The sequence below is a fragment of the Limnobacter sp. CACIAM 66H1 genome, assembly GCF_001601825.1.
Lineage (GTDB): Bacteria > Pseudomonadota > Gammaproteobacteria > Burkholderiales > Burkholderiaceae_B > Limnobacter.
In genome coordinates, this window is the sequence record NZ_LUJK01000002.1 from 1 (window position 1) to 115343 (window position 115343).

Consider the following 115343-nt stretch of genomic DNA (forward strand, 5'->3'; position numbering starts at 1 on the left):
CATGGCCAACCTGGTCGCTTAAAAACGCGTCGTACACCGCTTGGCTGGTGAGTGTGGCTGCCATGGGCATGAAGCCGCCGGTAAGCCCTTTTGAAATACAAATGATGTCGGCTTGTCCACCAAACTGTGCCACTTGTTCGGCGGCAAACAGGGTGCCTGTTCTACCGAAGCCTGTGAATACTTCGTCGAATATCACCAGAACACCGGCCGCTTCGCAGCGTTTGCACAGTTCAGCCACATGGGCTGGGCGCATCAAACGCATGCCGCTTGCACCTTGAATCAAGGGCTCCAGTACCAGCGCGGCAATTTCGCCTGCACTGTTTGCCAGTAATTTGTCGAGTGCTGCCAAGGCCTGTTCTTCTGTACACGCGCAAACGCCGGTGGGTGTGAAATCAACCTGAAACAGCCAGGGCGCGAAGGGATCGTAAAAACCGCTGGACTTGCCGGTGGCCATGGCGCCGAAGGTGTCGCCGTGGTATCCGCCCTCCAGCGCAATCACCCGTTTTTTGCTACCCACGCCTTTGTTTTGCCAATACTGAAAGGCCATTTTCAGGGCCACTTCAATGGCTGTGGAGCCATTGTCGGAGTAAAACACTTTGGCCATTGGGGCTGGAGCGCTTTGTACCAAACGTTCCGCCAGCAGTGCGGCGCTTGGGTGTGTAACGCCTGCAAACATCACATGTTCAAGCTCAAGTGCCTGGCGGGCTATCGCTTGCGCGATCACAGGGTTACTGTGACCATGAATATTCACCCACCAGCTTGAAACGGCATCAAAGTACTTGTTGCCTTGGGCATCGACCAAAAACTCACCTTCACCACGTACCACTGCCAAAGGTGGCGAAGCGGTTTGCATTTGCGTGAAGGGGTGCCAGCAGTATTGCGCGTCCAGTTCAAGCAATTCGGTGTGAGAGAGTTGTTTCATGCGGGTTGTACGTGCTCACAGGCTATCGAGCGCACGAACAAGGCGCTCTGGCATGGCATATTCCTCAAGCGCCTGTTCCTTCAACTCACTGAACACAGGCAATTCAGCCAACACCGGCACTTCACCAAAATGTTCGATCGCCTCGCGATTGGCAGGGTTGGTCTCACCCACCATCACCACGCCAAGTACCGGCACGCCAGCGGCCTTCAAGGCTTGTAGCGACAGGCAAGTGTGGTTAATGGTACCAAGCCCGCTGCGGGCCACCAACAAAGCGCAACTGCCCAGGTGTTTCATGAGGTCGAGCATGGTGTCCCGCCAGTTCAGGGGCACCAGGCAACCGCCAGCACCTTCGATCACTAGCCGGTCCGCCTTGGGCAACTCAAAATCGCTGAGCTGAATTTTTACGCCATCGATGTCAGCGGCCCGGTGGGGCGACAAGGGCTGGGTCAGGCGGTATGTTTCCGGGTGCACTGCGCAACCGCTTAAGCGGGCAATCCACTCGCTGTCGCTGCCACCTTCAAGCCCGCTTTGCACCGGCTTCCAGTAATCCGCTTGCCAGTGTTTGCAAAGCCATGCACTGGTAATTGTCTTGCCGATGCCGGTGTCGGTGCCAGTTACAAACAAATGTTTCACGGCCGTTCCAGGTAATAAAAACCAATGTGGTAGTTCATGGTGCAGGCTTCGCCCAAGGCGGATATCACCTTGCGCAAATTAACCGGCGTGTGGTTCACGCGGGGTTGGTCTGCGCCAATGGCACGCAGGCTGCGTGCAAAGGAAAGCCCATCGGGGTGATGGTCCAGAAAGTCTTTGGTGTGGTGAGCAGTGCTGGCAGCAATGCCTTCAGCGACCAATGCGTTCATGATGTCCTGCAAGTCATCGTCGCGAGGCAGAGCCCGTAAACCACTGGTTTGCCCGGTGTCCGCGTGTGCCACTTCCCAGGCTTGAAAGGAGCCATCCAGCAACACGCTGAAAGCCACCGTGTTCGACACCGAAAGCCAACGTCGAATCGCTTCCTCGATATTGCTGAACCATTGCGCACACATACCTGACACCAGCAGGGAATGGTTCGGGATCCACAGGTGCTCAACTGCCAATTCCTCGCCATTGAGCAAGTGGGTGTGCAGGCGTTCAGTGGGATACTTGCGCGTTAATTCGGTTAGCATGCCTTGCGCCAAATCGACGGCATGCACCGCACTTTCGGGAAACTTGTTCAGCAAATGCTCGGTTAAAAACCCGGTGCCGCTGCCCACATCCACACAAGCTTTGGGGTTGAAGTCGACAGGCAGCATTTGATCCAGCCACTGACACAGGTGTTGGGCTGAATGTTTTTGTACGCGCGCGTGGTGATCGTAATCGCGGGCAGCATCGGAAAAGCGGCGTGAGGCAGCCTGGGCAGAATTCAGTTTTCGCGGCAAGGCGTTTTCAGACATTTCAATGCAGCTTGAAATTAATGCTGGCTGAGAAGGGGCAACAAGGTGCCAGTATACCGCGCAGGGGCGGTGGCAATGCCTGCGTGCTCGGAAGCCAGTGTATGCAACTCGCGGTTTTGCTGTTTCAGCGTGTGCTCAAAGCATTGCAGTGCCAAAGCCAGTGGCACTATTTCATCCGTGTTGCTGGCCCAGGCGTGTAATTCGGCGCCATGGGAAAGGGCCTGTTGCAATGCCTGTGCTGCGTTCAACTCTTGCATGCTGCGAAGGTCAGTCAATAACGTTTGTTCATCCAGGGTGGCCCATTGCGCATGGTGCCCGCAGCGGTTGTGAAAGTCGCGCAATACCTCTGGCATATTCTGTTCTGCTTTCTGGATCATGCGAGACAGCAAACGCGGTGGAGTGCCTTGGGTGTTGGAATCGCCTTTCACAAAGTGAGTAAAGCCATGAATGCTCAACAGGCTTTGCCATCGCACTGAAAAATCCAGCAGTTTTGAAAACCCCAGTGAATGCCCCAGGCCTAGCCAAGGTACATCGGCGTAAGCAAGCACCAAGCTGTGTAGCACTTCTGCCGTGTAGTGTACCCATTGGTCTTGCGTGCTGATACCGGGGGTATGAATCATCAAACCTTGTCTGGCTTGCTCTGGAAAGTAACCCGCTTCCAGGCAAACAAACAAGGTAGTCTCGCGTGTATTTGCGGGAAGTGTATTCAGCAAGGCATTGAAGAAACGGTGGTTGTAACCCCAGCCGTGGGCCATCAACAGCACTTGCGTTATTTCGGGCTGCTTCATGTGCTCACCTTCCAGCTGGCCAGTGCGTGGAGCAGTTGCTCATACACTGCAAGGGTGTGGCCGGTGTTCAGTGCAAGCCGAACCCGTCCGGCATTGGGGGGCACGGTGGGAGGGCGTACGGCAGAGGTTCGAATGCCTGCCTGTTGCAAATGGGCCTTGAGTTCGAGGCAGGCAACGTTACTGCCCACCACCAAGGGAACAATGTGGGTGTTCGACAAGCCCGTGTCGAAGCCCAACTCATGCACTCGCTCTCGCAGTGTGTCGGCGGCGGTGTGCAGCGCGGAACGTTCGGTATTCATCCCCAGAATAATTTCCAATGCTTTGCCAACCGCGCCAATCACAAAAGGCGAGGGCGCAGTGGAATAGACAAAGCCCGTGCAGCGGTTCACCAAATACTGTTTGAATATTTCACTGCATGCGACGTATGCCCCGCTGACCCCCACTGCCTTGCTGAAGGTGCCCATGATTACCCAGTGCCCCAAGGTTTTCAGCGCATCTATGGCGGGGTGTTGAATCGCTCCAAGGCCTCGACCTTCCGGTCCCCAAACGCCCGTGGCGTGGGCTTCGTCCAGGTACACCACAGCTTTGTGTTGAAGGGCAAGCTCCGCAAGTTGTTCGATCGGCAGCAAATCTCCTTCCATGCCGAACACGGTTTCCGAAACGATGATTTTCGGCTGAGTTGATTCTTGGTGTTTGCTCAGCAATTCTGCCAAATGTGCCATGTCGTTGTGGCGAAACCGAATCTGCTTCACCCCCGCCAACTGGCAGGCATGGTGCAGGCTGGCGTGGTTCAAGCGGTCGGTGAACACCAATGGTTCAGCTCCGCTCCATAATGTTTTATCGAGTAGTGCAGCAAGCCCGCTGGCGTTGGCTTGATAGCCACTTGAGAAAACAAGTGCAGCTTCAGCGTTTTTAAATTGTGCAACTTGGAATTCCAGTTCTTCAAAGCAGTCGAGGTTGCCTGACAACAAACGCGAGCCGGTCGCACCCGCACCGTATTTTTTCGCGCATTCATGGCCAGCCTCCACAATGTCGCCGCGCTGGGCCAGGCACAAATAATCATTGCTGGAAAAATCGTATACACGCTGGTCGATGGGGCAGGGCAGCAACACGCGCTTGCTGCTGTCTTGGGCCAAAAGTTCTAGGCGTTGCTGGCTGGCTTGGCTCAGGTTCATCGCGCTTAGGTCAGGTCAAAATAATGTCGTAATGTTCCTGCACAAACAGGTTGTCCACCTGCAGGGTAATTGGCTTTCCTACAAACTCTTCCAGCATGCCCAAGTGTTGGGCCTCTTCTTCCAGAAACAGGTCGATCACCGCTGGGCTGGCCAGTATGCGAAATTCTTTGGGGTTGAACTGGCGGCTTTCACGCACAATTTCCCGCATGATTTCATAGGCCACGGTTTGGGCTGTTTTAACCTGCCCCTTGCCTTGGCAGCTTGGGCAGGGTTCGCACAACAAATGGGCCAGGCTTTCGCGGGTGCGTTTGCGGGTCATTTCCACCAAGCCCAGCGCAGAAAAGTCTGTCACGCTGGTTCGGGCGCGGTCCCGGTCCAACGCCTTTTGCAATTCCGTCAGTACTGCTTTTTTGTGTTCCTCGGTGCTCATGTCGATGAAGTCGATCACGATGATGCCACCCAGGTTGCGCAAGCGTAATTGGCGTGCAATGGCGTGTGCCGCTTCCAGATTGGTCTTAAACACCGTTTCTTCAAAATTGCGGGCCCCAATAAAACCGCCCGTATTCACGTCAATTGTCGTGAGGGCTTCGGTTTGATCGATGATCACGTATCCGCCCGATTTCAGTTCAACCCGGCGGCCCAGCGCCTTTTGCAATTCGTCTTCAATGTTGTACAGCTCGAACAGTGGTCTTTCACCCTGATGCAGTTGAAGGCGGTCTTTGGTTTCCTGGGCATAAGTTTCAGCAAACACCAGCAGGTTTTTCAGGGTTTCTTTTGAATCTATCAGAATGGCTTGAGTGTCTGCACTCACGAGATCACGTACCACGCGTTGAGCCATGGTCAGGTCCTCGTAAATCAGGCTGGGTGCGGGCTTGGTTCGGGTCAATTCCAGCATCTCGCGCCAGCGGGTACGCAAGTAATTTACATCGGCGGTCAGTTCCTCGTCGGTGGCTTCTTCGGCGTGGGTGCGGATGATGAAGCCACCCGTGTTCTCGGGCAGCAGGCGGGTTAGTTTCGCGCGCAGCTCTTCTCGCTCGCCTTCATTCTCGATGCGCTGTGAAACACCGATGTGTGGGTCTTGCGGCAGGTGCACCAGCATGCGGCCAGCCAGGCTGATTTGGGTGGTTAAGCGGGCGCCTTTGGTGCCCAGCGGGTCTTTGCTCACTTGCACAATGATGGTTTGCCCTTCGAACACCATTTTTTCAATGGCAGGCGGCGGATTGCCGTTTTGCTTTGATTGGTGGTGGTTGTAGGTGCGGTGTTCCCACAGGTCGGCCACATGCAGAAATGCTGCGCGCTCCAGTCCAATGTCGACAAATGCAGATTGCATGCCGGGCAACACGCGCACTACTTTGCCCAAGTACACATTGCCCACAATGCCGCGTGTGGACGTGCGTTCAATGTGAAGTTCTTGCACAGCACCGTGCTGAACAATGGCCACGCGCGTTTCCTGCGGTGTCACGTTCACCAGTATTTGTTCGTTGATCATCTTTTGCTTCTTGGGTATTAATCGATTCTTGTTGCAGCTCAGTTTCTGTTTTGGGCCGCTGTTTGGAGTTGGCGTATCAATTCGCTGGTTTCAAACAGTGGTAAACCCATAATGCCAGAATGACTGCCGGAAATGTGACGAACGTATTGCCCTGCGATCCCCTGAATGCCGTAGGCACCCGCTTTGTCGAAAGGCTCACCACTGGCAATGTAGGCATGCATGAAGGTTTCGGGAATCTTGGAGAATTCCACGTGCGACGTTTGCACGGCGTTTTGGGCAGTGGTGCCACCCTTGTTGTCAAGCCAGGCACCAGCCACAGCGGTGTGGACTTCATGGGTTGTGTTGGAAAGGCTTTGCAGCATTTGAAAGGCTTCCGCAGCATTTTGCGGTTTGCCTAGAATGTTGCCCTTCAGCGCAACCGTGGTGTCGGCGGCCAATACCAGCCCGCTTAATTGTTGCCCCTGCATGGCTTTAATTGCTGCATTCAATTTCAGTTGGGTAACGCGCTGTACATACAGCAAGGGGTTTTCATTCTCAAACGGTGCTTCAAGCGCCTCGGCCTCTGGGCTGCTCTGGGCCAGAAACACCTGCACTTTTAATCCGAGTGTTTCAAGTAATTCAAGCCTGCGCGGGCTGCGCGAAGCAAGCCAAATCTGGGCAGGCAGGCCAGTGTGCTCGGGGCGAACGGGTGTGTTCATGTTGGGGATTATTCGCGGTGGTACGGATGCCCAATGGTAATGGAAAATGCGCGGTACAGCGCTTCCACCAACAGCACGCGCGCCAGTGCATGGGGCAGGGTGAGGTCGGAAAGCCGCCACATGCCTTGGCATTGCTGCTTCAGGGTTTCATCAAGCCCATCGGCACTGCCGATGAGCAGGCACAGTGTTTCGCTGCTGTTGTGCCATTTTTGAAGTTGCTCGGCCAGGGCTTTGCTCGTGTGTCGCTCGCCCCGTTCGTCCAGCGCAACCACCCGTGCGCCGCTTGGAATGGCCGCACGAATGCGCTCGGCTTCTTTGGCGAGAATTTGGTCCACAGGTTTGCCTGTAGACCGGTCTTCAGGTTTCAGTTCTTTGATGGTCAGCTTCCAATCGCCTGGAAAGCGCTTCTGAAACTGATCAATGGCCTGTTGGGCCCATGGCTCGATCTTGTGAGACAGGGCAATCACATGGATTTTCAAAGTGAAGCGAAAATCTTAGTTGTACTGGCTTGAGTAGGCTTCAGCCTGCTGGGGGAAATAGTCCACCCCTGGCATGGGCTTGCTCAGGCTGTGCGGGTTCAGCTTCACGCGCACGGGCTTGCCTCCCCAGATTTCTTCCAGGTTGTAATACTCGCGAATGGCGGGTTGCATCAAATGCACCACCACATCGCCGAGGTCGACCAACACCCATTCTCCAGTGTCTTCACCTTCGGTGCTGAACACTTCGCCACCGTTTTCCTTGGTTTTCTCGCGAACGTTGTTGGCCAAGGCGCGGGTTTGGCGGTTTGAAGAGGCTGAGGCAATGATGACTCGGTCAAAAACACCGGTAAGGTGGGTCGTGTCGAAAACGGCGATGTCTTGTGCCTTGATGTCTTCGAGGGCGTCAATCACGACGCGCTGCAGTTTACGCAATTCCATGCAATTCCAAAGGTTTGTTAATTGCCTGAATTCTAACAACTTTCAGGGCTGGGCGCGACCATAAACTGGGTGCTGGGTCAGGTACTTGAACACAGCGGTGGGTAAGCTGGCTTCAAGTTTGAAACGGGCGGTTTCCGCCACCTCGCTATTGGCCGAGCCCAGCAGCTCAAACTGCCTGCGAATTTGGGTGGAGCTGATGTTCACGCTGGGCATGGGTATGCGAAACAGGCGATCTTGGAGCAAATGTCGTTTTAAAGCCTCGGGCACCTGAAAATCGCCCCACTGGGTGCGGTCCACTACGCCAATGCGGGCGTAATCAAACAGGCTTTGCCAATGTTTCCAGCTGGTCAGGTTGGCCAATTGGTCCGCCCCAATCACAAAGGAAAATTTATAGTTGGGGTGCTGTTCGCTTAGCTTCTCAAGCGTATCCACAGTATAGGTGGGCCCAGCATGTTCAATTTCAAAGGGCTCTACGCGCCAGGAGTGCACGCCATCAATGGCCAGTTCAACGAGTTTTTTCCGAATATCCGCAGGTGCGAGATCGGCGTTGGGTTTTTGCCAGGGTTGGCCTGCCGGCATGAACCACACTTCATCGGCCATGCATTGGGCCTGGGCCGAGCGTGCCATTTGCAAGTGCCCCATGTGGATGGGGTTGAAGGTGCCGCCGATGATGCAGATTTGCCGGCTGGCCATGGCTCAGGCCGCCAGCCAGTCGCGGTCCACCAGAAAGTCGGTGTACAGCCTCGCCTCGGCGCTGCCTGCCTCGGGTTGCCAGTCGTAGCGCCACTTCACTTGGGGGGGCATGCTCATCAGAATCGATTCCGTGCGGCCACCGCTTTGCAGGCCAAACAGGGTGCCACGGTCGAATACCAAATTGAATTCAACGTAGCGGCCGCGTCGATAGGCCTGAAAGTCGCGCTCACGTTCGCCGTAGGCCATGTTCATGCGACGCTCAACAATAGGCAGGTAGCCTTTCAAAAAGGCATCGCCCACACTGCGCGTCATTGCGAAGCTTTGCTCGAAACCCAGCTCTGAAAAGTCATCGAAGAACACGCCACCGACGCCACGGGGTTCTTTGCGGTGCTTCAGGTAAAAATACTCGTCACACCATTTTTTGAACTTGGCATGGTAGTGCGCACCGAAGGGATCCAACGCATTTTTGCAACTTTGGTGAAAGTGTTTCGCATCTTCTTCAAAGCCGTAGTAGGGGGTCAAATCCATGCCGCCGCCAAACCACCACACCGATTCGCCTTCCACAGTGGTGGCTGCAAACAGGCGCACATTCATGTGCACGGTGGGTACATAGGGGTTGCGGGGGTGAAACACCAGTGACACCCCCATGGCTTCAAAGCTGGCACCAGCCAGGCCTTGGCGGCTGGCAGTGGCCGAGCCGGGCAACTTGTCGCCCATTACATGGCTGAAATTGACACCGCCACGCTCCAGCAAGCTGCCTTCTTCCAGCACGCGACTGCAACCGCCGCCTCCTTCTGCACGCTCCCAGGAATCGTTCAAAAAAGGTTTGCTTTCGAACTGGCCAATGCCTTCAATGATGCTGCTTTGAAGCCCCTGAAGGTATTGCTTCACCTGATTCAGTTCAGAAGGTGTCATGTTGAATAGGCCTTTTACTTTCTATTGATTGCGCGATAGCCAATGTCGCTTCTGAATTGCATGCCATCAAAGCTGATGGTGTCGATCAATTCATAGGCTTTGGCCTGAGCCTGGCGCACGGTGTCGCCCAAGGCGGTGGCGCACAGAACCCGGCCCCCCGCGGTCACTGCCTTGCCATTTTTCTCAACAGTTCCGGCATGAAATACAACCGCTTCGTCGCTGGCCTCGGCACGCAGTGTAATTTCATCGCCCGTGCGCGGGGTTTGTGGGTAGTTGTGCGCGGCAATCACTACGCCTAAAGCGGTGCGGCGGTCCCATTCTGCTTCAACCTTGTCCAGCGTGCCATCAATGGCATGGTCCAGCAAATTCACGAAGTCGCTTTTCAGTCGCATCATGATCGGTTGGGTTTCCGGGTCGCCCATGCGGCAATTGAATTCCAGCACCTTGATGTCGCCCTTGTCGTCGATCATCAATCCCGCATACAGGAAGCCGGTATAGACCAGTCCGTCCTTTTTCATGCCAGCAATGGTGGGGTAAATCACTTCGCGCATTACGCGGGCGTGCATGGTTGGCGTTACCACAGGGGCGGGGCTGTATGCACCCATGCCACCGGTATTGGGGCCTTGGTCGCCATCCAGCAGGCGTTTGTGGTCTTGGCTGCTGGCCATGGCCAATGCGTTCACACCATCGACCATCACGATAAAGCTGGCCTCTTCGCCTTCCAGGAATTCTTCAATCACGACACGGGAACCCGCGCTGCCCATGCTGTTGCCCAACAGCATGTCGTCGATGGCCTTGTGAGCTTCTTCCAGGCTCATGGCGACAACCACACCTTTGCCTGCGGCCAGGCCGTCGGCCTTGATCACGATGGGGGCACCTTTGGCGTTCACATAATCGTGTGCTTTGGCTGCATCGGTGAAGGTTTCGTATTCGGCGGTGGGGATTTTGTGCCGCTTCATGAAGGCCTTGGCGTAGTCCTTCGAGCTTTCCAGTTGGGCAGCCAGTTTGGCAGGGCCAAAAATACGCAGGCCGCGCTGGCGGAACAGGTCAACCACCCCTGCAGCCAATGGGGCTTCTGGCCCAACCACGGTCAGGTGCACTTGTTCTTTGGCCGCAAAATCAGCCAACTCGCCTAGGTCGCTGATGGGCACATTCTGCATTTTGGTTTCCAGGGCAGTGCCGCCATTGCCGGGCGCGACAAACACCTTTGTGACACCTGGCGTTTGGCAAATGCGCCAAGCCATGGCGTGTTCGCGACCGCCTGATCCAATCACCAAAATTTTCATGTTTGCAGTGCTCCGTACTTTTTATTCGTTGATGATCACGTTGGTGTAAACCTGCTGCACATCGTCCAGGTCCTCCAGCATGTCAATGATTTTTTGCATTCGAATGGCGTCGTCTCCTTCCAGTTCGGTCTCGCTGGCAGGTTTCATGGTCAGTTCCGCGTGTTCGAATTTCATGTTCGCCGCTTCAAACGCTGTTTTCAGGGTATGAAATTCAGGTACAGGGCAGGTGACTTCGATTACACCGTCGTCAGATGTCAAAACATCATCAGCCCCATTCTCCAGCGCCACTTCCATGATTGCATCTTCGCTGTGGCCTGGTGCAAAAATAAACTGGCCACAATGCTTGAACATGAAAGAAACAGAACCGTCGGTGCCCAAATTGCCACCGTGCTTGGTCAAGGCATGGCGTACTTCAGCCACAGTGCGTACTTTGTTGTCGGTCATGCAATCGATGATTACCGCTGCGCCACCCACACCATAGCCTTCGTAGCGAATTTCTTCGTAATTCACACCTTCGGCTTCACCGGTGGCTTTGGCAATCGCGCGTTGCACATTGTCTTTGGGCATGTTGGCCGCAGCGGCCTTTTCCATGGCCAGGCGCAAACGGGGGTTTGTGGCGACGTCGCCGCCGCCTACTCGGGCTGCCACGCTGACTTCGCGAATGATTTTCGTCCAAACCTTACCGCGTTTTTCATCCTGTCGATTTTTACGGTGCTGGATGTTGGCCCATTTACTGTGTCCTGCCATGGCTCACTTTCTGTTGTTGAATCAAAGAGGTGCGATTTTATCACCACCGGGCACTCGCCGTATTGCCCTAAAAGGATTCCACAGCGATAATCTGCGCGGGTATTAGACTTTTACATTTGTATACATTCAACAGGACCAAACAGGAGGTAGCGTGAGTTTACTCAAAGACTTCAAGGCGTTTGCAGTAAAAGGCAATGTGGTTGATCTGGCGGTGGCGGTGATCATTGGTGGCGCGTTCAGCGGAATTGTCAAAAGCTTGGTGGATGACGTCATCATGCCGGTGGTTGGCCGTATTTTTGGTAGTCTCGATTTCTCCAATCTTTATTTGCCTCTGGCCGAAATTCCGGAGGGAGTGGCGCCCACGCTGGCCGCTGTCAAGGCTGCGGGTGTGCCAGTTCTGGCCTACGGCAGCTTTATCTCGGTGCTGATCAACTTCATTATTCTGGCATTCATCATCTTCATGATGGTCCGTCAGGTTAGCAAACTGACCAAAGCCCTGATCAAGGAGGAGGAAGCTGCACCAGCCGCGCCAGCACCCACTCCTGAAGATATTCTGTTGCTGCGTGAAATTCGTGATTCTTTGAAGAAGTAATTTAGACTGGCTTCTCCAGATTCGCAGTAGTACAATCGAAGGCTGAATCTGGAGAGTGGCTAGCGCGTATCTGTGCTGGTCCGCCGAAGGCGCAATCCCCATGAACGCTCAGGCTTCAGTACAGGTTCAGGAATTCAAATCTGGAGAGCGCTGTGCGCGGCCAATCGCCGCGTAAGTACAGCCGCCGAAGAGGCAAGCAACGCAACCCGTTGTGAATCTTTCAGGCAAACGGACAGAGAGGGGCTACAAGGCAAATGGTTTGCCGAAAGCCCTTTTTTACTGTTTGTGGAGCCTGTTCCTCATGAAAGCTATTGTTCTCGGTGCTGGTGTTACCGGCATTACTTCCGCTTGGTTTTTGAAAAAAGAAGGTTTTGACGTCACTGTGGTGGATCGTCAGCCTGCTGCCGGCATGGAAACATCATTTGCCAATGGTGGCCAAATTTCCGTGTCTCATGCTGAACCTTGGGCCAATCCCGGCGCCCCCAAAAAGGTGTTGAAGTGGTTGATGAAGGAAGATGCGCCTTTGCTGTTCCGCTTGCGCGCCGATGCCCGCCAGTGGCGCTGGGGCATGCAGTTTTTGCGTGAATGTACCCCCGAGCGCACACGCCACAACATCATTCAAATGGTGAACCTGGGCACATTCAGCCGCAGTACTTTGCAAGAATTGCGTGCCGAAACCGGCATTGAATACAACTGCCTCACCAAAGGCATTTTGCACTTCTACACCAACCAGCAAGAATTCGATGATGCACTCGAACCCGCTGAAATCATGCGAGAGTTTGGATGCGATCGCAAAGTGATTGATGCAAACGAGGCCGTGCGTCTTGAGCCCGCTTTGGCGAGCGTGAAAGACAAAATTGCTGGCGCCACCTACACCGAAGCAGATGAAAGCGGCGATGCGCATGTATTCACGCAAAACCTGTCGAAGCTATGTGCTCAAAAAGGTGTTGAATTCAAGTACGACACCGCCATTTTGGGCCTGGATACCGAGGGTGGCCAAATCAGTGGTGTGCGTGTGCGTGGCGCGGATGGCCAGGTACAAGTGCTGAAAGCCGACAAGTACCTGCTGTGCATGGGCAGCTATAGCCCAATGCTGGTCAAAGATTTGGGCGTGGATTTGCTGATTTACCCAGCCAAGGGTTACTCGGCAACTTTGCAGATTGATGATGCCAGCAAGGCCCCACAAGTCAGCCTGACGGATGACGAGTACAAGCTGGTGTTTAGCCGCTTGGGTGACAAGCTGCGTATTGCAGGCACCGCTGAACTGAACGGTTACAGCACCAACCTGAACCACGTGCGTTGCCAGGCGATCACTCGCCGCGTCATGGAACTGTTCCCAGGCATGGCCGATCCCGAACAGGCCGTTTACTGGACTGGTTTGCGCCCCGCGACTCCCTCAAACGTGCCTTACATTGGTGTGTCGAAAATTTCAAACCTGTACTTGAACACCGGCCACGGCACATTGGGTTGGACCCACTCTTGTGGCTCAGGTCGCTCGATTGCATCGATCATGAATGGCAAGCAGCCTGAACTGGATTTCGCATTTACTGGAATTTCTTCCAAGAAGGGCGAGGCCTTGGCCGTTGCCTAAGGCTTGTTTTTGCTAACATCAGCGCATTCGCCAACAGGATGTGCTGATGTCTGATTCTGCAAACAAAAATACCCATGCCGGGGCTGACAACGCCCCCGCCTCGAACTTCCTTCGCAACATCATTGATGCGGACTTGAAAAAGCCCGAGTATCAGGTGCGCCCCTGGGCTGGTAAACCGGGCGGTGCCGATGTGCATGAAGGTGCCCCTGCCGACCCTGCAACCATTCGCTTGCGTTTCCCGCCCGAGCCCAATGGCTATTTGCATGTGGGCCACGCCAAAGCCATTTGTGTGAATTTCGGTTTGGCCAAAGAATACGGTGGCGCTTGCCACATGCGCTTTGACGATACCAACCCCGAGAAAGAAAGCGAGGAATTCGCGGATTCCATTCTGGATGCCGTGCATTGGCTGGGCTTTCGCTGGGAAGATTTCGGCGACGAGAACCTGTACTACGCCAGTGATTATTTTGAGTTCATGTACCAGGCTGCGGAGTTTCTCATTCAGGCCGGCCTGGCGTATGTCGATGAGCAGAATGCAGACGATATGCGCGCCAATCGGGGTACATTGACTCAAGCAGGTGTAGATTCCCCATTCCGCAATCGTCCAGCCGCTGAGAGCCTGGCGCGTTTTCGGGCCATGCGCGCCGGTGAGCTGCCTGATGGTGCTGCGGTGCTGCGTGCCAAAATCGACATGGCCAGCCCCAACATGAACATGCGCGACCCGGCGATTTACCGAATCCGCCGCGCCTTTCACCACCGAACAGGCGACGACTGGTGCATTTATCCCATGTACACCTTCGCGCATCCCATTGAGGATGCGCTGGAGCGCATTACGCATTCATTCTGTACTCTGGAATTCGAGGATCAGCGGCCTTTTTATGATTGGTTGCTGAACAACCTGGCCAGCGAACACAAAGCCTTCGATGGCACCTCGCTCAAACCTTTGTTGAGCCACCCCTTGCCCAAGCAGATTGAGTTCGCACGCCTGAACCTGAGTTATGTGGTCACCAGCAAGCGTAAATTGCAGCAATTGGTGACTGAAAACAAACTCAGTGGCTGGGATGATCCCCGTATGCCGACCATTGTCGGTTTACGCCGCCGTGGTTATACACCTGAGGCGATTCAGTTGTTTTGCGCGCGTATTGGTGTTTCAAAATCCGATTCCTGGATTGACTATTCCGTTCTGGAAGGCGCACTGCGCGACACCTTGGACCCAGTGGCCCACCGGGCTGTCGCGGTATTGGACCCGATACCGCTGATTCTGGACAACGTCGATGATGATTGGGCCGATCTGTGTACAGCTCCCGTTCACCCTCATCACCCGCATTGGGGCATGCGCCAGTTCACGATCGGCAAACGCTTGTGGATTGAAGCGGAAGATTTTCAGGAAAACCCGGAGAAAAAGTTCTTCCGACTGTTCCCGGGCAACAAAGTGCGCCTGCGATATGGCTATGTGATTGAATGCACGGGCTGTGACAAAGATGAAAATGGCAAGGTTATCGCGGTGCATGCCCAGGTGTTTCTGGACAGCAAATCCGGCACGCCGGGTGCAGATGCCTACAAGGTAAAAGGCAATATTCACTGGGTAGATGCAGAGGACTGCCTGCCCGCCACCGTACGCCTTTACGATCGTTTATTTACAGAAGAGCATCCTGATTCTGGCGGTAAAAACTTCATGGACAGTTTGAACCCCAATTCATTGACCGAGGTGAAAGCCTATCTGGAAGCAGGATTGAAAGACGCTTTCACTGGAACAGTTTACCAATTCGAGCGTCATGGTTATTTCGTTCATGACCTGAAAGACAATACCCTGGAAAACCCGGTGTTTAATCGCGCCACCACCCTGAAGGACAGTTGGAGTAAATAGCCAATTCATCGGGTACACTAGCCCTCGGACTAGGTATACAGAATATGGCAACGAACCCAAACTACAATATTCGAGGTGCGCTGCTGACCATCCTGAACGGGATGGGTCCAGACAATGAGCACGAGGCGGACATTGCCCACTTGTGCCACCTCATGGAATGGTTTCGAGAAGGGGCTCCTGGCTCTGATTTCGAAATCGAGCGGCGATTCTCCATGCTGGTGGAGGCGCTTGAACAGTCCAACGACCTGCGCGTGCAGGTCAAAGGCTATCTTGAACAATTCCTGAAAGAATCACGTTATCGATATACCTTCGCCGAGCTCGGCATTCTGGGTAATGAAACATTCGGTCAGGCCATGAAAAACCGGATTTTCCAGCGCCTGTTGCCGGCCACGGTTGAAGACAAAACAGTGCGCGAGTCGCTTAGCCTGATGTTCACCAAACCGGACGACCATGAGTGGCTTGAGTCGATCAGCGTGGCCAGCTGGACAAGGTTGTTTCACGTACTGGAATGGTTGAACCCGGCCATGCCCCTTTGGAAGCGCATTCAACATGAAATGCTCGAGGCCATGGAAATGCTGGCGGTGCGAATAGCCGCCCTTGGCATTGATTCCGAAGTGGTACGTTGCCTCGGTATTTCTGAGCGTCATACATCTCCGTTTGTCGAACAACACCTCGAGCTGCGCAGCATGATCGCGCAGGCCCATGAAAAGCTCAGCCATATGGAGCCTTTGCATGATTTGGGTGTTCATCTCGATGTGCTGCTGGACCAGTGTCAGGGCCAAATCAAGAAAGCCTACGCACAGGCGCGTGTTCAAGGCATTTCTGTCACGCTCAGTATGCAATTGATCCGGCTGGAGCAATCGATCAACCGCATGCGTCGGCTTTTGCAGCTCTTGGGTGCCTTGCCCACCGACAATCGGGTGGGCACGTGCGTGCAGTTTTTCTGCACGTTGACCAAGGAAGAAAACCGCAAACATTCGATCACCGATTTGTGGCGAGGTTTGACTGACAAGCTGGCTCTGCGCATTACCGAGCATGCGAGCCAATCTGGCGAGAAATACGCCACTGAAACCCGGTCGGAATACTGGAAAATGGCCCGGGCTGCCATGGGTGCAGGCGTCATTATCGCGCTTCTTTCCCTGTTCAAAGCTGGCATTTCAAGTTGGCATTTGCCCCCATTTTGGGAGGCCGTATTTTTCAGCCTGAATTATGGCATTGGCTTTGTGATCATTCATTTGTTGGGCTTCACCATCGCGACCAAACAGCCTGCCATGACTGCGGCGCGAATCGCTGCAGCCATTGACGCTGCCAATGGCCGCTTAAGCTCGGCCGACCGGGTGGCAGATTTGATTACCCAGGTTGCCCGCACCCAATTCATCTCGATTTGGGGCAATGTGCTGCCCGCATTTGCCACGGCCACCGTGGTTGCCGTGGGGCTCACTTTCTTGCTCGGAGAACCGCCTGTGGCAATCGAGAAAGGCGAGAAAATGTTGCTGGAGCTTAATCCCTTGTTGTCTGCAGCTTTGCCCCATGCTGCAATTGCCGGGGTGTTCCTGTTTTTGGCAGGTGTGATTGCGGGTTACTACGACAACCTGTCGATTTACCACCGTATTCCGGATCGGATTCGCAAGGTGCCCTGGCTGCGCAAGCGCTTGGGTGTGGTTCGCTCCAACAAATTGGCTGATTATTTGAGCAAGAACACGGGGGCTTTGGCAGGCAACTTCTTTTTCGGTTGCATGTTGGGTTCGGCTGGTTTTATTGGACTCATTCTTGGTTTGCCCATCGATATTCGGCACATCACCTTTGCCGCGGCAAACATGGCTTACGGAATTCAGGCCCATGAATTCATGTTGAGCGGACTGGAGGTGGCGATTGCCGCTGTGGGCGTTTTCCTGATCGGTATGGTGAATTTGGCCGTGAGCTTTAGCTTGGCATTTTTCACGGCCTTGCGGGCGCGCGGGGTTCGCAAGCTGGAGAGCCTCTCGCTGGCCGGACGTATTTTCAAACGATTTTTCAAGAGTCCTGGCGAGTTTTTCTATCCACCCAAAGAAAATGGCGTGGCCGAAAACAATGTCACTGGCTCAGTCAAAACCGAGTCCAAGTAGGCTACTTCAAGCTTCCTCACTCTTGCGGGCGGTTGAACCCTTTTTTCCACTGCACGTCGCGAACGCCTTTTTTGTGGTGAATCCAGCGGGAGGCCACAAACAGAAAGTCGGAAAGACGGTTCATGTACAAAAGCAAATCTTCTGGCAGTTTTTGCTGCTGGTTCAAATCCACCAGCACCCGCTCCGCTCTGCGGCAAACAGTACGCGCGATGTGGGTGTAGGCAGAGGCCTTGCTGCCGCCAGGCAAAATAAATTCTTCCAGACGGGGCAGGGGTTGATTGAATTCCTTGATCAAGTCTTCCAGCCGCTCCACCGCTTGGGGTGGAAACACATCAAAACCCGGCATGCACAGGGCTGCGCCCAGATCAAACAGGTCATGCTGAATGCGAGTAAGTTCGGTGGCCAGGCGCTCAGGCAAGGCCTCGGTCAGTATCAGGCCGATGTGGCTGTTCAACTCATCGACATCGCCCATGGCATGAACACGAAGATCGTTTTTTGCCAAACGGCTGCCATCGGCCAGGCCAGTAGTGCCATCGTCGCCAGTGCGGGTGGTGATTGAACTGAGTCTGTTGCCCATTGAATTGCGTGATCCGAGAAAGTTGAACAAAAAGAGCGCCTTGTGCAAACCGCGTATTGAGGTACGACGCAGGCGGGCCTATACTTTGAGCTTGTTCAAGTTTAACGCAGGGGTCCTGGCAAATTGCTGCCGGGTGAGAAAAACCCTCACACCTGTGCAGATAATGCTGTTTGCAGGAAGCGTTTCACTGGCTTGGCTCCAAGGGCTTGGCTGGGTGGAATGTTCATGCACCCGGCACAATACGATTTACGCCCAACAGGAGTATGAATGAGCGCCAATCCAGACTTTCTAGCCTCAACCGCCAAGGTTGACGAAGCCGCGGTCAAGCCACTTCCCAATTCACGCAAGGTCTATGTGCAGGGCTCTCGGCCCGACATTCAGGTGCCCATGCGGGAAATTTCACAAGACGATACACCCACGTCTTTCGGCGGCGAGAAAAACCCGCCGATTTATGTGTACGATTGCTCAGGTATTTACACCGATCCCGCCGCGAAAATCGATATTCGTTCTGGATTGCCAGCCATTCGCAGTGCCTGGATTGAAGAGCGGAATGACACGGAGTTGCTCAGCGGCCCCAGTTCCGAATATGGCATCGAACGGCTGAATGACCCCAAGCTGACAGAACTGCGTTTCAACTTGCAACGCAAACCCCGCAAGGCCAAGGCTGGAAAAAATGTGACGCAAATGCATTACGCGCGCCAGGGCATCATTACGCCGGAAATGGAGTACGTGGCTATTCGCGAGAACCTGCGCCGCCAAGAATACATTGAAAGCCTGAAGAATGCTGGTGGCAAGATTGGCAGCAAGATGGTTGATTTGCTGACCCGTCAGCATCCGGGTGAGTCTTTTGGTGCATCCATTCCACAACAGATCACGCCTGAGTTTGTTCGTGATGAAATAGCGCGTGGCAGGGCGATCATTCCCGCCAACATTAACCACCCTGAAATTGAACCCATGATCATTGGTCGCAATTTTCTGGTGAAAATCAACGCCAACATAGGTAACTCGGCCGTATCTTCTTCAATCGGTGAGGAAGTCGAGAAAATGACCTGGGCCATTCGTTGGGGTGGCGACACGGTCATGGACTTGTCCACCGGCAAGCATATTCACGAAACGCGTGAATGGATTTTACGCAACAGCCCGGTGCCGATTGGCACAGTGCCTATTTATCAGGCCCTGGAAAAGGTCAATGGCAAGGCCGAAGACCTGACCTGGGAAATTTTCCGTGACACATTGATTGAGCAAGCCGAGCAGGGTGTGGACTACTTCACCATTCACGCCGGGGTGCGCCTGGCTTATGTGCCGCTTACCGCGAGCCGCATGACAGGGATTGTGTCTCGAGGTGGTTCCATCATGGCGAAATGGTGTCTGGCTCACCACAAGGAAAGCTTCCTGTACGAGCATTTCGAAGACATTTGCGAAATCATGAAAGCCTATGACGTCAGCTTCTCACTGGGCGATGGCTTGCGCCCCGGTTCGGTTTGGGATGCAAATGATGAAGCGCAACTCAGCGAGTTGCGCACTTTGGGCGAACTGACCCAGATTGCCTGGAAGCACGATGTGCAGGTGATGATTGAAGGTCCTGGCCATGTGCCCATGCAATTGATCAAAGAGAACATGGACATTCAGCTGAAGGAATGCCATGAAGCGCCGTTTTATACCCTGGGGCCACTGACCACCGACATCGCCCCGGGTTACGACCACATCACCAGTGGCATTGGTGCGGCACAAATTGGTTGGTACGGTTGCGCCATGCTTTGTTATGTCACCCCCAAAGAACACTTGGGCTTGCCGAACAAGAAAGATGTGAAAGACGGCATCATCACCTACAAAATTGCAGCTCACGCCGCTGATTTGGCCAAAGGCCACCCTGGCGCGCAAATTCGAGACAATGCGTTGTCAAAAGCCCGTTTCGAGTTCCGTTGGGAAGATCAGTTCAATTTGGGTCTGGACCCCGACACGGCCCGTGAATTCCACGATGAAACCCTGCCCAAGCAAAGCATGAAGGTGGCTCACTTCTGTTCCATGTGCGGTCCGCACTTCTGCTCCATGAAAATTACTCAGGATGTACGTGAGTACGCTGAAAAGCTGGGTGTTTCTGAAAAAGAGGCCCTGAGCAAGGGAATGGAGGAAAAATCCATCGAGTTCATCAAGAAAGGGTCTGAGATTTACCACAAGACCTGATTTTTAAAAGAAAAATTGACACCGCCCCCTCGTCTTTGTACGATTAGGCGGTGTTTTTTTCTGATAGGAGTGCTCGGGCCTTTCCCGACCGTATATGGATAGTTCCAGTTGTCGAAGTTGCTCAAACTTCACTGCGCCGTCATTGGCAACCCCCTTCAAAGCGCTCGTTGCGCGTCGTTTTTCCAAGTCCTTCCCGCTTGACAATGCTCCTTTAAGCCTTGTGCTTGATGCCTTCGTTTCGCCCTTGAATCAAGGAGTGTCGACATGGAAGTGCTGATTCTGATTGGTCTTATCGTGACCAATGGCTTGTTTGCCATGTCCGAGATTGCCCTGGTTACCGCCAGAAAGGCCCGGTTGGTGAAGTTGGCTGCAGAAGGCGACAAATCCGCTGCGGTTGCTCTGAAGTTGTCTGAAGATCCCACCAAGTTTTTGTCAACAGTACAAATTGGCATTACATCGATTGGTGTGTTGAGCGGTATCGTGGGTGAGGCGGTATTGGCCAAGCCACTGGCGCTTTGGTTGCAAACCTTCGGCCTGGAAGTGGCAATGACAGACATTGTGTCCACAGCCATTGTGGTTGTTGGTGTTACCTATGTGTCAATTGTGGTCGGTGAACTGGTACCCAAGCGTTTGGGGCAAATCAGCCCGGAGGTTATCGCCCGCTTGGTGGCAAGGCCCATGCAAATTCTCGCAATTGCTACGCGCCCGTTCGTCATGTTCTTGTCCTTTTCCACACGTGGTTTGTTGCGCGTCATGGGTGTGAAAGAAAACACCGACAACGGTGTGACCGAGGAAGAAATTCACGCCATGTTGGACGAGGGCTCCGTTTCGGGCGTGATTGAAAGCAGTGAGCACACCATGCTTCGAAATGTGTTCCGCTTGGACGATCGCCAGCTGGGTTCACTCATGATTCCGCGTTCCGATGTGTTGTATCTCGACATTCGACTGCCCCAGGAAGAAAATCTGAAGCGTGTGATTGAATCGGAATACTCTCGTTTCCCGGTGGTCGACGGCAACCTGGACAACTTGATCGGTGTAATTCATGCCAAACAAGCTTTGGCTTATGCTGCACAGGGCAAGATGCCCGACTTTTCAACCAACTTGCAGCAGTGTGTATTTGTGCCTGAAACCCTGACGGGCATGGAGCTGTTAACCCAGTTCCGCAGCAACAACATGGACATTGCCTTTGTGATCGACGAGTATGGCGAACTTGAAGGCATTGTGACTCTGCACGATTTAATGGAAGCTTTGACTGGTGAATTCACCCCGCACAACAAGGAAGATTCCTGGGCGGTGCAGCGTGAAGATGGTTCGTGGTTGCTGGATGGTGCCATTGCCATTCTGGAACTGAAAGACACTTTGAATATCAAGAGTGTGCCGGAAGAAGAAAAAGGCCGTTACCACACCCTGAGTGGCATGGTGATGTTACTGACCGGGCGCTTGCCTGCCACCGGAGACACCGTGGATTGGGAAGGTTGGCGATTTGAAGTGGTGGATATGGACCAAAAGCGAATTGACAAAATCCTGGCCTCGCCGATCAAGGAAGATGGTGCTCAGTCGGATGAGTCTGCTTAAGACCCTATAAACCGGTAAAAAAAACCATTAAAAAAGCCTCAAGGAAACTTGAGGCTTTTTTGTTGGTGCGTTGCGTGTTGCTTACTCCGCAACCGTTGTTACCCAGTTTTATCGAATCTGTGGGCGACTGCCCCACAGCAGTTTTTCCTGCATTTCACGGGTGGTGTTGCTGGTCGATTCCTGCGGTGCACTTTGCGCGTTGCTGCCACTGCCAAACAAGCCTTTCAACTCAGTTACCTCGCTTTGTGATGACGCGGTGGAGGCGTTCTCAATGCTTGCTTCGCGAATGATTTCTCCGGTGTAGGGGTCGATCACAATGCTGGGGTCTTGCCCTGCCGAGGTTGAAGCGGGTGGAGGGGTTAGCACGATTGAATTGTTGCTGCGCTGTTTGGCTGGCGTATTCATGGCGGCTTGATTGCTGCGCAATTCGCCGGGTTTGGCTGTGCTTAATCTTGCACAGCTTTGTGCTGACAAATTGTTCATCTCGGTCAGCATATTGAACACCGCATGTTCAATCACCATTCGAACACCTTTTTGAATTGGCTCTTGCGTTCGTTCAGCGGCATTCACATCGACCAGGCCATCGCTGAACAGGCGGAAGTAACCCCCATTCAATTCAGTACCAATAATCTGTTTTTGAAGGCTTTGTATGTTCACCACTTCAAGTGTTTTGGTATTCACTACACGCAAATCAACGGCCACATTCATGACAAAGTAGCGAGCTGCGGCGCCGATGAAGCGAATGGATGACTCCAGACTGCCACTGCGAATGTTGTAGTTTACTTCGGTGATGCCCCCCACGATGTGATAGTCAGAGCCTGGCAGCGAACCCGAAAAAATTTGTCGATGTGCTTTGCTGTCCGGGTTGTCAGTGATCAGCTTGTTGTCAGCGTATTTCAATTCCATGTCGGCAATTGAGGTGTCGAAACGCTCAACCATAGGAACTCCTGTTTTTGCCAACGCAGAAATCACCATCAACGCTGCGCCTTGTGTGATTCGTTTTCCGTTGACCAGGTCCTCTTTGCCCGTGAAATCACTGACCCGTCCAACAGCAAAGCGTTTTGCATTGGGACCTCGCCCGCCTATCAGCGGCTTTAGGCATTCCAGTGCCGGGCTGTAGCGGGTTGTGTTTTCCACTACGCTTGCTCCGTCGAAGGGACTCACGTACTGCGCTTCGCTGAAGGAAGGCAGCGTTGTGCATGCACTGGCCGATGCGGCAAGCACCGAGATAAATGCAGATTTTCGAAGCGGATAGCGAAGCATAGTGGGCCTTTTGTATTCAAGAGCAGTAAGTGACTTTGGATCAGAAGCCGCCATCAATCGTGGCGTTCTGAGCGCCATTGTTGATTTGTGTGGCATTAATGACAACGGTGTTGTTGTTGCCGTCGGTTTGTACATTGATCAAGTTGCCGATTGCGGTGGCGGCGAACCCCCAGCCTGGAGAGTCAACTTGGGTGCGGTTGAAATTCGCGTCGCGGCGAGTGCCGGCGGGTGAGTCAATGTCAGTCACGCTGCGCATTCCGAACGGTGTTTCGAATGAGCTGACGTTGCCTTCAAAGGTTTGAGCATTTGCGCTGCTGAGCCCAAGGGCCAGTGTGGCTATACAAAGCTTGACTGTTTTCATTCGATGTTTTCCTAGAGGTTTCCGGGCGGGGCAGGTTGAGAAATTGCCCCGAGCGACCATTGGCTGTAAGTTGTCGCCCGAGGCAAAAAAGTTCAATTAAGGACGTGCGCTGCCAATTGAAATGTTGTTGCCAACTGCAGTGGCAGAAGCGGTCAGGCGTGTGGGATCCCAGCGATATTCTGCGACGGCCACGTTGTCGCTGACATTGCATTGGGCCACTGACAATTCGGCCAGGCTGGTGTTGTCGAGGTTCAGGCTGAAGTTGTTGCCAATTGAAACTGCTTCTACAAGGACTTCGCCGGTTTTTGATGTGCTGCGCTGGGACAGGTTGACTGACGCCAGTTGATCGCCATAGTTGCTTTGGGACACATGGCGAACAGGTACTTTGGATGATGAACTGAGAGAAATGGCAATGTTGTTGCCCACAGCCTGGGCTGAACCGGTGATATCGCCGTTGTCGCGCATGACCACGTTTTTCAGATCAACGATTGCAGCATTGGTGCCGGTGTTGCTTTGAATATAAATGCCGTTGTGGTTTGGGCTGAGGTAATAGCTGCTGTCAAATTCAACATTGGCATCGACTTCAACTTGGCAGTCATTGCCTTGACAGGTGGCGAGCGCAACTGAGTGCATGGACAACAATGCAGCCAGAATGGACAAGGATTTAAGGGATTGCTTCAACATGTGGAGTGCTCCAAGAGTATTGATGAGGGCTAAAAAGACAACGTGCTTCGGGCATTTGGGCAACGAGCGCTGTCGCATTAATGAAAATGCTTCCCTTGAGTGACTGGGGTCGCTCGAAAGTTCAGATCGCCCTTCGTTCTGGATTCCCGGGATTTTCTGGGGCCAAGGGAGTAAAATGCTGGCTTTCCTTGTCACTTACCGAGTGTTCCGTGAATCAAGTAGACATCAAGCCCGTAGAGTTCGATTTGCCCTCACAGGCCAGCCCCTCCACCAGTTGTAAACCGTCCCAGGCTTGGGCTCGTGTTCCGCAGCAGCCCGGACCCGATGAAAGGGCCGCCTTGAAGGCGGAGATCAAGGCTTTGCTAAAAGCCCGTGATGCGGTGTTGGTGGCGCATTATTATGTGGATTCCGAGTTGCAGGATCTGGCTGAAGAAACTGGCGGTTGTGTCTCTGATTCCCTGGAAATGGCGCGTTTTGGGCGCGAGAGCAAGCAGCAGAACCTGGTGGTGGCGGGCGTGCGATTCATGGGGGAGACCAGCAAGATTTTGAACCCCGAGAAGCGTGTGTTCATGCCAGACCTGGATGCCACTTGTTCACTGGACCTGGGATGCCCCTCCGAAGAATTCAATTCGTTTTGTGATCAACACCCCGATCGCACGGTGGTGGTGTATGCCAACACCAGTGCGGCTGTGAAAGCACGCGCAGACTGGATGGTGACTTCCAGTATTGCCTTGGACATCGTGGGCCATTTGCATGCACAGGGGAAAAAGCTGATTTGGGCACCTGATCGGCATTTGGGGCAATACATTCAAAAACAGACTGGCGCCGATATGTTGCTGTGGCAGGGCTCCTGTCTGGTACATGACGAATTCAAGGCCGAAGAACTCAAGATGCTAAAAGCCCAGCACCCGCAGGCCATGGTGTTGGTGCACCCGGAATCACCCGCCGATGTGGTTGCATTGGCCGATGTGGTGGGTTCGACCACTCAGCTGATCAAGGCCACGCAAACCCCGGGTGTGGATACCTATATTGTGGCCACTGACAACGGCATTCTTCATAAAATGCGTCAGTTCGCACCGGGTAAAACCTTGATTGAAGCGCCTACCGCAGGTAATTCAGCCACTTGCAAAAGCTGCGCCCATTGCCCCTGGATGGCCATGAATGGTTTGAAAAACCTGCGCGATGTATTGAAGACCGGGTTTGATACTGGCCTGGGCGAGGTGCATGTGGACGCCGCGCTGGGCCAACAGGCTTACCGCTGCATCGACCGAATGCTGGATTTCGCGAAAACACATGGTATTTCAGGGCCGCGTGGTCAGGGTCGCCTGGAACAGGCGCACAAGGGAGTGGGTCCAGCATGAGCCGCTCAGAACTCTTTCAATCGTTTGGACCCGCGCTTGAGCTGGCTTTGCTAAAAAAATGTGCATGATGCCATTGCCGAGGACATGGGCAATACTGACTGGACCGGTTTATTGGTGCCAGAGGGCAAGCGATGCAGGGCGCAGCTACTGTGCCGTGACAAAGCGGTGGTGTGTGGACAGGACTGGTTCAACGGTGTGTTTAACGCACTGTGCCCGGATGCCTTGGTGCGTTGGCAAGTGCCGGAAGGGTATGAAGTTCAGGCTGGCACGGTGGTGTGTGAGATTGATGCCCTGGCCCGTCCACTGTTGACCGCCGAGCGATCTGCGATGAATTATTTGCAGCTGCTTTCCGCAGTGGCTACCCGAACACGCCATTTTGTACGCCTGATCGAGGGTACCAAGGCATCGATCCTGGATACCCGAAAAACCCTGCCGGGTATGCGTTTGGCGCAGAAGTATGCAGTGCGTGTAGGGGGCGGTTTGAATCAGCGTTTGGCGTTGTATGACGGTATTTTGATCAAGGAAAACCACATTGCTGCCGCAGGGGGAATTGCTCCGGTTCTGGCCAATGCCGATGCTTTGGGTGCGCCGCATGTGAGTGTGCAAATCGAAGTTGAAAGTCTGGTTCAGCTTGAAGAAGCCTTGCAGGCCGGTGCCAAGTCAGTGTTGCTGGACAACTTTGGACTGGAAGCCATGCGTGTGGCCGTTGAGGTGAACAAAGGCAGGGCCATTCTGGAGGCCTCGGGCGGAGTAAATGAGCACACGGTGCGTGCCATTGCCGAGACCGGTGTTGATCGAATTTCGATCGGGTCGTTAACAAAAGACATCACGGCGGTGGACTTCTCGCTTCGAGTTCTGGACTAAGCGCGAATTGCTGTTTTTTAGTCCACTGCCGAGCATGCCATCTACATTCGCCGATGGGGAGATAAACATGCTCAGGGTGGGCCATGAATACCCGCCGGGTTGCCAATAAAAACCGCTTTCACTTCTTCTTCGGTCGTTGTAGCACAGTGGGAAATGCCTTCGGCAGAGTGCCCGGATAGTCAGCGCTGAAATGCAGACCACGGCTTTCCTTGCGGCTTAGTGCGCTTGTTACGATCAAATCGGCCACATCCACCAGGTTGCGTAATTCGAGCAAATCGCGGCTGACACGGAAGTTGCTGTAAAACTCCAGAATCTCCTCACGAAGCAACTGGATACGGTGCTGGGCGCGTTCCAAGCGTTTGTCGGTTCTCACAATACCCACGTAGTTCCACATGGTCTGGCGAAGTTCAGCCCAGTTGTGGGAAATCACCACTTCCTCATCCGGATCGGTAACCCGGCTTTCATCCCAATCGGGCAAACCCATGGTTTCGCGGTGTGGTTTGGTCAAAATATGATTGGCGGCGGCTTGCCCCAGCACTACGCACTCCAGCAAGCTGTTGCTGGCCAGACGATTGGCACCGTGCAGGCCGGTGTAGGCGGTTTCGCCCACGGCATACAGCCCGGGAATGTCAGTGCGGGCGTTGTGATCGGTCACCACGCCACCGCAAGTGTAATGCGCTGCTGGCACGACAGGGATACCTTGCTTGGTGATGTCGATACCCAGTTCGAGACAGCGTTTGTAGATGGTGGGGAAATGTTTTTTCAGTTTCTCTGCCGGTTCGTGACTGATGTCCAGGTATACGCAATCCAGGCCGCGTTTTTTCATTTCAAAGTCAATGGCGCGCGCCACGACATCGCGCGGTGCAAGTTCCGCCCTTTCGTCGTGCTCGGGCATGAAGCGTGTGCCATCGGGCAGTTTCAGCAAACCACCTTCGCCTCGCACTGCTTCGGTAATCAAAAAGCTTTTGGCGTAAGGATGGTACAGGCAGGTGGGGTGAAACTGGATGAACTCCATATTGGCAATTCGACAGCCTGCCCGCCAGGCCATCGCGATGCCGTCACCTGTGGCTGTGTCGGGGTTGGTGGTGTAGTTGTACACTTTGCCCGCCCCGCCGCAGGCGAGCACGATGTACGGGCAGGTCAGGGTGAGTACGCGTTGCGATTGCTCGTCGAGAATATAGGCGCCCAGGATACCGGCTTTTTTCTCGCTCAGCCGGTCACCGGTGATCAGGTCGATCACCATGTGGTGCTCAAACAATTGAATGTTGGGGTGGTTGCGCGCTTTGGCTTCCAGCGTGGTTTGTACCGCGTCGCCTGTAGCATCGGCCACATGCAGAATTCGCCTGCGGCTGTGCCCGCCTTCCCGGGTCAGGTGGAATCCGTTGGGTTCGGTGTTGCTGGGGCCTTCTTCGTCTTCGCGCGAGAAGGGCACCCCCTGTTCAACCAGCCAGTCAATCGATTTCGATGCATTTTCCAGAATGAACTGCACTGCATCCCGTTCACACAGGCCACCACCGGCGACCAGGGTGTCTTGCACATGTTCGGCCACGCTATCAGCCGGGTCGCGCACCGCGGCAATGCCGCCTTGGGCCCAACGGCTTGCCGAGTCGGAAACCGAGCGTTTGCAAACAATGGCCACTTTGAGTTTGTCGGCCAATTGCAAGGCGGTGGTGAGTCCAGCCAAACCACTGCCAATGATGGCGACATCGAACTGTTTCATTTTCACGGTGATGCTTTGAATGTGTGAATTGTCATGCCCACATCATATCGAAGCAGACGGGACTCGGGTCAAATACAACCAAATTTGACGCGGTATTTGAACGCTTTAGAGGTGTTGAACCAGCTGGTCGTGGTTACCCACCAGGTGTTTCAGTTTGAATTCCTCAAACGGCATGGGTTTGGACAACCAGAAGCCTTGGACATAATCGGCCCCCAGTTTTTTGACCAATTCGTATTCAGACTGGGTTTCCACGCCTTCAGTGGTGACCAGCAAGCCCATGATGTGGCCCATTTCGATGGTGGATTCAAGAATGATCTGTCCATCCATGTCCAGGTCTGCGCCCTGCACCAGTGAGCGGTCAATTTTCAACTCGGTGACCGGGAAGCGTTTCAGATAGGCCAGAGAGGAGTAGCCAGTGCCAAAGTCGTCCACCGCGATCTGAAAATGCATGGCGGCCAGTTGATTGAGTGCGTCCAAGGCCTGTTCGGGATCCCGCATGGCGGCGCTTTCAGTGATTTCCAGCACGATGTGGCGAGAGGCCTCCGGTTGCTGTTCATGCATGTGGTGCATGAAATCAATCAGTCCGGAGTCTTCGAGGTCCATGGCCGAAAGGTTGAGCGACAGCCTGATGTTTTGATTGGCACAAAGATTGATGATGGCGTAGGTTTGTTTGATCACCAGGCGAGTGATGTCGCGGATCATGCCGGTTTGCTCGGCAAGTTCAATAAAGGCGCCTGGTGCAATCAAGCCATGAACAGGGTGGTTCCAGCGCAACAACACTTCTGCCTGGTTAATGTTGTTGGTGCGCAGGTTTAATTTGGGTTGAAAAAACAGGCAAAACTCGTTGTCAATGATTGCTTTGCGCAGTTGCGCAATCAGTTCAAGGCGATTGGCTGAGCGCTGTTCAAGCCGAGCCTCGAAAACGATGTTGGTCTGGCGTGTTTTCTTGGCCAGTTGGCGTGCGATTTCTGCCCGGCGCATGAGTGTTTCAGGGCATTGGCCATGTTCAGGATAATGTGCAAGGCCAGCGTGGCTTTGAATGTCCAGTTGATAGTTTTGTACGCGCAGTGAGCCCTGTAAAATACGCTTTAATGTGTGTTTTTTCAGCATGCTTTCCAGCAGTTTTCGTGGCATTAGCATGCAGAAGATATTGCCTTCGAGTCTGGCAATGACGAGGTTTTCACGGCAAATGCGACTGGCCTTGCGTGCCACTTTGACCAAGACCTTGTCCGCAACATCGTGCCCAAGTACCTCGTTAATGCTGTCGAGGTTATCGATGCCCCAAATCAAAATACTCAATGGTTCACGTGCGCATTGTGTGCGCTCTCGCAAGGCAAGCGTCAAATAGGCGCGGTTGTCCAGTCCGGTCAATTGATCTTTGTAGGCAGTGCGACGAATCACCTTGTCACGTTCTTGCAGACTTTTTGCCATCCGGTTGAATGTGGACGCCAATTGGTTGATTTCGCGGATGGAGCTGTCGGGAAGGCGCCAGTCGTAATTACCTTCAGCCATAAGTTGGGCGCTGGTGGTGATTTCCCCCAAGGGGTGCGTGATGGACTGGCTGATCCAGCGGCTGCACAAGGTACTGATCAGCAATACCAGCACAGCAAGGCCAAGTGCCTCTTCGGCCCGCATGCTGAGTGGTGTGCTGCTTGTCGAGTGCGTGGCCCACAAGGTAATCGTTTGGTGTGTGGCCTGCTCGCGAGGCAGCCTTGCCTGGAGTGCATGCAGGCGTACACCGTTTTCACACTTGAATCGATGAATTCTCGATGCCGAGGGGGGGTGGGAAGGTTCGCAATCTTTAGGCCAGTGCAAGGTGCCTTGCGCATCTTCCAGATCGCCAGAGTGGTAATACACCGGCGTCATGGCCAGGGTGTGGTCGTGCCCCGAGTGGTCGGTGTGATCAATGGCCTGTGCTTTTGCGGTAAGCAGTTGGTCCATACGTTCAGCCAGTTGCTCACTGATCTGATTATTCAAAATGGCATAGATGCACAGGGACAGTGCCAGCAAAGCGGTAATGCAAACCAGTAAAGCGCGTGAGTGAAGCGAAATGATGCCGCTGTTGGCAATGAGTGCACGCAACAGCCCGATTTTTTGCGATGAAAGCATGCCGTGTTGAATTTGCGGGATTGAGCCTGATTAAAGCAAATTCAGAGACGGCTCGGCATACCGCAAGAGGGGAGGTCTGTTTGAGCCGTATCAGCGCACGCGGTAGAGAAGGTCCCAAACGCCGTGGCCAAGCTTCAATCCGCGATTTTCGAACTTGGTCAACGGCCGATCATCGGGGCGTGGTACAAAAGGTGTCGATGCCACATTCTGCCAATCGGGCGCTACGCTGAGAACATCATGCATGTGGTGGGCATAATTTTCCCAGTCGGTGGCACAGTGCAGCACCCCGCCAGGTTTCATCTTTTTCGCCAGTTTGGCCACGAATTCGGGTTGAATGAGTCGCCGTTTGTGGTGGCGGGCCTTACGCCAAGGGTCGGGAAAGTACAGAAGCACTTTGTCCAGGCTGGCATCGGGGATCATGTCGCGAAGGACGTCCACGACATCGTGTGAAATGATCCGGATATTTTCGATGCCTTCTTCTTCGATCTTCTTGATCAGCGAGCCTACACCCGCTGTATAAATTTCCACACCCAGATAGTTCACCTCCGGGTGTGCTTTGGCAATTTTGGCGGTGGTTTCGCCCATGCCAAAGCCGATTTCAAGCCAGTTGGGCTGGCCTTGCGTGCCCCATTGCCTGTCGAAGTCGATTGACGACTGCGAGCTGTAAGTGATGCCCCACTTAGGCATGCCTTCTTCAACTGCTCGTTCCTGGGCGCGTGAAATGTGCCCCCGACGTTTCACAAAACTTTTGATGTGCTGGTCGCGAAACGGATTGTCGGGGGTTTGGTCTGTCATTTTGAGCTGGAGGAAATAACGCCCTCCACAGGGGAAGAGGGACTGGCTGTGTAAAACTTTTTCGGCATTCTACCTGCAAGAAAGGCCTCGCGACCTGCCTGTGTGGCCAAACGCATGGCACGTGCCATTTGCACCGGGTTCTGTGCCTTGGCGATTGCGGTGTTCATCAATACACCAGCACAACCCAATTCCATGGCAATTGCAGCATCGGAGGCTGTGCCAACACCGGCATCCACAATCACAGGTACCTGTGCTTTTTCCAGTATCAGGTTGATGTTCCACGGGTTCAAAATACCCATGCCAGAACCAATGAGCGAGGCCAACGGCATGATGGCCAAACAGCCAGCATCCTCGAGTTTGCGGGCGTAAATGGGATCGTCGGAGCAGTACACCATCACGTCAAAACCATCGGCGACCAGTTCTTTGGCTGCAATCAATGTCTCTTCCATGTCGGGGTACAAGTTGGTGGGATCGCCCAGAACTTCGAGTTTGCACAGGTTGTGACCGTCCAGCAGTTCGCGGCCCAGGCGCAAGGTGCGCACGGCGTCTTTGGCGGTGTAGCAACCCGCTGAATTGGGGAGGTAAGTGAATTGGCTGGGAGGAATGTAATCGAGCAGGCTCGCTTCGCCCGCGTTTTGACCAATGTTGGTGCGGCGAATCGCGACAGTGACGATTTCCGCGCCGCTCTCGGTGATTGCGTCACGGGTTTCATCCAGGCTGGCATATTTGCCGGTGCCCACCAGCAAACGGCTGGTGAATTCGCGGTTGCCCACTTTCCAGGTGTCGTTGTTTTTCTCGATTTGTGTATTCATGGGGGTACTGCTCCTGATAGTTTAACCACCGCCCACAGCGACCACGATTTCCAGGCTGGCCCCAGGGTTCAATGGTGTGTTGGCATGCTGGCTTTTGGGCACAATTTCGCCATTCAATTCGACAGCGATGCGCTTGCCGTTCAGTTGGAGGCTTTCCACAAGGTGCGCCACAGTGCTGTTTTCGGGCATTTCACGATTTTCACCGTTGACTGTAACTTGAATCATGGCTTGAGCGAATGAGCTTGTGTAAGTTTGTTACTATCGATTAACGCGATAATCAAACCGGATCGATCTTGCTTGCAAGTCTTGATTCTCTCATTATCTGAAAACGAAATAACCGAGCGGCGCACAGAAACCGGAGCCTACATGCACTCAGTAGTTCATTTGTTGAAAAGTACCACCTTCCCCAGCGTGAAGCGCTTGAATCTTGAAACCATTCAGGTCAACCTGGGTTATCTGTGCAATCAAAGCTGTACCCATTGTCATGTGAATGCCGGCCCCAATCGCACCGAGTTGATGCAAGACGAGCAAATTGACCAGCTCATTGCCTTGATGAACCAAGGCTGGGTGAAAAAGCTTGATTTGACCGGCGGTGCGCCCGAGATGAACCCACGCTTCAAGCGCTTGGTACTTGCTGCGCGCAATGCTGGAGTGCATGTGATTGACCGCTGCAACCTGACCATTTTGAGTGAGCCGGGATATGAGGATTTGGCCCGGTTTCTCGCTGAAAACGAGGTGGAAATTTTTGCATCCTTGCCTTGTTACCTGGAAGACAATGTGGACAAACAAAGGGGCAAAGGCGTATTCGATGCAAGCATTGCGGGTTTGCAAAAACTGAATGCCTTGGGCTATGGCGAGAAGTTGCGCCTGACCCTGGTATTCAACCCGCAAGGTCCTTCCTTGCCGCCACCCCAGCAAGCCCTGGAAGCGGATTACAAAGCAGTGTTGTTCGACAAGTTTGGCATTCGCTTCACTGGCTTGGTGACAATTACAAACATGCCGATCGCCCGTTTTGGTAGCACGCTGATCAGTAAGGGCACGTTCGAGACTTACATGAATACCTTGAAAGGCGCTTACCGGGAAAGTAACCTTGAGTCGGTCATGTGCCGAAGTCTCGTCTCGATTGATTATGAAGGCAAGCTGTACGATTGCGATTTCAATCAGCAATTGGGGTGGCCCGTGCGAGATTCTCAGGGCAGAGCATTGACGTTGGCCGACTTGACGCAAACCGCGCTTGATTCAATTGAGGTAGTGGTTGGCGACCACTGTTATGGTTGCACGGCGGGTCAGGGCAGCAGTTGTGGCGGTGCTTTGGCTGCCTGATTGTCAGGGGTGGCCAATGCCATGTGCTGGCTTTTCTCCATGAGGCGTTTTGCGAGCCGCAAAGCGCTCTCGGATTCCTGAGAGGCCGACTCTGCCACTTGTTCAACCTGGCTAAGCAAGTTGGACCAAGCGGTTTGATTCACCGCCATGTATTCGGCCAGTTTGTTCGATTCATGTTGACCTGCATTGATTTTCTGGCTGGCCAACACCAATCCTTCAATGGATTCTTTCAAGGCCTGTTGGCTTTGTTCGACCAGTTGCTGCAGTTGCCGACTGTTCTCGGGTTCTGTCAGGGTGAGCTCCATTTGCGAGGCATCCAGCCTGCCCAGTAGCTGTCGGCTCACTTCTCCAGCCTTTCGCAAGCCTTGTGCTGCGCTGCGTATGTCTGAACGCAAACCCTCAAGCTGGGTTTGCATGATCTCCATATGGCTTTCCGCTTTGGCATTGCGATGTTCGCTGTTCAACGTTGACTTAACAACCTGGGTGCCTTGAGTGGACAGCTGGTGGAACGATCTTGCAAATTGCAACACAGCCCGTCCACTTTGGTTGAGCTCTTCGAGTTGTTGGCCAATTTGCAGCAAGGTGCCGCGGTGCTCCAGTTGCTGGTTGCTGTTTAGCGCTTTCAGTACACCTTCAAGTGCAGCATGGGCGCCCTCGCGTTTTTGATCATTTTCCTGTTGGCTATGCAAAGCGCGGCTTAACATTTGCACACGGCGGCCCAGCGCAAGTGTTTTACGATGGGTGTTCCATTGAACGCCCAGGGCCAAACCAATTGAAGCCAGTAGGGCAGCCAGTCCAAACAGCAGCACTAGATAACCGTTGGTAGCCTGGGCAATGTGTGCTTTCAGCAGGGCAAGCTTGGGCAGTGTGTCCAAGCGAAGTTGGGTTTCAAGTTGACGCTGGGTGTCCAGATCAGAATTGACACCCGCCACCGGGCGTGAGAGTGCTTCAATGCTCTGAGTCAGCAACACTTGCAGGTTTTGACTGTGCAGGGGACCAAACCACTGTACCCCATTGTTTTGCTGGCTGACTTGCTGCCCCAGACCCAGCAACGCTTTCAAGCCTTGAGGCTGGACGTTTTCAATCCCGGGGCTGTTGAGGGCCAGCAATTCTTGTTGAATGCGACCTTCAACCAGATTAATTTGGGCCAGTTGGGTATTGCGAATGCTGTCCGACTGACTTTTGGCGAACAGGCCGGCCGCGAACACAAACAGGGCTGCAATGAGCAGGCCTGCTGAAAACTGCCCCAACTGCCGAACAAACTTGGGCCTGACCGGCGTTGGGGCGTGGTCTTCAAACGCTTTGGCGGGGTCGGCTTTGGGGTCGGTCATTGATCCATGGGTTTTGGTTTTTAGATTTGAGTCATCTCAAAATCTTCTTTGCGAGCGCCGCATTCGGGGCATACCCAGTTGGGAGGAACATCTTCCCATTTCGTGCCTGGAGCAATACCTTCATCAGGTACACCCGCTGCTTCATCGTATACCCAACCGCAAATCAAACAAATCCAAGTATTCATTCTGAGCTACTTCCAGAAAAAAAATTGCAACGGGTGGATAATACTGAGTTTGGCAGCCGACTACAAAGGTTGCCGGTCTTTTTTGGGTTTTGAATGACACTGACTGTACCTTTGGTGCTGACCTTTTCGGCATCAGATCCCACTGCTGGCGCGGGTTTACAAGCCGATGCACTGACTGTTTCTGCGCTGGGTGCACATCCCTTGACCATTCTCACCGGGCTGACTGCCCAGAACACGGTGGGCGTGGTGCGCTTCGACGCATGCACTCGTGACTGGATTGATGATCAATTAAACGCATTGTTGGACGACGGCATTGCACCAAGCGCGATCAAAACCGGCGTATTGGGTAGCGAAGGTGCTGTGGCGGCAGTGATGAGAGTGAAAGGCCTCTGGCCCTCGGTGCCGCTGGTGGTCGACCCTGTGCGGGCCTCTGGGCGGGGCGACGCATTTGGCGGGCAGACCTTGTTTGACAGTTACAGAAACCAGCTATTCCCGTTGGTTGATTTGTTGACTCCCAACTGGCCTGAAGCTCAGGCATTTACCGGCGCACACAGTGTGGATGAGGCGGGTGAGCGCTTGTTGCAAATGGGCTGCAAGGCGGTGCTGTTGAAAGGCGAACATCTTGATTCGGGCGATGTGGTGAATCGCCTGTATGTGTCAGGACAAAAAGTGGTTGAATTCCCTTGCGAACGCCTCCCCGGGCAATATCACGGTTCGGGTTGCACTCTGGCCAGTGCCTGTGCAGTGGGGCTTGGGCAGGGTTTAAGCGTTCAGGAGGCGGTTGAATTGGCTCTGGAGTACACCTGGCAAGCCCTGAGTTGTGGTTTTGCAGTGGGCAAAGGCCAGTTGGTTCCGGACCGAATGCACCTGATGCAATACTTGGAAGAGGATGGCGATGGCGACTCGGTGCAATAGCGTGGATGGCGGATTGATCAGGGGTGTTTACGCCATTACGCCAGAGCGTTCGCCCGTGTGGACTCCAGATGCGATCGTGGATTGCGTTGCCGCGGCGTTGGACGGCGGCATACGCCTGTTTCAGTGCAGGCAAAAGAATTGGGACCAAGCGGAGCTAATCGAGTTTGTGGCCCAATTGGACGCCTTGTGCCAAAAGTACGATGCGACGCTGATTTTGAATGACGTGTCCTCGGCAGAGTTTTCAGAATTTGAGGGTGGCGTCGTCGCTGGCGTGCATTTGGGTAGAACCGATGAGGCCATTGCTCAGGCCCGAAGCAGGCTGGGCAGCAAATGGGTGGTGGGTGCTTCTTGTTACAATCAGTTTGAGTTGGCCGAACAAGCCGTGCGTGATGGCGCCAGTTATGTGGCCTTTGGAGCCATGTATCCCAGCAGCACCAAACCGCAAGCGGTGCGAGCCGAGCTTGAATTGTTTGCCCGGGCCAGCAACTTGGGTGTGCCCAGCGTGGCGATTGGCGGCATTACGATTGAGCGGGTGCCTGAATTAATCAAAGCAGGTGCACAAGCAGTGGCTGTGGTGAATGGTTTGTTTGGCATGGAACCCAATGCTGGGCTGGTTTGCAGTGTGGCGCAACAGTGGGTGGATGTCGTGAATGGATGTAGTTCAGTTAATTTAGCGGAGTCCTGAGAATGAGTAGTCAAGAAGTGAGTCAGAACGAAGTGCTGTTTGAGCGCGCGCAGAAAACAATTCCCGGAGGTGTGAATTCGCCGGTGCGTGCATTTCGTTCTGTGGGTGGTACGCCGCGTTTTTTTAAGCGGGCCAATGGCCCTTACGTGTGGGACGCCGATGACAAGCGTTACATCGACTACATTGGTTCTTGGGGCCCTGCAGTACTGGGTCACGCCCATCCCGAAGTAATCAAGGCTGTTCAAGACGCTGCAGTGGGTGGTTTGAGCTTTGGTGCGCCCACGGAAGGTGAAATCGTGATGGCAGAAACACTGTGCGAAATGTTGCCTTCCCTGGAGCAGGTTCGCTTGGTAAGTTCCGGCACTGAGGCGACCATGAGCGCGATTCGTCTTGCCCGGGGTTTCACTGGCCGTGACACCATTGTGAAATTCGAAGGTTGCTATCATGGCCATGCCGACAGCCTGCTGGTCAAGGCGGGATCAGGTTTGCTGACTTTTGGTAACCCGACCTCTGCGGGTGTGCCCGAAGATTTTGCCAAACACACCCGCGTGCTGGACTACAACAATGTGGAGCAACTGCATGAGTTGTTCAAAGCCAGTGGCAGCAGCATTGCATGCGTGATCGTGGAGCCAGTGGCGGGCAACATGAACCTCATCAAGCCCACCCGCGAGTTTTTGAATACATTGCGCGAGTTGTGCACTCAGCATGGCGCGGTATTGATTTTTGATGAGGTCATGACCGGATTCCGTGTAGGCCCACAGGGTGTGCAAGGTGTGTATGGCATTACTCCTGATTTGACTACACTGGGGAAAATCATCGGCGGTGGCATGCCAATGGGTGCGTTTGGAGGCCGTAAAGACATCATGGCCTGTATTGCACCTTTGGGATCTGTCTATCAGGCCGGTACCTTGAGCGGCAACCCGGTGGCTGTGGCGGCAGGCTTGACCACGATGTGTTTGTTGAAGCAAGACGGTTTTTACGAGAAGCTGGAAACCCAAACCCGCAAGTTGGTGGAAGCGTTTAACCAAGTGGCGTATGCCCACGGTGAAACCTTTTGCGCAGACAGCATTGGCGGCATGTTCGGTATTTATTTCAGCGAAAAAGTACCCAGCAGTTTTGCCGAGGTAAGCGCGTCCAACCGTGACCGTTTCAACAGGTTTTTCCATGCCATGCTGGATGCAGGCGTGTACCTCGCACCTTCGGCTTACGAGGCTGGGTTTGTGTCAGTGACGCACGATGATGTCGTGATCGAAGCCACCAAGGTGGCGATAGACAAAGCGTTTGCTGCAATTAAATAAAGCGTTGTTTTGAAAACAAAAAACCGCCTGAGTGATAAACAAAGGCGGTTTTTTCAATTCAGGTACAGCGGTTTAACAGATCAACAAGTACACCATGTAAAGTTGCAGGCCCAACTGCGCAAGGAAGAACGAGGCGCGCAAGAACACCTGGATAAAGGACGTGCCGCTGATGTGCACCACGCTTTGCGCAATACGCGCATACAATACATAGGCTGCCACAGCATTGATGGCTTCAACCTCACCCATCAAACCTGCCATGGCCACAATGCCCGCGAATACTGGAAAATTCTCCAGGCAGTTCAAATGCGCGCCTTTGGCCCGTTGAAGGAACATGGGGTCTGTGGACTCCTTGCCGCGCTCCCATGCATCAATCCGCTTCTGGCCCAACAGGGCTTGAGGCACGCGTGGTGAAACATAAATCAAGGCCAGAATCATGACCCAGCCTGCATAAAGTAATACGGTGGTGTAAGCGTTCACTGTTTTGTCTCCTTCTTGTATGGGGTTGTGTGATGCAAATTCACCGATGATTATGGGTGAAGGCACCTGCACTGACCATCATAAGTTCGGACAAAATCAGCCCTCTTTGGCTTTCTTGACCACCGCATACCTGTCCAGCGTTTTCTTTCTCGCGACATCGTGCTCAACCACGGGCCTGGGGTATGTTTCACCCAGAACCACCCCAGCCATTTGCAATTCGAAGGGTGGACATTCGGCGGGGTTGTGAATGTATTTGTTCGGCAGTTTGGCCAGTTCGGGACAATACTTGCGTATGAATTTGCCGTCCGCATCGAATTTCTCGGACTGGCTGTAGGGGTTGAAAATACGGAAGTAGGGTTGTGCATCGCACCCACTGCTGGCAGCCCATTGCCAGCCACCGTTGTTGGCTGACAGGTCAAAGTCGTTCAGATGTTCGGCAAAGTATTTCTCGCCCCAGCGCCAGTCAATGCCAAGGTCTTTGGTCAAAAAGCTGGCTGTCACCATGCGCAGGCGGTTGTGTTGAAACCCGGTTTGGTTCAATTGCCGTTGGGCGGCGTCCACCAAGGGGTAGCCGGTTTTGCCTTCGCACCAGGCCTTGAAAAGCTTTTTTGCTTTTTCATCGTCGTCCCATTGAATTTGATCGTATTCTGGCTTGAACGCTTTTTCGGCCGCATCAGGGCGGTGGTAAATGATCTGGAAATAAAAGTCGCGCCAAATCAATTCATTCAGCCAACCCATCGCACCTTCGCTGCCATCGAACTTAAACCGGTCATAGGCAGCTTTGGCCAGTCTGCGAATGGAGATGGTCCCAAATCGATTGTGCACACTCAGGTAGCTCACACCCTTCACGGCAGGGAAATCACGTGCCACTTTGTACTTGTCCATGCGGTTGAGAAAGTCCTCAAATGCATCCAGCGCGCCTTCCTCGCCGGGCTTGATCATCTCCAGCAAATTGGTGCGTTTAAAGCCCATGTCTTCCAGACCAGGTGCTTTCAGTCCGGAATCGTTGGCCAGAGAGGCCATTCTGGATTCGCTGGGGTAGGGCGTTAGATGGAACTCGTCCAGTTTTTTCAGGCAGGCATTTTTAAATGGCGTGAAGACGCTGAAAAAGTTGCCGGCTTGGGTCAGCACCTCGTCCTCTTCAAAAATGGCCTGGTCTTTGAAGCGGAACAATTCAACTCTCTTGTTTTGCAGGGATTTGCCCACGGTGATGTCCCGTTGAATCGCTGCAGGTTCATAGTCTTTGTTGGTGAACACAGCCTGCACACCCAGCTTTGCAGCCAGTGTCGGGATCGCTGTTTCGGCGTGGTCATAGACCAGATGCAGGTCCCCGCCAAAGCCTTGAAGCTTTGCTTTCAGCGCCATGCAGCTTTCCCAGATGAATTCCACGCGTCTGTCTGCCTTGTTGGCCAGCGCGTCCAGAATGGTTTTGTCAAAAACAAACACGCAATGCACTTGTTCGCAGTGCTTCAAGGCGTAGAACAGTGCGGCATTGTCGTGGGTTCGAAGGTCGCGCCGAAACCACATCAGGCCTTTGGTGTACTGGCCCGGCTTGGGTTGGGTGGACAGTGGGTGGTTTTCCAGAAGTGATGCAGACATGGGAACAACTTAAATTTGGGTTGGTCTGTGCGCTTTAAGGCGGATAGAGGAACGCCTACCCGCTTTTGCACAGTTAAAAGGCATTACAATTTTGGCATGAGCGAGACCGAAATTTCCACATCCACTGAATTTAGCTTGTCCGGTCAGTTGTTGATCGCCATGCCGAATATGCTCGACCCCAGTTTTGCCGGGTCCGTGGTGTATTTATGTGAGCACTCCGGCAAGGGCGCCATGGGGTTGGTCATCAACCGGCCCACCGACTTGGCCATCGAAAGTTTGCTGGAAAAAATCAATGTGGAAGTGGAAGGCTATATGCCAGCCCATTTCCCGGTGATGATGGGGGGGCCAGTGGCGTCAGAGCGTGGTTTTGTTTTGCACACCGAGCCTTTGAACTGGAATTCATCGCTGAAAGTGAACGATGAAATTTCCCTGACCACTTCTCGCGACATTCTTGAAGCCGTAGCCCGTGGCGAAGCACCAGGCAAGTGGTTGGTCACCCTGGGATACGCTGGATGGGGCGAGGGGCAGCTTGAAGAAGAGCTGGCTCAGAACGCATGGCTCACCGTGCCCGCCAATCATGAAATACTGTTCGACACGCCTTTGGAAGAGCGCTTTGCAAGCGCCTACGCCATGTTGGGTATTGACCCCGCCCTGATGAGCGGTGCTGCGGGGCATGCTTAATCAATGACCAAGCCCGTGCATTCGCCCAAACCGACACAGTACCTGGCGTTTGATTTTGGTTTGAAGCGAATTGGCGTTGCATTTGGTAATTCCCTGACCAAAACTGCCAGTGGTGTGTCCGTGGTTGAAGCGCAAAATGATGAGCAGCGGTTCGACAAAATTGAAAAGCTGATTAAAGAGTGGCAGCCAGAGGGCCTGGTGGTTGGGGTGCCTCGACAGGCCGATGGTGCCGACAATGAATTGACCGCACGTTGTGAGCGTTTCGCCCGTCAATTGGAGGGGCGTTTTTCCCTGCCATGTGCCCGGGTTGATGAGCGCTACACCAGTGCAATCATGGAAAGCTGTATGGGAGGCAAGGCCGCCCGCGAGAACAAAGGCCGAGTCGACATGGGCAGTGCCTGCCTGATTCTGGAACAATTCTTTCTGGAGGGACGATGAGCCTGCCAAACCCCGAAGCCCTGTACGCCCGCCTGCGTGATCAAATTGAAAAAGCCTTTCCCGACCGTTCCGAACTGGGACTGATTGGGGTGCACAGCGGAGGCGCCTGGATTGCCGAGCGACTGCATGTTGACCTGGGTTTCAGCTTGCCTTGCGGCTTTCTCGACAGTGCTTTTTATCGCGACGACTTTTCCGAACGGGGCTTGAAAGAGGCCCCCAAACCAGCCGAGGTGCCCTTTGAGGTTCAGGGCCGCACGATTTTGCTGGTGGATGACGTGTTGTACACAGGGCGAACCACAAGGGCGATTGTGAATCATTTGTTTGACTTTGGCCGACCTGCAAAAATTGAGTTGGCGGTATTGCTGGATCGTGGTGGCCGTGAATTACCGATTGATGCGCAGTATGTGGGCAAGCACCTGCCGCTGAAACCCAACGAAGCGTTTGTATTGACCCAAGATGATCAAGGTGCTTTCCGCCTGGAGCTGGAGGTAAAACCAAATTGAATAACCCTCAACTGAACGCCGCGGGTGAGCTGGTTCACCTGTTGAGCATTGAAGGGCTGCCCAAAGCGATGATTCTTCGCATTCTGGACACTGCTGAATCGTTTTTGTCGGTGACCGATCGTGAAGTGAAACAAGTGCCTTTGTTGCGCGGCAAGTCAGTGTTCAATGTGTTTTTTGAGAATTCCACCCGAACCCGCACCACGTTCGAGATTGCTGCCAAGCGCTTGTCAGCCGATGTCGTGAATTTGAACATTGGTTCTTCGTCGACCAGCAAGGGCGAGTCGCTGATCGACACCATCGACAATCTGGCGGCCATGTCGGCCGACATGTTTGTGATGCGGCATTCGGAAAGTGGTGCCCCTACCTTCATGGCACAGCACTTGAACCGTACCAGCGGTGGCACTATTCATGTGATCAACGCGGGTGATGGTCGGCATGCCCACCCCACACAAGCGCTGCTCGACATGTACACCATTCGCCACTACAAGCAAGACTTCACCAAGTTGCGCGTGGCCATTGTGGGCGATATTTTGCACAGCCGTGTTGCGCGTTCCGACATTCATGCCCTGACCACCCTGGGTTGCCCCGAGGTGCGTGCTGTTGGCCCAAGCACCTTGTTGCCCAGTCACCTGGATAACATGGGGGTGCGCGTTTACCACGACCTCGTAGAAGGCATCAAGGATTGCGATGTGATCATCATGCTGCGTTTGCAGAAGGAACGCATGACTGGTGCCCTGATTCCGTCGGCTCAAGAATATTTCAAGCACTTTGGGTTGACTGAAGAAAAACTGCGCCACGCCAAACCCGATGCCATCGTGATGCACCCCGGCCCCATGAACCGTGGCGTAGAAATTGATTCGGCTGTGGCCGACGGTCCGCAAAGCGTAATTCTGAATCAGGTGACATTCGGGATTGCCGTGCGTATGGCGGTGATGAGTATTCTGGCATCGTCCAGCAAAAGCGCTTAAATTGAACTACGAGGAAAGACAATGCGAGTCTTGATTTCTGGCGGACGAGTGATTGATCCCAGCATTGGCGCTGATGCAGTCATGGATGTTGCGGTGGCTGCTGGACGCGTGGTGGCGGTGGCCCCCAAGGGCGAAATGCCTGCCGACTTCGCGCCGAGTAAAACTATCGATGCCACTGGCCTTTGGGTGCTGCCCGGGCTTGTGGATTTGTCGGCGCGCCTGCGCGAACCAGGCTATGAATACCGCGCCACCCTTGAAAGTGAAATGGAAGCAGCCATGGCTGGCGGTATTACATCACTGGTGTGCCCACCCGACACAGAACCCGTGCTGGACGAGCCTGGCTTGATCGAGATGTTGAAGTTCAAGGCACGCCAGTTGAACCTGGCCAAGGTGTACCCGCTGGGCGCCCTGACCACGGGTTTGAATGGCGAAACGCTGACTGAAATGGCCGAACTGACCGAGGCAGGTTGCGTGGGCTTTAGCCAGGCTGAATCGCCCATTCGCGATTTGCGTGTGTTGCTGCAAGCCATGAAGTATGCCCGTAACTTTGGTTTCACCGTGTTTTTGCGGCCCACTGAGCCCAACTTCAGCAAGGGCGGCGTGGCCCATGCCGGTGCTTATGCTTCACGCATGGGTTTGAGCGGCATTCCGGTGATGGCTGAAACCATTGCACTGCAGGCCTACTTTGAGTTGGTTCGTTCAACAGGTACTCGCATGCATATCTGCCGCATCAGTTCGGCCAAGGGCATTGAACTGGTTCGACAAGCCAAAGCCGAAGGTTTGCCTGTGACTTGCGATGTGGCAATCCACCACGTGCATTTAACCGACCTGGACATTGGTTTCTTCGACCCCAACGCCCACCTGATCCCGCCCTTGCGCGAGCAGCGCGACCGCGACGCTATTCGTGCCGGTTTGCTGGATGGCACCATTGATGCGATTTGCTCGGACCATACCCCGGTAGACGACGATGCCAAGTTGTTGCCTTTTGCGGAGAGCGAGGCGGGCGCGACCGGGCTGGAGTTGTTGTTGACTTTGACCGTGAAGTGGATGCGTGAGCAGAACGTGCCCCCCTCACGAATTGTCGAATTGTTGTGTGGCAACCCCGCCGACATTATCAAGGTTCAAGCGGGCAGTTTGCGCACTGGTATGCCGGCCGATCTGTGCCTGTTCAACCCGGAAGTCGATTGGGTGGTGGGCGAGGCCAGTTTGATCAGCCAGGGCAAGCACACGCCGTTCAATGGTTTTCCCATGCAGGGCAAAGTGCAACTGACCATGGTGAATGGCAACGTGGGCTACAGTAGCCTTGAAAAAAGCAAAATGAAAGTGCTTGCTGCTTAAGGTTCACAACATGCGCAAAGCCTGGATGTTGATTCGCCTGATTGCTCACTTGCTCTATGGCTTTGTCGTGGCGTTGGTGTTTTGGCCCTTGTTCAGCAAAGCTTTGAAAGAGGCCATTGAAAAGCGTTGGGCCCGCCAGTTGCTGGGTATTTTGAATGTGAAGGTAAAGGTGGTGTATGAATCGCCTGAATCGAATTACGCCATTCACAAGCCTTGCCTGCTTTACAGCACGCACGTGTCCTGGTTGGATATTTTCGCGTTCAACAGCATTCACCCGGTGACGTTCATTGCCAAATCTGAAATATCAAAATGGCCCATTGGTGGTTTGCTGGCCAAGCGCAGTGGCACGCTTTTTATTGAGCGCGGCAAGCGACATGCTGTTCGCGACGTAATTCATGCCGCCGTCAAGGTGTTGGGCACTGGGCGTTGCGTGGCTGTGTTTCCGGAAGGCACAACCGGGCCTGGAAATGCGCCCCTGCATTTTCACAGCAACTTTGTACAACCTGCGATACAGGCCAAGGTGCCCTTGGTACCAGTCAGCTTGCAATACTTCACCCCTGATGGAAAGTTTTCTGCGCAGCCTGCTTTTATCGGCGAACAAACCTTGCTTGAGAACATTCAGGTGTTGTTGGGCAGCAAAACCGGGTTTGTAGTTCAGCTTTATATTCACGCACCGGTCGATACACACGGGCGCACACGGCATGAACTCAGCGACGAAGCACACGAGAAAATCCGTGTGTTATGTGCTCAAACGAGCGGAGCGACCTGAATTCAGGGAATGGTGGGCAAGGGCGGTTCTACCGCATCCACTTGAATGATCGCTTCATCTTCCAGACGAAGTGCGGTCAGCTGACCACCCCATACGCAGCCTGTGTCGAGGCAATAACCAGCTTTGTTTTTCAGTTGCCCCAACGTGGACCAATGCCCGAAAACAATGGGCCCCTCGCCTGAAAACCCTCGTTCGAGCTCAAACCATGGTTTCAGTTCTGGAGGTGCATCGGCAGGTTCCAGTTTGTATTTGAAGTCGATTTTGCCGTCGTCGCGCATCATGCGCATGCGGGTAAACACGTTCACGATCAGCCGCAGGCGATCAAATCCCTCCAGCGACTGTTCCCAACGGTTGGGTTTGTTGCCGTAAAGTTCAGCCATGAAAGCCTGCCAGTCTGGACCAGACAACACCTGCCGTACCTCATCGGACAAGGCCAAGGCATCGTCGAAACTCCATTGCGGCAACAGGCCTGCGTGGGTCAGTAGGGCGCCGTTTAAAGTGTTGTCGACGACAGGCAAGCGAAGGGCCAAGGGTTGGCCACGCAGCCAGTCCACCAGTTCTTCGCCATCTGGTGCGTTAACCACTTCGGCAATGGTGTCGCTTTCATGGCTGCGGCCACTGTTGCACCAAAGTGCCAGCAGATGCAAATCATGGTTGCCCAGCACGGTGTGGGCATTCTCTCCCAGGTTTTTGATGAATCTCAGGGTGTCCAGAGACCTTGGGCCTCGATTGACCAGATCGCCGGCAAACCACAGCGTGTCGTTTTTAGGGTTGAACCGGATTTTATCCAGTAGCGTCAATAAGGAATCCAGACAACCCTGAACGTCGCCAATCACATAGTTGGCCATATTGAAAACAAACCAAAACAACGAAAGTAGTATTATGCCTTGAGTCTATGTATTCAACGCGTGGAGTTGGATCAGGCCCTTGCGTTCTCAACCTTCTATTTTGACTATTTCGGGTATTCAACCATGAGCATCTCCTCCTCTATTTTCAAAGCCTATGACATTCGCGGCATTGTGGACGACACCTTGACCGAAGAAGCTGCCTATTGCGTGGGGCGTGCTTTGGGGCAGTTGGCCTTGAGTCGCGGCAAAAATGAGGCGGTGGTGGGGCGAGATGGGCGTTTGAGTGGCCCACGCCTGTGTGGCGCACTGGCCGATGGTTTTCGGGATGCGGGCGTGAATGTGGTGGATGTGGGCATGGTGGCAACCCCACTGGTTTATTTTGCAACCTTCTTGCTGGGCAATGGCACCGGTGTGCAAGTGACCGGCAGCCACAACCCCCCGCAGTACAACGGCCTGAAAATGATGGTGGCTGGTGAAACCTTGTACGGCGATACCATTCAGGGACTGTTGAAATGGATTCAAACCGAGAAGCCCGTGCGTGGCGTAGTACCTGGCGTACAGCGCGGTGGCTACCGTGAACTGAATGTGTGGCCTGATTATTTGAGCAATATTCTGGGGCACATCAAACTGGCACGTCCCATGAAAATTGCCGTCGATTGTGGCAATGGTGTAGCGGGTGCATTTGCAAAAACACTCTATGAAGCTTTGGGCTGTGAGGTGACAGAGCTGTTTTGTGAGGTGGATGGCAATTTCCCCAATCACCATCCTGACCCTGCTCATCCAGAGAACCTGCAAGACCTGATTGCTTGCGTGAAAAACGGCGATGCTGAAATTGGTTTGGCCTTTGACGGCGATGGCGACCGCCTGGGCGTTGTGACCAAAGACGGTGAAATTATTTATCCCGACCGCCAGTTGATTTTGTTCGCGCGTGATGTGATTGCGCGTAACCCTGGCGCCATGGTGATTTATGACGTGAAGTGCACACGCCATGTGGCCAAGGCTGTAAAAGCTGCAGGTGGTGAGCCACTGATGTGGAAGACCGGCCATTCATTGATCAAGGCCAAGTTGAAGGAAACCGGTGCCCCACTGGCCGGCGAGATGAGCGGCCATGTGTTTTTCAAGGAACGCTGGTTCGGTTTTGACGATGGTTTGTACGCCGGCGTGCGTTTGCTGGAGATTTTGTCGCGCAGCGGCGACCCCAGCGCTGAACTGAATGCTTTGCCCAATTCATCGAGCACACCCGAATTGCAGTTGCAAACAGCTGAAGGTGTGAACTTTGACATTGTGAAACGTTTGCAGGCCGAGGGTAAGTTTCCAAGTTCGGAATCGGTCAATACCATTGATGGTGTGCGGGCCGAATATGCCGACGGTTTCGGGCTCGCGCGTCCGTCCAACACTACACCGGTCGTGGTGATGCGTTTTGAAGCCGACAGTGATGCTGCGCTGGCCCGTATTCAAGGCGAGTTCAAGGCTGCCATTTTGGCGGTGGCACCCGATGTGAAGTTGCCGTTTTAAATGACCCGCGAAACAGACCTTGAGGTTATTGAAGCCACCCGCCGCTGGGTAGAGCAAGTGGTGGTGGCTTTTAATTTGTGTCCCTTCGCCAAACGCGAACTGGTGAAAGATCGCGTACGTTTTGTGGTGAGCAAGGCCAGGGATGAAGCCACACTGCTGGACGAACTGGCCCATGAGCTGGCTTTGTTGAATGTGGACGGTTCAATAGAAACAACACTGCTGATTCACCCGCAAGTTCTGCAGGATTTTTACCAGTACAACGATTTTCTGACGGCTGCTGATGAGTTGCTGGTCGACATGAACCTGGAAGGCGTTTACCAGGTGGCCAGTTTTCACCCTGATTATCAGTTTGGTGGTACAGATCCCGGCGATGTTGAAAACTACACCAACCGTTCGCCTTACCCCATGTTGCACCTGCTGCGCGAAGACAGTTTAAGCGAGGCCATCGACAATTATCCCGACGTGGATTTGATCCCCGAGCGCAATATTGATTGCATGAATGAGCAGGGTCTTGAAAAGATGCAGGCATTGTTGACTGCATGTTTGAAAGGTGCGGGCGGGAAATAAACAACAGGGTGTTAAAAAGAAAACAACACCCTGCTTGAATTGGGTGTTTTGCTCTAATTGTTTCTTTGGCTTACAGGCGTTCACCGGAAAACAAAGCGGCGATTATATTTCGCAGTTTTTTGAATTTTCCTTCTAGTCAAAAACCTTGGATGTAACTCTGGAGTTTCGAGGAAAGCCTCGAAAAATGGACTTGCAGGTCAAACGGACTGCTTGCAAACTAAGGGCTCACATCCCTCCTCCTTTGCTTCTGAGGTTTGCCCGATTAACCATATCGGGCATTTTTTTTGCCCTTTTTCTGGGCACACTTTCCCAATTCAAGTAGCATTGCGCCTGTAGCAAACAAGCGAAATTGCCGTGGCCACATACACCGTCAAAGAGATGTTTTATACCCTGCAGGGCGAAGGTGCCCAGGCAGGCCGGGCGGCTGTGTTCTGTCGGTTTTCCGGTTGCAATTTGTGGACTGGACGCGAGGAAGACAGGGCCACGGCCGTGTGCAAATTCTGCGACACCGATTTTGTGGGCACCGATGGCGTGGGCGGTGGCAAATTCAAGGACGCCGTTACGCTGGCCAGGGCCATCGCAGAGACCTATCTGGGTGGGCAAGGCACAGCGAAGCCCTATGTGGTATTTACCGGTGGCGAGCCCACCTTGCAACTTGACACTGCTTTGATTGACGCTGTGCACGCGAATGGGTTTGAAATTGCCATCGAGACCAATGGTACCTTGCCTGTACCTTTGGGTGTGGACTGGATTTGCGTCAGTCCCAAGTTTGGCAGCGAACTGGTGCAAACCAGCGGCAATGAATTAAAGGTAGTCGTTCCGCAATTGGGGCAGGATTTGAATGCCTTAGGTCGATTGCAGTTTGATCACTATTTTGTGCAAGCCATGGACGACTCCGATCCCCAGAAAAAGACGAGAAACATGCAGGTGGCCATACAAACCTGTTTGGACAAACCCCAGTGGCGTTTGAGTGTACAAACCCACAAAGTAATTGGAATGCCATGAAAGTTTTCAAACAATTCACCTTCGATGTAGCGCACCAGTTACCCGATTGGCCGGGTTTGCACGGCCACAGCTACACTGCCGAGGTGTGGTTTGAAGGTCCTGCCACGGATGGCTATGTGGTGCCTGAAAGTCTTTTGACCCAACATGTGGGGGCGGTGCACAAGCGGCTTGATCATTCTTATTTGAACGAGTTGATTGAGCTGCCCACTTCAGAAAACATTGCCCGCTGGATTTGGGATCAACTTCGCCCGGTGGGGCCCTTGATCAAAGTGAAAGTATTTCGCGGGTCGATCGGGTTTGGGGTTGAGTTTGATCTTGAGGATGCGAAGGCGGAAGGCCGGGCCTGAGGCTGCGGTTTCTGGCCAACTCGGCGTGGGTTCCTTGTGTTGCACTGGACTGGTGACTTGGGAGCTGAACTTGAAGGGTCACCGCTGCCCGAAAACTTGGCATTTCGGCTTGTCGTCTTGAGCCTGCACTAAGCCAAGCCCTCCAAAAGTAACGGTCGGGTCTTGGCTTTCGCGCCAGGGCGCGATCGTTAGTCTCTGGGCGCCAAGCCGGCAAGTTTTCTGACTGGTCATCGTGCGACCCATTGCAAGTTCAGCTCCGAGTCACCGCTGGCGCAACGCCCATTCGGCGGCGGTGTTTCGATCGCCTCGCCTTCAAGAAAACCTGCCCTTGCGTGCCGAGCAGAGCCGGTGTTGCCCAGCATGGGCGACAGAGAACGAACCCGACCCGCAGTTTAGGAGGGTCGTTCTCAGGCATCGCAAGGCTCAGCAAGGGAGAAACAGGTTTTCTGGCGAAAGATCGGAACCCAAGCCAATTGGGCGATTAAGAGGCTACGAGAGATCGGAGCCCAAGCTGATCGGGCAGTTAACCGGCAGAAGAGAGATCGCAACCCTAGCTGTCACGCCAGAATTTTCTTGGCCTTGTCGCTTGTAATTTGCTGGGCCCATACAAATTGGCGTGAATCATCCGCCGTCATCGGTCGAGCCAGGCCAAAACCTTGCAGCTCAAGCACACCCGACTCAATCAGGAAATCACGTTGCTCGGCGGTTTCAACGCCTTCAGCGACTACTCCCAAGCCCAGTGCCTGAGCCATTGCCAACACAGTGCGAGACAGAATTACACTGTCTGTTTTGTTGGGCAGGTTGCTGACAAATGATCGATCAAGCTTGATCGACTGAACCGGCATTCTGTGCAGTGTGGCCAGTGAGGAATATCCCGTGCCGAAGTCGTCGATCGACAGGGATACTCCCAACTCATGTAAACGGTTCAGGTCGTGCAGCACCGTTTCCTGATTCTGCATCAACACGGTTTCAGTCAACTCAAGTTCCAGCAGCCTGGGGGGCAATGCTGTTAGTTTAAGTACCTTTTCGACTGTGTCACAGAGTTTGCCATCCAGCAACTGAATTCCCGATACATTCACTGAAACGCTAATTGGATTCTTCAGTTTCTTGTTGGTGTCTTTCAGCCATTTGCAGGCCTTGCGCATCACCTGCTCACCCATCGGGATGATTAAACCGGTTTCCTCGGCAATCGGAATGAACTGGGCCGGTGGAATCAATTCACCTGTGCGGGAACGCATCCGTGCCAGCGCTTCAACCGAACAAATGGAACCATTGGCGTTAAAGCGCGGCTGATAATGCAATTCGATTCGATCGTGCAAAATTGCATCATGTAGATCATTCTCAAGATCCACTTTGGTTTGCAGGGTTGCACTCATGTTGGCGTGGAATACGCGCACCGTATTTTTGCCGGCTTGTTTGGCCTGGTACATCGCAATATCGGCATGTTTCAGCAGGCCTTCCACATCGGTGGCGTCGGTGGGAAACAGGGCCACGCCGACCGAGGCACCCACATAAATTTTCTTTTCACCCAACTCAAACGGTTTTTTGCTGACTGCGTCCACGACCTTTCGGCCCACATTGAATGCGGTTTCCTGGTCGGCAATGTAGGGCAGGGTAATGACAAACTCATCGCCTGACAAACGGGCAACGATGTCTGAACTGCGCACCACGCTGCGCAGCCGTTTGGACACGGCGATCAGCAAGTCATCGCCGCGGTCATGCCCAAGCGTGTCATTCACCGCCTTAAAGCCATCCAGGTCGATAAACAGCAAGCCCAGCTTGAAATCCTGAACCTGGTCATTGCCCAGTAGTTCTTGCAAAGTTTGCGACAGGGCCAAACGATTGGGCAGACCCGTCAATGGATCATGCGTGGCCTGATGCCGCATTTTGCTTTCATTGCGTTTAATGGAGCTGATGTCGGTGAAGAAAATCGAAATCAGTTCATCGCTTGGGTAGGCTTTCACTTGGTACCACATTTCGTTGGCAGGGTCCTGCCACTGGAATGTTTCAGGTTGCATGCTGCCTTTGGCCTGATTCACATACTTGAACAAAGGCGTTTTCTTCAAGTGGGGGGCACGTTCCCACACCATGCGACCCAGCAACAATGGCGCAGTTTTACCCAGAAGTTCAGCACCTTTTTCATTGAGGTAATTCACATAGCCATTCATGTCGATGGCGAAAAACGCATCATCCATCGATTCAAGAATGTTGTTGATGCGTTCTTCACTTTTTAACAACGCTTCTTCAAGATGAATATTGCTTGAGCGCCCAATCAGCAGTATGTCTGCGCCGATGCAGGCCGCCGTCCAGTCGAAGTACACCACATCGTTGAATGTGTTGCGCAGGCGGAAGGAGCCGTCGGTAGAGCCTGTCTGGTATTTTACCTGGTCGAGCAGTCGCTTGAATTGACCCACATCGGTGCGAAACACCAGGTTGGACGCGTCCAGGTTTTCCAGTTGTTCGCTGCTTTGTCCCAAAAACTCTTCCAGTGAGGGGCTCAGTTTCTTGATGCGCCCCTTGTCATCGACATTTAGCAACACACTGTTGGGAATTTTTTTGTCGATGCTGTCGGAGAAATCGGAGCGTTGTTCCGGTGTATTGACCGCAGACACGGCGGGTGTGGACAGTTGGGTGTTTTTTGCGTCGTGTTCCTGAATCACTCCAAACTCGCCGTGCGCCAGCATTTGTAAACGCAACCACTGCGAGTTGACTTTGACATGACCTGTCCAGCCTTGTTGCCGGTGCAATGCATTTGAAAGAGCGCGATAAATGGCCATGCCGTAGCGATTCACAATCAGTTCACTGCCCGATTTGAATCCCAGCTCTTGTCGGAATAATTTGCTGGCTGCGATGAGGCTTAATTCCTCGTTAACATGACCCAGCAGGGCATAACGCGAGGTGCCGCTGTCCAGTAGCTCATTGATCAGCGGATCATCAAGAACATTGCTCAGGCTCATACATCGAACCTCGAGAGCCGTTTTTCCATTTCGCGCATCAACTCATCGGAGCGCAATATGGTTTGTACCGTGCTGGCCAACGTTCGGAAAGCGCTTTCCGTGCGCGCTTGCATCCCTTCCATGGCACCCAGCACTTCCCAACCCTGACGTTGATTGCCATGACCATTTTCTACCCACTGATGTGTGGCACGGTCAATGGATACCAACTGGTTCTCAATGGCGCTCAAGCCGCTTTTCAGCACATCCATCCGGGCCATGAAGCCGTTGGTGCGTTCGTTCAGATTGTCCAGCGTACCCAAGGTCGCTTGCACCTGCTGTGCTACAGCAGGAGACAGTTCTTTTTGAAACTCCTTGTGCAGGGCCTGCATCTGTTGACTGGAATCAAAAGCCTGTTTGCTGATGCGTTGTAATTGTTCCAGGGATTGGTTCAGTTCATTGAGCAGATCAAAACTGTCTTCGGTGACTTTCTTGGACAGCTCAGCAGTGCTTTGTCCCATGCGGGTTTGGTTGCCCAGGCTTTGAACGAAATCGCGCAGCTTTTTGGAAGCCTGTGAGCTGTCTTCCATTTGTTGTGTATTGCCTGCGCCCAGTTCTTTCGCAATTTGCGAAAGCTCTCGAATGTCTGTCCGAAGCATTTTGAATGCTGCGACGACAAAAGCCATGTTGTCTGCATAATCGTTGAAGACCTGCCCCATCGGGGACATGCGACCATGCTCATCGGTTTGTGCGCGTACCCGCAGGTTAATACCCTTTTCCTTGTCCAGATAGGCTAACAGTTTGGCGCCTTCTTCTGCGGCCAAAGCATGTTGGCGAAGCGTTTGCGCGATGACTGAGAGCAGCAATACAGCCACAGCCACGTAAAAGCCGTGAAGAGCCACTGCGGGCATGCCCGAAAATGGACCGCGGAAGATATAGCATTCAAAACCCGCCTGCTGCAGCATGTCGAACACAATGTGATGGATCACGATAAACAAGCCCATGCTGAGCAAGGGGCGAGTGTCCCGGTAAGCCAGCATCACTGGCAACAACATGAAAAAGCTGAAGTGATACTCAAGCAGTCCGCGTGCCAGGTGCACGTGCAGTGCGCCCATGCCCACCAGCAGTGCGGCGTTGATGTGCATGGTCAAAGGCTGTCCCGCGTGCCAGCGTGTAATCGCCAGGCTGCTCAGAAAAAGCGGAATTCCCCAGCCCAGCGCTTGGGCCAAATTGTTGTAGGCCAGCCCTTCGAGGGTGGCAAACACCAGGCAGGCAAAACTGACGATCACGCACAGCCAGTCGGCGTTGATCCGGATTGAGGCAAAGTCAGTGGCGTTGGGCGCTGCGCCGGACAGTTTGCTTAGAAAAGTAAAGAAGCCGTGGGAGGGTAGCTGCACCGGAGCGTGGGAAGCTTGTTGGTTCAGGGCCGAGTGCTGGGCGTGCATGGTGAATTCTCGAATGTAACTTTGTCCAAATGTTAAATTCGAGAATACTGGAAGTCATTTGTAATCAATCACCTGAATAGAGTGGATTTTCACCCCTTCAGAATCGTTCTTCGGGTGTCAGCAAACGCCACTGGCCCACCGGCAGGTCGCCCAGCATCACTCGACCAATCCGGACACGTTTCAAGCCCACCACTTTCAGGCCGACGATTTCACACATTCGGCGAATTTGCCGCTTTTTGCCTTCGTTCAAAATGAAGCGAAGCTGGTCCTCGTTTTGCCAACTGACGCGTGCGGGTTTGAGAGCTTCGCCGTCAAGGCTAAGGCCATAACGCAGCATTTCAAGTCCACGATCAGTCAGTTCACCTTCGACTCGCACCAGGTACTCTTTTTCCACGGTGCTGTTGGCATCGATCAATTGTTTGGCGATTCGTCCATCTTGGGTCAACACCAACAAGCCAGTGGAGTCGATGTCAAGTCGCCCTGCTGGTGCAAGGCCTTTGAGCATGGCGGGCTGAAATGGAGTCGATGTTTTCCGGTCGGCCTGATTCTCAAGGCTTAAGCATTCCATGGCGGCTTTGTACCGGCCCTCGGGTTGCCCTGAAACCACACCGATTGGCTTGTGGTAAAGAATGGTGACCTGCTTGCCGAGTACATTTTTTGCGCGTGCATCCAGGTCAATCGTGACAGTGGGCAGCACCTTGGCCCCCAGCTCGTCAACCACTTTTCCATTGACGCGCACCCAACCGTTTTCAATCAGGTAATCTGCTTCGCGGCGCGAACAAAGACCTTTCGCAGCCATGATTTTGCTAAGGCGTTGTGGTTCAAACGGGTCGAGCATGTCCAGTGTGTTTGTGCCGGTGACCTTGCTGCGGCGAGGCCGTGCAGCACCGGCAGCCGGGGCCACAGGGGCGCTGCGCATGGCTGCACGGTTGCGGTCGGGCTTGGCGGCAGGTTTTGTCAGGGTAGTTGCTGCTTTGCCTGTTGCGCTGCCGGGCCTGCCACGTCCCGCTGCTGCTGGTTTGGCGGGGGTGGCTGTTTTGTTGCGGTTACTGGGGCGTGCCGGTGGACCGGAACGCCCTGAGTCGCCAGTGCGGCCTGCACTACTGTTGCGGCCTGCGGGTTTTTTCATGATTTCACGGTGTCCTTGTGCATTGAGGCCGTATTGTAGGTGAAATCAATGGCTTAGGCTATGTCCTCTGCAGGTCGGGTGGCAACAGTTTGTACAGCACCGGCGTCACCAGGCGACCGATGAAGGTTGAAGAAATCAGGCCGCCAATAATGACCCAAGCCATGGGCGAGTAGAGCCCGCCACCCTGCAAGGCCAGAGGCAGCAAGCCACCCACGGCAGTGGCGCTGGTCAGCAAAATCGGCAGGAAACGGATTCGACCTGCTTCTTCAATGGACTCATCAAGACCCTTGCCCTCTTCGCGCAACTGGTTGGTGAAGTCCACCAGCAAAATCGAGTTCTTGATTTCAATGCCGATCAGCGCAATGAAGCCAATCATCGCGGTGAAACTGAGTGAGTTCCCGGTGAGGAACAGCATGACCATCCCACCGGTAACACCCAATGGAATCACGAACAGCACAATCAGTGTGCTTTTAAAGCTGCCAAATTCCAGCACAAGAATAGCCAGAATGCCGAATATGGTAATCAGGATCGCGGTGCCAAATCCGGCAAAGCTTTCCTGTCGGCTCTTCACTTCGCCAGCCATTTTGTAACGGTAACCCGTGGGCAAGCCCATCTCGTCGATCTGCTTGGCAATTTCATTGCTGACCTTTTCCGTGTTGTACCCGGTGCGGGTGTAGGCAGTCAGCAAAACAGCACGCTCGCGGTCAAAGCGGTAAATGCTGTTCAGGTTGTCATCGAGTTCAAGCGTGGTGAGTTGAGTCAGTGGCACGGCTTGTCCGGTGCGTGAAATCACATGAAAGTCGTCGAGCGCACTCAAGCTGCTGCGTACACCTGCAGGGCCACGCACGCTGATTGTGTATGCGTCGCCGTTGCTCTGGCGAATTTCACCTGCAAATGCGCCTGCAATCGCCAACCGCACTGCCTGGTCCAGCTCGGCCGAATTCACGCCCAGCAAACCTGCTTTTTCAAAATTCACTTTTAATCGAAGGTCACTGCGCCCGGTACGCTGAGGGTTGTCCACGTTTTGCGTACCAGGGTGGGCCAGCATGATGCGCTCCACCTGTGCGGACAATTCGCGCAGAGTCTCAATTTCGGGCCCAACCAAGCGAATGCCAATCGGCGCATCGATGGGCGGTCCATTTTCAAACTCGCGTACGATCAGGTTGGCCCCTGCAATTGTTTTCAATTCGTTGCGAATGTTGTCGAGCAGCTTCGGCGTGTCGTCGTTGTACTCCTTGAGTTGCACGAAAAGCTCACCCACATTCGATTGTTTGTCTTGTTGGAACACGTTGTAATAAATTTGTGGATTGCCTTCACCCACGGTGGCCATGACCGCGGTAATCTCGCCGAATTCACTGAGTTTGTTCTCCACCTGTTTCACCACAGAGTCGGTGGCGGTCAAGCTGGAGCCTGGAGGCAAACCTACCTCGATGACAAACTGCGGTGTATTGGCTTTGGGGAACAGCGACATGCCCATGAGTGGCGCCAAACCCAGGCTGGCCACGAACAACACCAGCGATGCAGCCACCACGGTTTTTGGGGTTTGCAAAGCGCGGTGCAGCAGCGGGGTGTAAATTTTGTCGATTAGCCCCATGAGTTTCTGAAGCACGATATTGCCGTGTTCGTTTTCTTCTTTTTTCAGCACACGACTGGCCAAAAACGGAATGATGGTCAAAGCAACAAACAGCGATGCAATCACTGTAAACACCACAGCCACGGGCAGTGAACGAATGAATTTCCCAGCGTTGTCTGGAAGCATCAAGAGGGGCAGGAAGGCGAACAGCAAAGTTGCGGTACAGCCCAAAACAGCCAGCGAAATTTGCTTGGTGGCCAAACGTGCAGCATCGATGCGGTTGTAGCCCATGCGCAGGTAACGTGAAATGTTTTCAATCACCACGATTGAATCATCGACCAACAGGCCCAAGGCAACCACCAGACCTGCAATGGAAAGCTGGTTCAGCGAAAAGCCTGCATAGTACAAACAGGCCAAGCCTGTGAGCAGCGAAAGCGGTACGCTGACCATCACAATACCCGAGGCCCGCAAACCCAAAGGCAAGAGCGTAATCAGCACCAGCGTGACAGCCAGGGCAAAGTCAAAGGTCAGGCGATCAATCCGCTTCTCCACGTTTTTGTACTGCTCAAATCCGCGTTCGAGTTTGATGTTCGGGGGCAGCGTTTTCTCGAACTCGTCCGCGGTCTCCTGCAAGGCTTTCTGGGTCACAAAAATATTGCGTTCATCTTTCTGGTTGGCTGTGACAAACACCGCACGCTGACCATTGAATCGGGCCATCACCTCCTGGTTTTCATAGTCCCATTGCACATCGGCCACATCGCCCACTCGAATCAAGCGACCGCCCAGATCACCACCTGTGCCTGTGCCCGCAATCACCGTGTTTCTGATTTCTTCAACGCTACGGTACTGACCGGAAGTTTGCACGTTCAAACGACGTGCGCCTTCTTCAACGGGGCCCCCGGGGATATTCAGTGATTCACCCTGAATAACACGCGCTACATCGGCGGCTTGTATGCCCAACTCCGCCAGCTTTTTAAAGTTCAGGCTGACCCGCACTTGTTGCTCTGGGTAGGCCCAGCTTTCGCTTTCACGCACCGATGAAATGCGCTCGAACGCCTCGGAAAGGTCTTCAGCATAATTGGCCAAATCAGCATAGCTCGCTGTTTCCGACACCAGTGAGTACTGAATGATGTTGGTGAAGCCAGGGTTGATTCGTTCAATTTCCAGTTTTTGTATGCCCGCAGGTAGCTGGTCTCGAATGCTGTTGAGTTCCCGGTTTACTTCATCGAACTTTTTATCAACATCGACTTCCGCATCGAAACGCACAAATACCACACCGCCGCTGTTACGGGATGTTGAAAGCATTTCTTTCAGGTCATCCAGGCTGCGCAGTGCATCTTCAATTGGCTTGGCCACCTGTTGTTCCATCTCGCGTGGGTCAGCGCCCGGATAGATGACATTGATGCGGAATGCGCTGATGTCGAAGTAGGGGTCTTCGGTTCTGGGAATGTTTTGATACGCGCTGATACCGATGGCCGTCAGAAGGAAAAAGATCACCAGCGTGAACTGGTAATTCTTGATGGAAAAGTCCGAGAGTTTCATCTGGATTACTCCTGAACTTTCACGGTTTCACCGTCTTGGAGGTAGGCGGCGCCTGTGCTTACCACGCGTGTGCCTTCAGCCAGTTGGTCGACCAATGCAATTCGGTCGCCTTGTATAAAGGCCACAGCCACAGTTTGACGTTTCACGGTGTTGTCAGTTTGTACTGTGTAAATCCAGGCTGCCTTGTTGTCGCCTTCCACGACGGCTTCAATCGGTACGTAGCTGCGAGTTCCATTGAAATTGTTGGGCTCGATGTGGGTACGACCTTGCATACCGGACAGCAGGTTGAGGTTTTCATGCGCACTGGTATTGACCTCAACCAGTACCCCGTAGGTGCCTGTGGCCGGGTCTGCAGCCTGACTAAGTTCAATCACCTTGCCGGGCCACTTCACGCCCGGCAGGGCATCGAATTGCACTTCAGCTTTTGCGCCGAGCTGGATGTGAACCGCTTGCCTGTCTGCAAGGCTTGCTTTCATGACAAAGCCACTGCTTTTACTGCCGAGCAGCAAGATCGGCTGCCCGGGAGATACGACCTCACCAGTTTGCGCAAAACGCTTGAGCACAACACCATTGGCCTGGGCTTGAATTTCTGCAGTTTGGCTTGCAAATTGAGCTTGACTCAATTGTGCGCGTGCCGCTTGTGCGGCAGTTTCAAGGTTGTAGAGCTGTACTTTTGAAATCACTTCCTGTTCACGCAATAATTTGCCACGTTGCAAATCGCGTTGGGCTTTCTCAAAACCTGCGCTGGCTTGGCTCACAGCTGCGTTGACGTCTTGTTTGTTCAGCGAAGCCAGCCGCTGGCCTTTCTCCACGGTTTCGCCTTCACGCACATTGATGCGTTCGATCACGCCACCCACTTTGAAACTCAACCGTGTTTCATCCCGAAAGGCGCCAATGCCAGGTACTTCAATCAAGCTGGCTGCAGGGCCGCTCTGTACGGCTTCGGTTTTCACCAAACGGTATTCCACCGGGGGTGCTTCCTCAGGAGTCGCCGGGCCACAGGCTGCCAGCACCAATAGGGAGAGGGTTGATAAAACGAGTGCGGGTTTCATGGTTGAGCTCCTTCCTGTGGGCTTGGCTCGGGAATGTTTCGGTTGTTGTACTGCCAGACTGCATGGTCGATTCGGGCCTGATACACGGCAGTGACCAAGCCCAAACGTGCACGTGTTGCATTTTGTTCGGCACTTAAAAATTCAACTTGGGTCGTTTCGCCGGCATCGCGTTTGCGTTCATTGATCCGCAGGCTTTCTTCTGAGGCGGCTTGTTGGGCCATGCGCGCCTGGATGCTGTCCAGCGACACCAGCAGGTTTTCCCTGGATTGAAGTTTGGCCAGTTGCAGCTGCCGGTTCACTTGTCGCGCACGTGCTTCCAGAGCCTGCACCTGCGCTTGGTTGCGCGCCACTTCACTGCTGCGAATTCCGGCGTCTGCGAGGGTCCAGTTCAACACCACCGATGCACTGGCAAATCCGGTGTTTGGGCCAGTGTTGTAGTCGCGTCCCTGGTAGCCGCCTTCAATTGAGTAGCCCAATGTTGGTTTGTAAGTTGCACGACTGGCATCCAGTTGGGCGCGTTGGGCGGCCAGGCTTCGCTCAAGCCGGGTGAGGGCGGGCGCTGCTGTGTTGCCCAGTGTTTTTGGTGTGAGTTGGTCCAGCAATGTTTGAATGGCACCTGGGCTAAGGTCTTCTTGTGGAAGTTCTACCGGGCTGTCGTTGGGTGCATAGCGCAGCAGGTTGAAATATTCTTTGGCCAGCAAGGCCTGCGTTTGAGCCTGGCGCAAGGCCACTTGGACCTCAAGGGATTCGGCTTCGGCACGCTTGGGTGCGTCCAATGTCGTTTCCCCAGCCTTGTAAAGCACTGTGTTGATACGCTCGTTCTCTTTCAGTGTTCGCAGACTGGCCTCAAGAATCGAGATTCGGGCTTTGGCTTGTGCATATTGCCAATAGGCGGTGTGCAGGTCGCGTACCAATTCCTCTTTCACTTGCAACTGGGCTGCTTCTTGTGCGCCCACCGCCTGGGTTTGTGCTTGCAGTTGCTGGTCCAGAACAGGTTCGTAAATCGGGCCGCGTACCACCAGCCGGGTGTCTTGCTCGGTCGGGCGTAGCAGTGGAATAGACTGGTTTTCCACTGTGGGAAAACGGGGCGGTTGACCTGGGGCTGCGGTTAGTGAATTTAATGTTGCATACACGGGGTTGAGCAAATCACCTGCCGGGAAATCAATGGTGCGCCCGCCTTCGGCCACGCTGGCCCGAGCTTGCAGTGTCAGGCTGGGATAAAAACGTGCGCGTAAATTTTCTAGTCGCTGGCGTTCAGCTTCCACTTCGAAGCTGGCTTGTGCCAAGGCTGGGTTGTTGGTCATCGCCTGGTCGAGGTAATCGTCCAGTGGAGTGCCCGCTTGGCTGGAATGTTGAATTTGAATGGCCATCAACAGCAATGCAGCCATTAGACGCCTGTCAAACCAAGTGTAAAAAAAGCGCCCCTTGGTCGGGCGCCTGCGTGATTGTGCGAGATCATTTTTTGCCTCCGCCATTGCGGTTGATCAGGGATTGCATGACCAGCTCCACTGCCTGGTTCATGAATGATTCTTTGCTGATACCCATAGTGGCCATAAAGCTGGCCTTGGTTTGCGCCAGCTGGATAGTGCCATGCGTGAAACCCCACAAAGTAATGGAAATTTGCATCAGGTTGTCCAGGTCATCCCGCAGTGTTTTATCCGCCATGCCTTTGGCAAGTGCCAGCACCGTTTGTTCATGCACCTGTTGCCCAGCCTGAATCATTTCCAGTGTTGCCGAGCAGGGGTCGTCCAAGGCAATTTCGTGGTGAGAGGCTTCAAACCTCGACATGGCGGCGAAATGTGTTGGGTATTCTTCGGAAAACTGCATGTAAGCCTGACCAATTGCCCGAATTTGGTCCTCGCCAGTGGCATGTTCTTTTCGTGCCGTTTCAAACATTTCCCGCAATATTCGCAAACCCCGCAGGCAAATGGCCAAATGCAGGGCTGCTTTGTCCTTGAAGTACACGTAAACCAGCGCGCGAGACACTCTCGCCTTGCGTGCAACTTGGTCCATGGTGGCTGCGTCAAAGCCTTTTTCAGAAAAAACAAGTTCGGCGGCGTCCAGAATTTCTTCCCGGCGGCGTTCCTTTTCTTCTTCGCGACGTTCGATGACATAGTTCATGATTGGATCTTAGTTTAACCGTTGACAGAGTGTCAACGTATTTTTGATTTTTTGATTTGAAACCCCGATTTGAATCGATTTACCGAGTTTGTTTCCCGCACGGCTTGGTTGCTTCGTCAATTAAAGTTAAATCATGGTGAATTGTTTCTGTGAGAAGCGTGGTGGTTAAAAAACTGGACAGCCTGGGGCGGCAAGTGGTGTTTGTAATTGATGATCATCCGATCATCAGTTTCGGTTTGGTTGAAATGGTGAAGGATGTGGCACCCCATGCCCGCATTCGCCAGTTCTCGACACTGAAGGAGGCGGCACGACATGCTGTCGAAGAATTTCCAGCGTTGATCATCACCGACTTTCACCTGCGGGATGTACAAGCTGAAACTTTCGTGGGTTTGTTTGAAACCCTGTTCCCGGAAATTCCGGTGTTGATTACCGCCAACGATGAGAAAGTCATGGGGCAGTTAAAGCGTCATCAACTGGACAGGTTTATTGCTTTTTCAAAATTCACGCCCTTTGGAAAAATGATCGACCTGATTCGAGTGGGCTTAAGCCAGGCCAATATCGAATTGCTGCAAATGCCAACTTTGTCAAAAGCGCTCACGCACAAACAGGTTGAAGTGCTTGAATTGATTGGCGCTGGTCACAGCAACAAGGAAATTGCCACCTTGCTGAAAATTAGTGTGGAGACCGTGAAGGGGCATGTGAAAGACATTCTGGAGCGCTTGAAAGCGAAGAACAGAATGGAAGCGTCCATCATTTATCGGCACACCCAGATCCAGAAACACAGCTCGCCAGAACCGAGCTTGCACAATAATTAGTCAGTCGATCTAAATCCTCATGTTTTGAATGGCTTGGAGGACTTGTCCACATGCTATCCCCGAGGTTGTGCCCACTTTTTGGGGATATCCACAGAAATCCAGAGTGCTCAATTTCAATCGATTCGGTAAACTGCTTGCACGCAGTCCAATGTCGTCCTTCCAAAGGAGAATGAGAGATGAGCAGCTCGCTAGAATTAGAAGAGTTCATGAATGGACTGATTCGCAGAAATCCCGGCGAACCAGAGTTTCACCAAGCAGTGCATGAAGTCGCGCAACACATCATTCCTTTCGTTACAAAAAATCCGAAGTATGAAGCTGCGCAAATTTTGCAGCGCTTGACCGAGCCAGATCGAATTGTCAGTTTCCGGGTGTGTTGGGAAGACGATCAGGGCAATGTGCGAACCCAGCGTGGTTACCGGGTTCAACACAGCAACGCGATTGGTCCCTACAAAGGCGGTATTCGGTTTCACGACAACGTGACCCAGAGTATTCTGAAATTCCTCGCCTTTGAACAAACTTTCAAAAACAGTTTGACCGGTTTGCCCATGGGGGGCGGCAAGGGTGGCTCCGACTTTAATCCAAAAGGCAAAAGCGATCGTGAGATCATGCGTTTTTGCCAGGCTTTCATGACCGAACTTTCACGCCATATTGGTCCTTTCACCGATGTGCCAGCTGGCGACATCGGTGTGGGTGGACGCGAAATTTCTTACATGTTTGGTCAATACAAAAGAATCTGTAATGAATTCACTGGCGTGCTGACCGGCAAGGGGCTCGCCTTTGGGGGAAGTGAAATTCGAGTCGAAGCCACAGGGTATGGCGTGGTGTATTTTATGGAAGACATGCTGAGCCACAAGGGTTTGAAGTTTGAGGGCAAGGTGTGCTCAGTCAGTGGCTCTGGCAACGTGGCGCAATATGCAGTTGAAAAAATTCTTGCACTGGGCGGCAAAGTGATCACCATGTCTGATTCATCCGGAACGCTGCATGACAAAGACGGCATTACGATGGAAAAGCTGGCTCACATCAAAGAGCTGAAAGAAGTAAAACGGGCCCGCATCAGCGAGTACCTCAATCAATATCCGAATGCCGAATTTATTGCTGACAAACGCCCATGGCACATACCCTGCGACCTGGCTTTTCCATGTGCAACGCAAAATGAAATCAATGCCGAAGAGGCTGCCATGCTAATCAGGAATGGTTGCATGGGTGTGTCTGAGGGCGCAAACATGCCCTCTGAAAAAGGCGCAATCGATGTGTTTCAGAAGGCCCGCATTTTGTTTGCACCGTCCAAGGCAGCCAACGCGGGTGGCGTTGCTGTGTCGGGTCTTGAAATGACTCAGAACAGCATGCGTCTGTCCTGGTCACGGGATGAACTGAATCAGCGGCTGCGGACCATCATGAGCGATATTCACAAGCGCTGCGTGAAGTATGGCGCCGAAGAAGATGGCCACATCGATTACTTAAAGGGTGCCAATGTGGGCGGTTTTGTGAAGGTCGCTGACGCGATGCTGGCCTACGGCGTAATCTAAAGTCCAGCGGTTTGATCTTAAAAGGGGTTCCCAGCGAATTGGGAATCCCTTTTCTTTTGGTAGCATGGCTAATCATTTTCCTGAAAAGAAGCCAACACCATGAACGTTCTGATTGTGCATGCACACCCCGAGCCCCAATCATTTTGCACAGCAATGATGAAGCGCATGCAAAACCGTTTTGAGGAGCAGGGCCATGCGGTGACCGTGTCGGACTTGTACGCCAAGCAATTCAACCCCGTAGCCAGTGCTGCCGACTTTGCTGAGCGCAGCAACCCGGATTACCTGGTGTATGCGCTGGAGCAGCGGCACGCACAGAAAACCAATACATTGCCTGCGGACATCGCAACAGAACTTGAGTTACTCAAGCAGTGCGATTTGCTGATTCTGAATTTTCCGTTGTACTGGTTCTCTGTTCCGGCAATTTTAAAGGGATGGATCGACCGTGTGTTCTTGTCGGGCGTCGTGTACGGTGGCCGAAACTTCTATGACCGTGGTTTGATGAAAGGCAAGAAAGCGTGGCTTACTTTTACACTGGGCGGGCGCGAGCATATGTTTGGCGACCATGCCGTGCATGGTGACTTGAACACCATGTTGCGCCCGGTATTGCGCGGTAGCCTGGGTTACGCCGGGTTTGATGTACTGGAGCCTTTTGCCGCTTACCATGTGCCTTACATCACACAGGAGGCGCGAGTGGATATGCTTGAACAATTGGACAGGGCTGTCGATACTTTGGCTTCGCGTGCGCTGGTCTCGTACCCCAGCCTCAACAATTTTGATGCACAGATGAATCCGCTTGAACAATAAAAAACCCGCGGTGCTTTCGCACAACGGGTTTCAATCAAATCTACAAGAAGACCTTTCGTACGAAAGGTCGTGTAGCGGTCTTGTTGTTTTTGCTATTTCTGGATTACTTCATGCCCAGTTGCTTTTTGATCTTGGCGATCACGTCAGTTTGAACTGACTTGACCATGCCCTTGACTTGTTTCTCAAGGTCCTTGATCTGCTTCTGAACATCGCTCAACAATTTTTTGCGATCTGTCGCGCTGAACACTGATTTGGCTGCGGCGGCCTTGGCTTTTGCAGCTGGCTTTGCTTTGGCAACAGTTTTCTTCGCTTTGGCCGCAGCATTCGCTACGCTGGCAGTGGCTGCCTTGGCGCGGGTAGTTGCGGGCTTCTTGGCGGCTGGCTTGGCAGCAGCTTTCTTGGCAGCCGGCTTTTTGGCAGCAGCTGGTTTCGCAGCGGCGGGCTTTTTAGCAGCAGGCTTTTTGGCGGCAGCGGCTGGTTTAGCAGCAGCTGGTTTTTTCGCGGCAGCGGGTTTTGCTGCTGCTGGTTTTTTCGCTGCTGCTGGTTTTGCAGCGGCTGGTTTTTTAGCAGCGGGTTTTTTTGCTGCTGGTTTTTTTGGAGCTGGGGTTGCTTTGCTTGCCTCGGCTTCGACTGGCTTTTGATCTGTTGTAACCATGTTTTGTAACCTTCCTTAAACGGTGTGGTGAGTTATGTGTACATCAAATTTTATTAACTGAAAAGCTTTTTTCATCAATACATGATCAACAACCCGTTTGTGTGTAAATTTCAATAACTTTTGTCGTTTTTTTTTCGCACCACTCGCGTGCAAATTCTCAAATTTTTTTTTGAATTTTATTGGCATTGCTCTTGCTAGTTTGATGTTGAATCAACTTCAAATGCACCGCCGTGTTCAAGCATCTTTCCAAACTTTCTCACCACGCAGCCTGGCGACGGCAACTTGAATTGCTGCTCGATTCCACTGGCGAGGGCATTTATGGAATCGACTTGAAAGGCCGTTGTGTTTTCATCAACAAAGCGGGTGCGGAAATGTTGGGTTACTCGGCCGATGAAGTGCTTGGCAGGAATATGCATTACTTGATGCACCACTCCTATGCGAACAACGATTTGATGCCAGTGTGTGAATGCCACATCTTTCGGGCGTTTCAAGAAAACAAGGGTTGCCGAGTGGACAACGAGGTGCTGTGGCGAAGGGACGGCACTTGCTTTCATGCCGAGTACGCTTCTTACCCTATTTTTGAAGAACAAGCAGTGGTGGGCGCTGTAGTTACATTCAATGACATCACCGAGCGGGTTGAAGCCCAGAATATTCGTGCTGCGGCGCAGGTCGAGCTGGAGCGCAGAGTGATTGAGCGCACCGCACAATTGCAGAAGGCACACGACAGAATGCGCAGGTTGTCCGCTCACCTCACCACTGTTCGCGAAGAGGAACGTACCCGCATCGCTCGCGAGATGCACGATGACCTCGGGGCCAAGCTGACCGCGTTTGATCTGGAGTTGAAGGCGCTGTCGTACCGTTGTGCCAACGATGAAAAACTCACCTTGAGAATCGAGAGCATGTTGGACCTTGCACAGGGCGCCATGGAAAGTTTGCGTCGAATTCTTTCAGACCTTCGGCCAGGCGTTCTGGATCATCTGGGGCTTTGGGCGGCAGTCGAGCATTTGCTGGGAGAGTTCTCCCAGCGCACCAAAGTGGTGAGTTCAATCGATATTTCCCCAGAGTTGGAACATGTCCGTTTAAGCAAAGGTACTGAGACAGCCCTGTATCGAATTTTGCAGGAGGCACTGAACAATGTGGCCAAACACTCCGGGGCAAGCAGGGTGGAGGTACGTGCACACACCGAGGGCAGGGCCATTCTTTTTCAAGTCAGGGACAACGGGCGCGGCATGGCGGTGCGCACTTTCAATGCCGGTTTCGGTTTGATGGGTATTGAGGAACGCGCTTGGGACATTGGTGCGCGTTGCTCGATTGATTCGATGTTGGGTCAGGGGGTTTGCATTACGCTTCGCCTGCCGGAGGTGCTAGCGTCATGAATATTTTGATCGTAGACGACCACATGATCATTCGCCGCGGCCTGGTTCAGATTCTGGACGAGTTTGATGGGCAGTACTGCAGCGAGCAGGCCGCCGATGGCGTGGAGGCCATGCAGAAACTCCGCAAGGGAAATTTTGATGCTGTATTGCTGGACGTTGCCTTGGGCGAACGGGATGGCTTTGATGTACTGAAAAGCGTGCGCAGTGAGTTTCCGAAATTGGGGGTGGTGATGTTGTCGGTGTACCCCGAAACGCAGTTCGCCTTGCGTGCCATTCGCAGTGGTGCCAATGCCTACCTGAACAAGGGCTGCTCGCCTGCCGAATTGACACAGGCCCTTCAAATGGCCTGTTCCGGACAAGTGTATTTAACTCCGGCCACGGCCAACCTGATGGCCAATGATTTGCGTAAACCTGCTGACCGGCCTCCTCATGAGCGATTGTCCAATCGGGAGATGCAGGTGTTGCGTTTGATGGCGCAGGGCGAGACCGTTCAGCACATTGCACAGGCCTTGTGTTTGTCAGGCAATACAGTTTCAACTTACCGGGCCCGTGTGTTTGAAAAACTGGAACTGAAAAACCTGGTGGACCTGGTGAACTACACCAAGATGCATGGCCTGTAAAAACCCGGCGTGAAGTTTTCTTGTAGGGCCAGCACTACAACACAATCACAAATGACGTGATACCCGGCTCAAGGCCTGCACGGCACACTGAAAGCCTGTTCAACGCAGTGTTGCCGGAGAAACGTGAATGGCCAGAATGCAAGGGTTCAGACTGGGTGTGTATGTGTTCAAGGAAGCCGAGGTGGTGGACTATGCGGCACCCTATGGGGTGTTCTCAGTGGCCAAGCGTTTCGACCCAGAGTTGGAAGTGTTCTTGATCGCCGAAAGCATGCGCCCTGTGCAAACGCAGGCAGGTCTCACTGTATTGCCCAGCTATGCGTTTGCTGACACCCCCGACATGGATGCATTTCTGATTCCCGGTGGCTTCGGTACCCGGCAGGAAATGAACAACGGCAATTTGCACCGCTTCATTCGGACCCTACCTGACACCTGTCTGTTGACCAGCGTGTGCACAGGCTCCTGGATATACGCCCGCATGGGTTTGCTCGATGGCTTGGCTGCCACCAATCGCAAAGAACCTGATCGTCTTGAGGCCTCGCATCTCGGTAAAACTCCCATCGATCGACTCGCTGAAATTGCGCCGGCTTGCCAGGTCAGCAGAGCCCGAGTGGTGGATGCAGGCCGGATCGTCACAGGTGGGGGTATCGCAAGCGGAATGGAAGTGGGTTTTCACCTGCTGCGCCGCGCCGGTTACGACGAGGAATTCATTGCAGAGGTAGCCCGTGTGATGGAGTACACCAAGGCCTACCAGCAATACCAGCATGACATTGATTATTTTCGCCCCGCATTAAGCCGCGCCACAGCCTGATTGTTGCAACACTGCATAGGAGTTCACCATGTCCTTTTTCAAGAACCCGTTTGATCCCAATACTCGTCTGGGCATGCGTTGCGCCTGCGGCCAACACAACAGCCAGGCAGAACACGACCAGCAACTGGCTGTGCAACAAATGGAAGAGCGTGCAGTTGAAAACGCGGTCATGCACGCCTTGTTTCCCAACGACCAGTTGCGCCGAAATTTCCTGCGCGCGGTGGGCAGTGGTACCGCCATGGCAGCCATTCGCAGCCTGTTCCCTTTGGCGGCAGCCAAAGAGGCGTTTGCCCAAAGCAATGGCCCTTTGGAAAAGCAAAAGCTGAAGGTCGGCTTCATTCCGATTACCTGTGCAACACCCATCATCATGGCGCAGCCTTTGGGCTTTTACGCCAAGCAAGGCCTGGATGTTGAAGTGGTGAAAACCGCAGGTTGGGCGGTGGTGCGCGACAAATCGCTGGCCAAAGAATACGATGCGGCGCACATGTTGTCGCCCATGCCCTTGGCCATCTCCATGGGTGTAGGCTCGAACGCCATTCCATGGACCATGCCCGCCGTTGAAAACATCAACGGTCAGGCGATCACGCTCGCCATGAAGCACAAGGACAAACGCAATCCGAAAGACTGGAAGGGTTTCAAGTTTGCAGTGCCGTTTGACTATTCCATGCACAACTACCTGTTGCGCTACTACCTGGCCGAGGCTGGCCTTGATCCCGATCGCGATGTCCAGATTCGTTCTGTTCCACCTCCCGAAATGGTGGCCAATATGCGTGCTGACAACATTGATGGTTTTCTGGCGCCTGACCCTGTGAACCAGCGCGCAGTGTATGACGGCGTGGGCTTTATTCACATTCTGTCGAAAGAAATCTGGTCGGGCCACCCATGCTGCGCATTTGCGGCCAGCAAAGAATTTGTGACCCAAAACCCCAACAGCTACAAAGCCCTGTTGAAGGCGGTGCTGGATGCCACGGCCTACGCACGCAAAGCCGAGAACCGCAAGGAAATTGCAGCAGCCATTGCCCCCACCAATTACTTGAACCAGCCATTAACAGTGGTTGAACAGGTGTTGACTGGCACCTATGCCGATGGTTTGGGCGGGATTCAGAAAGATCCGCAGCGCATCGACTTTGATCCATTCCCGTACCAGAGTTTTGCGATCTGGATTTTGACGCAGATGAAACGCTGGGGGCAAATCAAGGGCGATGTGGATTACAACAAAATTGCCAAGGACGTATTTCTGGCCACCGATGCAACCCGTTTGATGAAGGAAGTGGGCTTGCAACCACCGTCATCGCTCGACAAAAAATTCAGCGTGATGGGCAAGCCATTCGATCCCAAAAAGCCTGAGGAGTACATCAACAGTTTTGCAATTTCCAGAACCAAGGGCTAAGCGGCATGAAAGATTTCAGGAAGCAAAAGTGGGCGCCATGGGCTTTGTCGGGATTGATTCTGGTGGTGTTGATTGCCATTTGGACTGTCGCCACCTTGCCCGAAGACTCGGCAGTGAATGTGGACCCGGAGTATGCAGCACTGGTGGGTCAGGCTGCATCCACAGGCAGCAAAACCCCATTGCCCACTCCGGGCGATGTGGGTGAAAAGTTGTGGGGGCACATCAGTGATCCCTTCTACGACCGTGGCACTAACGACAAAGGCATCGGCATTCAATTGGGCTATTCCATTTTCCGCGTGCTGGTGGGTTTTGGTTTGGCCGCACTGGTGGCGATTCCTTTGGGTTTTGTGATCGGGATGTCACCTTTGCTGTACAAGGCGCTTGACCCCTTCATTCAGGTGTTGAAACCGGTATCGCCTTTGGCGTGGATGCCCTTGGCGCTATACACCATCAAGGACAGTGACACCTCGGCCATCTTTGTGATTTTCATTTGTTCCATTTGGCCCATGTTGGTCAACACAGCGTTCGGTGTGGCGGGAGTTCGGCGCGATTGGCTGAACGTAGCAAAAACGTTGGAGGTCAGTTCACTGCGCACAGCTTTCCAGGTGATCTTGCCAGCAGCTGCCCCCACCATCATGACTGGCATGCGCATTTCCGTGGGCATTGCCTGGTTGGTGATTGTGGCGGCTGAAATGCTGGTGGGCGGTACCGGCATTGGCTACTTTGTGTGGAACGAATGGAACAACTTGTCGATTGCCAACATCATCAGCGCAATTTTGTTCATCGGCTTGATCGGCATGTTGCTCGACACGCTGCTGGCTCGAATGGCCAAGCTGGTCAGCTACAAGGAGTAAACCAACATGACGACTGAACACAGAATATTCAGCAAAGACCTCGTGCCCGGTGAGCTGGCAGCTGCCTTCCTCCAAGTGGAAGGATTGGTGAAAAGCTACACACCTTCAGATTCCTCTGTTCCTCCTGTGTTCGAGGCTGTGAACTTCGACATACAGAAAGGTGAGTTTGTTTGCATCATTGGCCATTCGGGTTGCGGCAAAAGCACGATTCTGAACATTCTGGCCGGGCTGGATGAAGCCACGCAAGGCTATGTGATCATGAATGGCAAGGAAGTGGTAGGCCCGTCGCTGGACCGTGGGGTGGTGTTTCAAAGCCATGCGCTGATGCCCTGGATGACAGCGTTGAAAAACGTGGAGTTTGGTGTACGTTCTCGCTGGCCCGACAAAACCCCTGAAGAAGTCACCGAACATGCCATGAAGTATCTGGACATGGTGGGGTTGAGCAAAGCAGCCAACAAAAAGCCGCATGAACTGTCGGGAGGCATGAAGCAACGTGTGGGTATTGCCCGTGCCTTTGCCATTCAGCCGCAAATGCTGTTACTGGACGAGCCATTCGGCGCACTGGATGCACTCACCCGCGGAACGATTCAGGACGAGTTACTGCAAATTGTGAAGGCCACAGGGCAAACCGTGTTCATGATTACGCACGATGTGGATGAAGCCATTTTACTGGCCGACAAAGTGATGCTGATGAGCCATGGTCCACGCGCGCGCATTGCAGAAATTGTTGAAAACACCATGCCGCGCGAACGCACCCGAAGCACCGTGCATCACGACCCGCAGTACTACGCCATTCGCAACCATTTGGTTGATTTCCTGGTGAACCGTGCAGCACCCGTACCCAGCGCCGAACCCGATGGCAACAAATTGAACGCTGAATTGCACAAACAACCCACCGTGGTTCGCCCAGGTTTGAAAGCCCTGAGCAACACGAAAGTTGGCACCGAGACAACACCCCCACTAAATTTGATTCAAAGGAGTGCACCATGAAACGAACCGACGTCACCGAATTGATTGTATTGGCCAAGCGCAAGAAGAAATGCACTTGGGACGACTGTGCCAAAGTACTGGGCCAGTCCAAGGAATGGAGCACAGCGGCATTGCTGGGCCAGATGACCTTGACCGAAGAACAGGCCAAGAAAATTGGCGAGTATTTGGCCTTGCCACCCGAGGCAGTGGATTGCCTGCAAGTCGTGCCTTACAAGGGGTCGCTGCCCACCGCCGTGCCGACTGACCCTCTGATTTATCGCTTTTATGAATTGATCAGTGTGTACGGCACTACCTTCAAGGAACTGATTCATGAAGAGTTTGGTGACGGCATCATGAGTGCGATCGACTTCAAAATGGATTTGCAGCGCGAGCCTCACCCCATGGGTGACCGCGTCAGCATCAATATGAGCGGCAAATTCCTGCCTTACAAAACCTATTGATTTCAAGGCCGAATTTACGGCTGGCTGAACACCCCGGGTTAGAATAAGCGCTTGTCTTAATTCTTACCTGGGGTAATGCTGTGACTGATTCAACCAACAACGCCGCCGCTGGCGACGAACTCGTACTTCCTTCTGGCGTGAAGCTGACTTTCAAAAAGCGCGGCACCGGCACGCAAAAGCCCACACCGAATTCAATCGTGGAAGTGCACTATGAGGGCACTTTTCTGGATGGTCGCGTATTCGATAGTTCAATCAAACGCAACGAAAAAATCTCTTTTCCGCTGAACCGTGTGATTCCAGCCTGGACCCAGGCTTTGTGCGAAATGGTGGTGGGTGATCGGGCAATCGTGTTCTGCCCATCCGACACTGCATATGGCGCGCGTGGTGCAGGTCCGATTCCGGGCAACACCGACTTGGTGTTTGATGTGGAGTTGTTCGACATCCGCTGAGGTTTTTTGCTCACTTGGCATGGGTTGTTTGTGTCGCACTGGACTAGCGGACTAGTGGGCTTGGGAGCAAAACTTGAAGGGTCACCGCTGCGGTTTTTGGCAAACTCGGCATGGGTTACTTGTTCCGCACAGAAAACCGCTTAGTCCCTTTTTGAATGGATTCTTGCTCACCTCGCTCGGCAAAAGGGCGGGCCGAGTCTCGGTGTCGGCTTGTGGCCGAGCGCTGCGAATCCACTCAAACGGGGCGATTTTCTTGAAGTGCGCCCCAAGCAATCCCACTGCCGTGTTGGCTTGAACCCGCAGAGTGCGCCCATCTCTAAGTTCAGTTCCCGAATCTCCGGCCAGCGCTTCTCCACCTCCGATCGACTCATGGCTGCGTTCAAAGCCGTATCAACACTGGCGAATCTCCCTCTCCACGCAACTCACGGCTGATTTCATCGCCCAATCGGCGGCGGTGTTTCGATCGCTTCGCCTTCAAGAAAACCTGCCCTTGCGTGCCGAGCAGGGCCGGTGTTGCCCAGCATGGGCAACAGAGAACGGACCCGACCCGCAGTTTAGGAGGGTCGTTCTCAGGCATCGCAAGGCTCAGCAAGGGCAGGTTTTCTGGCGAGAGATCGGAACCCAAGCCAAGTGGGCTAATCAAGATCGACGCGTGATCAGAACCCAAGCCGAGTGGGCTCAAGCCGCCTTGCGCAGCTGAAATTGCCGCGTTCCCCACTGAATCAGGAATGGCACCAAGGCCAGCGCAGCCAGAGAAATGACCACTTCCAGTGAAATCAATTCTTCCAGCCGGTTTACTTTGGATAACTCGTTGCCCGCATTTACATACAGCATGGTGCCGGGCAGCATACCCACAAAGCTTGTCCACAAGAATGTCCACGGCTTTACACGCTCAGGCCAGCCAGCAAATTGAATGCGACAAAAGGAATGATGGGGGCCAGTCGAAGACTGAGCAGGTAGGCTACTTCGTTCTTGTCTATGCCCTTGTTGATCTCATCCAGCTTGTCGGCGAAGCGGGCCTCAACGGATGATCGAAAGAAGTGCCGCGCAAACAGCATCGTGAGCAGGGCACCCAAAGCCGATGCGGCGGTGGACACCACCATGCACAGGCCAAACCCCATGCAGCCCCCACCCACCAGCATCAATACACCTGCACCTGGCAGGCACAAGGCGGTAATTACTACAAATACACCGAAGTAAATCAAAGTGATCAACGTGGGGTTATTCACAAAGTGCATGGCCAACTCGCGCTGTGCGGCCAGCATGTCTTGAAGTGATACATCGGCATTCATCCACACGAAGAGCAACGCTGCTGCAATCAGCAGCAATGCTGTTTTCCTCCAGTGTTGTTGAACAGCCTGTGGCATTTGGTACTTCCTCAACCCTTCAATACAATCGGCTCAATGGCCTCGCCTTGCGGCAGTATGCGGCCAATAATGGCGGTGTGTTCATAGCCCAGTTGCTTCAATGCAGCCACACAGGCCTCTGCTTTTTCGCCGGGCACGGTGGCCAGCAAACCACCTGCGGTTTGCGGATCAAATATCAATGGGTAGCGCGGGTCATTCACATACTCAGCCTGATTTCGAATGGCTCGGCGCAAGCGCACGTTCGCAGGTTGCAGAGAACTGACAATGCCTGCGCTGACCATGTCAAGCGCACCGTCCAGCAGGGGCAGGGCGCTTAAATCAAGTTCGGCATCCACTTCAGAGGGACGGGTCATTTCCACGAGGTGACCCAACAGGCCGAAACCAGTCAGGTCTGTACAAGCCTTCGATCCATATTCACGCAGGCACTGTGCGCCCAAGCGGTTGCTTTTCACCATCGATTCCAGCGCAGCATCTATCCAGCGGCCTTTGGTTTTAAACTGCGGCAGGGCGGCGAACAAGGTGCCAGTGCCAATGGGTTTGGTCAGCAAAATTGCATCGCCAGGCCGCATGCCGCCCTTGATCATCACGCCATCCAGGTTTTCATCCACCAAACCGTTGATGGCAAAACCCAGGGCCAACTCGCGGCCTTCTCCGGTGTGGCCACCCACCAATGCGCAGCCTGCATCGTTCAAAACCTCCACTGCACCACTCATCATTTGGAACAGCAGTTCCTCTACTTTCGACTCAAGCCCAGGCGGCACGGTGACCACGGCGGTGGCCGATTGCGCCTCGCCACCCATGGCAAACACATCGCCCAGTGCGTGGTTGGCTGCAACCTTCCCGAATATATAGGGATCGTCCACAAAAGCCCGGAAGAAGTCGACGGTGTGCACCATCGCTTTGCCGGGTGGCACTTTCACAATCGCCGCATCGTCAGGTGCATGCAGGCCCACCAATACATCTTCGCGATCCACGGGCTTTAGGTTACCCAGTGCGCGAGATAAAACCGTGGAACCCACCTTGGCACCGCAGCCGCCACAGCGCATCGCAATTGCAGAAATGGCCTGCAGGCTTTCTTCCTGCGTCAGTGCCAAATTCGGTGTGCTGTTGCCCCCTGCTGGTTTTGCAGTTGGATCCATGTCTGGAAAGTCGCTGAATTTCGCCATGAAGCGGCGGTCAATCCAGTCCTTCCACTGCCACACCCAGGCGCCCGCAAAGCCAAGTGAGCCCTTGGAGGCCACTGCATATTTGTCACCAGTGCTGATCAAGGCCAGCCAGGTTTTCTGAGGGCGGTATTCGAGCAGGTCGGCACCCTGTACAAACAGGTGCAAATTTTTGGTCAAGGGTTTGCCCATGCGCACCGCGAATACACCAGCTTTTTCAAGTGGTGTACTGGTCAAATTCGCAATGTCGCCCGCTGCAAAAATTTTGGGATCACGTGTGGTTTGCAGGGTGGGGCCCACATTGATGAAGCCGCGTGAATCCAGTTCAAGGTCGGTGTTTTTCAGCCAAGCTGCGCCTCCTGCTTGCGTCACCCACATGATTTCGTCAGCATGCAGGCGCTCACCTCGCTTGGTCTGCAGGGTGTGGCCATCCAGTTGAACCACCTCTGCATCCCGGTGAAGTACCACGCCACGTTCATTCAATACTTTTTCGAAGCGAGCGCGCACGCCCGGGTTGTGGGTGGGCAGTACCTCGGCGTCTGCGGTGAACAGGTGAAATTCCAGTTCATCCGGATTGCGGCCCATGGTGCTCAGTTCATTGCGCAATCGGAATTGCATGGCCAAGGCCAGTTCAACACCGCCTGCACCACCACCCACCACAGCAATGGTAGTTTTGCCGGCATGGGTTTTTACTCGGTCCAGCAAGTTAACCCAGCGCTGATTGAATCGAGCAATCGGTTTCACGGGCACTGCATTTTCCAACGCACCTGGCACCAGTTGAACTTGTGGAGTGCTGCCAATATTGATGGACAGCGCATCATAAGCCACAGGTGGGCGGTTCTTGCAGATCACTTTTTGATTGACGCGATCAATACCCACCACTTCATCCTTGAACAGGCGTGCACCTGCAAAGGCACATAAGCGACCCAGGTCAATGTGTACATCGTCGTAACTGTAGTGGCCTGCAATATAGCCAGGCAGCATGCCGGAATAGGGGGTGTGAATATCGGTACAAATCAGGGTAAGGCGCACACCGGGCCAAGGCTTCATGCCAAACATGCGCAGCACACCCACATGACTGTGGCCACCGCCTACCAGCACAATGTCACGAAGAATGGGTTGATCAGATGTTTGCATGGTTTACTTCTTGTGGGTTGAGTTTGTTGTTGTATTGAACTGCTCGTTGTACGAGTGCAATTAACTGGTTTTGTTCGTTTTCTGGGGCAAATAGTTTGGCCCGCTCGGCGCATTGGTTTTTCAGCTTGGCATACAAACTGGATTTACCCGGTGGCAGGGGTTTCGGATTCACAATGTCCTCCTGCAACTGGGTTAGCACATTGGCCAACGCATGCGCATTGCCCAGGGGAAAATAACCGGGGTAGCCTGCGCCCAACATGCCAATGTTGCCGTCGATGTAACTCGCCACTACAGGTGTCCCACTGCACACAGCTTCCATGATCACATGTGCGCCCCCCTCCATTTTGCTGGCGTGTACCAGCACATGGGCACGTTGAATTCGTGCTCGGGTTGTACTGTGCGGCTGGTTGCCCAGCCACCGGTAATTGGGGCAAGCCTGCATGGTCTCCTCAGCGGCTTGGGCCAACTCCGGGTCGAGTGGACCACCAATGTGGTCGATGAAAATATCGGGGTAAGCACGCAGCAATACCGCTGCCTCCATGAGGGTTTGGGGCATTTTTTCATCCCGAAGATGCCCCACCATGACAACCTTCAATCGGCGTTTTGCCTTCGCGAGCGTTTTGCGTGAAGAGGTGGATTGAAAAATTACCGATGTTTTTTTCTTGCAGGGCTTCGCCCAGTTTCTCGGTGCCTTTTTCTTGCAGCACGATCAGATGCCGTGCCAACTCCAGCGATTTTTGGGCTGTTTCGTCGGTGTCAATGTCGCGATACAGGTCGGTGCCTGTCAGCGCCAGTATTAGCCCCAGGCTTCCTTGCGCATCTGTGCCGCGGCTTTGCGCCCAAGTTGCGATTGAATCGGCAGAACGCCGCGCATGCAGCGCAATCATTGCAACATCGTTTTGTGTGGCCAGGTTGCTTTCCCAATGCTTCACAATGCGCACATTAAAATGCCCGGATAAAAACAATTGCCAGCGGCGGGCGGTTTGCCAGTTGCCGTTGTTGGAATCGGCAAGAGCGGGGCTTACGATGGCGACGGACGGTTTAATCAAGACAACAGCCACTTCATTGGATAGGGGTGAATTTGGGGTGCCAACCACCCAAGGTGGTACACTGCGACCCTGAAGAAGTTTACACGATACAACCCGCCACTCACCGCGAGAACCCGCATGCACTCAGCTCAAGAAAACCCTGTGATCCAATGGACCAAAGGCGATGAAACCTTCAGTGCGCGCTGGCAGTCGGAGCGCAATTTGGCGGTGCCGGGCAAAGTGATGTTGGCCGACGACACACTGACCGCGGACATGGCGTACCGCCTGGCCTGTGAGGGCAACGTGTTTTTGTGGCAAAGCGATTTCCAGAATGCACGCCAATTGATGCAGGCCCTGGTGCGACGGGTCGACAAAAATGCCGAGCATAAAAAGAGCAAGGCCGCCAAGTCAGGCAAGGCCGATGTGGAGTATCCGCAAAAGTTTCACCTGTACCGCCAGGCACAAGCCCAACGTGCACGAATTCTGGGTTCCATCCTGATTCCGTTCAACGCGGATTACAGCATTCCTTTGCGCCGTGCACCCGACGTGCTGACTGCTTGCAGCGAAGCATGGGGGGAACCGCAAGCCGGAGGCCCAATGATTGTGACCTCACTGCGCGAGATGATGGGCGTGGTGGGTGCGCATGAATGGCGCAAGAAGGGTGTGGATGTACCAGCCCTTGGCGACCCGCCCAACAACCGAATTCATCCGTATTACGGTGTTTTTTCGCCTGTGCGCGGCGAGTATGTGGATTTGGTACTCAAAGCACCTTTACCCAAAGCTTGTGAGGTCAATGGCTCGGCCGTGGATGTGGGTACAGGCACTGGCGTGTTGGCTGCGGTGTTGGCCCAGCGCTGGTTGAGCAATATTGTGGCCACCGACAACGACCCACGCGCACTGGAATGTGCGCAATTCAATATCCAGAATTTGGGCATGGGCAAGCAGGTGAAAGTGGTACAGGCTGACTTGTTTCCCGACAGCAAAGCCGATTTGATTGTGTGCAACCCGCCTTGGTTGCCGGGCAAGCCCACTTCACCGATTGAACGCGCCATTTACGATGAAAACAGTGGCATGTTGAAAGCTTACCTGGCGGGCCTGGCTGCGCATTTGAATGCGGGCGGAGAAGGCTGGTTGATCTTGTCGGATTTGGCGGAACATTTAAAGTTGCGCACACGGGAAGAGTTGCTGGGCTGGATTGAGCTGGCGGGCCTGAAAGTATTGGGCCGGACAGATGCAAAGCCCAAACATGGCAAGGCCTTTGATGCCAGTGATGCGCTGTTTGATGCACGGTCCAAGGAAGTGACCAGTTTGTGGCGACTTGCTGCTGGCTAATTGGCATGCCTGTTGTCGCTATCGTTGCGCATTGCTTATCTCTTAATCAGCGCGAATCCCAATGCGTTCGCCTGAAAACCTGTATTTCCCTTTTTGATATTCACACTGACTCACCAAGCTTGGCAAAAAAACCGGCAATCCCGCTGAGTTGGCGATACGAATTGTCAGCCTTCAAGCCTTTGCCCAAAACACTGCAAACTTCTGTTCGGGGTCAGTGTAGGCCTTGCAGGCCACAAACCCGGCACGTTTCAGCAAATCCTCAAAGCCGGTCAGTGTCCACTTGTATGAATTTTCAGTGTGAATTCGCTCGCCTTCTACAAACTGGCGTTCACCACCTTCCCAGGTCACCACAACATCGCGCAGTGCTTCCAGGTGCATCTCAATGCGGTTCAGTTCAGTGTTGTACAGACCGATGTGTTTCCAGTCTTCCAGTTGGAAGTTGGTGCCAGCCAGCGTGTTGAAGTGCAGCAGCATGTTGCGGTTAAATGCGGCGGTCACGCCCAAGGCGTCGTCGTAAGCTGCTTCAAGCACCGCTTTGCTTTTTACCAGGTCGACTCCAATCAACAGGCCGCCACCGGGCGCTGTTGCACACACAGCATGCACCTGTTTCAAAAACAACAGTGCTTCTTCAGGTGTGAAGTTGCCGATGCTGGAGCCTGGGTAAAACATGATTCGCGGTTGCGAGGGGTTCAAGGCCAGACCAGCAGGCAAGTTCAGTTCGCTGGAAAAATCGAGGCCTACCCCCGCCATTTCCAGTTCTGGAAATTGCCGTTGCAGGCATTCCAGCGAGCCTTTCAAAAAGTCCACGGAAATGTCCACGGCCACATAACGTGCCGGGTGAAACACATTGAAAAGTTTGGCTGCTTTTTCGCAATTGCCCGCCCCCAGGTCGATGAACACCGAGCCCTTGGGCACCTGCCTGCCCATGTCATGCCCGTGGCTTGCAAAAATCAGTGCTTCGGTGCGGGTGGGGTAGTACTCGGGTATGCAGGTAATGGCCTCGAACAGTTTGGAGCCCAATTCGTCATACAGGTACTTGGGCGAGGTATGTGCCTTGCTGGCACGCAGGCCACTGAGCAATTCTTCGCGAATATGTTCGGCCTGTCCCTGGTAAATCTGGATGAATTGTGGTGTCGGGTTCATGGGTTTCATGGGTTCAACGAGATCATCGGGTCATGGTCCGGCGCAAGTGGTAGCTCATGCTGTCCACAATTGCGACCAACAGCAACATGGCTGCCAAAATGGTGGCGGTTTTGCCCATCTGGAACAAGCCCATGTGGAACGACAACAATTGCCCCAAACCGCCAGCACCCACCACGCCCAAGACTGCGGCGGCGCGGATGTTGTTTTCCCAGCGATACAGGGTGTAGCTCATGAGCTGGGGCAATACCTGTGGCAGGGTGGTGAAGTAAAACACCTTCAAATTGCCCACACCCTGCGTACGCAGCGCATCGGCAGGCTCAGGAGGCGCATTTTCAATGGATTCAGCAAACAGCCTGCCCAGTACCCCTGTGGTGTGAAAAGCCAAGGCCAGTGTGCCGGCAAACGGTCCCAAGCCTGCGGAAATCAGCAGCAGCGCGGCCCACACCAGTTCAGGTATCGAGCGCAATGCATTCAGCACCCAGCGAGTAGGGGTTCGCATCAGGCCCTTGTCGTTGCTGTGCAATTTGCTGGCAGGTATGGCCAAAGCCAGCCCCGCCGCCGCTGCCAGGCCCGTGCCCAACAGTGACATGGCCAGCGTTTCAAGTGTGCCCCAGCCCACTTTGATCAGGAATGCGGACTGCGTGTCCATCGGGAAAAACTCAGCGATGAATCGCCCCATGGATCGAAATGCTTCCATGGACAAAAACTCGCCCCATTTCAAATTCAGTGTCCAGAAGCTCGCGATGACCACAGCCAACAAGCCAAGCAGCAGTGCGGCGGTGCCGCCTTTCATCACAGGCGGTGCTTTGGTGGGGCAGATTGCATTTGGCAAATTACTCATAGCAGTCGCTTCCTGAAAAACGCGCTGACTGCATCGGCCAAAGCCACCAACAAGATGAAAACGATCAACATGGTTGATACTTCACCCCCGTTGAACATTTTCATCGAGTTGTCGAGCTCTTGCCCCAGCCCGCCTGCACCTACAAAGCCCAGTACGACCGAGGATCGAATTGCGCATTCCCAGCGGTACACCGTGTAGGACGTCAACTCCATCACGTTCTGGGGCAACAGCCCGTAAAAGAAAGCCTGTAAACGGCCAGAGCCGTTTCTCAGCAATGTCTCTGTCGGGGTGGTCTCCCCACTTTCCAGAATTTCACCATAGACTTTGCCCAACATACCGCCGTACGTGAGTGCAATCGCCAGCACGCCAGCGGTGGGGCCAAGACCCACTACGCGAACAAATACCAATGCCCACACCAGCTCGGGAATGCTTCGGAGCACAATCAAGGTCCAGCGGATGGTTTGCCGTATCGCGAAGGGCAGTGCAGCCATTTTCCCCGAGATGGCGGATACCGACAAAACCCGCGTGGACAAAATGGTGAGCGGAAAGGCGATGACGAGCGCCAGCACCATACCCGCTGTGGCAATCGCCACTGTTTTCCAGGTTTCACGCAGAATTCTGGCGAGCAGATCGGGTTCGAGTACCGGTGGGAAAAAGCTGCCAATAAACTCGGCGCTGATTCTCATGTTTTCGGCTTCAAACAAAACCGAAGGCCGAAATTCGGTGGCCTCGGTCAGCGGCCACAACAGCAGGACTGTAAAAATGATCCAGAACAGCCGTTGATGCCAGGCCGGGTCGCGTGCCGGCACATCAAACCGTGGGTTATGTACTGGTAAATGCAGGCTGTTCATCGGCAATTGTTGACCACAACTGCGGGCGTTACACGCTCGAATTGTTTCTCGATCAATTCACGGTCTTGCTGACCCAGAAGCTCATGCTCATATTGAGAGTAGAGTGATTTCAGCATCGCCGGGGTTACTTGATCGGTGGGCAAATCAAATTCGATTTGGCCATGGCGCAGGCCCACAATGCGATTGAAGAATGCCAAAGCCATGTCCACCTGGTGCAAGGTGCACACCAAGGTAATCCCGTTTTCGCGTGCAGTCTCTGTGAGTGCCGACATGGCCAGCCGAGCCCGAGTGGGGTCAAGTGCTGACAAGGGTTCGTCCACAAGCCACAGTTTGGCAGGGGAGACGAACAGGCGGGCCAAACCAACCCTTTGGCGTTCACCACCCGAAAGCCGGTCAACGCGTTCAAAAATTTTCTCGGGCAAATCAAGCTTGCTCAGCGCGTGGTGCGCAGCCGGAATATCAACCGGATAGAACAACGATTTGATGCTTTGCGCGAGGTTCATGGCCGGCAAACGCCCGGCCAAAACTGAAGTGATCACGCGTTGCCGTGGTGGCAGTGGCGGAACCTGGGGCGCAACAATCAATTGACCGCGCAGCTTTTGCAAATTGCGCTTGCTTAAGGCCCAGGGATTTTGGTCGTTTAAGTTGACCTTGCCATTCAACGGTTTGAGGGTGCATGAGAGCACCTGAAGCAGCGTGGTCTTGCCTGCGCCTGAGGGCCCGATCAATGCGATTTGTTCTCCGCTGTCCACTTGCAGCGACATTTTCTTGATCGCCGGTGTGCTGCTGGAGGGTGCCGAGGGATGGCAGGCATCAATGTCCTGAATTTGAAGCTTCACTGCGCTGCGTTCCCCATATTACTGCGAGGGCCCAGTGCGGGCCCCCTTCTACTCTTTGATTATAACAAGCCAGCGCTGCGAGCGGCGCTTTCCAAACCTTTGTAGTTTTCAGGTTTGGTATCGACATACCGTGTAGCACGGTTCAACTTCAGGATTTCAGCATGCTCAGGCACTGCCGGGTCCAGGTCAAACAGGGCTTTCTGGATTTTCTTGCGCAAATCGGCTGGCATGTCCTGATGCACTGTCCAGTTGTAGTTGTAGTAGGGTGGTGTGGTGTAAAACACGTCTACCGCCTTGGTGTCGACCTTGTTTTCGTTGACAAACTTTTTCCACACTGTGATGTCCAGCGCAGCTGCATCCACTTTGCCGCTGACCACTGAGGCGATCGTGGCATCGTGTGCACCAGAGTAAGCTACACGCTTGAATGCCTTCTCGGGCTCCAGGCCTGCTTCAAGCAGGAAGCTGCGTGGCATGAGGTGGCCGGAGGTGCTGCTTTGTGATCCGAATGACACCTGTTTGCCCTTCATGTCTTGCAGGGTTTTGATGCCCGAGTCGGTTTTGGCAATGAATACAGACTGAAACTTGGTGTCTTCGACGCGTTGGGCAATGGGGATCACCTTGCCGTTGGAGCGCAAGTTGGCTTGCACATGAGTAAAGCCACCGAACCAGACGAGATCCACTTTCTTGTTCACCAAGGCTTCAACTGCGGCGGGGTAGTCGCTGACAGGCGTGAATTCAACTTTCATGCCCACGGCTTTGGACAAATAGGCAGCCAGCGGTTCGAACTTGCGAATTTGTTCTGTGGCAGCCTCTTCAGGAATGGTGGTGACTTTCAACACCTGTTCTGCGTGAGCAGACACCGAAAAACCGGCAGCCAGCGCAAGGGCGGCCACAGAGAACAGACGGCGTGACATGGATAATGCTGAACTTTTCATGAGTACCTCGTTGTATAGAACGATTGGAAATAACCCGGAAATTGATAATCGCACAAACAATTGGGCTTTTAACCGTAAAATGTTGATACGACTGTTTTTTTAACGTTTAGTCCTTTAACCCTTAGCTGCCTAACTTGCCTGCAGCCTGAACCTCAGCGGCCTGCTCTTCCCCTGTTTTGTAATGGGGTACGCGAATCACCAAACGCTTGGCGCGTTGAATGAAGCTGTTGTTGCCTTTCACCTCCTGCTCCCAGTAATCGTCGGCCAGCGCAATGTTCTTATCCATTTCCAGTTCGAAGGCTGCCTGAGACACGGCCCCGCCGAAAATGTACAGTTTGTCGTTCACTACGCGGAAATCGCCAGCATTGCCTCCCCACGGAATGCCGAACATGATGCCGTTGGCACAATAGCCGCCATACTGCGGAATGTATTTGGTGGGTTCTGCATCAAACAGGGCCTTGTGTTCAGCGCTTGAAAAGTGAAAGTCGACTTCCTGATAGGTGCTGCTGAATTCAGGTTTGCCCTGCACATAAGCGTTTTGCGTGAAATACGCCACGACATCCGCGCCAAACAACATCAGGCGATCCGCGCCTTCCATTTCAGCCGCATTCACGGGTGTCAATTCGCTGGCCGGGTTTTGGGCAGTCACCGCGCTGCAGCCGCTCAGGCCCAGCACCAGGCCTGCAGCAATCAGAAACTTTTGGGTGCGTGTAATCATCAAAATACTTCTCCTGTGCGTGGTTGAATCAAGTCGGTGAACTGACCTGTTTCACAGAAAACAGTTCCGGCAGGGTCTTCGAGATAGGGTGCCGGCCAGCCCAGCAAGGTACTGGCCTGTTCGCAGCGGTCACGAAGATCGCGCGCGTTGTCACCGCCCAGGTGGACGATACCGTAGCGATAACTGCGCAGCCATTTGAAGTCCCTGTGCAGTTCTTTGGCATCTTTGGGATATTCGAACAGTAAAGCATCCGGGAAGGCTTTTCGGAAGGCGGCTTTTCGCGCAAAGCTGGGAAACGGCACCGTGGCTTTCGGGTCGAATGACCGGTAGACAAAGCTTGCAGTGGCCCCAGCGGTGGGCACCTTGCGTGGCAGGGTGGCTGGGTCCATGCCATGCGCCAGGGCAAACGCGATCTCATGCAAATCGATGCCGTCCACACGCAAATACAAGTCAGAAAACTGAGAAGCCATACGTGGGTTGAATTCAATTACCGTGATTTTGTCGGTGGCCTGATCATGAAAAAATTCCATGTTGAACAGGCCGTGATCAAAACCAACTGCATTCAGAAAACGTCGGGCAACATCGGCTGCACGAGCCTGCACATCGGTGCCTAACTTGCTGGGGTATTCAAAGCGCATGAAAGCGTCGGTGTTCGGGTACATGATTTCATCAACCACACCCAAGGGTCGAACCTCACCCTGCCACACGTAACCATCCAGGTTGTATTGCCGCCCGCGCATCGGCGCCTCCAACATCATGCTGTGCGCAGTGCCTGCTTCGGGAAGGCGTTTTTTTGCAACCCGTTCGAAAGGTTCCACCAGGTGCTTGATCACCCAGAGTTCCCAGGGGCCAAAGCGTGTGTGGTCGTGAAGTTCCTGGGCACTTTTAACTTGTCGTGACAGCACCGAGAATGCGGCCTTCACGGGTTTCACAAATTGCGGGTATTCAATGCCTTGCGGCACTGGGCCGCCATAGGCCGCGTTCAAGCGCGCAAAAGGCAGGTTCGCTTCCGGTGCAACTTGTTGTAAGACCTCACGGGCATGTAATTTGTGTTGACAGGCCAGAATCGCATTCACAGGTGTGCCGGGCCAGCCCATTTTCTCGGCCAGAAGGGCAGCGCACAGCGCACCGAACTGCTCATGGCTGGATGCCACGGCTTTGGCGCCGTGCAATTTCGCTAGTAACGCGGCTTTGGCCACAAAGCGTTCCGTGTCAAACCAGGCGAGGCGCGCATTGCTCGGGAACGTGAACAAGTCGAAACCCGAAACCACACTGGGCCATTGCTTGCGAAGCCGGTCGGCCCCCAAGGCATCCCAGTCGTAGTTGAACAGCAGCAGCGTTTTAGGATGAGGCATGAAAAGGCGAATCAGGATTAGCGTGGAATGTCGTTGAGCGACCAGTCGTACTCTGTATACGCAAGCGGCAGTGATTTGGATGCGATTTTATCGACTATTTCTGGTGTGGACCCCATGTCTTTGGCCCATTTTGCAAATACATCCTTCACTTCTTTGAAACCCTGGTGACCCTTTTCAAAGTCTTCAGCGAACCATTTGAAAATTGGGCTGACCTGCAATTCGCCGTTCTTGACACGGTTGCGGCTCGGGTCACTTAAAAACCTGCGCATGCCATCGTCCAACTGGGCATTCAGTTTTGTGGCGGTGAAGGCTTCGTTGCGCAAGGCCGGGCAGCCAATGCTGGCACAGTTCACTGCGGCATGAACCCGTGGCTCTTTGTACTTGGGGCGAAGTTGTTCGTGTTCAATCCAGTCGAGGTGATGCTTCTCACCCAACAGGGTAAAAAATTCCTGTTTCCAGGGGCTGCTGAACACGCCACCAATTTCCTTGATGGATTTGATTTTTGGATACTTGGTCAAAATCAATTCAATGGTAAATCCATTGTAAGCGTTGATTAAAAATGCCATTTGCTGATTTCTGGAGAACCCGTTGAACTCGGCCTGGCTAACCGAGGACCAATCATTCAACACTGTTTTCAATGCCTGCCGGTCTTTTTGAAAGCCAGCGTAATCCACAGCGGTTTGTTTGTTGTCGGGTAACCACTTCACATGCTTGGCCAGCAAGCTGTTCCATGTCGTGTAGTTGTGATCAAACTCGGAAGCGAAGCTGGTGCCGCTGACCAACAAGGCCAAAGTCAGCATCAGTGTTTTGACAAATTTAAGCATGACGGATGAAGCAATAGGTAATTTGGAGTTGCATGTATTGAGCGTATTCGCTCGGTAAGGCAATTTGGTTACACTACCGCAGATTAATCGCCTCAGTTTCGCCAAATCATCTGGAGTTGCCATGCCTGCTGTTCCGGTCACCATAGCCATGCTGTTGATCAGCAATATTTTCATGACCTTTGCATGGTACGCCCATTTGAAAGACATGAGCCAGAAGCCCTGGATTATTGCGGCTTTGGTCAGTTGGGGCATTGCCCTGTTTGAATACCTGTTTCAGGTGCCTGCAAACCGGATCGGATACACCGTATTATCGGTGGGGCAGTTAAAGGTGATGCAGGAAATCATCACGCTGACCGTGTTTGTACCGTTTGCGGTTTTCTATATGAAAGAGCCGTTGAAACTAGATTATTTGTGGGCTGGATTGTGCCTGGTGGGTGCGGCTTACTTTATTTTCAGAGACAAGCTTTAGCAGTGACCGCGCTTTGCCTAAACGACTTTTTGATCAAGTTGCGCCATGAAGTGTTCAATGGCCCGTGTAAACCGTTGACCCTGACCACCTTTCTCTGCAGCCAAGATTCGACCTGCGGCCAGAAGCTCGAGTTGCCGTGGTAATTCCTCTTCCGTGGACTGAACGATGACAGGAGTGTGTTCACAATACTCGAGCAAAAAGCGGGCTGTGTTTTCTGCTTTGGAATCAATCACGTTCAGGTCGGAGATGAGAAGCTGACAGCCTCCGCTTGAGGCTTTTAGCTGTGCCAAACTCCTGAAATATTTCACCTCAACCCGGTCTGCAAGCAGGCGTGTCAAATGCGTTTCGAGAACAAAACGATGCATTTCGAAGTCTTCGAGGCAGAAAATTACGGGTTTCATGCGTTTATAGAATTTAGGCGGTAACATTTGCATCGTAAGAGAAATACATCCGGGGTGAGAAATCGAGCGAATTCTTATCCCTCACAATGGGGTTGTTGCACAGGGGAAGTTCAATGTTGATCGACGTGTTGTTGTTCATAGCCGGCCTGGCTTTGCTGATTTTGGGGGCCAATGTACTGGTGCGTGGTGCATCCAATCTCGCTTTTTCGTTTGGTATTTCCCCACTGGTGGTGGGCTTGACAGTGGTGGCGTTTGGCACCAGTGCGCCCGAAGTCGCAGTGTCGGTTGGCGCGGCGCTGGCGGGTACCACCGACATTGCGATTGGCAACGTGGTGGGCAGCAATATTTTCAATGTGCTGTTTATTTTGGGTCTAAGCGCCATGATCACACCTTTGGTGGTGAACCTTCAATTGATTCGCCAGGAAGTGCCAATCATGATTGGTGCTTCAGTGTTGCTACTCCTGTTAAGTCTGGATGGGCAACTGTCGTGGAGCGATGGCGGCATTCTTGCAGTGCTCATGGTGGCTTACACCGCTTTTCTTGTTATTCAATCCCGCTCGCAAGTCAAAGCCACGCAAACCGAATTTGATGAAGAATTGCACCCGGCTGAGCAAGGCAGTTTGGATTCCAAATTGCCAGTGCAGTTGGCCTTGATTGTATTGGGATTGGGTTTGCTGGTCTTGGGTTCGGAATGGTTGGTCGGCTCGGCCGTGGTGTTCGCCAAGGCCATGGGTGTGAGCGATGTGGTCATTGCGCTGACAATCGTGTCTGCTGGCACTTCGATGCCCGAAGTGGCCACATCAATTGCGGCAGCGCTCAAGGGCGAGCGCGATATCGCAGTGGGCAATGTGGTGGGCAGTTCCACTTTCAATATTTTTGCCTGCCTGGGTATTTCAAGTCTGGTCGCAGCTCCGGCAGGTTTACAGGTCGCGTCTTCTCTGCTTGCATTTGACATGTGGGTGATGTTGGCGGTGGCGTTTGCTTGCCTACCAATCTTTTTGACCGGACGCGAAATTGCACGTTGGGAGGGCGGTGTGTTTTTGGCCTATTACACCGCTTACGTGGTGTATTTGATTCTCGATGCCCAGGGGCATGACGCCTTGGATTTGTATTCGAACACCATGCTGAGTTTTGTCGTGCCAATCACAGTGATCACCTTGGTGGTCAGCTTGTTGCGCAGAAAAAGTGGGGAGGAAAATTCAAACGCTTGAACTCGACGTGTTTAGCAGCATTGATCACTGGATTCAGGGACTTACGCCCCCTTTCTTAAAGGCGTACATTGGTATCGTGTATTGACCTGCAGTACAGCTTGATCAGGAGAAGGCTTTGAAAATAGCCCCCACCGTTGTTGCCGTTGGTTTGTGCGTGTTTACTTTGGGCGGTGTTGCTCAAGCTGCAAACACTGAGAGTGATTTGCCCGTCTGGCTTCAAGAGCGTTTTGAGCCTGTGCATTACGATTTAACCCGAATGGTGGACAACACTGCTCGAAATATTGATCAGTTTTTTGGCACCGAAGACAGCCTGTTTGTTGAAAACCAATCTTTTCTTCGGGTTGCACTGGACACCCGGCTTCAACCCGGTGATTCCAAGCTTGATCCCAGCGTTCGCTTTCGGGTCGACATGCCCACCACCAAAAAGCGGTTGCGCCTCATTATTGAAAGCGACATTGAAGAGCCCTTGGGTCGTCTTTCCGAGCAAGGTATTCGCGAGGTGCGCGGGGGCGAACGTTTTGATACCAACAATTCGGCAGTTGGCCTGGAGCAGCGCTCATCCAAGGACCCCAAGCAGGCTTGGGTACAAGGCTTGGGGCTGGGGGTGAAGTTTGGTGCACCACTTGATCCTTACCTGCGTTACTCTGCCCTGAGGCAATGGAATTTCAGCGAGAGCAAATGGCAAATCAATTCATCGAGCCGGGTGACCCAATTCAACCAACGCGGCTTGCAAGTGCGCACGAATTTCGATTTGAATAAACCGCTTGATGAGGAAAAAACACTGCGTTTTCAAACCTATGCCGAATATGAGGAAATGAGGGATTCCACGGTGTTTTCTCAAACCGCTGAAATTAACCGCGTGCTGAATTCGCGCACAGCGTTGCGATACGCGTTGATTGTTGTGGGCGAGGACCGCGGAGAGAACACCATCAAGGACTATATTTTGCAAGCCTACTATCGGCGTGACATTCACAAGAATATTCTGTTTATGGACATCATTCCCGAAATCCATTTTCCGACCGAAGGCAATCGTGATCCCTATGTGGCATTGACCTTTCGCCTGGAAGCATTTTTCAGAGGCAACTTCAGCCGTTCCAAATGACACACAACACGCTTTACCTTCAACACGACAATTTAAGGCTTAGTGCCATGGCAGAGGGGCCTGACCAAGGGCCTGTCGTCATGCTGGTACATGGTTTTCCCGACACGCCACACAGCTGGAACGGCGTGACCAAGGGGCTGGTGCAAGCGGGCTACCTTGTGGTTCGGCCGTGGCTTCGGGGGTACACCATTGGCTCGGTCAGTCCGGACGCGAATTATGATCCTTTCAACGCCGGGCTTGATTTGCTGGCGTGGCGAAATCTGTTTGAAGGGCGAGAGGTTCATTTGGTGGGGCATGATTGGGGGGCTGTGGCCGGTATGGCTGCTGCGGTTACCGACCCGCAGGCATGGACAACCCTCAGCTTGCTGGCCATTCCACCATTTCAAAAAGTGGAAAGAGCCTGGCGATTGTTGCCCAAGCAGCTTGTACTCTCAGCCTACATGCTTGAGATGCAATCAGCCAAGGCCCCAGCCAGGTTGGTGGCCAACCAGTTTGGTCGAATTCGGGCCTTCTGGAACAGTTGGTCTCCGGGGTGGAAGTATTCGGAGTCCGAAATTCAGCCGGTACTGGATGCGTTTTCAAATCCGGGTGTGGCTTGGGCAGCAACACGCTACTATCGCTCGCTGTTCACCTTGCACCGAGCTGCGACCCGCTCTATTTATGCCCTGTCCAGAAAACCGTTGAAGGTGCCCACGCTGGTACTGGCAGGTGAAAATGATGGCTGCATGCAGGCGGCCCTGCTGAAGCCTATGGTTGAAGTGGGATGTTTCCCCAAGGGTGTAAGGACCAGCATTCTCCCCGCCTGTGGTCATTTTCTTCAAGCCGAGCAACCGGGCGCCGTGCTGCAAGAACTTCTTGCGCATCTGTGTGGTCAAGATAGAATTCACTGAATCGATTTTAAAGCAGTACGTCCATGCCCTCCGTTTTTGCGCTGTTTGCCTTTGTATTGCTGGTTGTCGGGGGTTACGGTTACATCAACCAACCTGCTCAGGAGCCGCCCTGGAATCAGGTCATTCCAGGTTTCGCCTTTTCTCCGTATCAGGCTGGGCAAAGTCCGATTGACAACATCGAACCCAAGCTTGAAGACATCAACCGGGACTTGTCATTGCTGGCGGGTAAAACGCTGGCCATTCGCACCTACACCGTGGCTGGTGTATTCGGAGAAATTCCTGCGTTGGCCAAGGCGCACAACATCAATGTGGCGCTTGGGGCCTGGTTAAGCCCGGATCTGGCGGCCAACGAAAAAGAGCTTGAGCGTTTGCTCGAAGTGGCGCACAGCCCACCTTACAACGTGGTCCGATTGATTGTGGGCAACGAAGCCCTGCTGCGAGAAGACCTGAACCTGAAGCAAATGACTGCTTACCTGGACCAGGTGCGCGCTGAAACGGATATTCCTGTGAGCACTGCAGAGCCCTGGCATGTGTGGCTGAAAAACCCGGAGTTGGCTGAGCACGTGGATTACCTGGCCGTCCATTTACTGCCCTTTTGGGAAGGCATCGCCTTGGATGATGCGGTCGATTTTTCAATCAACACCTACAAGCGATTGCAGTTGGCATTTCCCGGAAAACCAATTGTGGTCACCGAAGTGGGCTGGCCCAGCAATGGGCGCACCATCAAACAGGCTGATGCATCCCAGGCCAATCAGGCCAAGTTTTTGCGTCGATTCATCCAGCGCGCAGAACAAGAGAACATGGTGTTCTACGTGATGGAAGCTTTCGATCAACCCTGGAAGTCAGACATTGAAGGCAGTGTGGGCGGACACTGGGGCGTGTTTGATTCGTTCCGCGAACCAAAGTTTGAGCCCGATCGACCGATTATTGCCATACCGCAATGGAAGTTGCTCGCCGCCGCGTCTATCGTGGTGGCGTTGATGATGACTTTCCTGTTGCTCATTGATAGCAAAACCCTGCGAGACAGCGGGCGAACCTTCTTGATCTTCAATGCATTTGTCATTTCATCCCTGATTATTTATGTGATTTACGATTTCACCTTGCAGTACCACACCTGGGCCAGTGTGGCGATCTCGGTATTTTTGCTGCTGGGCGTGGTGGGTGTGTTTGTGATTGTGATGTCGGAGGCCCATGAATGGGCCGAGGCGATGTGGTACAGCACCAGGCGCAGGCTGTTAACTTTGCCCAAAGGTGTAGAGGTCGACGTTCTGAGTGCCGCGCGTTACCAGCCTTTCGTATCCATTCATGTACCGGCGTATGAAGAGCCGCCTGAAATGCTGATCGACACCTTGAATGCACTGGGCCGGCTCGACTATCCCCACTTTGAAGTCATTGTGGTGGACAACAACACCAAAGACGAAGCCACTTGGCGGCCCGTGCAGGCGCATTGTCAATACCTGGACCAACATCCAAACAAGCGCTTCCGCTTTTATCATGTCAGCCCCTTGAGTGGCTACAAGGCGGGGGCTTTGAACTATGCTTTGGAGCGAACCTGCCCACAAGCGGAGGTGGTGGCTGTCATTGATGCTGACTACAAAGTGTTGCCTCACTGGCTGAAAGACCTTGCTCCCGAGTTTGAGAAGCCCGAGATTGCGATTGTGCAGGCCCCTCAAGACTACCGCGACGGCAAGGACAGCGCATTCAAATCTGTGTGCTATGCCGAGTACAAGGGCTTTTTTCATTTGGGCATGGTGACCCGCAATGAGCGCAACGCCATTATCCAGCATGGCACCATGACCATGGTTCGTCGCTCTGTACTTGAACAGGTGGGGCGCTGGGGTGTCAGCACCATTACCGAAGACACTGAATTGGGACTTCGAATTTTTGAGCAGGGCCATGAAGCGGTGTATATCGACCAAAGCTATGGGCATGGTTTGATTCCCGACACTTTCACCGATTACAAAAAACAGCGACATCGCTGGGCTTATGGCGCCATGCAAATTCTGCGTGAACATGCTGGTCAGTTACTGGGTACCCGGCCAAGCAAACTCAGTGCAGGTCAGCGCTATCATTTCGTGGCGGGTTGGTTGCCCTGGATTGCCGATGGCATCAATCTGATTTTTACGCTGCTGGCCGTGCTCTGGTCCGGGTTGATGTTGTTCGATCCGCTCACGTTCAATGCGCCACCGCTCCTGATCAGTGTGGTGCCCATCATGTTTTTTGCGTTCAAGATCACCAAACTGTTTACTCTATATCTGGTGCAGGTCAAGGCCAGTTTTGGAACAGCTTTGGCGGCTACGCTCGCGGGTTTGTCGCTCAGTTACGCCATTGGACGGGCCACCTTGTCGGGTTTGTTTGTGGGCCGAAAAATTCCGTTTATTCGAACCCCCAAAATGGCCAATCGAATGGCCTTGTTGTATGCAGTGAATGCAGCACGCGATGAATCTGTTTTGGCATTTGTGTTGTTGTGTGCAGTGGGACTGATTTATTTCCAGTTGGGCTTTGATTCCAGAGAAAACTTGGCCTGTGTGCCTGGTGTTGGTTTCTCAAAGTTTACCTTTTGTTGCGGCGTTGGTCGTTTCCTTACTTAGTGCTGCGCCCGGTCGGGCCGTGGCGCACAATGAAATCGGTGTGAAGCAGTCATGAGTTCTACGGATACAGCGTTACGGAGTAATCTCGCTCTGACTGTCGGAGGAGCCGCAGAAGTATCCAAGTGGCGTTTAAGCGGCCAATTGCTGTTGGCCTTGATTTTTTTAAACTCGACACTGTGCTTCTCGGCCATTTGGCCCACGGTGTATGTGTTGCCTGATCTGGGCGTGTCCTCCGAGTTTGTGTGCCTGGTCATGTTGCTGTCCGCTTGGGTGGCCGTGTTTGGCAAGCCTTCCGCCCGGGCGCTGGGTGTAATCTCCGCTGTGTATCTTCTGATGGCCTTTGGCCATTATGCCGATGTGGTGGTGCCCAACCTTTTGGGGCGCCCGGTGAATTTGTACTGGGATGTGCCGCAGCTTCCACGCTTTGTTTGGGTTACGGTTCAAGGCTTGCCTGTGTGGTTGACCGTGCTGGTTACGCTTCTGGCTTGTGCAGCTGTGTGGGCTTACTTCCGCCTGTTGCGGGTTGCCATGTACACCGTGAGCAATGCGGTGCAACCCGTTGCCAGAACGTTGTGGTTCTGGAGCGCCTTGATGCTGGCTGGTGCAGTGGTGCTGCTCAATTATTCCGAAGACCCCGACAAACCCACCTTTGTCTCCAAGGCGGTGTTGCCTGTCTACTGGAAGGAGGCCATGAAGCTGCTCGACATTCTGGTGCCCTCGCGCAAGGCACAATTGCTACCTGCCACGACAGTGATTGACGAGACCCTCGCCAACCCGCACAGCCCCGCATTGGCAGCATTGAACAACCGCGATGTGCACATGATTTTTCTGGAAACTTATGGTGCTGTGCTGTACGACCAAAAAGATTCCTCCGCAGCCGTTGCACACACTCGCGCACAACTGGAAAAGTCGATTCTGGAAAGTGGCCGCAATGTCGTGTCGGCGTTTTATGTGTCGCCGACCATTGGTGGTGCAAGCGACCTTGCGCACTTGTCGGTGTTGTCGGGCATTGATTTGAAAGACTCGCGCAAACATGATGTGCTGTTAACCACCCAGCGGCCGACCTTGCTCGATGTATTTGAGCGGGAGGGTTACGAAACGTTTGGCCTTTATCATTCCGTAGGCTGGGAGTGGGTGGAACGTGCGTTTTACAGCTTTGACCAATACATTGATGGCCCTGCCTTGAACTACGAAGGCCCGGCATTTGGTTTCTGGAAAATTCCGGATCAGTTCGCTGCAGCCCGTGTTGAGCAGTTATACCCGCGCGATGAAAAGGCCAAACCCCGGTTTACTTTTTTTCCGACCATTTCCAGCCACTTTCCGTTTCATCAAGTGCCGCCGTATCAGCCTGACTGGAAAAAGCTGTTGAGCCCCCAGCCATTCGATTCGGCAGCCGCAGCCCGCGCACAAGCCGAGCCAGTGAATTGGGAATACATGAAGCCTGATTACCTGCGTACGATCAACTACACCAATACGTGGCTGGCAGGTTATTTCAGTCAGCCCGAGCCCCGAGAAACTGTGTATGTAATGATTGGTGACCATCAGCCTACGGGCAGTGTGTCGCGAGAACCGACGCCATGGGATGTGCCTGTGTTTATTGTTTCAAAAGACAAGTCACTGCTGGACCGTTTCAAAGCCATGGGCTTTACTGATGGATTGACGCCGAAGAAGCGAGTACCCTTAGGGACTTTGAATGAACTGACTGCCACGTTGCTGAAAGGCTTTGGCAACTAGTTCCGTGAAATTCCTCAACAAGGAGATATCAATGGGTTTGAGAATTAATGACGTGGTACCCAACCTTAGCCTGGAAACAGACCAAGGCAGTTTTATGTTGCACGATTTCATCGGCGACAGCTGGACCATTCTTTTCAGTCACCCCAAAGACTTCACCCCCGTGTGCACTACCGAGTTTGGTGCAGTGGCACAGCTGGCCGAGGAATGGAAAAAACGCAGTACGAAAGTCATTGGATTGTCTGTTGACGGTGTTGAAGAACACACCCAATGGAAAGGTGACATTGAGAAATTTTCCGGTGCGAAAGCAAACTTTCCAATCATCGCTGACAAGTCGCTTGAAGTGTCGAAGGCGCTGGACATGTTGCCCGCAAATGCCTACTTGCCTGATGGCCGCACGGCTGCCGATTCAGCCAGTGTGCGCGTGGTGTTCATTTTCAGTCCAGACAAAAAAATGCAGCTGTCGATGACTTATCCCATGTCAGTGGGAAGAAATTTTGCGGAAGTGTTGCGTGCGCTGGATGCGCTTCAGGCCACGTATGGCAAGCCGATTGCAACGCCGGCGAACTGGGTTCAGGGGCAGGATGTGATTGTTGCCTTGTCGCTGAACAATGAACAGGCCACCGAGAAATTTGGCAGCATTGACATCAAGTTGCCTTACCTGCGCACCACCAAGATGCCAGGTTAATCGTTGCATTAGCCTTGTAGCGGTTGAGCGAGTATCCAAAGGCCCACGCTGGTGAATACCACCATCAAAACCAGCATGGGCAGCTGGCTTAATGTGGCGCGCCTGTTGCTGCGTTCAAGTTGCAGCGCCTGCTGGTGGGCCAACCACACTGCGGCAACATGTCCGACCAGAATCAGCAGTACCTGGCTGGTCCAGATATTGGCCATGTCGGGCAACCAGGGCAAGCGCCCCGTGATTGCGCTACCAAACAGATTCCAGCCCCATCCGAAGGGATCAGACACCAACCCCCGAATTTTTAAACCCTGACTGAACAGCAAGGTGTAGTAGTGCGTCAGGTGATAAACCACGGCGATGGGTACCAGGCTTGGTAAATAGCGGCACAGGAGCAAAGCGATGGGTTGTTTGCTACCAGTCAGCATGCGCCCCAGGGCAATGAACAGCACGAACAGAAGCAAGTAGAAAAATGGCGATACGATCAGCAAGGCCATTTCCCAGGCAATAAACCACGGGCGCACTTGCGGATAAATTTTAAGCGGATGATCGCCAAAGGCAGCGGTTAAGATACCCCAGGGGTCTTGCCAGAAAACATTGAAGTACACCGCAGTTTCCCGCAGCCCATCGTAAGCGGTGGACGATAACAAAAACAACACAAACAGACACTGTGCGGGGTGCCACAGGCGCAAGCGGCGAAGGTCAGAAAAGGGCAGGGCAATTCGCCAGCGGTATTTTCCATCGCTGCTGCGTGTTCGGCGCAGCGGTGTGCAGGCTGCAAATAGTCGAAACAACACTGCGAACAATTCACCACGTTGCAACCAGCGGCGGGTGCCCCACAGCCACATACCTGCCAAATTAAAAATACCGAAAGCCAACAGCAGCAATGCAAGCTTTCGCGGCGTGCTGTGAAAAAACAGTTCAATGGCGATCAGGCAAACCAGTTGTGCAAACGCAGGCCAATGGCCCAGCCAGCGTGGGTATTTTCGAACTCCAATCCAGCCGCGAGGCAGCAAAAAACGCCAGGGATGTTGGTGCTTGTACCAGTCACCAATCAGCATGGACGCGTAAGCACCACCCAGTACAAACAGAATCCAGAAGAAGGTCATGTTGAAGTTGCGATGACTGTCGTTGCTGCCCACCAAGCCTGTGACAATGCAGAACAGCAAGACGCTAAGCCACAATGCGGAGCCCGCTGCGCGTGCCCTGTCGAGCCATCGCGCGGGCCAGGCTGGTAAGGGCAGGGTGCGGTATGCGTTCAGCCCACTGAGCAGTTTGCTGCCGGGCTGACCGCCGATTGCCAACAATGCGAACGACAACACCAGCGCCAACACAGAGCCTGCAATGTACAGCCCATACGGCATGGGCAGTTGCACAGGTTCACCGAAGGCGTGTGCCAAGGCGGTGGCCGGCGCCGCAAGCAGCACGGTGCCCAGCAATGGCGCAATCATTTGGGATTGTTGCGGTAGTAAACGTTCTCCCACATGCGCACATAGGCCTCGGCGCTGTTGTACAGTGCATCAATCGCCTCGCCGCCGCCTTCCAGACGCACTTCTTCAACAAAGTCGGCCACCATGCCGTAGTGGGCCATGCCCACTTCATCGATGTGCCAGAACTTGCCGCTTTCCGGAATGGTCAACATGTTCACTTTCATGGCTGGCAAGGACTGATAACGCGGACCCCAACCTTCACCACGGAACAGGGTGAATGGGTATTGAACCGGCACACTGTCGCCACCACGTGGGCCAGGGTGTCCACCAAAGCCATTGCCATCTGCGCCATAACCGAGGCCAAGCAAGGTGTTGTTCAAGCCCGCCTTGTTGCGCCAGAACTTCAGCTTCTCCAGAAATTCCACGTGCTTGATGCCATTGCCTTTGTAGGGGTAAATAACACCGCCACTTTTGAGCATACGCACCGCCTGGTCGCTGGTCAGGCCACCGTGCGCATCGTGTGAGGAAGCCATGGGGTAGGGCGGGTTCATGGTCTCGGCCAGGTCCAGCATGATGTCTTTGCTGTGGTAGGCCGCATGGTCAATGTCAATGACAAAGCCACGGTTCATCAGCGCCGTGAGTGCATACTGGCCAAGGTCAGTCACCGTGCGCGCATTGCAACGTTTGCCATCGGGGTACAGCGGAGTAATGCCGCCCACAGCTCCAAGCAGCATTTTGGTGAGCGCATTGCTGCTACTGCCGGGTACAGCGGTCGTCATGTTGGTACCAGGTTCACGCACCGAGGGTTCGTTCTCTGGGAAGTCGCGACACTCGGTGGTTTTCCAGAAAGCACCGGTGTCCAGAAAGTTCAGGAAGTTGATGACGTCGCCACTGAAAATACCGGCACCGCCCAAGGAACTGTCGATGTCGTGAAACGGGTACACATGGCGCGCACCCAGCGCCCACAGTTTGTCGATTTCGGCGTCAATTTGTGCCTGGTCACATTTGCGGATTTCGCCGCCACCGGGCAACATGGTGACGCCACAGTTGAACACTTGCGCCACTTCAACACCCAGTACCACGGCCAGTTTGCCTTCATTGGCCACCTTGCGCGCTTCGGCCGGGGTTTTCACAATTCTGTACCAACCTTTGCCAGGGCCGCCAAATTGCGCATCCACATAGTCTTGCACGTCATACAGGTATTCCACCTGTTTGGTGGCAACGCTCATGTCGTTGCAATCGGCTTCAGGTTTGCCTGCGTAGGTTTGACCCACTCGGCACAGGGCGGCAATGTTGGTGCCGTGGTTGACCATTACACGCAAACCTGCGCGCCATGCCCGTTCAACCCAGGCGTGGTACATCACCTGGTGGGTCAGGAAGTTGCGGCGAGGCCAGTCTACAAATGTGGGCCAACCTTGTGTGTCGTGCTGGGCGCCCGGTGTGGTTTCCAGAATGTTGTTGGCATCGCGTATGCCGTTGGGTCCGTGAAAAGCCTCGCAACTGCCCAGCGCATGCGGAATACCAAAGCGGTGCACTACCTCGCCATACAGCACGCCGCCTGCGGAGGGGCCAACACTGCCATCCAGCGACATTTCGCTGGACATGCCCATGTGGGTGTGAGTGTCAGCAAAACCAATGATGGGTTGATTTTCGCCACGGCCTTTGTAGGGTGTGCCCTCCATGGCAGTGGGCATTTCGGGATAGGCGGCGCAGTCGCTGGCGGGGGCCAGTTTGAATTGTGTACGTTCGGTTTGTTCAGTGCTTGTGGTTAGCCCGGCTGTTTCGTCCAGCGCCAGGAACCGACCTGCCGTGTCAGTGAAGGTGAACTGGCTTTTTTCTTTGTCAAAACTGGCCTGCCACACGGCTGCGTCGGTGGGTTCTGCGCTGGCCACCAGCGTATTGCCTTGCGCAGTGATCATTTGCCGGTCGCTGCCGTAAATGAGGTACTTGCCCAATTCAGTGGGGCGCATGGTGAAGTTTTCAGCTTGCGTGGCGGGGCCTGCGGCATAGCGGGCAGCGGCGGGCTGTACAAACTGCCTGCTGAATGCTGATTGCAAACCGAAGCAGCCGTTGGCCACCGAGAATTCTGACAATTGCAGGGGTGTCTCGCTGGGATTGACTGGCTGGCCCGGGGCATTGGCGCTTGTTGTTGAATCACCGCTTGAGAGGCAAGCGGACAGGAGTGCTGCTGTGGCGCCAAGGGCGAGAAGTGCTTTCACATTCATCAGACAAAACCCCATTGAAATTTTTGGTGGTGATTTGCTGTTACTGAAGGTGATCAAGATTTAGATGTGTTTGTGACACGGAGAATGCCAGTAATGTAAAAAGGCCGACACATCCAAAGCAGGGCGGAAATGAAAAAAGCCTGAGCTTTTAAACTCAGGCTTTTTGTATCTCGTGGTGGGTCGTGCGAGATTCGAACTCACGACCAAAGGATTAAAAGTCCTCTGCTCTACCAGCTGAGCTAACGACCCACATTTCGCTTTTGGGCGTTGGCCCTCAACCGAAGACCGCGATTATGGCCAAGTTTTTAAAAGTGGTCAAGCCCCGCGCGGGTAAAAAGCCACTATTTTTTGGCTGAAATCACGTAAGGGTTTGAAATCCTGAAACGTTTTAGAATTTCAATTTCGCGGTTTTCCATCAATTCGGCTTGATTGTCGCTTTCGTGCACATAGCCTTGGGCGTGCAGGCAGCCGTGAATGATCAGGTGGGCCAGGTGGTCAATCGGGTCCTTGCCCTGCTCGGCGGCTTCGCGCTCGACCACGGCGGGGCAAATGACGATGTCGGCCATGAATACTGGCAGGCCAGAATCCGCGCCAAGGTCGGGCATGTCCATGGGAAAAGTCAGCACATTGGTGGCGTAGTCTTTGCCCCGGAAATCATTGTTCAGTTGCCGGCCTTCTTCCTCACCCACCAGTCGAATGGTGATGTCGGCCCTGTCCATAAAACAGGCTTTTGCCCAGCGGCGAATGCGGCTGTTGTCCACTTCCGAGAAGGGAGGGTGGTCGGCTTGCATGGCCCATTGAATGGCCACACTAACCGGCGCTGTGGTTTTACTGGTGTTTCTACTCGTCATTGGTTTCACCAGCATTGCTGGTTCGTTCAGGGTTGTGGAAACGCTCGTAGGCTTCAACAATGCGGGCCACCAACGGGTGGCGCACTACATCTGCGCTGGTGAAGTAGGTCATGGCAATGCCTTTGACATTGCGCAGCACATGCTGGGTTTGTACCAAACCACTTTGCTGACCGCGTGGCAAGTCAATCTGTGTGACGTCACCGGTGATCACGGCTTTGCTTCCAAACCCGATTCGGGTCAAAAACATTTTCATTTGTTCGGGGGTGGTGTTTTGGGCTTCGTCCAGAATGACGAATGCATGGCTCAGCGTGCGGCCGCGCATGTAAGCAAGCGGCGCAATTTCAATCACGTTGCGCTCAAACCATTTTTGCACACGGTCGAAACCGGCCAAATCGTAAAGCGCATCGTACAGAGGGCGCAGGTAGGGGTCTACTTTCTGGTTCAGGTCACCTGGCAAAAAGCCAAGGCGTTCGCCAGCTTCCACGGCGGGGCGAGTCAAAATAATTCGCTTTACGCTGTCGCGTTCCAGTGCATCCACGGCGCAAGCCACGGCCAGGTAGGTTTTTCCGGTACCGGCCGGGCCAATACCAAAGGTCAGGTCGTGATCAAGCACTGCCTTCAGATAGTCTTTCTGGCGTTCAGTGCGGGGCTGCAGGTCGCCTTTTTTGGTGCGCAACACCACGGGTTCTTCGGCGCCGGCGATCACCGGAACATCCTTTTTTGTGCTGGCCACGGTATTGGTGTTTTTCAGTTCAACCAAGGCCAGTTGAATTTCGTCGGCAGTAACCGGCTTGTCACTTTTCTCGAAAAAATGATTGATCAGGATAAAAGCCTGCTTGGCATTCTCCTTGTCGCCCACCACATTCAAGGTGCCGTTGCGTCGCGCAATTTTTACATTCAATGCGGCTTCAATTTGCCGAAGGTTGGCGTCCACAGGGCCACACAGGTTGGCCAGCTTGTGGTTGTCGTCTTCGGGGGCGTGCCATTCACTGCCTTTTGCTTTCATGGGGTGCTTCTAGAAAAGTTGAATCTGTATTTTAAGCATTCAATCTTCCATTTGCCGGTGGCGCGGCGGGAAACTGACGCGCATCAAGGTACCCGGCCTGTCGGGGTGGCTGGATTTCGGATTGTCATGAATGGTGACGTTGGCATCGTGTTGATGTGCTGTTTCCTGCACAATGGCGAGCCCCAGGCCTGAGCCATCCTCGCTGGTGCCCAGCACGCGGTAAAAACGGTCGAACACCAGGTTGCGCTCGCTTTCAGGAATGCCAGGGCCATCGTCCTCCACTTCCAGCACAATGGCTTCGCGTTGGGGGCTGTCGTCCACCCGCACGGTCACACAACCTTCCTCAGGGGTGTAGCGCAGGGCATTTTCCACCAGGTTTTTCATCATCTCGGTCAGCATCAGGGTTTGACCGTTCACATACACCGGGTGATCGGGTACTTCAACACCCAGGTCAATGCGTTTGTTCATGGCCTCGGGCACAAAATCGCGGGTGACCGTGCGCGCAATGTGGGTTAAATCCAGCTTTTCAAATTGCAGCACAGAGGGTGCTTCAGTGCGGGCCAGCGCCAGCAGCTGGTTGACCAATCGGGTGGATCGTTCAGTGCCCACTTTTAATCGGCGCAGGCTGCGCAGTTTGGCAGCCTCGTCGGTTTCATCGCTCAGCAATTCAACTTGCATGCGCAGGCCCGCCAAGGGTGTTTTAAGCTGATGCGCAGCATCGGCCACAAAGCGTTTTTGGGTGTCGATGGTTTGCTCAAGCCTTTCCAGTTGCTCGTTCAAGGCGGTAATGACCGGCAGCAACTCTTCGGGTGTGTCTTTCGTTTGCAGGGCACTGAGATCGTCGGGTTTTCGGGTGCGAATAATGTCAAGTAAACTGTTCAACGGGGCGATGCCTCGCGACAGACCAAACCACACCAGCAACACGGCCAGTGGCAGAATAACAAACTGAGGCAGAATCACGCCCTTGATGATTTCATTGGCCAAGCCATCGCGCTTGCCGAGTGTTTCCGCGATCTGAATCAGCATGAACCTGTTTTCGCCCACGGTGGGCAGTTCAATCCACAGGTGGCCTGCACGAAAGTCTTCGCCATTGACCACAATGTCCCGAAAATTAACCACCCCAATTTGCCGGGCCTCGCGTTGCGGAATGGGCAGGGTTCGTTCGTCGCCCAGCAAAAATTCACCACCTTTGCCAAGCACTTGAATACGCAATTGGTCAGTGCCATCGGCCAGTAAAATTTCCAGCGCTTCTTTGGGGATTGAAAACTGGTTGCTGGGCGCTTGCGCCGCCACCTCTTGGGCCAGCGCAGTGATTTTGTCGTCAAGAATATGGTCGAAGGGATCGTTGGCAATTGACTTGGCAACCAGGTAGGTCACACCAATACTCATGGGCCACAAAATGAGCAGTGGGGCCAACATCCAGTCCAGAATTTCGCCAAACAGCGAGCGGCGTTGTTGTTGCCCCGAGGCCAGTGGATTGCGTTTGTACCAAGCCAATCAGGCACCTGCCTTATGTGTTGGCGTTGGCATCGGGCGAGGCTTCTTTCTCGACAAATTTTTCAAGGCAATAACCCAGGCCACGCACCGTGGCAATTCGAACACCGTTGACTTCAATTTTTTTACGCAGGCGGTGTATGTAAACCTCAATCGCGTTGTTGCTCACTTCTTCGCCCCATTCGCACAGGTGGTCTACAAATTGTTCTTTGCTGACCAAGCGGCCCACACGTTGAAGCAGCACCTCCAGCAAACCGACTTCACGCGCTGAAAGGTCAAGCATGTCGTCGTTGATGTAGGCAATGCGCCCCACCTGGTCGAAGGTGAGTGGTCCGTGTTTCCAGATGCTGGCGCCGCCACCTGTGCCACGTCGCGCCAATGCGCGTACGCGGGCCTCAAGTTCTTTCAGGTCGAAAGGCTTGGCCATGTAGTCGTCGGCACCAGCGTCCAGGCCTTGCACGCGTTGTTCAACGCTGTCTGCTGCTGTCAAAATGAGCACAGGCATGTTGTTGCCGCGTGCGCGCAGGCGGCGCAACACCTCCAAGCCGCTCATTTTTGGCAGGCCCAAATCGAGTATCAAGATATCGTAGTTCATGGTGGTCAGCGCAGTGTCGGCGTCGCTGCCCTTGAACATGCAATCGACGGCGTAGCCGGCTTGACGCAGCGATTGCGACAAGCCCTCAGACAACAAGCTGTCGTCTTCGGCCAGAAGTATTTTCATCCCTGTCTCCTCAGTGCAGGCCGGCCAGTTTGGCTCTTTTTACCTGAACATGAATGGTGTGTATTGTCTTGATTTTAGCCTGAAAGCGCAGTGGCTTTCGCCGACTGAATTGCGTCACGGGTGTTTCGAGCCTCAAGCGCAGCAGCGCTTGCAAAATCGGCCTTGGTGCTGGCGTACAAGATGGCGCGAGAGGAATTGATCAGCAAACCCCAGCCTTGGCTGCACAGGCCATTTTTTACCGTGTTCAGCAAATCGCCACCTTGTGCGCCAATGCCAGGCACCAGCAGGGGCGAATCGCCAACGATTCCGCGAACCGTTTTGATCTCTTCGGGGTAGGTGGCACCCACAACCAAGCCAATCTGGCGGTGCGGGTTCCAAGTGGTAGTGGCCAGCTTGGCGACTGTTTGATAAAGCGGTTCGCCTTTTTCAGTGTTTAAAAATTGCAGGTCGTTGCCACCTGGGTTCGAGGTGCGGCACAGCAGAAACAGGCCACGGTCGGCATAGGCATGATAGGGCTCGACGGAATCGCTGCCCATGTAGGGGCTAAGGGTTACGCTGTCGGCCTTGTAACGCTCGAACGCTTCAATCGCGTATTGCTTGGCTGTGGCGCCGATGTCGCCGCGTTTGGCATCCAGAATGGTAGTGGCGTGTGGCGCAATTTCGTTGGCGTAAGCCAGAATGTTTTCCAGCGCCGCTTCAGCCTTGTTGGCTGCAAAGTAGGCGATTTGAGGCTTAAAGGCACAGGCGAACTCGGCGGTGGCTTTCACAATTTCGAAGCAAAAGCGTTCAATTTCTGCGGGGCTTGTGCCATAGCCTTCGGGCATGCGGGAAATGTCTGGGTCCAAGCCCACGCACAACATGGAATTGCTGTGTTGCCAACTGTCAGCCAGCCGTTGAGGAAAGGTAGAAAACTGCGAAAAACGATTGCTGGCCATTGCGTGTGAGAACAGTTGGGAAGTTCAAGTATTGTACAGGATCAGGGCAAGCCCCTAGGGCCAAGCGTGGACCGATGCACTACACTGGGGCACTTTACTGAATGATCGTTCACTTACGTGCCTGCTGCAAAATTATCCCTGCCTCAAATCCAGTTGCTTCTTGGTATTACAGCCATTTGGGGTTTGAACTGGCCTGTCATGAAGTATGCGGTGACTCAGTACCCACCCTTACATTTCCGCACCCTGTGCATGGTGTTCGGCATGGTAGCCATGTGGTTTGTGGCTCGGCAAATGAAGGTGTCGCTCAAGGTGCCGCGTGAAATGTGGGGACGTGTGGCACTGCTGTGCCTGCCCAATATGATTGGCTGGCACTTGTTTTGTATTTTGGCCGTGAAGGAACTGAGCTCGGGCCGTGCAGCGATTTTGGGCTACACCATGCCAGTGTGGGTGGTATTGACTGGTTTGATGTTCGCCCACCCGGTAGGGCGCCGTGGCTGGATCGGATTAAGCTTGGCGATGGTGGCTGCGATGTTGCTGCTCTCTTCTGAATTTGCAGCCATTGCTGGCAGCCCTCTGGGAGTGGTGCTGATGCTTATTGCTGCTGCATGTTGGGGGCTTGGTACTACGCTGATTCGGCACTATCCCACGGGTTTGCATGCCCTCACCTTTACCCATGCCATGATGCCGCCTACCATTGTGGCCATGGGTTTGGCTGGTTTTTGGTTTGAGGGAACCGATGTGGGTGCGCCGCAAGGTTGGTCGCAGTGGTGGCCAATTTTCTACAACGCTTTTGGTGTGTTCGCATTTTGCCAGGTTGCATGGTTTAGCCTGGCCAAATCGCTGCCACCCATTGTGTCGAGCTTGTCCATCATGATTATTCCGGTGGTTGGTGTGATGGCAGGGAGTTTATTCCTTGGCGAGGTACCGCATTGGCCTGACTTTGCAGCATTGGTTTTGATTCTTGGCGCGATGGCTGTGATTCTCGTGCCGGGGAGAAAGAAAGCAGTTGTCGGCTGAAGCGCGGGTTACTTGTGTCGCACAGAGCTGGTGATTAAGCGCTGGTCACCGCTGCTGTTCCTGGCCAACTCGGCATGGGTTACTTGTTCCGCACAGAAAACCGCTGAGTCCCTTTTTGAATGGATTCGTGCTCACCTCGCTCGGCAAAAGGGCGGGCCGAGTCTCGGCGTCGGCTTGTAGCCGACCGCTGCGAATCCATTCAAACGGGGCGGTTTTCTTGAAGTGCGCCCCAAGCAATCCCACTGCCGTGTTGGCTTGAACCCGCAGAGTGCGCCCATCTCTAAGTTCAGTTCCCGAATCTCCGGCCAGCGCTTCTCCACCTCCGATCGACTCATGGCTGCGTTCAAAGCCGTATCAACACTGGCGAATCTCCCTCTCCACGCAACTCACGGCTGATTTCATCGCCCAATCGGCGGCGGTGTTTCGATCGCTTCGCCTTCAAGAAAACCTGCCCTTGCGTGCCGAGCAGGGCCGGTGTTGCCCAGCATGGGCGACAGAGAACGGACCCGACCCGTAGTTTAGGAGGGTCGTTCTCAGGCATCGCAAGGCTCAGCAAGGGATCAACAGGTTTTCTGGCGAGAGATCGGAACCCAAGCCGATCGGGCAGTTAACCGACGGGCGAGAGATCGGAACCCAAGCCGAGTGGCCGATTAATAACCGCCAAGAGAGCGGGGCCCAAGCCGATTGTGCTTCGATGAATTCAGCGAATGATCACGCATTCGAGCTGATGAAGAATCTGATAAGCAAAGAAGTTTTTCTTCGTTCACAGCGCAAAGCCTGATCCCTAAGATGTGACCACATCAAGAACACTCTGAAGGATTACATCATGAATTTTGCCGCTCTGATCAAAAAAACCTTGGGGCTAACTGCGGCCCTGGCGATCTCCTCCACCGCATGGGCCAACGTTGAATTGCTTAACGTGTCCTATGACCCAACTCGCGAGTTGTACCAGGAGTTCAATCCGGCATTTGCCAAATACTGGAAAGAAAAAACTGGCGAAACCGTGACTATCAAGCAAAGTCATGGCGGTGCAGGCAAGCAGGCCCGCGCAGTGATCGATGGTTTGGAGGCGGATGTAGTCACGCTGGCCTTGGCCTACGACATTGATGCGATTGCTGAAAAAACAGGCAAGATTCCGGCGGACTGGCAAAAGAAGCTGTCCAACAACAGTTCGCCTTACACCTCAACCATTGTGTTCCTGGTTCGCAAAGGCAACCCAAAGAACATCAAGGATTGGGATGATTTGGTCAAGCCCGGCATTCAAGTGATTACACCTAACCCGAAAACCTCGGGCGGTGCACGCTGGAACTACTTGGCTGCGTGGGGCTATGCCTTGAAAAAGCCGGGTGGTACTGAAGCCAAAGCCAAAGATTTCGTGACGACCCTGTACAAAAACGTGCCGGTGCTGGATTCCGGTGCGCGTGGGTCAACCAATACTTTCGTGCAAAGAAATATTGGTGATGTGTTTATTTCCTGGGAAAACGAAGCGTTCCTGGCCATCAATGAATTGGGTAAGGACAAGTTTGAAATCATTGTGCCCTCGGTCTCGATTTTGGCAGAGCCACCCGTTGCAGTGGTGAAAGGAAATGCGGACAGAAAAGGTACAACTGTAGTTGCGCAAGCCTACCTTGATTATCTGTACTCTCCCGTTGGGCAACAAATTGCAGCGGCAAACTATTACCGTCCCAACAAGCCCGAACTGGTGGCCAACAAGGCAGACTTGAATCGTTTCCCCAAAGTGAAACTATTCACCATCGACGAAGTGTTTGGTGGTTGGCAGAAAGCCCAGAAAACCCACTTTGAGGATGGTGGTGTTTTCGATCAAATCTTCAAGCGTTAATGGTCGGGAGTATTGACCGTGCTTGCGCCCACTTGCATCACCGTGCCCGGCTTGAATGGCAGTGGCCCAGACCACTGGCAAACCTGGGCAGAGAAGCAAATTCCAAATTGCCGAAGGGTAAGCGGGATTGACTTCAACAAACCGGTGGTCGCAGCGTGGGCTGATGCAATTCGAAACAACATTCGAGACGAGGCGGGTAGCGTGATCCTGATCGCACACAGTTTTGGCTGTCTGGCCAGTGTGGTTGCGATTGCGGACAACGAAACCAAGGTGGCTGGGGTCATTTTGGTGGCGCCAGCATCTCCCCAGCGATTCAGTGCAACAGGGCTGATCACTTCGCAAGAACTTTCGCCCACTACTTTGCTCGGTGCGATTCCTGCACGACCTTTGGGCGTACCGGGCGTATTCATCGCGAGCTCGGACGATCCTTGGCTAAAATTGACTCATGCTCGATACTGGGCAGACCATTGGGGTTTGCGTTTTACCTGTTTGCGCAATGCAGGGCATATCAATGTGGAGTCGGGATTTGGCGCCTGGCCTGCCTTGCCTCGTTTGGTGGCCAAATTTAGAGAGCAGGTTCAGGCCATTCCTTTGGGGCAAATTCAAGCGCAGAGCCAGGTCAGCAAGAATCGTTTCACAGCACTGGCGAAGATTCGCCAGTTGACGCGCAATTCCATCGACCTTCTGTAGCCCATGTCGGATCATAAATTTTTCTTATATCGATCCAACTTTTTAATCGTTCAGTATCTAAAGCCACTCCAATAGACTGCTTGCTTCGCATTTAAATCGAACTTGTCAAGGTCTATTGTGGCTTCGTCTTCATCCACCAAACGCGTGCTGCCCGGGTTTCATCTCACCCTGGGCTATGCCATCGTCTATCTCTCTTTGCTCATCCTGATTCCGCTGTCCGCGGTGTTCATCAAAACATTCGAGATGAGCTTTGCCGATTTCTGGAGCACGGTGACTGATCCCCGAATCGTTGCAACTTACCGGGTTTCATTTGGAATCTCTTTATTGGCAGCCGGCATCAATGCGGTGTTTGGCCTGTTATTGGCCTGGATACTGGTTCGCTACACCTTCCCCGGTCGAAAAATCGTGGATGCTCTGGTTGACCTTCCATTTGCCCTCCCCACGGCGGTGGCTGGTATTGCACTGACGGCCTTGTATGCCGGCAACGGATGGGTAGGCCAATACCTGGAGCCATTGGGAATCAAGGTGGCTTTTGCACCCGCCGGTATTTTGGTGGCTTTGGTGTTTATTGGTTTGCCCTTTGTGGTGCGGACAGTTCAGCCCGTGCTGGAAGACATGGAAAGTGAATTGGAAGAGGCCGCAAGCAGTCTTGGGGCGAACCGTTGGCAAACGTTTTTTCATGTCATTTTGCCCATCGTGTTTCCAGCTTTGCTCACGGGCTTCGCGTTGGCCTTTGCGAGGGCAGTGGGTGAATACGGTTCGGTTATTTTCATCGCCGGCAACATTCCGTATGTGTCTGAAATTACTCCGTTGATGATCATCACCAAGCTCGAGCAATACGACTACACCGGCGCGACTGCCATCGCATCGGTCATGTTGATCATTTCATTCATCTTGTTGCTGGCCATCAACGGCCTGCAAGCCTGGACTGCCAAACGCACAGGGAGAACTCAATAATGTCGGGCGCTGTTGCATTGCATATTCACACCTCGCGCGCCGAGAAGCTTCAAAGCTCGTCGGCCACGCGGGAATCGCCATGGGTCAAGTGGGCCTTGATTGGCACGGGGGTGGCTTTCTTTGGTTTCTTCTTGCTGCTGCCTTTGTTTGCTGTTTTTGTCGAGGCATTCAGGCAGGGCGTAGGCGTGTATTGGGAGTCTCTCAAAGAGCCCGATGCTGTATATGCCTTAAAGCTGACTTTGTTGGCCGCAGCGATTGCGGTGCCCTTGAACCTGGTGTTTGGTGTGGCCGCCGCCTGGGCCATTGCGAAGTTCGAGTTTCGAGGCAAGCAGGTGCTCATCACCTTGATTGATTTGCCTTTCTCTGTGAGCCCCGTGATTGCTGGCCTGGTATATGTGTTGTTGTTTGGCGCTCAGGGCTGGTTTGCACCCCTTTTGGCCGAGTACGAGATTCGCATTATTTTTGCGGTGCCCGGCATTGTGCTGGCCACAGTATTTGTCACCGTACCTTTTATCGCTCGCGAGCTGATTCCGCTGATGGAAGCACAGGGCAAAGAGGAAGAAGAAGCCGCAGTGGTACTGGGTGCGCGGGGCTGGCAAACCTTCTGGCATGTCACCCTGCCTAACATCAAGTGGGGTTTGCTGTACGGCGTTATCTTGTGTAACGCCCGAGCCATGGGCGAGTTTGGTGCGGTGTCAGTCGTGTCGGGGCACATTCGCGGCGAAACCAATACGCTGCCCTTGCACGTCGAAATTCTATACAACGAATACCAGTTTTCGGCTGCGTTCGCCGTGGCTTCGATTCTTGCGTTTCTAGCCTTGATCACCTTGGGCATTAAAACCTGGGTTGAGCATCAAGCCGCCAAACAGGGCGTGCACTAAGAAGGAATTATCATGAGCATTCAAGTTAAAAACATTCACAAACAGTTCGGCGATTTCACCGCCCTGAACAACGTCAGCCTTGATTTCAACAGCGGCGAACTGGTTGCCCTGCTAGGGCCATCGGGCTGCGGTAAAACCACGTTGCTGCGCATCATCGCTGGTCTGGAACAGGCCGACAGCGGCACTGTGATTCTGGATGGAGAAGACACCTCCGACACGCACGTGCGAGACCGAAATGTAGGCTTTGTGTTTCAGCATTACGCGCTGTTCAAGTACATGACTGTGTTTGACAATGTAGCCTTTGGCATGCGCATGAAGCCTCGCAGTGAAAGGCCCAGCAAGGCGGAAATCGCAGAAAAAGTGCACAGCCTTCTGAAATTGGTTCAACTGGATTGGCTGGCGGATCGGTTTCCTTCACAACTCAGCGGCGGGCAACGTCAGCGAATTGCATTGGCCCGCGCATTGGCCGTTGAGCCCAAGGTACTGCTGCTGGATGAACCGTTTGGCGCCCTTGATGCCAAGGTACGGAAAGAGTTGCGTCGCTGGTTGCGCCGCCTGCACGATGAATTGCACATCACCTCAATTTTTGTCACGCACGACCAGGAAGAAGCGTTGGAAGTGGCTGACCGGGTTGTATTGATGAACCAAGGCAATGTGGAGCAAATCGGTACTCCAGAAGAGGTTTATCAACACCCGGCCACGCCCTTTGTGTACGGTTTTTTGGGCTCGGTCAATCTGTTCAAGGCACGTCACTTGGGCGATGGTATTCAGGTGGGCGAGTCGAACCTGGCACATTCCGGTACAGTGTTGAACAGATCTGGCGAAGCCGTACAGGGTGCCGATGTGCTGGCGTTTGCCCGTCCACATGAAATCGACATTCACACTGAGCCTGATTTTTCTCTGGGGGTACCTGCCAAAGTGGTGCGTGTGTTGCGCTTTGGTTTGAACACTCGGGTTGAACTGGATTCTGTAGATTTGCAACCTGCGCAGCATTTTGATGTAGAAATTAGCGCCGAGCGTGCACGAGAATTGAACTTGCAGGAAGGCCAATTGGTTAGACTTTCTGCAAAGGCTTTGAAAGTATTTGATGTGGTGGGGGCCGCATGAATTTCCAGCAGTTGCGCATTATTCGCGAAACGGTTCGTCAGGGTTACAACCTGACTGAAGTGGCCAACAGTTTGTACACCTCGCAGCCTGGCGTCTCGAAACACATTCGTGACCTCGAAGAAGAGCTGGGTGTGGAATTGTTCATTCGCAAAGGCAAACGCCTGATGGGTTTGACAGACCCGGGAAAGGAGTTGCTGGTGCTGGTTGAACGCATGTTGCTGGATGCGAAAAACATCAAGAACCTGGCTGAGCAATACAGCAGTCGCGACGTGGGTCAGCTGACCGTGGTCACCACGCACACGCAGGCCCGCTATTCATTGCCCACGGTGGTCAATGAGTTCAAAAAGGTTTTCCCGAAAGTGCACTTGCGCATGCATCAGGGCAGCCCCAAGGAAATTACCCAGATGTTGCTGGACGGGCAGGCCGACATTGGCATAGCAACGGAAGTGCTGGGCAATGTGGATGACCTTGTTTCGTTTCCTTATTACCAGTGGAAACACCAGGTGGTGGTGCAGCAAGGCCATCCCCTGTTGAAACTGCCCAAGCCCACTTTGCAGGATGTGGCTGAATATCCGATTGTGACCTATCAAGAGGGTTTCACCGGACGAATCAAGATTGACGAAACCTTTCGCAAGCTGGGTTTAACGCTGGATGTCGCTATTTCAGCACTGGATGCGGATGTGATCAAAACCTATGTGGAACTGGGCTTGGGGGTTGGCATTATTGCCAGCATGGCCTACAACCCGGTGAAAGACACCGGCCTGGCGGTGCTTGATGTTGAATCGGATTTGCCGATGAACACCACCAGCATTGCCATTCGCAAAGGACACTACCTGCGGTCGTTTGCGTACAAGTTTATTGAGCTCTGTAATGGGGATTTGACAGAGGCCAGGTTGCTGGCGGCGTTGAATGACTCGGTGAGTTGAGCGCACGCGATCCGGATTCTCATTCGTTCGCCCACTCGGCGTGGGTTGCTTGTGTCGCACTTGCTGGCGAATTAAGAGCTGAACTTGAAGGGTCACCGCTGCCCGAAAACTTGGCATTTCGGCTTGTCGGCTTGATCCTGCACTAAGCCAAGCCCTCCAAAAGTAACGGTCGGGTCTTGGCTTTCGCGCCAGGGCGCGATCGTTAGTCTCTGCGCGCCAAGCCGGCAAGTTTTCTGACTGGTCATCGTGCGACCCATCGCAAGTTCAGCCCCCAGCTCTCCCGTGCAGTGCTTCTCCACCTCCGAGCGACTCACGGCTGGTTTCATCGCCCAATCGGCGGCGGTGTTTCGATCGTCTCGCCTTCAAGAAAACCTGCCCGTTTGAATTCACCCGCCACGGTCGGCCGTGGGCCGGCACCGAGACTCGGCCCGCCTTTTTGCCGAGCGAGGTGAGTCAGGGTGAATGTCAAAAAGGGAAATACAGGTTTTCTGGCGAGAGATCGGAACCCAAGCCGATCGGGCAATGAATACTCTCCGATCAGTTCCGGAAGTACTTCCTCGACCGATACACCAACGCTTCACCTTCCCGGAAGTCGCAGCGCAACACCTCGCCCACCATGATGAAATGATCTCCCTCATCGTAGCGGCTGCGCACTTTGCATTCGAAATGTGCCAAGGCATTCGGAATCAACGGTGCACCACCCAAACCCTCAATCACTTCAACGCCCGCAAAACGGTCACCCTTGAAAGTAGAGAAGTGATGCGACAGCGCTTCCTGATCGGCCGACAACACACTGACCCCATAGTGCGTGGCCGCGGCAAATGCATCATGGCTGCTGGCCTTTTTCGACAAGCTCCACAACACCAAAGGCGGATGTAGTGAGACAGAGTTAAACGAATTGGCCGTCACCCCCACGTATTTGCCTTCAGCATTTTTGGTGGTGATGATGGTGATGCCGGTGGCAAACTGGGCCAGCGCTTGCCGAAACAGGTGCGCGTCCAGCTCGGCGTCGCCATCGCGTTTCTCGGCGCGAATGAATTCGGGTTTGGCAGGTTGTTGCATGGGGTACTTCTAATTTTGTGAATGGCTCCATTGTGCCAAACAAGCGCTTGAATTGCTGGAATGGCGACTCAAAACGTGGTTTTCAGGCCCATGTGCTTGAAATGATTTAAAATACGGCCAATTCTAAAAAGGCATTTTCCTTGAGCGCACTGTCCTTCAAACTCAAAACCACCTCGGGTAAAGCCCGTCGCGGCGAAATCACCACCGCACACGGCGTTATCCAAACCCCGATCTTCATGCCGGTGGGCACCTATGGCACTGTGAAGGGCATGACGCCGCGCGACCTGACTGAAATCCAGGCGCAAATCATTCTGGGCAACACCTTCCATTTGTGGATGCGGCCTGGTCTGGACATCATGGAAAAATTTGGTGGTCTGCACCAGTTTATGGGCTGGAAAGGTCCAATTTTGACTGACTCGGGCGGCTTTCAGGTGTTCAGCCTTGGGGCCATGCGTAAAATCAAGGAAGAGGGGGTTCACTTTCGCAGCCCTGTGAATGGCGACAAGCTGTTCCTCACCCCTGAGGAAAGCATGCGCATTCAAACCGTGCTGAATTCCGACATCGTCATGATTTTCGACGAATGCACACCTTACCCTGCCACACACACTGAAGCACGCCTGTCCATGGAAATGTCCATGCGTTGGGCACGCCGTTCACGTGATGCCTTCGATGCGATGGGCAACCACAACGGCTTGTTTGGTATTGTTCAGGGCGGCATGTACGAGGACCTGCGTGATATCTCACTGCAGGGCCTTGAGGAAATCGGCTTTGACGGATACGCCATCGGTGGCTTGTCAGTGGGAGAGCCCAAAGACGACATGCAACGAATTTTGGCGCACACTGCGCCGAAGTTACCGCAACACAAGCCCCGCTATTTGATGGGCGTGGGCACACCTGAAGATTTGGTCAATGCTGTGGGCCAGGGCGTCGATATGTTCGACTGTGTGATGCCCACGCGTAACGCACGAAACGGCTGGCTTTTTACACGCACCGGTGACATCCGCATTCGTAATGCCAAGTTTCGCAATGATGAAAACCCGCTGGATGCGACCTGCACTTGTTACACCTGCAAGAATTTTTCTCGTGCCTATTTGCACCACCTGGACCGGAGCAAGGAAATTCTCGGTGCGCAGCTTAACACGATGCACAATCTGCACTACTACCTGGATTTGATGCGTGAAATGCGGGAAGCGATCGAGCAAGACCGCTTCGACGAGTTTGTGAAGGAGTTCACTGCGCTGCGTGCTCAGAATGCTCAGGCACAGTCTCGAGAGCTGTAGGCGAGATCACACCGAATTGATCCAGAATCAGCGCTATTTGCTGATGTAAATCGATCACCTCCACCATGCACTGGTGTTTGTCCTCTCCAATTTGGGCAAGCCTCTGCGTGGTTTTTAATCGGCCATGCAGCAGCTGCCTTTGTTCGCCCAATACGGGCACATGGGGTTCCCACAGGGCGTTTTCAATCGCTGTCAGCGAGGTTACTGCAAAGCCAATCGTGCTGCCATGCGCATTCACCACCAGAATGCTGGATTCATGACTCAGGCTTTGACGTTCGGCGCCCAACCATTGCGCCAAGTCAAACACTGGCATGGATTGGTTGCGGTGGGTCAGCATGCCCAGCATGGGATTACTGCGCTCAAAAATCTCAATGTCTGCACGGTAGGGAAGTACTTCCCGCACTTGTTCAATGGGCGTAGAAAATTCGGTGCCCAAACGGTAAACCATCAACCGATCCAGACCCAGCGCTGTTTTACCTTGCTGGTTCTCGAAATCCAGTTGCGCCGTCGCACTGGCCTTGGCCAAAATACTGGCCAGTTCAATCAATTCCTGATCTTCGCTGATTCTGGGGCATGACAGCACAAAATATTGCGGGCCACGCTGCGAATGTGGGTCTTCTTTTGAAAACACATTGCAAGGCAAGGCACCTTCAAGTTGATTCGCTTTGGGTAGCCCAAAACAGGGCAGCGGAATGACTGAATTGTGCGGTACATGCACAATATCCAGCACCCGGTCGATCAGCAAGGCCAGCGGGTTGCCCTCGATTCGTATGACAAAGGCCTGTTGTGTGGCTCGTTGCAATTGCTTGTTGGTACCCAGACCCAGGTAGCTTGCGAGGTCAATTGCCGGAATGGTTTGCTCCCTGTAATTCAGGTTGCCTTTGTAAAAACCACCGGCATACTCACTGGGCAACAGCACCGGGTTGACCACCGTGGTTTCAATGTCTTTTGGATTCACTGCAAACAGCGTGGACATGCTCTGCATCAACATCAGTGGTGTGCGAGTGTTCAGAGCTGTGTCTTCATTGGATGTTTGTAATTCAAGCGATTGGCGGTGTGGTTCCGGGTCTTCGGCTTTGGGCAGCCCGGGCAGGTCGAACAAGGCTTGCGTTGAAAGCACCTGAACCAGTTGGTTCAATTCGCTGTTCATGAGGCTGCCTGCAAAAATGCTGCCGATCGTGTCCTCTGAACTGACCGTGTGCATCGCTGCCGGGTTTGCAAAAAACAAAGCTTTGACCTGGTCGGCAATGAGCCCCAACAAGTGATTCTCGTGGGCGATCAGTAAAATGCAGCCCGGGGTGTACTGGTGTCCGGGGCGGTTCAGCAAACATTCCAGGTCCAGTACCGGAATGGTCACGCCTCTCAGGTCCAGACCGCCTTTGATCCAGGGGTGTGGGCAGGGCAGTGCCATCAAGGGATGAAACGGCACCACTTCCCTGACCGATTTCATCGGCAGGGCCAGAGTCATTTCGCCAATTCGAAATGAACCAAAGCCCTGTTCGTATTGGCTCAGTTCACTCATGCGCTTTTACCGCCGAGGTGCTTTTCAAGGCCGCCTGTGAGTTCTTCAATCAGGCGGTTAACAGCAATGGCCAGATCACGTTGTTGTTCAGCCGAGCTGGTAATTTGCTTCACGCTCTCGCCCGTTTCCGTCACACTGCTCAAGATTCCTTCAAAGCTTTGGGCAGCGTTTTGGCTCACCTCGACCCCTTCTTCGACCTGCGCAACCGATTCTTCAATCAGTGTCGCAATTTCGCGAGCTGCGCTTGAGCTGCTCTCGGCCAGCTTGCGCACTTCGGCCGCCACCACTGAAAACCCAACGCCGTGTTGCCCGGCGCGTGCGGCTTCGATTGCCGCATTGAATGCCAGCAAGTTGGTCTGGTTGGCAATGTCGCCGATGACTCGCACAATTTCCGACACTTTGCTCGAGCTGTTCTGGATGGCATGAATTGCAGCGATGGATCGCTTTAAATCCCTGCTTCCCTGATGGGCAGCTTCCAGTCCTTTCTCGGCCAATTGCGTTGCAGTGGCTGAGTTGCCCGAAATGTCGGTGATACTCTCGACCAGCTTGGACACACGTTCCCGCATTTCGCCCGACTTTTTGTTGATCCCCTGTTCCAGCATCACCTCTTTGGTCACGTCGTAGGCGTACTTCACCACTTTGACCACATTGCCGTTCAAGTCCAGAATCGGGTTGTACGTGGCCTGAATCCACACATCGCGGTTGAATTTGCCCACGCGGTGAAAGCGGCCACTCACAAATTTTCCTTCGTTCAACTTGAGCCAGAAGTCCCGATACTCCTCGCTTTGCGTGTATTCGAGTGTGCAGAAAATACTGTGATGCTGACCCTGAATTTCACGCGAGGTGTAACCCATGGCATTGAGGAAGTTCCGGTTGGCTGTTAACACATGGCCGTCGAGATCGAATTCAATCACGGCCTGCCCCAGGTTAATGGCTTCGACCTTGGCTTCAAACTCCGAATTTTTCAGCTTGCTTTGGGTCACGTCGCTGGCAAACTTCACGACCTTGACCAGGTTGCCGCGTGGATCGTAAATTGGGTTGTAGGTGGCTTGAATCCACACTTCCCGCCCACCTTTGGCCACCCGCTTGTATTCACCTGACTCGAACTGCCCGCGGCCCAGGCTTTCCCAAAATGCCTGGTATTGAGGGGTGGCAGCATAGGCGGGATCCACAAACATGCGGTGGTGGCGACCTAAAATTTCCTCTGCGGAATATTCCATCAGTTTCAGAAAGTTGTTGTTGGCCGCAAGTACTTTGCCTTGCATGTCAAATTCAATCACCGCTTGAGAGCGATCAATCGCCCCCAGTTTGCCTTCGGCGTCCAGCCGCGACAGCTTCGATTCTGTAATGTCCTGCAGCATCAACACCACTTTGATCAATTTCCCGTCAAGGCCAATGACAGGGCTGCGCGTACCTGAAAGCCAGACCTCCTTTCCGCCCACACCCTTGTAACGAAACTCACCCGCAAGGTTTTTGCCTTCGCGCAATTCATTCCAGATTTTGAAGTGATTGCTGTCATTGCGTTCTTCATCGAACATCAAAAAGCTTTCTGATTTGTCCGACAGGTCGGTTTGGCTGTAACCCAGCGATTTTTGCATAAGTTCATTGCTGTTCAGAATTTTCCCTTCCGCATTGAACTCCAGAATGCAGCTGGTATTGGAGACAGAATCCATTCGCGCCTGGGTTTCAATCCCTTGCAATTTGGATTGGGTGATGTCGCTGCAGAATTTGATAACTTTGACCGGGTTGCCTTCGAGGTCAAGAATCGGGTTATAGCTGGCCTGAATCCAGATTCGCTTGCCGTGATTGCCAACACGCAGGTACTCACCTGAATCAAACTCGCCTTGGCCCAATTTGCGCCAGAATGCGCGGTAAGCACCGCTGCTGGCCTCTTCCTTGTCCACAAACATGCTGTGGTGCTGACCCACAATATCGCTTAACGAATAGCCTGTCAGGGAGAG

At 53.6% G+C, this 115343-nt stretch carries 107 protein-coding genes, 1 tRNA gene, 1 pseudogene and 1 riboswitch (1 of these 110 running past the window's edge); of the genes and pseudogenes, 49 read left to right on the forward strand and 60 right to left on the reverse strand.

From position 1 onward, the window contains the following. The 13 genes from A0129_RS00650 to A0129_RS00710 form a co-directional block, all read right to left on the reverse strand. On the reverse strand, positions 1-922 hold a 922-nt coding region (locus A0129_RS00650), incomplete at its 3' end, for an aminotransferase class III-fold pyridoxal phosphate-dependent enzyme (protein WP_291711459.1). 15 nt (positions 923-937) lie between these two features. Beyond that, positions 938-1555, reverse strand: a complete 618-nt coding sequence (bioD, locus tag A0129_RS00655; RefSeq protein ID WP_291711461.1) for a dethiobiotin synthase — start codon at positions 1553-1555, stop codon at positions 938-940. After that, positions 1552-2352: a methyltransferase domain-containing protein gene (locus A0129_RS00660; protein ID WP_291711463.1), complete on the reverse strand. Its 801-nt coding sequence runs from the start codon at positions 2350-2352 to the stop codon at positions 1552-1554. Before A0129_RS00660 ends, bioD begins: the two co-directional genes overlap by 4 nt. A gap of 17 nt (positions 2353-2369) precedes the next feature. Then, positions 2370-3140, reverse strand: coding sequence for a hypothetical protein (locus tag A0129_RS00665; RefSeq protein WP_291711464.1), 771 nt, complete (start codon positions 3138-3140; stop codon positions 2370-2372). After that, positions 3137-4315, reverse strand: coding sequence for an 8-amino-7-oxononanoate synthase (locus A0129_RS00670; RefSeq protein WP_291711466.1), 1179 nt, complete (start codon positions 4313-4315; stop codon positions 3137-3139). Before A0129_RS00670 ends, A0129_RS00665 begins: the two co-directional genes overlap by 4 nt. Before the next feature lie 10 nt (positions 4316-4325). Further along, complete coding sequence (rng, locus tag A0129_RS00675) at positions 4326-5801, reverse strand: ribonuclease G (protein ID WP_291711644.1); 1476 nt, start codon at positions 5799-5801, stop codon at positions 4326-4328. 41 nt (positions 5802-5842) lie between these two features. Next, a complete protein-coding gene (locus A0129_RS00680; protein ID WP_291711468.1) occupies positions 5843-6502 on the reverse strand; it encodes a nucleoside triphosphate pyrophosphatase in 660 nt (219 codons plus the stop codon). Positions 6503-6510: 8 nt separating this feature from the next. Continuing rightward, complete coding sequence (gene rlmH / locus A0129_RS00685) at positions 6511-6981, reverse strand: 23S rRNA (pseudouridine(1915)-N(3))-methyltransferase RlmH (RefSeq protein WP_291711470.1); 471 nt, start codon at positions 6979-6981, stop codon at positions 6511-6513. Between the two features lie 15 nt (positions 6982-6996). Then, positions 6997-7419 (reverse strand): ribosome silencing factor, encoded by a 423-nt coding sequence (rsfS, locus tag A0129_RS00690; protein ID WP_105028205.1) that lies wholly within the window; start codon positions 7417-7419, stop codon positions 6997-6999. A gap of 42 nt (positions 7420-7461) precedes the next feature. Continuing rightward, positions 7462-8112, reverse strand: coding sequence for a nicotinate-nucleotide adenylyltransferase (gene nadD, locus A0129_RS00695; RefSeq protein WP_291711472.1), 651 nt, complete (start codon positions 8110-8112; stop codon positions 7462-7464). Between the two features lie 3 nt (positions 8113-8115). After that, on the reverse strand, positions 8116-9027 hold the full coding sequence (hemF, locus tag A0129_RS00700; protein ID WP_171097636.1) for an oxygen-dependent coproporphyrinogen oxidase: 912 nt from the start codon (positions 9025-9027) through the stop codon (positions 8116-8118). 14 nt (positions 9028-9041) lie between these two features. Beyond that, positions 9042-10313: a phosphoribosylamine--glycine ligase gene (gene purD / locus A0129_RS00705; RefSeq protein WP_291711474.1), complete on the reverse strand. Its 1272-nt coding sequence runs from the start codon at positions 10311-10313 to the stop codon at positions 9042-9044. Between the two features lie 21 nt (positions 10314-10334). Further along, positions 10335-11060 (reverse strand): YebC/PmpR family DNA-binding transcriptional regulator, encoded by a 726-nt coding sequence (locus tag A0129_RS00710; protein ID WP_291711476.1) that lies wholly within the window; start codon positions 11058-11060, stop codon positions 10335-10337. A 151-nt stretch (positions 11061-11211) separates the two neighbouring features. Between A0129_RS00710 and mscL the strand changes: the two genes are divergently transcribed. The 4 genes from mscL (at position 11212) to A0129_RS00730 (ending at position 17212) form a co-directional block, all read left to right on the forward strand. Next, a complete protein-coding gene (mscL, locus tag A0129_RS00715; protein WP_291711477.1) occupies positions 11212-11652 on the forward strand; it encodes a large conductance mechanosensitive channel protein MscL in 441 nt (146 codons plus the stop codon). 130 nt (positions 11653-11782) lie between these two features. Next, a riboswitch (glycine riboswitch) is annotated at positions 11783-11898 on the forward strand. Positions 11899-11953: 55 nt separating this feature from the next. Further along, complete coding sequence (locus A0129_RS00720) at positions 11954-13243, forward strand: D-amino acid dehydrogenase (RefSeq protein WP_291711479.1); 1290 nt, start codon at positions 11954-11956, stop codon at positions 13241-13243. A gap of 46 nt (positions 13244-13289) precedes the next feature. Then, positions 13290-15107, forward strand: coding sequence for a glutamine--tRNA ligase/YqeY domain fusion protein (locus A0129_RS00725; protein ID WP_291711481.1), 1818 nt, complete (start codon positions 13290-13292; stop codon positions 15105-15107). 44 nt (positions 15108-15151) lie between these two features. Then, the gene (locus A0129_RS00730) at positions 15152-17212 is read left to right on the forward strand and encodes a hypothetical protein (protein ID WP_291711483.1); all 2061 of its coding nucleotides are present in this window, start codon (positions 15152-15154) and stop codon (positions 17210-17212) included. A gap of 16 nt (positions 17213-17228) precedes the next feature. Here the strand turns inward: A0129_RS00730 and A0129_RS00735 are convergent, their stop codons facing one another. Next, positions 17229-17789 carry a cob(I)yrinic acid a,c-diamide adenosyltransferase gene (locus tag A0129_RS00735; RefSeq protein WP_291711485.1) on the reverse strand — a complete coding sequence of 187 codons (561 nt, stop codon included), beginning with the start codon at positions 17787-17789 and terminating at the stop codon, positions 17229-17231. 267 nt (positions 17790-18056) lie between these two features. Between A0129_RS00735 and thiC the strand changes: the two genes are divergently transcribed. Then, entirely contained in the window at positions 18057-19973 is a 1917-nt protein-coding gene (gene thiC, locus A0129_RS00740) for a phosphomethylpyrimidine synthase ThiC (protein WP_291711486.1), read from the forward strand. A 264-nt stretch (positions 19974-20237) separates the two neighbouring features. Then, on the forward strand, positions 20238-21548 hold the full coding sequence (locus A0129_RS00745) for a hemolysin family protein (protein ID WP_291711488.1): 1311 nt from the start codon (positions 20238-20240) through the stop codon (positions 21546-21548). 108 nt (positions 21549-21656) lie between these two features. Here A0129_RS00745 and A0129_RS00750 read toward each other — a convergent pair whose 3' ends face one another. The 3 genes from A0129_RS00750 to A0129_RS00760 all read right to left on the reverse strand — a co-directional run bounded on the left by A0129_RS00750 (position 21657) and on the right by A0129_RS00760 (position 23856). Then, positions 21657-22811, reverse strand: a complete 1155-nt coding sequence (locus A0129_RS00750; protein ID WP_291711490.1) for a CsgG/HfaB family protein — start codon at positions 22809-22811, stop codon at positions 21657-21659. Positions 22812-22851: 40 nt separating this feature from the next. Continuing rightward, complete coding sequence (locus tag A0129_RS00755) at positions 22852-23172, reverse strand: hypothetical protein (protein WP_291711492.1); 321 nt, start codon at positions 23170-23172, stop codon at positions 22852-22854. A 96-nt stretch (positions 23173-23268) separates the two neighbouring features. Beyond that, positions 23269-23856, reverse strand: a complete 588-nt coding sequence (locus A0129_RS00760) for a hypothetical protein (protein WP_291711494.1) — start codon at positions 23854-23856, stop codon at positions 23269-23271. 224 nt (positions 23857-24080) lie between these two features. Between A0129_RS00760 and nadA the strand changes: the two genes are divergently transcribed. After that, on the forward strand, positions 24081-25217 hold the full coding sequence (gene nadA / locus A0129_RS00765) for a quinolinate synthase NadA (protein ID WP_291711646.1): 1137 nt from the start codon (positions 24081-24083) through the stop codon (positions 25215-25217). Next, positions 25214-26081, forward strand: a pseudogene (gene nadC / locus A0129_RS00770) (carboxylating nicotinate-nucleotide diphosphorylase). Before nadA ends, nadC begins: the two are co-directional and overlap by 4 nt. 118 nt (positions 26082-26199) lie before the next feature. On the opposite strand, the gene nadB reads toward nadC, so the two are convergent. The 5 genes from nadB to thiS all read right to left on the reverse strand — a co-directional run bounded on the left by nadB (position 26200) and on the right by thiS (position 31739). Next, entirely contained in the window at positions 26200-27801 is a 1602-nt protein-coding gene (gene nadB, locus A0129_RS00775) for an L-aspartate oxidase (RefSeq protein WP_291711498.1), read from the reverse strand. A gap of 105 nt (positions 27802-27906) precedes the next feature. Further along, positions 27907-29910 (reverse strand): bifunctional diguanylate cyclase/phosphodiesterase, encoded by a 2004-nt coding sequence (locus tag A0129_RS00780; RefSeq protein ID WP_291711500.1) that lies wholly within the window; start codon positions 29908-29910, stop codon positions 27907-27909. A 90-nt stretch (positions 29911-30000) separates the two neighbouring features. Beyond that, positions 30001-30705: a tRNA (guanosine(46)-N7)-methyltransferase TrmB gene (trmB, locus tag A0129_RS00785; RefSeq protein WP_291711502.1), complete on the reverse strand. Its 705-nt coding sequence runs from the start codon at positions 30703-30705 to the stop codon at positions 30001-30003. Next, the gene (locus A0129_RS00790; protein WP_291711504.1) at positions 30702-31517 is read right to left on the reverse strand and encodes a thiazole synthase; all 816 of its coding nucleotides are present in this window, start codon (positions 31515-31517) and stop codon (positions 30702-30704) included. The genes trmB and A0129_RS00790 overlap by 4 nt, the downstream gene beginning before the upstream one ends. Before the next feature lie 21 nt (positions 31518-31538). After that, positions 31539-31739, reverse strand: coding sequence for a sulfur carrier protein ThiS (thiS, locus tag A0129_RS00795; RefSeq protein ID WP_291711648.1), 201 nt, complete (start codon positions 31737-31739; stop codon positions 31539-31541). A gap of 144 nt (positions 31740-31883) precedes the next feature. Between thiS and arsS the strand changes: the two genes are divergently transcribed. Continuing rightward, positions 31884-32840 carry an arsenosugar biosynthesis radical SAM (seleno)protein ArsS gene (gene arsS / locus A0129_RS00800; RefSeq protein WP_291711506.1) on the forward strand — a complete coding sequence of 319 codons (957 nt, stop codon included), beginning with the start codon at positions 31884-31886 and terminating at the stop codon, positions 32838-32840. Here arsS and A0129_RS00805 read toward each other — a convergent pair. Continuing rightward, entirely contained in the window at positions 32804-34171 is a 1368-nt protein-coding gene (locus A0129_RS00805; RefSeq protein ID WP_291711508.1) for a hypothetical protein, read from the reverse strand. The genes arsS and A0129_RS00805 overlap by 37 nt on opposite strands. A 20-nt stretch (positions 34172-34191) precedes the next feature. After that, positions 34192-34356, reverse strand: a complete 165-nt coding sequence (locus A0129_RS00810) for a rubredoxin (protein WP_008249735.1) — start codon at positions 34354-34356, stop codon at positions 34192-34194. A 93-nt stretch (positions 34357-34449) separates the two neighbouring features. Here A0129_RS00810 and A0129_RS00815 point away from each other — a divergent pair, with 93 nt between their 5' ends. The 3 genes from A0129_RS00815 to hemL are packed head-to-tail and all read left to right on the forward strand — an operon-like array spanning position 34450 to position 37254. After that, complete coding sequence (locus A0129_RS00815; protein ID WP_291711510.1) at positions 34450-35271, forward strand: hydroxymethylpyrimidine/phosphomethylpyrimidine kinase; 822 nt, start codon at positions 34450-34452, stop codon at positions 35269-35271. After that, positions 35252-35956 carry a thiamine phosphate synthase gene (thiE, locus tag A0129_RS00820; RefSeq protein WP_291711512.1) on the forward strand — a complete coding sequence of 235 codons (705 nt, stop codon included), beginning with the start codon at positions 35252-35254 and terminating at the stop codon, positions 35954-35956. The genes A0129_RS00815 and thiE overlap by 20 nt, the downstream gene beginning before the upstream one ends. A 2-nt stretch (positions 35957-35958) precedes the next feature. Continuing rightward, positions 35959-37254, forward strand: coding sequence for a glutamate-1-semialdehyde 2,1-aminomutase (gene hemL, locus A0129_RS00825; protein ID WP_291711513.1), 1296 nt, complete (start codon positions 35959-35961; stop codon positions 37252-37254). A 72-nt stretch (positions 37255-37326) separates the two neighbouring features. On the opposite strand, the gene A0129_RS00830 is transcribed toward hemL, so the two are convergent. Continuing rightward, positions 37327-37731 carry an MAPEG family protein gene (locus A0129_RS00830; protein WP_291711515.1) on the reverse strand — a complete coding sequence of 135 codons (405 nt, stop codon included), beginning with the start codon at positions 37729-37731 and terminating at the stop codon, positions 37327-37329. Between the two features lie 96 nt (positions 37732-37827). After that, the gene (locus tag A0129_RS00835) at positions 37828-39330 is read right to left on the reverse strand and encodes a deoxyribodipyrimidine photo-lyase (protein ID WP_291711517.1); all 1503 of its coding nucleotides are present in this window, start codon (positions 39328-39330) and stop codon (positions 37828-37830) included. A 96-nt stretch (positions 39331-39426) separates the two neighbouring features. Here A0129_RS00835 and A0129_RS00840 point away from each other — a divergent pair, with 96 nt between their 5' ends. From A0129_RS00840 to A0129_RS00865, 6 genes are read left to right on the forward strand one after another with little or no spacing between them, the layout of a single operon-like run. After that, entirely contained in the window at positions 39427-40011 is a 585-nt protein-coding gene (locus tag A0129_RS00840; protein ID WP_291711519.1) for a YqgE/AlgH family protein, read from the forward strand. A 3-nt stretch (positions 40012-40014) separates the two neighbouring features. Then, complete coding sequence (gene ruvX / locus A0129_RS00845; RefSeq protein WP_291711523.1) at positions 40015-40449, forward strand: Holliday junction resolvase RuvX; 435 nt, start codon at positions 40015-40017, stop codon at positions 40447-40449. After that, positions 40446-40952, forward strand: a complete 507-nt coding sequence (gene pyrR, locus A0129_RS00850) for a bifunctional pyr operon transcriptional regulator/uracil phosphoribosyltransferase PyrR (RefSeq protein ID WP_291711525.1) — start codon at positions 40446-40448, stop codon at positions 40950-40952. Before ruvX ends, pyrR begins: the two co-directional genes overlap by 4 nt. After that, entirely contained in the window at positions 40949-41920 is a 972-nt protein-coding gene (locus tag A0129_RS00855) for an aspartate carbamoyltransferase catalytic subunit (protein ID WP_291711527.1), read from the forward strand. The genes pyrR and A0129_RS00855 overlap by 4 nt, the downstream gene beginning before the upstream one ends. Positions 41921-41941: 21 nt before the next feature. Continuing rightward, positions 41942-43258, forward strand: coding sequence for a dihydroorotase (locus A0129_RS00860; RefSeq protein ID WP_291711529.1), 1317 nt, complete (start codon positions 41942-41944; stop codon positions 43256-43258). A 10-nt stretch (positions 43259-43268) separates the two neighbouring features. Further along, entirely contained in the window at positions 43269-44027 is a 759-nt protein-coding gene (locus A0129_RS00865) for a 1-acyl-sn-glycerol-3-phosphate acyltransferase (protein WP_291711531.1), read from the forward strand. A gap of 2 nt (positions 44028-44029) precedes the next feature. Here A0129_RS00865 and A0129_RS00870 read toward each other — a convergent pair whose 3' ends face one another. Next, positions 44030-44875 (reverse strand): symmetrical bis(5'-nucleosyl)-tetraphosphatase, encoded by an 846-nt coding sequence (locus tag A0129_RS00870; RefSeq protein ID WP_291711532.1) that lies wholly within the window; start codon positions 44873-44875, stop codon positions 44030-44032. Between the two features lie 123 nt (positions 44876-44998). Here A0129_RS00870 and A0129_RS00875 point away from each other — a divergent pair, with 123 nt between their 5' ends. The 4 genes from A0129_RS00875 to A0129_RS00890 all read left to right on the forward strand — a co-directional run bounded on the left by A0129_RS00875 (position 44999) and on the right by A0129_RS00890 (position 48309). After that, positions 44999-46390, forward strand: coding sequence for a phosphomannomutase/phosphoglucomutase (locus A0129_RS00875; protein WP_291711534.1), 1392 nt, complete (start codon positions 44999-45001; stop codon positions 46388-46390). Next, on the forward strand, positions 46391-46957 hold the full coding sequence (locus A0129_RS00880) for a DUF1415 domain-containing protein (protein WP_291711536.1): 567 nt from the start codon (positions 46391-46393) through the stop codon (positions 46955-46957). A 354-nt stretch (positions 46958-47311) separates the two neighbouring features. Further along, positions 47312-47962 (forward strand): 7-carboxy-7-deazaguanine synthase, encoded by a 651-nt coding sequence (queE, locus tag A0129_RS00885; protein ID WP_291711538.1) that lies wholly within the window; start codon positions 47312-47314, stop codon positions 47960-47962. Then, positions 47959-48309 (forward strand): 6-carboxytetrahydropterin synthase, encoded by a 351-nt coding sequence (locus A0129_RS00890; RefSeq protein WP_105028247.1) that lies wholly within the window; start codon positions 47959-47961, stop codon positions 48307-48309. The genes queE and A0129_RS00890 overlap by 4 nt, the downstream gene beginning before the upstream one ends. Positions 48310-48866: 557 nt before the next feature. Here the strand turns inward: A0129_RS00890 and A0129_RS00895 are convergent. The 7 genes from A0129_RS00895 to A0129_RS00925 all read right to left on the reverse strand — a co-directional run bounded on the left by A0129_RS00895 (position 48867) and on the right by A0129_RS00925 (position 60104). Then, positions 48867-51266, reverse strand: coding sequence for a bifunctional diguanylate cyclase/phosphodiesterase (locus A0129_RS00895; RefSeq protein WP_291711540.1), 2400 nt, complete (start codon positions 51264-51266; stop codon positions 48867-48869). Further along, complete coding sequence (locus A0129_RS00900) at positions 51263-52687, reverse strand: hypothetical protein (RefSeq protein ID WP_291711541.1); 1425 nt, start codon at positions 52685-52687, stop codon at positions 51263-51265. Before A0129_RS00900 ends, A0129_RS00895 begins: the two co-directional genes overlap by 4 nt. A 97-nt stretch (positions 52688-52784) precedes the next feature. Further along, positions 52785-53525, reverse strand: a complete 741-nt coding sequence (locus A0129_RS00905) for a pseudouridine synthase (protein ID WP_040512761.1) — start codon at positions 53523-53525, stop codon at positions 52785-52787. A 349-nt stretch (positions 53526-53874) separates the two neighbouring features. Further along, positions 53875-56931, reverse strand: coding sequence for an efflux RND transporter permease subunit (locus A0129_RS00910; protein ID WP_291711544.1), 3057 nt, complete (start codon positions 56929-56931; stop codon positions 53875-53877). 5 nt (positions 56932-56936) lie between these two features. Continuing rightward, the gene (locus tag A0129_RS00915; protein ID WP_291711545.1) at positions 56937-57983 is read right to left on the reverse strand and encodes an efflux RND transporter periplasmic adaptor subunit; all 1047 of its coding nucleotides are present in this window, start codon (positions 57981-57983) and stop codon (positions 56937-56939) included. Continuing rightward, a complete protein-coding gene (locus A0129_RS00920; RefSeq protein WP_291711547.1) occupies positions 57980-59371 on the reverse strand; it encodes a TolC family protein in 1392 nt (463 codons plus the stop codon). The genes A0129_RS00915 and A0129_RS00920 overlap by 4 nt, the downstream gene beginning before the upstream one ends. 67 nt (positions 59372-59438) lie before the next feature. After that, positions 59439-60104: a TetR/AcrR family transcriptional regulator gene (locus A0129_RS00925; RefSeq protein WP_291711549.1), complete on the reverse strand. Its 666-nt coding sequence runs from the start codon at positions 60102-60104 to the stop codon at positions 59439-59441. Positions 60105-60253: 149 nt separating this feature from the next. Between A0129_RS00925 and A0129_RS00930 the strand changes: the two genes are divergently transcribed. The 3 genes from A0129_RS00930 to A0129_RS00940 all read left to right on the forward strand — a co-directional run bounded on the left by A0129_RS00930 (position 60254) and on the right by A0129_RS00940 (position 63249). After that, positions 60254-60919: a response regulator transcription factor gene (locus A0129_RS00930; RefSeq protein WP_291711550.1), complete on the forward strand. Its 666-nt coding sequence runs from the start codon at positions 60254-60256 to the stop codon at positions 60917-60919. Between the two features lie 176 nt (positions 60920-61095). Beyond that, positions 61096-62445 carry an NADP-specific glutamate dehydrogenase gene (gene gdhA / locus A0129_RS00935; RefSeq protein ID WP_291711552.1) on the forward strand — a complete coding sequence of 450 codons (1350 nt, stop codon included), beginning with the start codon at positions 61096-61098 and terminating at the stop codon, positions 62443-62445. Positions 62446-62544: 99 nt separating this feature from the next. Further along, positions 62545-63249 (forward strand): NAD(P)H-dependent oxidoreductase, encoded by a 705-nt coding sequence (locus tag A0129_RS00940; RefSeq protein ID WP_291711554.1) that lies wholly within the window; start codon positions 62545-62547, stop codon positions 63247-63249. Between the two features lie 103 nt (positions 63250-63352). Here the strand turns inward: A0129_RS00940 and A0129_RS00945 are convergent, their stop codons facing one another. Further along, positions 63353-63904: a hypothetical protein gene (locus A0129_RS00945; RefSeq protein WP_291711555.1), complete on the reverse strand. Its 552-nt coding sequence runs from the start codon at positions 63902-63904 to the stop codon at positions 63353-63355. A 230-nt stretch (positions 63905-64134) separates the two neighbouring features. Here A0129_RS00945 and A0129_RS00950 point away from each other — a divergent pair, with 230 nt between their 5' ends. The 8 genes from A0129_RS00950 to A0129_RS00985 all read left to right on the forward strand — a co-directional run bounded on the left by A0129_RS00950 (position 64135) and on the right by A0129_RS00985 (position 70831). Further along, entirely contained in the window at positions 64135-65280 is a 1146-nt protein-coding gene (locus A0129_RS00950; RefSeq protein ID WP_291711558.1) for a PAS domain-containing sensor histidine kinase, read from the forward strand. After that, positions 65277-65900, forward strand: coding sequence for a response regulator transcription factor (locus A0129_RS00955; protein WP_291711561.1), 624 nt, complete (start codon positions 65277-65279; stop codon positions 65898-65900). The genes A0129_RS00950 and A0129_RS00955 overlap by 4 nt, the downstream gene beginning before the upstream one ends. 127 nt (positions 65901-66027) lie before the next feature. After that, a complete protein-coding gene (locus A0129_RS00960; RefSeq protein WP_291711563.1) occupies positions 66028-66708 on the forward strand; it encodes a DJ-1/PfpI family protein in 681 nt (226 codons plus the stop codon). A gap of 28 nt (positions 66709-66736) precedes the next feature. Beyond that, the gene (locus A0129_RS00965) at positions 66737-68098 is read left to right on the forward strand and encodes a CmpA/NrtA family ABC transporter substrate-binding protein (RefSeq protein ID WP_291711565.1); all 1362 of its coding nucleotides are present in this window, start codon (positions 66737-66739) and stop codon (positions 68096-68098) included. A gap of 5 nt (positions 68099-68103) precedes the next feature. After that, positions 68104-68952, forward strand: coding sequence for a nitrate ABC transporter permease (ntrB, locus tag A0129_RS00970; RefSeq protein WP_291711568.1), 849 nt, complete (start codon positions 68104-68106; stop codon positions 68950-68952). Between the two features lie 54 nt (positions 68953-69006). Continuing rightward, a complete protein-coding gene (locus A0129_RS00975) occupies positions 69007-69942 on the forward strand; it encodes an ABC transporter ATP-binding protein (protein WP_367189668.1) in 936 nt (311 codons plus the stop codon). Further along, positions 69939-70382 carry a cyanase gene (gene cynS, locus A0129_RS00980; RefSeq protein WP_275270103.1) on the forward strand — a complete coding sequence of 148 codons (444 nt, stop codon included), beginning with the start codon at positions 69939-69941 and terminating at the stop codon, positions 70380-70382. Before A0129_RS00975 ends, cynS begins: the two co-directional genes overlap by 4 nt. A gap of 80 nt (positions 70383-70462) precedes the next feature. Beyond that, positions 70463-70831 (forward strand): FKBP-type peptidyl-prolyl cis-trans isomerase, encoded by a 369-nt coding sequence (locus A0129_RS00985; RefSeq protein ID WP_008250135.1) that lies wholly within the window; start codon positions 70463-70465, stop codon positions 70829-70831. A 678-nt stretch (positions 70832-71509) separates the two neighbouring features. Here A0129_RS00985 and A0129_RS00990 read toward each other — a convergent pair. Genes A0129_RS00990 through A0129_RS15795 form a run of 5 tightly spaced genes read right to left on the reverse strand, consistent with a single transcriptional unit; the run spans position 71510 to position 75547 of the window. Further along, entirely contained in the window at positions 71510-71686 is a 177-nt protein-coding gene (locus A0129_RS00990) for a hypothetical protein (RefSeq protein WP_291711572.1), read from the reverse strand. A gap of 29 nt (positions 71687-71715) precedes the next feature. Next, on the reverse strand, positions 71716-72198 hold the full coding sequence (locus A0129_RS00995) for a VTT domain-containing protein (RefSeq protein ID WP_291711574.1): 483 nt from the start codon (positions 72196-72198) through the stop codon (positions 71716-71718). A gap of 11 nt (positions 72199-72209) precedes the next feature. Beyond that, on the reverse strand, positions 72210-74498 hold the full coding sequence (selD, locus tag A0129_RS01000) for a selenide, water dikinase SelD (protein ID WP_291711576.1): 2289 nt from the start codon (positions 74496-74498) through the stop codon (positions 72210-72212). Then, on the reverse strand, positions 74485-75081 hold the full coding sequence (locus A0129_RS15790) for a glycosyltransferase (RefSeq protein ID WP_367189655.1): 597 nt from the start codon (positions 75079-75081) through the stop codon (positions 74485-74487). The genes selD and A0129_RS15790 overlap by 14 nt, the downstream gene beginning before the upstream one ends. Next, positions 75059-75547, reverse strand: a complete 489-nt coding sequence (locus A0129_RS15795; protein ID WP_367189657.1) for a hypothetical protein — start codon at positions 75545-75547, stop codon at positions 75059-75061. Before A0129_RS15795 ends, A0129_RS15790 begins: the two co-directional genes overlap by 23 nt. A 117-nt stretch (positions 75548-75664) precedes the next feature. Here A0129_RS15795 and A0129_RS01010 point away from each other — a divergent pair, with 117 nt between their 5' ends. Next, the gene (locus tag A0129_RS01010; protein ID WP_291711577.1) at positions 75665-76858 is read left to right on the forward strand and encodes a class I SAM-dependent methyltransferase; all 1194 of its coding nucleotides are present in this window, start codon (positions 75665-75667) and stop codon (positions 76856-76858) included. A gap of 171 nt (positions 76859-77029) precedes the next feature. Here the strand turns inward: A0129_RS01010 and egtD are convergent, their stop codons facing one another. The 8 genes from egtD to A0129_RS01050 all read right to left on the reverse strand — a co-directional run bounded on the left by egtD (position 77030) and on the right by A0129_RS01050 (position 84364). After that, complete coding sequence (egtD, locus tag A0129_RS01015; protein ID WP_291711580.1) at positions 77030-78001, reverse strand: L-histidine N(alpha)-methyltransferase; 972 nt, start codon at positions 77999-78001, stop codon at positions 77030-77032. Positions 78002-78023: 22 nt separating this feature from the next. Continuing rightward, positions 78024-78794, reverse strand: coding sequence for a phosphonate ABC transporter, permease protein PhnE (phnE, locus tag A0129_RS01020; RefSeq protein WP_291711650.1), 771 nt, complete (start codon positions 78792-78794; stop codon positions 78024-78026). Positions 78795-78838: 44 nt separating this feature from the next. Beyond that, a complete protein-coding gene (locus A0129_RS01025) occupies positions 78839-79693 on the reverse strand; it encodes an ABC transporter permease (protein WP_291711582.1) in 855 nt (284 codons plus the stop codon). Beyond that, a complete protein-coding gene (locus tag A0129_RS01030) occupies positions 79690-80532 on the reverse strand; it encodes a phosphonate ABC transporter ATP-binding protein (RefSeq protein WP_291711584.1) in 843 nt (280 codons plus the stop codon). The genes A0129_RS01025 and A0129_RS01030 overlap by 4 nt, the downstream gene beginning before the upstream one ends. A gap of 59 nt (positions 80533-80591) precedes the next feature. Continuing rightward, the gene (locus A0129_RS01035) at positions 80592-81467 is read right to left on the reverse strand and encodes a putative selenate ABC transporter substrate-binding protein (protein WP_291711586.1); all 876 of its coding nucleotides are present in this window, start codon (positions 81465-81467) and stop codon (positions 80592-80594) included. Positions 81468-81588: 121 nt separating this feature from the next. Further along, on the reverse strand, positions 81589-82185 hold the full coding sequence (locus A0129_RS01040) for a YHS domain-containing (seleno)protein (RefSeq protein ID WP_291711587.1): 597 nt from the start codon (positions 82183-82185) through the stop codon (positions 81589-81591). Further along, positions 82185-83540 carry an ATP-grasp domain-containing protein gene (locus tag A0129_RS01045; protein WP_291711589.1) on the reverse strand — a complete coding sequence of 452 codons (1356 nt, stop codon included), beginning with the start codon at positions 83538-83540 and terminating at the stop codon, positions 82185-82187. The genes A0129_RS01040 and A0129_RS01045 overlap by 1 nt, the downstream gene beginning before the upstream one ends. A 17-nt stretch (positions 83541-83557) precedes the next feature. Next, on the reverse strand, positions 83558-84364 hold the full coding sequence (locus A0129_RS01050) for a DUF547 domain-containing protein (RefSeq protein WP_291711591.1): 807 nt from the start codon (positions 84362-84364) through the stop codon (positions 83558-83560). A gap of 121 nt (positions 84365-84485) precedes the next feature. Here A0129_RS01050 and A0129_RS01055 point away from each other — a divergent pair, with 121 nt between their 5' ends. Next, a complete protein-coding gene (locus A0129_RS01055; RefSeq protein ID WP_008250158.1) occupies positions 84486-84833 on the forward strand; it encodes a DMT family protein in 348 nt (115 codons plus the stop codon). A gap of 17 nt (positions 84834-84850) precedes the next feature. Here A0129_RS01055 and A0129_RS01060 read toward each other — a convergent pair whose 3' ends face one another. After that, entirely contained in the window at positions 84851-85198 is a 348-nt protein-coding gene (locus A0129_RS01060) for a hypothetical protein (RefSeq protein ID WP_291711592.1), read from the reverse strand. Between the two features lie 149 nt (positions 85199-85347). On the opposite strand from A0129_RS01060, the gene A0129_RS01065 reads away from it, so the two are divergent. The 6 genes from A0129_RS01065 (at position 85348) to A0129_RS01090 (ending at position 93447) form a co-directional block, all read left to right on the forward strand. Continuing rightward, a complete protein-coding gene (locus A0129_RS01065; protein WP_291711594.1) occupies positions 85348-86445 on the forward strand; it encodes a calcium/sodium antiporter in 1098 nt (365 codons plus the stop codon). A gap of 115 nt (positions 86446-86560) precedes the next feature. After that, complete coding sequence (locus tag A0129_RS01070) at positions 86561-87547, forward strand: hypothetical protein (RefSeq protein ID WP_291711595.1); 987 nt, start codon at positions 86561-86563, stop codon at positions 87545-87547. After that, positions 87544-88437, forward strand: a complete 894-nt coding sequence (locus A0129_RS01075; RefSeq protein WP_291711597.1) for an alpha/beta hydrolase — start codon at positions 87544-87546, stop codon at positions 88435-88437. Before A0129_RS01070 ends, A0129_RS01075 begins: the two co-directional genes overlap by 4 nt. A 23-nt stretch (positions 88438-88460) precedes the next feature. Beyond that, positions 88461-91028: a glycosyltransferase gene (locus tag A0129_RS01080; protein ID WP_291711599.1), complete on the forward strand. Its 2568-nt coding sequence runs from the start codon at positions 88461-88463 to the stop codon at positions 91026-91028. Between the two features lie 51 nt (positions 91029-91079). Beyond that, positions 91080-92762 carry a sulfatase-like hydrolase/transferase gene (locus A0129_RS01085; RefSeq protein ID WP_291711600.1) on the forward strand — a complete coding sequence of 561 codons (1683 nt, stop codon included), beginning with the start codon at positions 91080-91082 and terminating at the stop codon, positions 92760-92762. Between the two features lie 31 nt (positions 92763-92793). Further along, positions 92794-93447, forward strand: coding sequence for a peroxiredoxin (locus A0129_RS01090; RefSeq protein WP_105028278.1), 654 nt, complete (start codon positions 92794-92796; stop codon positions 93445-93447). 8 nt (positions 93448-93455) lie between these two features. On the opposite strand, the gene A0129_RS01095 is transcribed toward A0129_RS01090, so the two are convergent. The 8 genes from A0129_RS01095 to pyrF all read right to left on the reverse strand — a co-directional run bounded on the left by A0129_RS01095 (position 93456) and on the right by pyrF (position 102100). Next, the gene (locus tag A0129_RS01095) at positions 93456-94889 is read right to left on the reverse strand and encodes a hypothetical protein (protein ID WP_291711602.1); all 1434 of its coding nucleotides are present in this window, start codon (positions 94887-94889) and stop codon (positions 93456-93458) included. Beyond that, positions 94886-97093 carry a peptidase M19 gene (locus A0129_RS01100; RefSeq protein ID WP_291711604.1) on the reverse strand — a complete coding sequence of 736 codons (2208 nt, stop codon included), beginning with the start codon at positions 97091-97093 and terminating at the stop codon, positions 94886-94888. The genes A0129_RS01095 and A0129_RS01100 overlap by 4 nt, the downstream gene beginning before the upstream one ends. A 173-nt stretch (positions 97094-97266) precedes the next feature. After that, positions 97267-97342, reverse strand: a tRNA-Lys gene (locus A0129_RS01105). A gap of 92 nt (positions 97343-97434) precedes the next feature. Then, entirely contained in the window at positions 97435-97944 is a 510-nt protein-coding gene (gene ybeY / locus A0129_RS01110; RefSeq protein WP_291711605.1) for an rRNA maturation RNase YbeY, read from the reverse strand. After that, the gene (locus tag A0129_RS01115; RefSeq protein WP_291711606.1) at positions 97934-98950 is read right to left on the reverse strand and encodes a PhoH family protein; all 1017 of its coding nucleotides are present in this window, start codon (positions 98948-98950) and stop codon (positions 97934-97936) included. Before A0129_RS01115 ends, ybeY begins: the two co-directional genes overlap by 11 nt. 39 nt (positions 98951-98989) lie before the next feature. Then, a complete protein-coding gene (locus A0129_RS01120; RefSeq protein ID WP_291711608.1) occupies positions 98990-100447 on the reverse strand; it encodes a sensor histidine kinase in 1458 nt (485 codons plus the stop codon). Between the two features lie 13 nt (positions 100448-100460). Further along, a complete protein-coding gene (locus A0129_RS01125; RefSeq protein ID WP_291711610.1) occupies positions 100461-101165 on the reverse strand; it encodes a response regulator transcription factor in 705 nt (234 codons plus the stop codon). Positions 101166-101239: 74 nt separating this feature from the next. Beyond that, positions 101240-102100, reverse strand: coding sequence for an orotidine-5'-phosphate decarboxylase (gene pyrF, locus A0129_RS01130; protein WP_291711612.1), 861 nt, complete (start codon positions 102098-102100; stop codon positions 101240-101242). A gap of 117 nt (positions 102101-102217) precedes the next feature. On the opposite strand from pyrF, the gene A0129_RS01135 reads away from it, so the two are divergent. The 7 genes from A0129_RS01135 (at position 102218) to A0129_RS01165 (ending at position 109518) form a co-directional block, all read left to right on the forward strand. Beyond that, the gene (locus A0129_RS01135) at positions 102218-103117 is read left to right on the forward strand and encodes a DMT family transporter (RefSeq protein WP_291711614.1); all 900 of its coding nucleotides are present in this window, start codon (positions 102218-102220) and stop codon (positions 103115-103117) included. Positions 103118-103943: 826 nt separating this feature from the next. Next, positions 103944-104957, forward strand: a complete 1014-nt coding sequence (locus A0129_RS01140) for a sulfate ABC transporter substrate-binding protein (RefSeq protein WP_291711615.1) — start codon at positions 103944-103946, stop codon at positions 104955-104957. A gap of 18 nt (positions 104958-104975) precedes the next feature. Continuing rightward, complete coding sequence (locus A0129_RS01145; protein ID WP_291711617.1) at positions 104976-105647, forward strand: alpha/beta hydrolase; 672 nt, start codon at positions 104976-104978, stop codon at positions 105645-105647. A 102-nt stretch (positions 105648-105749) separates the two neighbouring features. Further along, entirely contained in the window at positions 105750-106604 is an 855-nt protein-coding gene (cysT, locus tag A0129_RS01150) for a sulfate ABC transporter permease subunit CysT (RefSeq protein WP_291711619.1), read from the forward strand. Further along, positions 106604-107485 (forward strand): sulfate ABC transporter permease subunit CysW, encoded by an 882-nt coding sequence (gene cysW, locus A0129_RS01155; RefSeq protein WP_291711622.1) that lies wholly within the window; start codon positions 106604-106606, stop codon positions 107483-107485. The genes cysT and cysW overlap by 1 nt, the downstream gene beginning before the upstream one ends. 12 nt (positions 107486-107497) lie before the next feature. After that, on the forward strand, positions 107498-108592 hold the full coding sequence (locus A0129_RS01160; protein WP_291711623.1) for a sulfate/molybdate ABC transporter ATP-binding protein: 1095 nt from the start codon (positions 107498-107500) through the stop codon (positions 108590-108592). Next, on the forward strand, positions 108589-109518 hold the full coding sequence (locus A0129_RS01165) for a CysB family HTH-type transcriptional regulator (RefSeq protein WP_291711625.1): 930 nt from the start codon (positions 108589-108591) through the stop codon (positions 109516-109518). The genes A0129_RS01160 and A0129_RS01165 overlap by 4 nt, the downstream gene beginning before the upstream one ends. 537 nt (positions 109519-110055) lie before the next feature. On the opposite strand, the gene A0129_RS01170 is transcribed toward A0129_RS01165, so the two are convergent. After that, entirely contained in the window at positions 110056-110580 is a 525-nt protein-coding gene (locus A0129_RS01170) for a flavin reductase family protein (protein ID WP_291711628.1), read from the reverse strand. A gap of 140 nt (positions 110581-110720) precedes the next feature. Here A0129_RS01170 and tgt point away from each other — a divergent pair, with 140 nt between their 5' ends. Next, positions 110721-111860: a tRNA guanosine(34) transglycosylase Tgt gene (gene tgt / locus A0129_RS01175; RefSeq protein ID WP_291711630.1), complete on the forward strand. Its 1140-nt coding sequence runs from the start codon at positions 110721-110723 to the stop codon at positions 111858-111860. Here the strand turns inward: tgt and A0129_RS01180 are convergent. Beyond that, complete coding sequence (locus A0129_RS01180) at positions 111811-113382, reverse strand: chemotaxis protein CheW (RefSeq protein ID WP_291711632.1); 1572 nt, start codon at positions 113380-113382, stop codon at positions 111811-111813. The genes tgt and A0129_RS01180 overlap by 50 nt on opposite strands. Continuing rightward, positions 113379-115343 carry the 3' portion of a PAS domain-containing methyl-accepting chemotaxis protein gene (locus A0129_RS01185; protein WP_291711634.1) on the reverse strand. 855 nt of this gene lie beyond the right edge of the window, so 1965 of the gene's 2820 nt are visible here — the last part of the coding sequence; the start codon falls outside the window, past its right edge — the gene reads right to left on this strand; it ends in the stop codon at positions 113379-113381. The genes A0129_RS01180 and A0129_RS01185 overlap by 4 nt, the downstream gene beginning before the upstream one ends.

Bases quoted from the DNA above. Each gene is read 5' to 3' on its own strand.
- A0129_RS00670 (WP_291711466.1), bottom strand. From the start codon at position 4,315: ATGAACCTGAGCCAAGCCAGCCAGCAACGCCTAGAACTTTTGGCCCAA.
- A0129_RS00940 (WP_291711554.1), top strand. From the start codon at position 62,545: ATGAACGTTCTGATTGTGCATGCACACCCCGAGCCCCAATCATTTTGC.
- A0129_RS00900 (WP_291711541.1), bottom strand. From the start codon at position 52,687: ATGCACGCCCAGCACTCGGCCCTGAACCAACAAGCTTCCCACGCTCCG.
- A0129_RS01055 (WP_008250158.1), top strand. From the start codon at position 84,486: ATGCCTGCTGTTCCGGTCACCATAGCCATGCTGTTGATCAGCAATATT.
- A0129_RS15790 (WP_367189655.1), bottom strand. From the start codon at position 75,081: ATGGTGGGGCATCTTCGGGATGAAAAAATGCCCCAAACCCTCATGGAG.
- A0129_RS00720 (WP_291711479.1), top strand. From the start codon at position 11,954: ATGAAAGCTATTGTTCTCGGTGCTGGTGTTACCGGCATTACTTCCGCT.
- A0129_RS01100 (WP_291711604.1), bottom strand. From the start codon at position 97,093: ATGAATGTGAAAGCACTTCTCGCCCTTGGCGCCACAGCAGCACTCCTG.
- A0129_RS00995 (WP_291711574.1), bottom strand. From the start codon at position 72,198: ATGCCACAGGCTGTTCAACAACACTGGAGGAAAACAGCATTGCTGCTG.
- A0129_RS01010 (WP_291711577.1), top strand. From the start codon at position 75,665: ATGCACTCAGCTCAAGAAAACCCTGTGATCCAATGGACCAAAGGCGAT.
- A0129_RS00665 (WP_291711464.1), bottom strand. From the start codon at position 3,140: ATGAAGCAGCCCGAAATAACGCAAGTGCTGTTGATGGCCCACGGCTGG.
- A0129_RS01160 (WP_291711623.1), top strand. From the start codon at position 107,498: ATGAGCATTCAAGTTAAAAACATTCACAAACAGTTCGGCGATTTCACC.
- thiC (WP_291711486.1), top strand. From the start codon at position 18,057: ATGAGCGCCAATCCAGACTTTCTAGCCTCAACCGCCAAGGTTGACGAA.
- A0129_RS00750 (WP_291711490.1), bottom strand. From the start codon at position 22,811: ATGCTTCGCTATCCGCTTCGAAAATCTGCATTTATCTCGGTGCTTGCC.
- A0129_RS00810 (WP_008249735.1), bottom strand. From the start codon at position 34,356: ATGAATACTTGGATTTGTTTGATTTGCGGTTGGGTATACGATGAAGCA.
- A0129_RS00680 (WP_291711468.1), bottom strand. From the start codon at position 6,502: ATGAACACACCCGTTCGCCCCGAGCACACTGGCCTGCCTGCCCAGATT.
- egtD (WP_291711580.1), bottom strand. From the start codon at position 78,001: ATGAACCCGACACCACAATTCATCCAGATTTACCAGGGACAGGCCGAA.
- A0129_RS00710 (WP_291711476.1), bottom strand. From the start codon at position 11,060: ATGGCAGGACACAGTAAATGGGCCAACATCCAGCACCGTAAAAATCGA.
- A0129_RS00910 (WP_291711544.1), bottom strand. From the start codon at position 56,931: ATGAAACTCTCGGACTTTTCCATCAAGAATTACCAGTTCACGCTGGTG.
- A0129_RS01035 (WP_291711586.1), bottom strand. From the start codon at position 81,467: ATGAAAAGTTCAGCATTATCCATGTCACGCCGTCTGTTCTCTGTGGCC.
- A0129_RS01050 (WP_291711591.1), bottom strand. From the start codon at position 84,364: ATGCTTAAATTTGTCAAAACACTGATGCTGACTTTGGCCTTGTTGGTC.
- A0129_RS01115 (WP_291711606.1), bottom strand. From the start codon at position 98,950: ATGAAAGCAAAAGGCAGTGAATGGCACGCCCCCGAAGACGACAACCAC.
- hemF (WP_171097636.1), bottom strand. From the start codon at position 9,027: ATGACACCTTCTGAACTGAATCAGGTGAAGCAATACCTTCAGGGGCTT.
- A0129_RS01065 (WP_291711594.1), top strand. From the start codon at position 85,348: ATGTTGATCGACGTGTTGTTGTTCATAGCCGGCCTGGCTTTGCTGATT.
- ybeY (WP_291711605.1), bottom strand. From the start codon at position 97,944: ATGACGAGTAGAAACACCAGTAAAACCACAGCGCCGGTTAGTGTGGCC.
- A0129_RS01170 (WP_291711628.1), bottom strand. From the start codon at position 110,580: ATGCAACAACCTGCCAAACCCGAATTCATTCGCGCCGAGAAACGCGAT.
- A0129_RS00925 (WP_291711549.1), bottom strand. From the start codon at position 60,104: ATGAACTATGTCATCGAACGTCGCGAAGAAGAAAAGGAACGCCGCCGG.
- A0129_RS00835 (WP_291711517.1), bottom strand. From the start codon at position 39,330: ATGTCTGCATCACTTCTGGAAAACCACCCACTGTCCACCCAACCCAAG.
- A0129_RS00735 (WP_291711485.1), bottom strand. From the start codon at position 17,789: ATGGGCAACAGACTCAGTTCAATCACCACCCGCACTGGCGACGATGGC.
- cynS (WP_275270103.1), top strand. From the start codon at position 69,939: ATGAAACGAACCGACGTCACCGAATTGATTGTATTGGCCAAGCGCAAG.
- ntrB (WP_291711568.1), top strand. From the start codon at position 68,104: ATGAAAGATTTCAGGAAGCAAAAGTGGGCGCCATGGGCTTTGTCGGGA.
- A0129_RS00860 (WP_291711529.1), top strand. From the start codon at position 41,942: ATGCGAGTCTTGATTTCTGGCGGACGAGTGATTGATCCCAGCATTGGC.
- A0129_RS00875 (WP_291711534.1), top strand. From the start codon at position 44,999: ATGAGCATCTCCTCCTCTATTTTCAAAGCCTATGACATTCGCGGCATT.
- A0129_RS01165 (WP_291711625.1), top strand. From the start codon at position 108,589: ATGAATTTCCAGCAGTTGCGCATTATTCGCGAAACGGTTCGTCAGGGT.
- gdhA (WP_291711552.1), top strand. From the start codon at position 61,096: ATGAGCAGCTCGCTAGAATTAGAAGAGTTCATGAATGGACTGATTCGC.
- hemL (WP_291711513.1), top strand. From the start codon at position 35,959: ATGAGTAGTCAAGAAGTGAGTCAGAACGAAGTGCTGTTTGAGCGCGCG.
- A0129_RS00870 (WP_291711532.1), bottom strand. From the start codon at position 44,875: ATGGCCAACTATGTGATTGGCGACGTTCAGGGTTGTCTGGATTCCTTA.
- A0129_RS01095 (WP_291711602.1), bottom strand. From the start codon at position 94,889: ATGATTGCGCCATTGCTGGGCACCGTGCTGCTTGCGGCGCCGGCCACC.
- A0129_RS00840 (WP_291711519.1), top strand. From the start codon at position 39,427: ATGAGCGAGACCGAAATTTCCACATCCACTGAATTTAGCTTGTCCGGT.
- A0129_RS00725 (WP_291711481.1), top strand. From the start codon at position 13,290: ATGTCTGATTCTGCAAACAAAAATACCCATGCCGGGGCTGACAACGCC.
- arsS (WP_291711506.1), top strand. From the start codon at position 31,884: ATGCACTCAGTAGTTCATTTGTTGAAAAGTACCACCTTCCCCAGCGTG.
- A0129_RS01125 (WP_291711610.1), bottom strand. From the start codon at position 101,165: ATGAAAATACTTCTGGCCGAAGACGACAGCTTGTTGTCTGAGGGCTTG.
- A0129_RS00890 (WP_105028247.1), top strand. From the start codon at position 47,959: ATGAAAGTTTTCAAACAATTCACCTTCGATGTAGCGCACCAGTTACCC.
- pyrR (WP_291711525.1), top strand. From the start codon at position 40,446: ATGAGCCTGCCAAACCCCGAAGCCCTGTACGCCCGCCTGCGTGATCAA.
- A0129_RS00760 (WP_291711494.1), bottom strand. From the start codon at position 23,856: ATGTTGAAGCAATCCCTTAAATCCTTGTCCATTCTGGCTGCATTGTTG.
- A0129_RS01085 (WP_291711600.1), top strand. From the start codon at position 91,080: ATGAGTTCTACGGATACAGCGTTACGGAGTAATCTCGCTCTGACTGTC.
- A0129_RS00915 (WP_291711545.1), bottom strand. From the start codon at position 57,983: ATGAAACCCGCACTCGTTTTATCAACCCTCTCCCTATTGGTGCTGGCA.
- A0129_RS00815 (WP_291711510.1), top strand. From the start codon at position 34,450: ATGACACTGACTGTACCTTTGGTGCTGACCTTTTCGGCATCAGATCCC.
- A0129_RS00955 (WP_291711561.1), top strand. From the start codon at position 65,277: ATGAATATTTTGATCGTAGACGACCACATGATCATTCGCCGCGGCCTG.
- A0129_RS00905 (WP_040512761.1), bottom strand. From the start codon at position 53,525: ATGCTCGACCCGTTTGAACCACAACGCCTTAGCAAAATCATGGCTGCG.
- A0129_RS00660 (WP_291711463.1), bottom strand. From the start codon at position 2,352: ATGTCTGAAAACGCCTTGCCGCGAAAACTGAATTCTGCCCAGGCTGCC.
- nadB (WP_291711498.1), bottom strand. From the start codon at position 27,801: ATGAAACAGTTCGATGTCGCCATCATTGGCAGTGGTTTGGCTGGACTC.
- A0129_RS00755 (WP_291711492.1), bottom strand. From the start codon at position 23,172: ATGAAAACAGTCAAGCTTTGTATAGCCACACTGGCCCTTGGGCTCAGC.
- A0129_RS01040 (WP_291711587.1), bottom strand. From the start codon at position 82,185: ATGATTACACGCACCCAAAAGTTTCTGATTGCTGCAGGCCTGGTGCTG.
- A0129_RS01140 (WP_291711615.1), top strand. From the start codon at position 103,944: ATGAATTTTGCCGCTCTGATCAAAAAAACCTTGGGGCTAACTGCGGCC.
- A0129_RS00730 (WP_291711483.1), top strand. From the start codon at position 15,152: ATGGCAACGAACCCAAACTACAATATTCGAGGTGCGCTGCTGACCATC.
- A0129_RS00780 (WP_291711500.1), bottom strand. From the start codon at position 29,910: ATGCTTTCATCGCAAAAAATCGGGCTGTTGCGTGCACTCATTGCCAAC.
- nadD (WP_291711472.1), bottom strand. From the start codon at position 8,112: ATGGCCAGCCGGCAAATCTGCATCATCGGCGGCACCTTCAACCCCATC.
- A0129_RS00790 (WP_291711504.1), bottom strand. From the start codon at position 31,517: ATGAATACACAAATCGAGAAAAACAACGACACCTGGAAAGTGGGCAAC.
- phnE (WP_291711650.1), bottom strand. From the start codon at position 78,794: ATGAAAGGCGGCACCGCCGCACTGCTGCTTGGCTTGTTGGCTGTGGTC.
- ruvX (WP_291711523.1), top strand. From the start codon at position 40,015: ATGACCAAGCCCGTGCATTCGCCCAAACCGACACAGTACCTGGCGTTT.
- thiE (WP_291711512.1), top strand. From the start codon at position 35,252: ATGGCGACTCGGTGCAATAGCGTGGATGGCGGATTGATCAGGGGTGTT.
- pyrF (WP_291711612.1), bottom strand. From the start codon at position 102,100: ATGGCCAGCAATCGTTTTTCGCAGTTTTCTACCTTTCCTCAACGGCTG.
- A0129_RS00960 (WP_291711563.1), top strand. From the start codon at position 66,028: ATGGCCAGAATGCAAGGGTTCAGACTGGGTGTGTATGTGTTCAAGGAA.
- A0129_RS01080 (WP_291711599.1), top strand. From the start codon at position 88,461: ATGCCCTCCGTTTTTGCGCTGTTTGCCTTTGTATTGCTGGTTGTCGGG.
- rsfS (WP_105028205.1), bottom strand. From the start codon at position 7,419: ATGGAATTGCGTAAACTGCAGCGCGTCGTGATTGACGCCCTCGAAGAC.
- A0129_RS00745 (WP_291711488.1), top strand. From the start codon at position 20,238: ATGGAAGTGCTGATTCTGATTGGTCTTATCGTGACCAATGGCTTGTTT.
- A0129_RS00880 (WP_291711536.1), top strand. From the start codon at position 46,391: ATGACCCGCGAAACAGACCTTGAGGTTATTGAAGCCACCCGCCGCTGG.
- purD (WP_291711474.1), bottom strand. From the start codon at position 10,313: ATGAAAATTTTGGTGATTGGATCAGGCGGTCGCGAACACGCCATGGCT.
- A0129_RS01090 (WP_105028278.1), top strand. From the start codon at position 92,794: ATGGGTTTGAGAATTAATGACGTGGTACCCAACCTTAGCCTGGAAACA.
- A0129_RS01060 (WP_291711592.1), bottom strand. From the start codon at position 85,198: ATGCATCGTTTTGTTCTCGAAACGCATTTGACACGCCTGCTTGCAGAC.
- cysW (WP_291711622.1), top strand. From the start codon at position 106,604: ATGTCGGGCGCTGTTGCATTGCATATTCACACCTCGCGCGCCGAGAAG.
- A0129_RS00805 (WP_291711508.1), bottom strand. From the start codon at position 34,171: ATGACCGACCCCAAAGCCGACCCCGCCAAAGCGTTTGAAGACCACGCC.
- trmB (WP_291711502.1), bottom strand. From the start codon at position 30,705: ATGACAGACCAAACCCCCGACAATCCGTTTCGCGACCAGCACATCAAA.
- A0129_RS00920 (WP_291711547.1), bottom strand. From the start codon at position 59,371: ATGGCTGCATTGCTGTTGATGGCCATTCAAATTCAACATTCCAGCCAA.
- A0129_RS00895 (WP_291711540.1), bottom strand. From the start codon at position 51,266: ATGAGCCTGAGCAATGTTCTTGATGATCCGCTGATCAATGAGCTACTG.
- selD (WP_291711576.1), bottom strand. From the start codon at position 74,498: ATGCAAACATCTGATCAACCCATTCTTCGTGACATTGTGCTGGTAGGC.
- A0129_RS00945 (WP_291711555.1), bottom strand. From the start codon at position 63,904: ATGGTTACAACAGATCAAAAGCCAGTCGAAGCCGAGGCAAGCAAAGCA.
- A0129_RS00865 (WP_291711531.1), top strand. From the start codon at position 43,269: ATGCGCAAAGCCTGGATGTTGATTCGCCTGATTGCTCACTTGCTCTAT.
- A0129_RS01075 (WP_291711597.1), top strand. From the start codon at position 87,544: ATGACACACAACACGCTTTACCTTCAACACGACAATTTAAGGCTTAGT.
- A0129_RS01045 (WP_291711589.1), bottom strand. From the start codon at position 83,540: ATGCCTCATCCTAAAACGCTGCTGCTGTTCAACTACGACTGGGATGCC.
- A0129_RS01025 (WP_291711582.1), bottom strand. From the start codon at position 79,693: ATGAACAGCCTGCATTTACCAGTACATAACCCACGGTTTGATGTGCCG.
- A0129_RS01180 (WP_291711632.1), bottom strand. From the start codon at position 113,382: ATGAGTGAACTGAGCCAATACGAACAGGGCTTTGGTTCATTTCGAATT.
- A0129_RS00965 (WP_291711565.1), top strand. From the start codon at position 66,737: ATGTCCTTTTTCAAGAACCCGTTTGATCCCAATACTCGTCTGGGCATG.